The sequence below is a fragment of the Nonomuraea maheshkhaliensis genome (assembly GCF_039529435.1).
In the GTDB taxonomy this organism is placed as follows: domain Bacteria; phylum Actinomycetota; class Actinomycetes; order Streptosporangiales; family Streptosporangiaceae; genus Nonomuraea; species Nonomuraea maheshkhaliensis.
In genome coordinates this window covers 14,444-106,911 of the sequence record NZ_BAAAMU010000027.1, presented here as the reverse complement: position 1 = coordinate 106,911, position 92,468 = coordinate 14,444, and the positions used below count along the sequence as shown (strand labels likewise).

81 protein-coding genes and 1 pseudogene are annotated in these 92,468 nt (G+C 72.3%); 51 read left to right on the top strand and 31 right to left on the bottom strand.

The features are described 5' to 3' along the window. Positions 1–1,041: amidase (locus ABFX54_RS20425; RefSeq protein WP_346106997.1), on the bottom strand; the 1,041-nt coding region annotated here is incomplete at its 3' end. Positions 1,042–1,117: 76 nt separating this feature from the next. On the opposite strand from ABFX54_RS20425, the gene ABFX54_RS20420 reads away from it, so the two are divergent. After that, on the top strand, positions 1,118–2,386 hold the full coding sequence (locus tag ABFX54_RS20420; RefSeq protein ID WP_346106995.1) for a hypothetical protein: 1,269 nt from the start codon (positions 1,118–1,120) through the stop codon (positions 2,384–2,386). Positions 2,387–2,479: 93 nt separating this feature from the next. Here ABFX54_RS20420 and ABFX54_RS20415 read toward each other — a convergent pair whose 3' ends face one another. The 6 genes from ABFX54_RS20415 to ABFX54_RS20390 all read right to left on the bottom strand — a co-directional run bounded on the left by ABFX54_RS20415 (position 2,480) and on the right by ABFX54_RS20390 (position 7,306). Further along, positions 2,480–3,304, bottom strand: a complete 825-nt coding sequence (locus ABFX54_RS20415) for an amino acid ABC transporter permease (RefSeq protein WP_346106994.1) — start codon at positions 3,302–3,304, stop codon at positions 2,480–2,482. Beyond that, positions 3,301–3,969, bottom strand: a complete 669-nt coding sequence (locus tag ABFX54_RS20410) for an amino acid ABC transporter permease (RefSeq protein WP_346106992.1) — start codon at positions 3,967–3,969, stop codon at positions 3,301–3,303. The genes ABFX54_RS20415 and ABFX54_RS20410 overlap by 4 nt, the downstream gene beginning before the upstream one ends. 5 nt (positions 3,970–3,974) lie before the next feature. Further along, complete coding sequence (locus ABFX54_RS20405; protein WP_346106990.1) at positions 3,975–4,805, bottom strand: glutamate ABC transporter substrate-binding protein; 831 nt, start codon at positions 4,803–4,805, stop codon at positions 3,975–3,977. Between the two features lie 8 nt (positions 4,806–4,813). Continuing rightward, positions 4,814–5,557 carry an amino acid ABC transporter ATP-binding protein gene (locus tag ABFX54_RS20400; protein ID WP_346106988.1) on the bottom strand — a complete coding sequence of 248 codons (744 nt, stop codon included), beginning with the start codon at positions 5,555–5,557 and terminating at the stop codon, positions 4,814–4,816. Between the two features lie 124 nt (positions 5,558–5,681). Further along, entirely contained in the window at positions 5,682–6,623 is a 942-nt protein-coding gene (locus tag ABFX54_RS20395; RefSeq protein ID WP_346106986.1) for a glutamate ABC transporter substrate-binding protein, read from the bottom strand. Next, positions 6,620–7,306, bottom strand: coding sequence for a response regulator (locus tag ABFX54_RS20390; RefSeq protein ID WP_106250915.1), 687 nt, complete (start codon positions 7,304–7,306; stop codon positions 6,620–6,622). Before ABFX54_RS20390 ends, ABFX54_RS20395 begins: the two co-directional genes overlap by 4 nt. Before the next feature lie 155 nt (positions 7,307–7,461). Here ABFX54_RS20390 and ABFX54_RS20385 point away from each other — a divergent pair, with 155 nt between their 5' ends. The 6 genes from ABFX54_RS20385 (at position 7,462) to ABFX54_RS20360 (ending at position 15,066) form a co-directional block, all read left to right on the top strand. Next, positions 7,462–10,554: a hybrid sensor histidine kinase/response regulator gene (locus ABFX54_RS20385; protein WP_346106984.1), complete on the top strand. Its 3,093-nt coding sequence runs from the start codon at positions 7,462–7,464 to the stop codon at positions 10,552–10,554. A 91-nt stretch (positions 10,555–10,645) separates the two neighbouring features. Continuing rightward, the gene (locus ABFX54_RS20380; protein WP_346106982.1) at positions 10,646–11,551 is read left to right on the top strand and encodes an ATP-binding cassette domain-containing protein; all 906 of its coding nucleotides are present in this window, start codon (positions 10,646–10,648) and stop codon (positions 11,549–11,551) included. Further along, the gene (locus ABFX54_RS20375; RefSeq protein WP_346106980.1) at positions 11,548–12,351 is read left to right on the top strand and encodes an ABC transporter permease; all 804 of its coding nucleotides are present in this window, start codon (positions 11,548–11,550) and stop codon (positions 12,349–12,351) included. The genes ABFX54_RS20380 and ABFX54_RS20375 overlap by 4 nt, the downstream gene beginning before the upstream one ends. Positions 12,352–12,362: 11 nt before the next feature. Beyond that, positions 12,363–13,517 (top strand): sensor histidine kinase, encoded by a 1,155-nt coding sequence (locus ABFX54_RS20370; RefSeq protein ID WP_346106978.1) that lies wholly within the window; start codon positions 12,363–12,365, stop codon positions 13,515–13,517. After that, positions 13,508–14,152 (top strand): response regulator, encoded by a 645-nt coding sequence (locus ABFX54_RS20365; RefSeq protein ID WP_346106976.1) that lies wholly within the window; start codon positions 13,508–13,510, stop codon positions 14,150–14,152. Before ABFX54_RS20370 ends, ABFX54_RS20365 begins: the two co-directional genes overlap by 10 nt. A 95-nt stretch (positions 14,153–14,247) precedes the next feature. Next, on the top strand, positions 14,248–15,066 hold the full coding sequence (locus ABFX54_RS20360; protein ID WP_346106974.1) for an aldo/keto reductase: 819 nt from the start codon (positions 14,248–14,250) through the stop codon (positions 15,064–15,066). Between the two features lie 61 nt (positions 15,067–15,127). Here the strand turns inward: ABFX54_RS20360 and ABFX54_RS20355 are convergent, their stop codons facing one another. Continuing rightward, positions 15,128–16,450 (bottom strand): MFS transporter, encoded by a 1,323-nt coding sequence (locus tag ABFX54_RS20355; protein WP_346106972.1) that lies wholly within the window; start codon positions 16,448–16,450, stop codon positions 15,128–15,130. 66 nt (positions 16,451–16,516) lie between these two features. Here ABFX54_RS20355 and ABFX54_RS20350 point away from each other — a divergent pair, with 66 nt between their 5' ends. The 5 genes from ABFX54_RS20350 (at position 16,517) to ABFX54_RS20330 (ending at position 22,586) form a co-directional block, all read left to right on the top strand. Further along, positions 16,517–17,458, top strand: coding sequence for a LysR family transcriptional regulator (locus tag ABFX54_RS20350; protein ID WP_346107002.1), 942 nt, complete (start codon positions 16,517–16,519; stop codon positions 17,456–17,458). A 99-nt stretch (positions 17,459–17,557) separates the two neighbouring features. Next, positions 17,558–17,905, top strand: coding sequence for a hypothetical protein (locus ABFX54_RS20345; RefSeq protein WP_346106970.1), 348 nt, complete (start codon positions 17,558–17,560; stop codon positions 17,903–17,905). Positions 17,906–17,936: 31 nt separating this feature from the next. Beyond that, complete coding sequence (gene boxC / locus ABFX54_RS20340) at positions 17,937–19,520, top strand: 2,3-epoxybenzoyl-CoA dihydrolase (protein ID WP_346106968.1); 1,584 nt, start codon at positions 17,937–17,939, stop codon at positions 19,518–19,520. A 19-nt stretch (positions 19,521–19,539) separates the two neighbouring features. After that, entirely contained in the window at positions 19,540–20,949 is a 1,410-nt protein-coding gene (boxB, locus tag ABFX54_RS20335; protein WP_346106966.1) for a benzoyl-CoA 2,3-epoxidase subunit BoxB, read from the top strand. Between the two features lie 80 nt (positions 20,950–21,029). Then, on the top strand, positions 21,030–22,586 hold the full coding sequence (locus ABFX54_RS20330; protein ID WP_346106964.1) for a benzoate-CoA ligase family protein: 1,557 nt from the start codon (positions 21,030–21,032) through the stop codon (positions 22,584–22,586). Positions 22,587–22,637: 51 nt separating this feature from the next. Here the strand turns inward: ABFX54_RS20330 and ABFX54_RS20325 are convergent, their stop codons facing one another. From ABFX54_RS20325 to ABFX54_RS20305, 5 genes are all read right to left on the bottom strand, one after another. Beyond that, complete coding sequence (locus ABFX54_RS20325) at positions 22,638–23,282, bottom strand: class I SAM-dependent methyltransferase (protein ID WP_346106962.1); 645 nt, start codon at positions 23,280–23,282, stop codon at positions 22,638–22,640. 123 nt (positions 23,283–23,405) lie between these two features. Then, the gene (locus ABFX54_RS20320) at positions 23,406–24,926 is read right to left on the bottom strand and encodes an acyl-CoA synthetase (RefSeq protein WP_346106960.1); all 1,521 of its coding nucleotides are present in this window, start codon (positions 24,924–24,926) and stop codon (positions 23,406–23,408) included. Positions 24,927–24,982: 56 nt separating this feature from the next. Continuing rightward, positions 24,983–25,738, bottom strand: coding sequence for an aminotransferase class IV (locus ABFX54_RS20315; RefSeq protein ID WP_346106959.1), 756 nt, complete (start codon positions 25,736–25,738; stop codon positions 24,983–24,985). A gap of 46 nt (positions 25,739–25,784) precedes the next feature. Next, a complete protein-coding gene (locus ABFX54_RS20310; protein ID WP_346106958.1) occupies positions 25,785–26,834 on the bottom strand; it encodes an adenylate/guanylate cyclase domain-containing protein in 1,050 nt (349 codons plus the stop codon). A gap of 29 nt (positions 26,835–26,863) precedes the next feature. Beyond that, positions 26,864–27,634 (bottom strand): FadR/GntR family transcriptional regulator, encoded by a 771-nt coding sequence (locus ABFX54_RS20305; RefSeq protein WP_346106957.1) that lies wholly within the window; start codon positions 27,632–27,634, stop codon positions 26,864–26,866. Positions 27,635–27,722: 88 nt separating this feature from the next. Between ABFX54_RS20305 and ABFX54_RS20300 the strand changes: the two genes are divergently transcribed. The 8 genes from ABFX54_RS20300 (at position 27,723) to ABFX54_RS20265 (ending at position 36,584) form a co-directional block, all read left to right on the top strand. Continuing rightward, positions 27,723–29,222, top strand: a complete 1,500-nt coding sequence (locus ABFX54_RS20300; protein WP_346106956.1) for an ABC transporter substrate-binding protein — start codon at positions 27,723–27,725, stop codon at positions 29,220–29,222. Continuing rightward, positions 29,219–30,157, top strand: a complete 939-nt coding sequence (locus ABFX54_RS20295) for an ABC transporter permease (protein WP_346106954.1) — start codon at positions 29,219–29,221, stop codon at positions 30,155–30,157. The genes ABFX54_RS20300 and ABFX54_RS20295 overlap by 4 nt, the downstream gene beginning before the upstream one ends. An 80-nt stretch (positions 30,158–30,237) precedes the next feature. After that, on the top strand, positions 30,238–31,059 hold the full coding sequence (locus ABFX54_RS20290; protein ID WP_346106952.1) for an ABC transporter permease: 822 nt from the start codon (positions 30,238–30,240) through the stop codon (positions 31,057–31,059). Then, positions 31,046–31,960: an ABC transporter ATP-binding protein gene (locus tag ABFX54_RS20285; protein ID WP_346106950.1), complete on the top strand. Its 915-nt coding sequence runs from the start codon at positions 31,046–31,048 to the stop codon at positions 31,958–31,960. The genes ABFX54_RS20290 and ABFX54_RS20285 overlap by 14 nt, the downstream gene beginning before the upstream one ends. Further along, positions 31,929–32,765 (top strand): ATP-binding cassette domain-containing protein, encoded by an 837-nt coding sequence (locus tag ABFX54_RS20280; protein WP_346106948.1) that lies wholly within the window; start codon positions 31,929–31,931, stop codon positions 32,763–32,765. Before ABFX54_RS20285 ends, ABFX54_RS20280 begins: the two co-directional genes overlap by 32 nt. Continuing rightward, positions 32,762–33,940: a M20 family metallopeptidase gene (locus ABFX54_RS20275; protein WP_346106946.1), complete on the top strand. Its 1,179-nt coding sequence runs from the start codon at positions 32,762–32,764 to the stop codon at positions 33,938–33,940. Before ABFX54_RS20280 ends, ABFX54_RS20275 begins: the two co-directional genes overlap by 4 nt. After that, positions 33,940–35,076 carry a P1 family peptidase gene (locus ABFX54_RS20270; RefSeq protein ID WP_346106944.1) on the top strand — a complete coding sequence of 379 codons (1,137 nt, stop codon included), beginning with the start codon at positions 33,940–33,942 and terminating at the stop codon, positions 35,074–35,076. Before ABFX54_RS20275 ends, ABFX54_RS20270 begins: the two co-directional genes overlap by 1 nt. Next, complete coding sequence (locus ABFX54_RS20265) at positions 35,073–36,584, top strand: aldehyde dehydrogenase family protein (protein ID WP_346106942.1); 1,512 nt, start codon at positions 35,073–35,075, stop codon at positions 36,582–36,584. The genes ABFX54_RS20270 and ABFX54_RS20265 overlap by 4 nt, the downstream gene beginning before the upstream one ends. Positions 36,585–36,755: 171 nt before the next feature. Here the strand turns inward: ABFX54_RS20265 and ABFX54_RS20260 are convergent, their stop codons facing one another. The 3 genes from ABFX54_RS20260 to ABFX54_RS20250 form a co-directional block, all read right to left on the bottom strand. Continuing rightward, the gene (locus tag ABFX54_RS20260) at positions 36,756–37,517 is read right to left on the bottom strand and encodes an SDR family NAD(P)-dependent oxidoreductase (protein ID WP_346106940.1); all 762 of its coding nucleotides are present in this window, start codon (positions 37,515–37,517) and stop codon (positions 36,756–36,758) included. A gap of 87 nt (positions 37,518–37,604) precedes the next feature. Then, the gene (locus ABFX54_RS20255; protein ID WP_346106938.1) at positions 37,605–38,150 is read right to left on the bottom strand and encodes a GNAT family N-acetyltransferase; all 546 of its coding nucleotides are present in this window, start codon (positions 38,148–38,150) and stop codon (positions 37,605–37,607) included. 141 nt (positions 38,151–38,291) lie between these two features. After that, positions 38,292–39,110, bottom strand: coding sequence for an SDR family NAD(P)-dependent oxidoreductase (locus ABFX54_RS20250; RefSeq protein ID WP_346106936.1), 819 nt, complete (start codon positions 39,108–39,110; stop codon positions 38,292–38,294). Between the two features lie 95 nt (positions 39,111–39,205). Between ABFX54_RS20250 and ABFX54_RS20245 the strand changes: the two genes are divergently transcribed. Further along, positions 39,206–40,153 carry an aldo/keto reductase gene (locus ABFX54_RS20245; RefSeq protein ID WP_346106934.1) on the top strand — a complete coding sequence of 316 codons (948 nt, stop codon included), beginning with the start codon at positions 39,206–39,208 and terminating at the stop codon, positions 40,151–40,153. Positions 40,154–40,257: 104 nt separating this feature from the next. On the opposite strand, the gene ABFX54_RS20240 is transcribed toward ABFX54_RS20245, so the two are convergent. Further along, positions 40,258–41,064 carry a TetR/AcrR family transcriptional regulator gene (locus ABFX54_RS20240; RefSeq protein ID WP_346106932.1) on the bottom strand — a complete coding sequence of 269 codons (807 nt, stop codon included), beginning with the start codon at positions 41,062–41,064 and terminating at the stop codon, positions 40,258–40,260. Between the two features lie 99 nt (positions 41,065–41,163). Here ABFX54_RS20240 and ABFX54_RS20235 point away from each other — a divergent pair, with 99 nt between their 5' ends. From ABFX54_RS20235 to ABFX54_RS20225, 3 genes are all read left to right on the top strand, one after another. Continuing rightward, a complete protein-coding gene (locus ABFX54_RS20235; protein WP_346107001.1) occupies positions 41,164–42,117 on the top strand; it encodes an NAD(P)-dependent alcohol dehydrogenase in 954 nt (317 codons plus the stop codon). 244 nt (positions 42,118–42,361) lie between these two features. Continuing rightward, positions 42,362–46,417 (top strand): hypothetical protein, encoded by a 4,056-nt coding sequence (locus tag ABFX54_RS20230; protein WP_346106931.1) that lies wholly within the window; start codon positions 42,362–42,364, stop codon positions 46,415–46,417. 174 nt (positions 46,418–46,591) lie between these two features. Then, entirely contained in the window at positions 46,592–46,879 is a 288-nt protein-coding gene (locus ABFX54_RS20225) for a HesB/IscA family protein (protein WP_346106929.1), read from the top strand. Positions 46,880–47,004: 125 nt separating this feature from the next. Here the strand turns inward: ABFX54_RS20225 and ABFX54_RS20220 are convergent, their stop codons facing one another. Continuing rightward, positions 47,005–47,985, bottom strand: coding sequence for an acetylxylan esterase (locus ABFX54_RS20220; RefSeq protein ID WP_346106927.1), 981 nt, complete (start codon positions 47,983–47,985; stop codon positions 47,005–47,007). Positions 47,986–48,099: 114 nt separating this feature from the next. On the opposite strand from ABFX54_RS20220, the gene ABFX54_RS20215 reads away from it, so the two are divergent. From ABFX54_RS20215 to ABFX54_RS20200, 4 genes are all read left to right on the top strand, one after another. Further along, positions 48,100–48,375: a hypothetical protein gene (locus tag ABFX54_RS20215; protein WP_346106925.1), complete on the top strand. Its 276-nt coding sequence runs from the start codon at positions 48,100–48,102 to the stop codon at positions 48,373–48,375. 84 nt (positions 48,376–48,459) lie between these two features. Beyond that, entirely contained in the window at positions 48,460–49,995 is a 1,536-nt protein-coding gene (locus ABFX54_RS20210; protein WP_346106924.1) for an alpha/beta fold hydrolase, read from the top strand. A gap of 175 nt (positions 49,996–50,170) precedes the next feature. After that, the gene (locus tag ABFX54_RS20205) at positions 50,171–50,713 is read left to right on the top strand and encodes a DUF4142 domain-containing protein (protein ID WP_346106922.1); all 543 of its coding nucleotides are present in this window, start codon (positions 50,171–50,173) and stop codon (positions 50,711–50,713) included. Between the two features lie 220 nt (positions 50,714–50,933). Next, positions 50,934–51,866 (top strand): DUF2382 domain-containing protein, encoded by a 933-nt coding sequence (locus ABFX54_RS20200; protein ID WP_346106920.1) that lies wholly within the window; start codon positions 50,934–50,936, stop codon positions 51,864–51,866. Positions 51,867–52,172: 306 nt separating this feature from the next. On the opposite strand, the gene ABFX54_RS20195 is transcribed toward ABFX54_RS20200, so the two are convergent. Continuing rightward, positions 52,173–53,897 carry an exo-alpha-sialidase gene (locus ABFX54_RS20195; RefSeq protein ID WP_346106918.1) on the bottom strand — a complete coding sequence of 575 codons (1,725 nt, stop codon included), beginning with the start codon at positions 53,895–53,897 and terminating at the stop codon, positions 52,173–52,175. A 254-nt stretch (positions 53,898–54,151) separates the two neighbouring features. Here ABFX54_RS20195 and ABFX54_RS20190 point away from each other — a divergent pair, with 254 nt between their 5' ends. From ABFX54_RS20190 to ABFX54_RS20165, 6 genes are all read left to right on the top strand, one after another. Then, a complete protein-coding gene (locus ABFX54_RS20190; protein WP_346106916.1) occupies positions 54,152–55,048 on the top strand; it encodes a hypothetical protein in 897 nt (298 codons plus the stop codon). A gap of 69 nt (positions 55,049–55,117) precedes the next feature. Further along, a complete protein-coding gene (locus ABFX54_RS20185; RefSeq protein ID WP_346106914.1) occupies positions 55,118–55,393 on the top strand; it encodes a hypothetical protein in 276 nt (91 codons plus the stop codon). A gap of 66 nt (positions 55,394–55,459) precedes the next feature. Beyond that, positions 55,460–56,860: an FAD-binding oxidoreductase gene (locus ABFX54_RS20180; RefSeq protein ID WP_346106912.1), complete on the top strand. Its 1,401-nt coding sequence runs from the start codon at positions 55,460–55,462 to the stop codon at positions 56,858–56,860. 106 nt (positions 56,861–56,966) lie between these two features. Beyond that, positions 56,967–58,583: an MFS transporter gene (locus ABFX54_RS20175; RefSeq protein ID WP_346106911.1), complete on the top strand. Its 1,617-nt coding sequence runs from the start codon at positions 56,967–56,969 to the stop codon at positions 58,581–58,583. A gap of 27 nt (positions 58,584–58,610) precedes the next feature. Beyond that, complete coding sequence (locus tag ABFX54_RS20170; protein ID WP_346106910.1) at positions 58,611–59,744, top strand: FAD-dependent monooxygenase; 1,134 nt, start codon at positions 58,611–58,613, stop codon at positions 59,742–59,744. 304 nt (positions 59,745–60,048) lie between these two features. Next, complete coding sequence (locus ABFX54_RS20165) at positions 60,049–61,089, top strand: fatty acid desaturase family protein (RefSeq protein WP_346106908.1); 1,041 nt, start codon at positions 60,049–60,051, stop codon at positions 61,087–61,089. Positions 61,090–61,122: 33 nt separating this feature from the next. Here the strand turns inward: ABFX54_RS20165 and ABFX54_RS20160 are convergent, their stop codons facing one another. Then, positions 61,123–61,413 (bottom strand): hypothetical protein, encoded by a 291-nt coding sequence (locus ABFX54_RS20160; RefSeq protein WP_346106906.1) that lies wholly within the window; start codon positions 61,411–61,413, stop codon positions 61,123–61,125. Between the two features lie 73 nt (positions 61,414–61,486). Here ABFX54_RS20160 and ABFX54_RS20155 point away from each other — a divergent pair, with 73 nt between their 5' ends. After that, entirely contained in the window at positions 61,487–62,188 is a 702-nt protein-coding gene (locus tag ABFX54_RS20155) for a hypothetical protein (protein WP_346106904.1), read from the top strand. A 77-nt stretch (positions 62,189–62,265) separates the two neighbouring features. Next, positions 62,266–62,910, top strand: coding sequence for a copper resistance CopC family protein (locus ABFX54_RS20150; protein WP_346106902.1), 645 nt, complete (start codon positions 62,266–62,268; stop codon positions 62,908–62,910). A gap of 64 nt (positions 62,911–62,974) precedes the next feature. Here the strand turns inward: ABFX54_RS20150 and ABFX54_RS20145 are convergent, their stop codons facing one another. After that, positions 62,975–63,961, bottom strand: a complete 987-nt coding sequence (locus ABFX54_RS20145) for an aldo/keto reductase (RefSeq protein ID WP_346106999.1) — start codon at positions 63,959–63,961, stop codon at positions 62,975–62,977. Positions 63,962–64,098: 137 nt separating this feature from the next. Between ABFX54_RS20145 and ABFX54_RS20140 the strand changes: the two genes are divergently transcribed. Next, positions 64,099–65,022 carry a helix-turn-helix domain-containing protein gene (locus ABFX54_RS20140; RefSeq protein ID WP_346106900.1) on the top strand — a complete coding sequence of 308 codons (924 nt, stop codon included), beginning with the start codon at positions 64,099–64,101 and terminating at the stop codon, positions 65,020–65,022. Here ABFX54_RS20140 and ABFX54_RS20135 read toward each other — a convergent pair. The 6 genes from ABFX54_RS20135 to ABFX54_RS20110 form a co-directional block, all read right to left on the bottom strand. Then, positions 64,913–66,817, bottom strand: a complete 1,905-nt coding sequence (locus ABFX54_RS20135) for a hypothetical protein (protein WP_346106898.1) — start codon at positions 66,815–66,817, stop codon at positions 64,913–64,915. The genes ABFX54_RS20140 and ABFX54_RS20135 overlap by 110 nt on opposite strands. A gap of 22 nt (positions 66,818–66,839) precedes the next feature. Beyond that, complete coding sequence (locus tag ABFX54_RS20130) at positions 66,840–67,457, bottom strand: pentapeptide repeat-containing protein (RefSeq protein ID WP_346106896.1); 618 nt, start codon at positions 67,455–67,457, stop codon at positions 66,840–66,842. A 31-nt stretch (positions 67,458–67,488) separates the two neighbouring features. Next, entirely contained in the window at positions 67,489–68,652 is a 1,164-nt protein-coding gene (locus ABFX54_RS20125) for a cation:proton antiporter (RefSeq protein WP_346106894.1), read from the bottom strand. 8 nt (positions 68,653–68,660) lie between these two features. Next, positions 68,661–69,143, bottom strand: coding sequence for a cation:proton antiporter regulatory subunit (locus ABFX54_RS20120; protein WP_106237176.1), 483 nt, complete (start codon positions 69,141–69,143; stop codon positions 68,661–68,663). A gap of 140 nt (positions 69,144–69,283) precedes the next feature. Then, positions 69,284–70,465 (bottom strand): acetate/propionate family kinase, encoded by a 1,182-nt coding sequence (locus tag ABFX54_RS20115; RefSeq protein WP_346106891.1) that lies wholly within the window; start codon positions 70,463–70,465, stop codon positions 69,284–69,286. Beyond that, positions 70,441–72,744, bottom strand: a complete 2,304-nt coding sequence (locus tag ABFX54_RS20110; RefSeq protein WP_346106889.1) for a phosphoketolase family protein — start codon at positions 72,742–72,744, stop codon at positions 70,441–70,443. Before ABFX54_RS20110 ends, ABFX54_RS20115 begins: the two co-directional genes overlap by 25 nt. Before the next feature lie 62 nt (positions 72,745–72,806). Here ABFX54_RS20110 and ABFX54_RS20105 point away from each other — a divergent pair, with 62 nt between their 5' ends. Beyond that, positions 72,807–74,513, top strand: coding sequence for an IlvD/Edd family dehydratase (locus tag ABFX54_RS20105; RefSeq protein ID WP_346106887.1), 1,707 nt, complete (start codon positions 72,807–72,809; stop codon positions 74,511–74,513). Between the two features lie 11 nt (positions 74,514–74,524). On the opposite strand, the gene ABFX54_RS20100 is transcribed toward ABFX54_RS20105, so the two are convergent. Together ABFX54_RS20100 and ABFX54_RS20095 are read right to left on the bottom strand one after the other, a co-directional pair. Continuing rightward, complete coding sequence (locus ABFX54_RS20100) at positions 74,525–75,352, bottom strand: helix-turn-helix transcriptional regulator (RefSeq protein WP_346106886.1); 828 nt, start codon at positions 75,350–75,352, stop codon at positions 74,525–74,527. A gap of 5 nt (positions 75,353–75,357) precedes the next feature. Then, positions 75,358–76,092, bottom strand: a complete 735-nt coding sequence (locus ABFX54_RS20095) for an SDR family oxidoreductase (RefSeq protein ID WP_346106884.1) — start codon at positions 76,090–76,092, stop codon at positions 75,358–75,360. A 243-nt stretch (positions 76,093–76,335) separates the two neighbouring features. Here ABFX54_RS20095 and pgi point away from each other — a divergent pair, with 243 nt between their 5' ends. The 5 genes from pgi (at position 76,336) to ABFX54_RS20070 (ending at position 81,581) form a co-directional block, all read left to right on the top strand. Next, on the top strand, positions 76,336–77,967 hold the full coding sequence (gene pgi / locus ABFX54_RS20090; RefSeq protein WP_346106882.1) for a glucose-6-phosphate isomerase: 1,632 nt from the start codon (positions 76,336–76,338) through the stop codon (positions 77,965–77,967). A gap of 1 nt (position 77,968) precedes the next feature. Continuing rightward, entirely contained in the window at positions 77,969–79,348 is a 1,380-nt protein-coding gene (gene zwf, locus ABFX54_RS20085; protein WP_346106880.1) for a glucose-6-phosphate dehydrogenase, read from the top strand. A gap of 116 nt (positions 79,349–79,464) precedes the next feature. Continuing rightward, a complete protein-coding gene (locus ABFX54_RS20080) occupies positions 79,465–79,818 on the top strand; it encodes a GerW family sporulation protein (RefSeq protein ID WP_346106878.1) in 354 nt (117 codons plus the stop codon). A 352-nt stretch (positions 79,819–80,170) separates the two neighbouring features. Continuing rightward, a complete protein-coding gene (locus ABFX54_RS20075) occupies positions 80,171–80,797 on the top strand; it encodes a LysE family translocator (protein ID WP_346106876.1) in 627 nt (208 codons plus the stop codon). Between the two features lie 277 nt (positions 80,798–81,074). Then, complete coding sequence (locus ABFX54_RS20070; protein WP_346106874.1) at positions 81,075–81,581, top strand: F0F1 ATP synthase subunit B; 507 nt, start codon at positions 81,075–81,077, stop codon at positions 81,579–81,581. 183 nt (positions 81,582–81,764) lie between these two features. On the opposite strand, the gene ABFX54_RS20065 is transcribed toward ABFX54_RS20070, so the two are convergent. Continuing rightward, positions 81,765–82,484 (bottom strand): VIT1/CCC1 transporter family protein, encoded by a 720-nt coding sequence (locus ABFX54_RS20065; protein ID WP_346106872.1) that lies wholly within the window; start codon positions 82,482–82,484, stop codon positions 81,765–81,767. 613 nt (positions 82,485–83,097) lie between these two features. On the opposite strand from ABFX54_RS20065, the gene ABFX54_RS20060 reads away from it, so the two are divergent. The 3 genes from ABFX54_RS20060 (at position 83,098) to ABFX54_RS20050 (ending at position 86,446) form a co-directional block, all read left to right on the top strand. Next, positions 83,098–84,171, top strand: a complete 1,074-nt coding sequence (locus ABFX54_RS20060) for a Gfo/Idh/MocA family protein (protein ID WP_346106870.1) — start codon at positions 83,098–83,100, stop codon at positions 84,169–84,171. Between the two features lie 74 nt (positions 84,172–84,245). Next, a complete protein-coding gene (locus ABFX54_RS20055) occupies positions 84,246–85,253 on the top strand; it encodes an NAD-dependent epimerase/dehydratase family protein (RefSeq protein WP_346106868.1) in 1,008 nt (335 codons plus the stop codon). 137 nt (positions 85,254–85,390) lie between these two features. Continuing rightward, entirely contained in the window at positions 85,391–86,446 is a 1,056-nt protein-coding gene (locus tag ABFX54_RS20050) for a dihydrodipicolinate synthase family protein (protein WP_346106867.1), read from the top strand. Between the two features lie 119 nt (positions 86,447–86,565). On the opposite strand, the gene ABFX54_RS20045 is transcribed toward ABFX54_RS20050, so the two are convergent. Continuing rightward, on the bottom strand, positions 86,566–87,771 hold the full coding sequence (locus ABFX54_RS20045; RefSeq protein ID WP_346106865.1) for a hypothetical protein: 1,206 nt from the start codon (positions 87,769–87,771) through the stop codon (positions 86,566–86,568). 46 nt (positions 87,772–87,817) lie between these two features. Here ABFX54_RS20045 and ABFX54_RS20040 point away from each other — a divergent pair, with 46 nt between their 5' ends. From ABFX54_RS20040 to ABFX54_RS20020, 5 genes and pseudogenes are all read left to right on the top strand, one after another. After that, on the top strand, positions 87,818–89,059 hold the full coding sequence (locus ABFX54_RS20040) for a DegT/DnrJ/EryC1/StrS family aminotransferase (protein ID WP_346106864.1): 1,242 nt from the start codon (positions 87,818–87,820) through the stop codon (positions 89,057–89,059). Positions 89,060–89,144: 85 nt separating this feature from the next. Continuing rightward, entirely contained in the window at positions 89,145–90,392 is a 1,248-nt protein-coding gene (locus ABFX54_RS20035) for an ABC transporter substrate-binding protein (RefSeq protein ID WP_346106862.1), read from the top strand. 61 nt (positions 90,393–90,453) lie between these two features. Beyond that, positions 90,454–91,320 (top strand): carbohydrate ABC transporter permease, encoded by an 867-nt coding sequence (locus ABFX54_RS20030; RefSeq protein WP_346106860.1) that lies wholly within the window; start codon positions 90,454–90,456, stop codon positions 91,318–91,320. Next, positions 91,317–92,183 carry a carbohydrate ABC transporter permease gene (locus ABFX54_RS20025; RefSeq protein WP_346106858.1) on the top strand — a complete coding sequence of 289 codons (867 nt, stop codon included), beginning with the start codon at positions 91,317–91,319 and terminating at the stop codon, positions 92,181–92,183. The genes ABFX54_RS20030 and ABFX54_RS20025 overlap by 4 nt, the downstream gene beginning before the upstream one ends. A gap of 102 nt (positions 92,184–92,285) precedes the next feature. Further along, a pseudogene (locus ABFX54_RS20020) lies at positions 92,286–92,468 on the top strand (hypothetical protein); the annotation flags it as partial.

The window sequence follows — 92,468 nt, the reverse complement described above, 5'->3', positions numbered from 1 at the left end:
CGCGCGGCCGTAGCGCCAGCCGGGCAGCTCGGCGGCGACGCGCAGGCGTTCGAGCACCTCGTCGTCGAACAGCTCGGGCGCCCGCTCGAGCCGCTCGGCGTGCACGGCGGCGGTCTCGCAGCTCTGGATGGCCAGGTACGTCTCCCTGAGCTCCGCGACGACCTCCTCGGACAGCCGCACCTCATCGGCGGCCCCCGACGCCGCCGCCACTGACGCCGCCACTGGCGCCGCCGTGCGGGTCACCCGGGGGTCGCCGTCGAAGACGGCGCCGGGATCGAGCCACGCCACCCGCACGAGCCCGGTCCCCTCCCTGACCGCCCCGCCGCCGTCCCGCGCCAGGTGGCGGTAGGCGAGCAGGCAGTCGTCTGGGGTGCCCGCGAGCACGCCCACGTGGTCGAGCGTCGCCGACAGAGGGAACACGCCGTCGGCCGGGATCGCGTCGTACGCCGGCTTGAACCCGGCGATCCCGCACAGAGCCGCCGGGATGCGGACGGAGCCGCCCGTGTCCGTGCCGATCGCCAGCGGCACCATGCCCGCCGCGACGGCCGCCCCGCTGCCGCCGCTGGAGCCGCCCGACATGCGCGCCGGGTCCCACGGGTTGCGCGAGGCGCCGGTGGCGGAGCGGTCGCCGGTCGGCCCGTACGCGAACTCGTGCGTCGTGGTCTTGCCGACGATGATCGCGCCCGCCTCCCGCAACCGCGTCACGCAGGCGGCGTCGGCGTCGGGGACGTATCCGGCGAAGTGCCGCGAACCCATGGTCGCCGGCACCCCCGCCACCATGATCAGGTCCTTCACCGCGACCGGCACCCCGTGCAGCGGCCCCCGGTCGCCGCCCCCTGACAGCTCCTCGTCGGCACGGCGCGCGGCCGCCAGCGCCCCGCCCGCGTCCACGGTGACGAACGCGTTCAGCGCGGGATCGAGCACGGCGACGGCGCCGAGCGCCCGCTCGACCAGATCGACGGAGGTGGTCTTCCGGTCGCGCAGCTCCCGGGCGAGGTCGGTGACGGTACGGCCGGTGAAGGGTCCCTGGGGAATCGGCATGGACCCTTTTCTACACATCACCCCGGCCCCCGCACCAACGGAGACGGGCCGGGCCGTGGAGCGCTAGCATCGACGGATGCCCGAGGCGCCCTCCCCCCTCCGTCGTGCGCTGCTCTGGATGCGCCGGCTCGCCGCCGTCGTGATCAGCCTCTGCGCGCTCGCCGGCGCGGTCCGCCTGATCGTCCCCGCCACGCCGGGCGGCCCCGAGGGTGAGGCGCCGGGGGTGCGGCGGCAGCTCGCGTTCCTGCGCGGGGCCCTCGACGCCGGCGCCGGCGACGACGCCCAGGCGCTGTTCCCCGAGGGCTACTTCTTCCTGCACGTCCTGTACGGCCTGACCTGGGTGGAGCTGGGCCGGCGCGTCCCGGGGGAGACCAGGGCCGAGGCGCTGCGCGAGGCGCGCTGGGCGCTGGAGCGCCTGGACACCCCGCCCGGCCGCGCCCCGTTCAGCGCCGAGCTCGTCCCCGAGTACGGCGTCTTCTACCGGGGCTGGTGCAACTGGCTGCGCGGCGGGGTGCTGAGCCTGCAGCCGGCCGGGCGGCGGGACGCCGGGGAGTCGCGCCGCTTCGCCGCGGACTCGGCGGCCCTGGCCAAGGCGTTCGACGCCTCGCCGTCGCCGTTCCTGGAGGCCTACCCCGGCCAGTCGTGGCCGGTCGACTCGACCGTGGCGATGGCGTCGCTGCGCCTGCACGACACCCTGGAGCCGCCCCGCCACGCCGCGACCGTCGCTCGGTGGCTGGAGCTGGCCCGCGAGCGGCTGGACCCGCGCACCGGGCTGCTCCCGCACCGCGCCGCTCCCGGCAGCGGTGAGCCGGAGGAGGTGGCCAGGGGCAGCTCGCAGAGCGTGATCCAGCGCTTCCTGCCCGACGTCGACGCCGGCTTCGCCGCCGAGCAGTATCTGCGCTTTCGCGACCGTTACGTCGTCACCCCGCTCGGCCTCGGCCCGGCCGTGCGGGAGTACCCCCAGGGGATGGACGGCCCCGGCGACGTCGACTCGGGGCCGCTGCCGCTGGGCGTGAGCCTGTCGGCCACGGCGGTCACCCTGGGCGCGGCCCAGGTGCACGGTGACGCCGCGCTGGCCGGGGCGCTGGCGGGCTACGGCGGCCTGGCCGGGCTGCGCGTCGGCACCCCCTGGACCAAACGCTACGCCTTCGGGCTGATGCCGATCGGCGACGCGTTCCTCGCCTGGTCGAAGACCGCCCGGCCGTGGACGGCCGCGTGGCCCGCGCAGCCGCCGCCCGCGACCGTGTCGTGGTGGTGGCGGCTGCCCCTGCTGGCGCTGCTCGCCATGCTCGGGGCCGCCCCCTGGCTGCCGGCGCTCCGCCGCCGGGCCAGAAGGGCCGGCTGAGACCCGGCGAGCCGCCCGGGTCAGGGCGGCCCGGGTCAGGGCGGCCCGCTGGGACCTGGTGCCCGGATCGGGGTCAGGGCCGCCCGGCGGGGGTCAGGAGGCGGGCTTGGCCGGGCGGCGGGTGCCCGTCTTGCTCAGGCGGTGGGCCAGCCGGTCCAGCGCCATGTTGATGACGATGAAGATGGCCGCGATGAGGATGGCCGCCGGGATCACGTTCGAGAAGTTCGCCGCGATCCCGTTCAGGCCGCGGTCCACCAGCTCGTCGTAGCCGACGATCAGCCCGAGCGCCGAGTCCTTGAGCAGCACCACGAACTGGCTGATCAGCGCGGGCAGCATCGTCTTGAGCGCCTGCGGCAGCAGGACGAGGCGCATCACCTGCCCCTTGCGCATGCCGACCGCGTACGCCGCCTCCCGCTGCCCCTTCGGCAGGCTGAGCACGCCGGCGCGGACGATCTCGGCGATCACCGAGCCGTTGTAGAGGGTGAGCCCGAACACCACCGCCGCGAAGGCGGAGACGTTCACGCCGATGAGCGCGTACGACCCGAAGAAGGCGAAGAAGATCAGCAGCAGCAGTGGCACGGACCGGAAGAACTCCACCACCACGGCCGCCGGCACCCGCACCCACGCGTGCTCCGACAGCCGGGCGGTGGCGAAGACCAGCCCGAAGATCCCGGCCAGCACCACCCCGGCGACGGCCGCCGCCAGCGTCCCGGCCAGGCCGGGCAGGATGAACGTGGCCCACACGTCCGCCCGCAGCAGCGGCGCCCACTTCTCCGCCGCCCACTGCTCCTTCTCCTCGAAGCGCACGTAGACGACGTACGCCAGCGCCAGCAGCACGAGCGCGACGACACCCGTCAGCACCCGGTTGCGCTGGACGCCGCGCGGTCCGGCGACCTCGTACAGGTTCGCGTAGGTCATCGGGTCACCGCCAGCCGCTTCGACAGCCAGCCGAACGCCAGCCCCATGGGCAGGCAGAGCAGCACGAACCCGGCGGCGAAGCCGAGGAAGATCTCGATGACCTGGTCCCCGTACGTCTCGACCAGCTCCCGCATCCGCACCGACGCCTCCGCGACGCCCACCACCAGCGCGATCGTGGTGTTCTTCGTCAGCGCGATGAGGATGCTGCCGAGCGGCGCCACCACGGCGCGGAACGCCTGCGGCAGCGTGATCAGCGCCAGCGTCCTGACGAAGCCCAGCCCCAGCGAGCGGGCCGCCTCCGCCTGCCCCACGGGCACCGTGTTCAGCCCGGAGCGCAGCGCCTCGCAGACGAACGCCGAGGTGTAGGCGGTCAGCCCGATGACGGCGAGCCAGAAGTTGTTGGTCGCGATGTCGTCGGACAGTTCGAGCCCGAGGTTCGCCCCGAGCCCCAGGCCGGTGAAGAGCAGCACCAGCGTGAGGGGCGTGTTGCGGGCCACGGTCACGTAGGCGGTCGCGGTGGCGCGCAGGGAGCCCAGCGGGGCCACCCGCATGGCGGTCAGCAGCGTGCCCAGCACCAGGGAGCCGAGCGCGCTGACCGCCGTCAGCCGGACCGTCATCCAGAAGGCGGCCAGAATGGTGCCGCCCTCGGTCAGCAACGCGTCCATGGGCCTCAGTACCGTTCGAGCTGCGGGGCCTGCGAGACGGTGAAGCCGGAGGAGCCCACGCTGGCCTGCAGCGCCTTGGTCCAGCTACCGTCGGCGAACATCTTCTCCAGCGCGTCGTTGACCGCCTTGCGGCCGTTCGTGTCGTCCTTCTTCATCCCGATGCCGTACTTCTCGGTGCTGAACGGCTCGCCGACCACCTTGAGCTTGCCCGCGTGCTGCGCGGCGTAGCCGGCCAGGATGACGTTGTCGGTGGTGAGGGCGTCGAGCTGGCCGCCGAGCACGCGGTCCACGCACGCCGAGTAGGTCCGCTCCTCCTGGAGTTGCACCTCCTTGGCGTACTCGGTCTTGACCTTCTGCGCCGGGGTCGAGCCGGCCACCGAGCACAGCTTCTTGCCGTTGAGCGCCTCGGGCCCGGTCAGCGCGGTGTCGTCGGCCCGGACCAGCAGGGCCTGACCGGCCACGAAGTACGGCCCCGCGAACGACACCTTCTGCTTGCGCGCGTCGGTGATCGAGTACGTGGCCACCACCATGTCCACCTGGCCCTGCTCGATGAACGCCTCCCGGTTGGCCGTCACGGTCTCCTTGAACGTGATCCCGGACGGCTCCACGCCGAGCTGCTTGGCCACGTACGTGGCGACCTCGACGTCGAACCCGGTGAAGCTCCCGTCGGGCGTGCGCAGGCCGAGCCCGGGCTGGTCGGCCTTCACGCCGATGACCAGCTTCTTCTCGGTCTTGGCCTTGTCCACGATCGAGGTGTAGCTCTCCTGGCCGCCTCCGCACCCGGTGGCGGTCACGGCGACCACGGCGAACACGGCGTAAAGGGATCTGCCGAACATGACACTCCTTAGTGGGTGAGGATCTTGGCGAGGAAGGACTGGGCGCGGTCGCTGCTCGGCGCGCCGAAGAAGGCGCTGGGGGCGCCCTGCTCGACGATCTCGCCCTCGGCCATGAAGACGACCCGGTCGGCCGCCCGGCGGGCGAAGCCCATCTCGTGGGTGACGACGACCATCGTCATGCCCTCGCGGGCCAGCGTGATCATGACATCGAGCACCTCGTTGACCATCTCGGGGTCCAGCGCCGAGGTGGGCTCGTCGAACAGGATCGCCTTCGGGTCCATCGCCAGGGCCCTGGCGATGGCCACCCGCTGCTGCTGCCCGCCCGAGAGCTGGGCCGGCACCTTGTCCGCCTGGGCGCCGATGCCGACCCGGTCGAGCAGCTCACGGGCCTTGCGCACGGCCTGCTCCTTCGGCCGCTTGAGCACGTGGACCTGCCCGAGGACGACGTTGTCCAGGACGGTCCTGTGCGCGAAGAGGTTGAAGGACTGGAACACCATGCCGACCTCGGCGCGCAGCCTGGCCAGCTCCCTGCCCTCCGACGGCAGCGGGGTTCCGTCGAGGGTGATCGTGCCGGAGTCGATGGTCTCCAGCCGGTTGATCGCCCGGCAGAGGGTGGACTTGCCCGCCCCGGACGGGCCGATGATCACGACGACCTCGCCCTGCCGGACCGTCAGGTTCACGTCCCGCAGGACGTGATGATCGCCGAATCTCTTGTTGACCTGGTCCAGGACGATCAGGTCCGACTGGGACATGCGCCACGCTCCTCGTCTCGGTCAGCGTTGGCGTAACCGTAGGAGCCGCATGTTCCGCGGAAAGGCTTGTGATCGTTTAGCTTGCTTGTGCTCGATTAGCTCAGCGGCCGGCCCAGGGGCCAGGTCAGCAGTTGGCCGGCCGGGACGGCCCGGCGGTGTTGCCGTGGACGCCGATCGTGGACATGAAGGCGCGGTCCCACTGGCCGTCACGCAGCCAGCGGCAGATCAGGCCGTTCAGGTAGTCGCGGAAGGCCGTGTCCTGCTTGCGCACGCCCATCCCGTACGGCTCGCGCCCGAACGGCTTGCGCACCAGGCGCAGTGTGTCGGGATGCTGGGCCAGCAGCCCGAGCAGGATGGTGTCGTCGGTGCTGAGCGCGTCCACCCGCCCGGAGATGAGAGCGGGGATGCAGATGCTGTAGGCGTCGACGATCTCCAGCTTAGCGGTCGGCACCTGCTCGCGCAGCCGGTCCACGGAGGTGGAGCCCTTGGCCGTGCAGACCGTCTTGCCGCCCAGGTCGGTCACCTGGTTGATGGTGGAGTCACCCATCCTGACCAGCAGGTCCTGCCCCGCGTAGTAGTACGGGTCGGTGAACGAGACCAGCTCGGCGCGGGCCGGGGTGATCGAGTAGGTGGCGATGACGAGGTCCACCACGCCCTGGGTGATGAAGTTCTCGCGCTCGCGGGAGACGGTCTCGACGAAGCGGACGTTGCGTTCGCTGCCGGTGAGGTCCTTGGCCAGCAGCCGCGCGATCTCCGCGTCGAAACCGGTGATCCGCCCGCTGGCCGGATCCTTGTAGCCGAACATCGGCTGGTCGAACTTGGTGCCCACGGTCAGCACGCCGCGCTGCTTGATCCGCGCCATCGTGGACTCCGTGGCGAAGGCGTCCGCCTCGCCGCAGCCGGTCCCGAGCACGCAGAGCAGCACCGCCGCCAGCACCACGCGCAGCCCGCGCCGCACGGGGATCCTCACCGGACGGGTCGTCGGGCCGGTCGTCGGGCCGGTCGTCGGGCCGGTCGTCGGGCCGGCCATCGGGCCGGTCGTCAGGCCGGTCGGCGGGCCGCTCATCGGACGCGGTACCGGTGCTGCGGCCGCCCGGTCTCCCCGTACTTCGGGCGGCCCTCGACCAGCCCGCGATCGGCCAGGTGCTCCAGGTAGCGGCGGGCGGTGGCCCGGCTGACGCCGACCATCCCGGCCAGCTCGTGCGCCGAGGCGTCCTCCTCGACCTCGGCCAGCGCGTCCAGGATCTTCTGCTCGGTGGCCGGCGAGATGCTCTTCGGACGGGTGCCCTGGTCGAGGTGGAGCGAGCGGAAGAGGCGGTCGATCTCCTGCTGCTCGGCGAACCGGCCGCCACCGTCGAGCTGCTCGGCGGTGGCCGCGTACCGCAGCAGGGTCTGCTCCAGCGTGCCGGCCCTGGTCGGTTTGACCAGGTAGTAGAGGGCGCCGCGCTGGATGGCCGCCCGTACGGTGGCCGACTCCTTGCGGCTGGAGACGACGATGATGTCGGCGGGCGGCTGTTCCGGCCGGCGCAGCCGGTGCGCGACCTCTAAGCCGGGCATATCCGGAAGGTGCAGATCGAGCAGGATCAGCCGGGGCGCGAAGCGGCCGGCGGCGGCCAGCGCCGCGTGGCCGGTGTGGGCGATGCCCACCACCCTGAAGCCCAGCACCCGGTTCACCTGCGCGTGCAGCGCCGCCGTGACGACCGGATCATCGTCCACGATGAGTACGGTGATGTCCCTGGGCTCAGGCATCGCCACGCTCCTCGTCCAAGCAGTAGATTCTTGCAGCTTAAGCGTGTTTTATTACAAAAGATCGACTTTTGCTCGTTCTGCTCATCCGGATCCGGCGTACGCGCCGGTTACCTCCTACTCTGTACCCGAACGGCTGGGGGGAGGGACGGACGCCCGTGCGGTGGTTGTTCGCGGTGACAGCCCTGTGGACGCTCCTGGGCCTGCTGCCACTGGCGGCACTGACGTCGTCCAGCATCTCGCTGTCCGAGGGCGCGGTGCGCGACGAGGTCAGCAACCGGGTCAGGACCACGGCGTCGGTCAGCAGGGTCGTGGTCGACCAGCAGATGAGCTCGCTCAAACAGCTCGTCACCGCCTTCGCGCAGCGCCCCGAGGTGCGCGCCTCCGTCGGCGACGCCACGCCGACGACGCTGCGCGACTGGCTGGGCCAGCTCGAACGCATGCGCGACGGCGTCAGCGGGCTCATGCTGATCTCCCCCGAGGGGAGCATGCTCGGCGCCGAACCCCCGAGCGCGCTGCCCCAGGACATCACCAGCACCGACTGGTACCGCGCGGTGCGCGACGGCCGCCAGGCCCACGTCTCCCAGGCGTACACGCCCACGATGGGCGACGTGTCCAGGGCGGTCGCCGTGGCCGCGCCGATCATGAGCGCCGACGGCGTGCGCATGTTCGGCATGCTCGCCATCGTCTACAGCCTGGACGCGATCAAGGCGTTCGCCGAGGAGGCCGCCAACGCCCAGGACATCCGGCTGCTCATCACCGACAAGGCCGGCGTGCTCGTCGCCGACCCCGGCAGGCAGGTGTACGCGCTCACCTCCCTGCGCGAGGACTTCCGGGTGGACGCCGCGCTGGCCGGGCAGGCGTGGAGCGGCATGTACCGCGGCATCGACGGCATGGTCATGTCGGCCTCCGAGCCCATCCCGAGCATCGGCTGGACGGTCACCGCCGAGGTCTCCGCCTCCGAGGCGCTGGCTTCGGCCGACAAGCTGCGCACGAACGTGCTCACCGTCGCCGCCCTGCTCGCCCTGCTCATCCTCATCGGCCTCGGCCTGCAGATCCACTCCACCCGCGGCCGCCGCCGGGCCCAGGCCACGCTGGCCAGGTACGCCGCCGAACTGGCCTCCGCCAGGGACGACGCGCTCAGCGCCTCCAACGCCAAGTCCGAGTTCGTGGCCAAGATCAGCCACGAGATCCGCACCCCGATCAACGGCGTGCTCGGCATGAACTCCCTGCTCATGGGCACCCGGCTGGACGAGGAGCAGCGTTACTACGCCACCACCGCCCAGGAGTCGGCCAACAACGTGCTGCGCCTGCTCGACGACTTCCTCGACCTGTCCAGGATCGAGGCAGGCCACCTCCAGGTCGACGCCGTGGCCTTCGACCTGCCCCGCCTGTGCGACGAGGTCGTGGCGCCGTTCGCGCCGCACGCGTACGAGCAGGGGCTCTGGCTCACGCTCCGGCTCGACGAGAACGTCCCGAGCCAGGTGTCGGGCGACCCCGCCCGGCTGCGCCAGGTGCTCACCAACCTCGTCGGCAACGCGCTCAAGTTCACCTTCCAGGGCGGCGTGGACCTGCGGGTCACCCTCGACGAGGGCGAGCCGGGCCAGGAACGGGTGACGCTCAGGTTCGCCGTCGCCGACACCGGGATCGGGGTCGGCCCCAACGACCGTGAGCGGGTCTTCGGCGTCTTCCGCCAGGTGGACTCGCCGATCACGCGCAGGACCGGCGGCAGCGGCCTGGGCCTGGCCATCAGCCGGCAGCTCGTCGAGCTCATGGGCGGCAGCATCGGGCTGGACAGTGTCGAGGGCGTGGGCAGCCGCTTCTGGGCCACGCTGCCGGTCGACGTCGTGACCTGGGCCGAGCCCGGGGCGCACACCCTGGAGGGGCGGCGCGCGCTCGTCGCCGACTCGCGGCCCGAGGACCGTACGCTGGCCGCGCGCTACCTGGCCCAGGCCGGGGCCGAGGTCGAGGAGACCAGGGACCAGGAGCAGGCCCTGGCCCGCCTGCGGTCGGCCGCCGCGGCGGAGGAGCCGTACGAGCTGGTGGTCGTCGCCCTCGACCTGGGCACGACCCCGGGCCTGACACCGGCGGCTCCGCCCGCGATCACGTCGGCCACCGCGCCGAGCACGTCACCGGAGCCTTCACCGGGCAATGCGCTCGCCACCACGCCGGATGCCGCACCGGGTAACGGGCTGGCCACCGCGCCGGGCGCCGAGCGAGGCGCGTCGCTGAGGACCGCGCCGGGCACCTCACCTGACGCCGCACCGAGCACTTCGCCGGGCGGCTCGTCGAGTCACCCACTGGGCGCTTCGCCGGGGGCGGCCCCGGGCGCGCCGCGCTCGCTCGCCCACGCCATCCTCACCGACCCGCTGCTCCAGGCCACCAGCGTCATCGTGGTCGTCACCCCAGGCCGCTCCGGCTTCGCCTGGCCGGCGCCGGCCGGCGGGCGGGCCGTGCAGTCGATCACCCGGCCGCTGAGCCGCCGCCGCCTGGTCGCCGCCGTGGAGAACGCCCTGGGCACCGCCGAGTCCCCCGGCGACCACCCGGCCGGCCAGAACGGCAGCCCGGCCGCCGCCGCGCGGATCCTCGTGGCCGAGGACGACGAGGTGAGCCGCCAGGTGGCGATGCTCGTCCTCGGCCAGGCCGGTCACGAGGTCGAGGTGGTCGACGACGGCGCCCAGGCCGTGCGGGCCGTGCTCGAAGGCGGCTACGACCTGGTGTTCATGGACTGCCAGCTGCCCGTGCTCGACGGCCTGGCCGCCACCGAGGAGATCAGGGGCCGCGAGGAGGTTCACACGCCGATCATCGCGATGACCGCCGCCGCCATGCCCGACGACCGGATCCGCTGTCTCGAAGCCGGCATGGACGACCACCTGGCCAAGCCCGTGGACTGGCCGCGCGTGCTGGCCCGCATCCCGGAGTGGACGGCCTCGGCCGGGCTCCCGCCCGAGCTGGCCGGGCTGTCCCAGGAGGCGCTGGCGGACGTGGCGCGGGCCTACCTCGCCACCGCCACACGTACGTTCGACGAGCTCAGGCAGGCCGTACGCGACGGCGACCGCCCGGCCGCCACGGCGCTCGCCCACCGGCTCAGGGGCGCCTGCGCCACGGTCGGCGCGGTCAGGGAGGCGGAGCTGTGCCGGCGCGTCGAGGACCTGTCCGCGTCGGGGGCCGCCGTGGACGAGGACCTGCTGGAGGAGCTGGGCGGCCTGCTCAGCGACGTCCCCGAATGGATGAGCGCGGCCCACTCCTGAGCCGGGGCGTCCGGGTTACGGTTTTCCGCCATCGAGGTCGGCGGGTCGCCCCCATGGTTCCCGCCGCCGCGGGCTCCTAGCGTGGGGCGGCGTGATCAGTATGCGCGGTTTGACCAAACGGTACGGCGACCGTCTCGCCGTGGACGACCTGTCCCTCGACCTGAGGCCGGGCACGGTGACCGGCTTCCTCGGCCCGAACGGTGCTGGGAAGTCGACCACGATGCGCCTCGTCCTCGGCCTCGACCGGCCCAGCGCCGGCACCGCGCTCGTCGGCGGAGTCCCGTACCACCGGATCAGGAACCCCCTGCGCACGGTCGGCGCGCTGCTCGACGCGCGCGCCGTGCACCCCGGCCGCAGCGGCCACGCCCACCTGGTGGCGCTGGCCCGCAGCAACGGGATCGCGCGGCGGCGGGTCGGCGAGGTGCTGGAGACCGTGGGCCTGGCCGGCGCGGCGCGCAAGCGGGCCGGGACGCTGTCCCTGGGCATGAGCCAGCGCCTCGGGATCGCCGCGGCGCTGCTGGGCGACCCCGAAGTGCTGATGTTCGACGAACCCGTCAACGGGCTCGACCCGGACGGCGTGCGGTGGGTGCGCGGGCTCATGCGGTCGCTGGCGGAAGAGGGCCGCACGGTGTTCGTCTCCAGCCACCTGATGAGCGAGATGCAGCTCACCGCCGACCACCTCGTGGTGATCGGCAGGGGGCGGCTCATCGCGGACGCGCCGCTGGCCGACGTCATCGCGGGCAGCTCGCTGACGGCCGTGCTGGTCCGCACCCCGCACGCGGACGCCCTCGCCGCCCGGCTGCGCGCCGCCGGGATCGCGGTGGACCGGTTCGGCGAGAACGAACTGGAGGCCACCGGCGCCCCCGTCGAACGCGTCGGCGACCTGGCCCACGAGGCCGGCATCCGCTTGCACGAACTGCGCACCAGACAGGCGTCCCTGGAACAGGCCTACCAGGAGCTGACCTCGGACAGCGTCGAGTACGGAGCGGGCCGATGAGCGCACAGGCGCGGACGTTGTGGCAGGTGGCCGGGGCCGAGTGGGGGAAGTTGTGGTCGGTCAGGTCCACCTGGTGGTGCCTGGCCGGCGCGCTCGCGCTCACCGTGCTGACCGCCGTCACACTGGGCGGCTCCACCGTCACCGACGCCCTGCGCGACGGCGTGGCGGGCGTGCGCGTCACGGCCAGCGAGCCCGTGGTCTCGGCCACGTCGTTCGTCCAGTTCGCCCTGGTGGCCCTGGCCATGCTGACGATCACCGCCGAGTACGCCTGCGGCGGCATCCGCGTCACGCTGCAGGCCACGCCCGTGCGCGGCATGGTGCTGGCGGCCAAGGCGCTGGTGGTCGCCCCCGTCATGTTCGTGGCCGGAGTCCTGTCCGGGGCGGTGGCGACGGCGGCGGTGTACCTGCTGCTGTCCATCGACGTGTTCGGCGGCCTGGTCGTGCTGCCGGCCGCCGACGTCGCGCTCGACCTGCTGGGCACCGGCGTCTTCTACGCCTTCGTGTCGGTGCTGACCCTGGGCGTCGGCGCGGCCGTGCGCAGCGCGGCGGGCACCCTGACCGTGGTGTTCATGCTGCTCATGGGCCTGCCGCTGATGCTGCTGATGACCGGGAGCCAGGAGGCGGCGGACATCTCGATGCGCCTGCCGATGTTCGCCGGGCTGGCGTTCATGGGCAGCATCGACAATCCGACCGGCGGGCCGATCCCGTACCCGGCGGGGGAGGGGCTGGCATGGCTGGTGGTCTGGACGTCGGCGGCGTTGGTGGCGGGCCTGGTCGTGATGCGCCGCCGCGACGCCTAGACTTCACGCCCGTGTGGGGCGGCCGGATCGTGCGGACGGCGGCCGGGGTCCTTCTCGGGACGGTTCTCGGCCTCGCCGAGCTGGCCTTCCTGTGCGTGGCGGCCCCCGCGTCCCTCGTGCCCGCGCTGCGTCCCGCCCTCGCCCGCGTACGCGCCCGCCTCACCGCCCTGGAACGCGCCCGCCTGTCCCGCTGGCTCGACCTGGACCAGGAGAGGGGCACGCGGGACGGCGGGTACACGTTCCTGGCCGCCCGCGCCGCCCTGTCCCTCCTCGGCGGGTACGTCTGCGCGTCCACCCTGTTCCTGGCCTGCCTGCTCACAGCCGGCGGCGCCTGGGACCTGATCACGGACAGGATGGAGCCCGTCCCGCTCAACCTGCCCGGCGTCAAGCTCGTGACCGGCAGCGGCATCCTCGGCCTCACCTTGGGAGCGGTCCTGCTGGCCGTGCTCGTCCTCATGGTCATGGCCCTGGCGGCACTGGAGCGCCGCCTGGCCGCCCGCTTCCTCGGCCCCGGCAGCCAGGAGCTCATGCGCAGGCGCATCGCCGAGCTGACCGCCACCCGTACCGGCATCGTCAGGGCCGTGGACGACGAGCGCCGCAGGATCGAGCGCGACCTGCACGACGGCGTGCAGCAGCGCGGCGTGGCCCTGGCCATGCTGCTCGGCCGCGCCCGCCACAGCGCCGCCCCCGACAGGACCGCCGAGCTGGTCGACCAGGCCTACACCGAGGCCCGCCGGCTCCTCGACGAGCTGCGCAGCGTGGCCTGGCGCGTCTACCCGACCGCGCTCGACGAGCTCGGCCTGCGCGCCGCGCTGGCCGGCGTGGCCGAACGCTCGGACGTCCCCGTCACCGTGCACCACGGGCTGACCGGCCGACTCGCCTCCGAGGTCGAGACGGCCCTGTACTTCGTCGCCCGCGAGGCCATCACCAACGCGGTCAAGCACGCCGGCGCGCATGACATCCTGGTGGTCCTGAGCGAGGACGAGCGGACGGTGAGCGTGGCGATCTCCGACGACGGCGCGGGCGGCGCCGACGCCTCGGGCGGCGGGCTGTCCGGCCTGGCCAGGCGCGTGCTGGCGCTCGACGGGACGTTCACCTTGGACAGCCCGCCCGGCGGCCCCACGCGGATCGCCGCGACCCTGCCGAAGGCGCCGCCGTGCGGGTGATCCTGGCCGACGACTCGGTGCTGCTGCGCGAGGGCCTGACCCGGCTGCTCGACGACGCCGGGCACGAGGTGGTCGCCGCCGTCGGCGACGCCCCCGCCCTGCTCGACGCCGTCGACCGGCACCGTCCCGACGTGGCCGTGATCGACGTACGCATGCCGCCCACCCACAAGGACGAGGGGCTGCGGGCGGCGCTGGAGATCCGCGAGCGGCTGCCGGACGTCGGCGTGCTCGTCCTGTCGCAGTACGTCGAGCCGCACTACGCCGCCAGGCTCCTCGCCGAATCCACAGAAGGGCTCGGCTACCTGCTCAAGGACCGGGTCTCCGAGGTCGGCGAGTTCCTCGGCGCGCTGGAGCGGGTCCGCGCCGGCTGCACGGCGTTCGACCCCGAGGTGGTGCGCCAGTTGCTGGCCCGCACCACCCGCGCCGACCCGCTGAGCCGGCTCAGCCCCCGCGAGGGAGAGGTGCTGCGGCTGCTGGCCCAGGGGTTCGTCAACGCCGCCGTCGCCGAACGCCTGCACGTCTCGCTCAGCACGGTCGAGAAGCACGTCAACGCGATCATGGAGAAGCTCGACCTGCCCCGCGCCCCGGGCTACAGCCGCCGCGTGCTGGCGATCCTGCGCTACCTGGAGACCTGAACGACCCCCTTCCCCGGCACGTCACGGATTGCCCGTCATGCCGCCGGGTAAGGGAGGACACTTGATCCGCACGACAAAGGGGGAAGGACCGCGAAATGACCGTCATGCTCTCCGACGGCCGCCCGATGCCACGCCTGGGGCTGGGCACCTATCCCATGCGCGGCGAGGCGGCCCGCCAGGCGGTGATCCACGCGATCTCGCTGGGCTACCGCCTGATCGACACCGCCGCCATCTACGGCAACGAGGCCGAGGTGGGCGCCGGCGTCGCGGACTCGTCCGTGGCCCGCGACGAGCTGTTCGTCACCACGAAGCTGCGCGGCTCCCACCACGGCTACGACGCGGCCATGCGCGGCTTCGAGGAGAGCCGGGCCCGCCTCGGCCTCGACTACGTGGACCTCTTCCTCATCCACTGGCCGCTGCCCAGCCGCGACCTCTACACCGACACCTGGCGGGCCTTCATCCACCTGCGCGACCAGGGCCTCGCACGCTCGATCGGCGTCTCCAACTTCACGCCCGCGCAGATCCGCCGGCTGTCCGACGAGACGGGCGTCCTGCCGGTCGTCAACCAGATCGAGATGCATCCCGGCTTTCCCCAGCACGAGCTGCGCGCCTTCCACGCCGAGCACGGCATCGTGACCGAGTCGTGGAGCCCGCTCGGCGCCCGGAGCAAACTGCTCGACGACCCCGCTGTCACCGACCTGGCGCTCGCCCACGGCCGTACGCCGGCCCAGGTGGTGCTGCGCTGGCACGTACAGGCGGGCGCGGTGCCCATCCCGAAGTCGGGCGATCCCGAACGGATGCGGCAGAACTTCGAGGTGTTCGACTTCAGCCTGTCCCCGGAGGAGACGGCCCGCCTCGACGCCATCGACGGCGGCCGCCTCGGCGCCGACCCCGACCACCACGTCGAACTCTGACCGGCCCGCCCGGTCTCCTTGGGAGGGTGGAGTTCGCCGGGCGAGGCCGCCGGGCGCACGCTCAGCCGCTCGTGGTCCGGTGTGTCTCCTGCGCCTTCGCGCTCCCGTCTTCCGTCGCCGGGGTGGGCAGGGCCGGGCGGCGGGTGGCGACGAGGACGATGAGGGCGGCCAGCAGCAGCCAGGCCGAGGTCATGACGATCAGCCAGGTCCAGCCCGCGTGCCCGTACACGACGGCGCCGGCCGTGCCGCCCGCGCCGCTGCCCAGGTAGTAGCAGAGGGTGTAGAGGCCGGCGGCCCTGCCCCTGGCGGGCGGGGGCGCGTCGGCGGTGACCCAGGCGTTGGCGATGGCGTGGGCGGCGAAGAACCCGGCGGTCAGCACGGCGAACCCGGCCACCACCACGGGCAGCGACGCCGACACGGTCAGCACGGAGCCCGCCGTCGTGACGGCCAGTGCGGTGACCAGCGCCGGCGTCCGGCCCAGTCGTGCCGTCAGGCGTCCGGCGGCGGCCGAGGAGGCGGTGCCCATGGCGTACGACAGGAAGACCAGGGAGGCGGCGGCCGGGGCCAGCGACAGGGGCGGCGCGGCCAGCCGGAACCCGGCCGCGTTGTACAGCGCCACGAACGCCCCCATACCCAGCGCCCCCACCATCACCGGCACCACCAGCCCCACCCGCCCCAAGCCTCCGTGGTCCGCCCGCGTCCTGGCATCGGCCCGTGCTCCACCGGCCGCTCGCGTTGCGGCGCCCGCGTGGGGTGCCGTGCGCGTGTCCCCGGTGGAGACGGGCCGGGATGTGGACGTACGGGGGTCGCGGGGCAGGGTGGCGGCGGTGAAGAGGGCGCAGGCCAGGGCGACGGCCGCCACCGAGGCGAGGGCCCCGTGCCAGCCCAGGGGTTCGGCGGCGAAGCCGGCCCCGAGGCGGCCGAGCATGCCGCCGACCGAGTTGCCGGCGATCATCGCCCCGACCGCCCCGGCCAGCCGCGCCGTGCCGAGCGTGTCCGCCAGGTACGCCGCCGCCACCCCCGCGAACCCGGCGATGGCCACCCCCTGCACCGCCCGCATCCCCAGCAGCACGGGGAAGGATGGCGCCAGCGGCAGCAGCAGCCCGATGACCGCCGACAGCACCACCGACCAGACGATCACCCGCCGCCGCCCCACCGCCCCGGCGAACCAGGCCAGCGGCAGCACCGCCACGGCGAGCGAGGCGGTGGCCACCCCGATGGCCAGGGAGGCGGTGCCGGGATCCAGCCGGTACGCGGCGGCGAGCTGCGGAAGGACGGGCTGCGGCGCGTACAGCAGGGCGAACGACGACAGCCCGGTCGCCGCCACGGCCACGCTGACTCGCCGCGTCCCGGCGGCGGAGGAGGGGACTTCGAGCACTACCACCCGACAAACGCTAAGACAGGCTAATAAATACGTCTAATACGCATATAGGCGATAATTCATGCCGTGATGGATGAATCGGATGACCGGCTGGCCGCCCACCTCGCCCCCGTGCTCGCGCTGCTGGCCGCCGTCGGCGAGACCGGCCACGTGACCCGCGCCGCCGAGCTGCTCGGCATCCCCCACCCCTCGGCCGGCCGCCGCCTGGCCGCCCTGGCGGACCTGGTCGGAGCCCCGCTCGTGCTGCCCTCCGGCCGCGGCATCCGCCTGACCAGGGCAGGACGTACGCTGGCCGCCGCCTCCACCAGGGCCCTGGCCGTCATGACCGCCGCCGCCCGCGAGGTGCGCGAGGACATCGACCCGGGCAGCGGACGCATCGTGCTCGGCTTCCTGCACCTGCTCGGCCGCACCCTCGTTCCCTCCCTCATCGGCGGCTTCCGCGAGCGCAACCCGGACATCCGGTTCAGCCTGGCGCAGGGGTCGCGGCAGGACATGCTGCGGGCGCTGCGCGAGGGCGAGATCGACCTGGTGTTCGTCGGCCCCATGCCGCTGGACGATCCCGACCTGGTCAGCCGCCCGCTCGCCGACCAGGAGATGGTGCTGACGGCGCCCGCGTCCCACCGCCTGGCCGGCCGGCGCCGGGTGCGGGCCGAGGAGCTGGCGGGGGAGGAGCTGGTGACGCTGGAACACGGGTACGGGGTGCGCCAGATCACCGACAGCCTGTGCGCGGCGGCCGGGTTCGAGCCGCGGATCGCGTTCGAGGGGCAGGAGACGGAGACCGTGCGCGGCCTGGTGGCGGCGGGGCTGGGCGTGGCCGTCCTGCCCCGCTCCGAGCAGCCGCCGGCCGGGGGCGTGGTGGAGATCCCGCTCGATCCGCCGGTGTCGCGGACGATCGGGGTGAGCTGGCCCGCCGGTGAACGGCTCACGCCGGCGGCTCGCGCGTTCCGCGACCACGTCTGCTCGGGCCTGACCGACTTCGGCCCCGGTTTCCGCCCCCACACCCCCTTCTGAACGTCCCCCGCACGAGAACGCCGCATACGCCGCCTTCCGAACGCTCGACGCCATTCCGAACGTCGTTCGGGCAGGCGCGGCTCCGCCAGACTGAGAGCCATGAATCATGACGGCGATGCGGGCGTGCCGGGCTCGCTGGCGCGGGTCCTGGCCGACGTGGCGGCCGAACGGGTGGCGCAGGACGTGCGGTTCGGCATGCAGCTGCTGCCCGACGGCACCGGCGGCGAGGGGACGGCCAAGGAGTCGGACGAGGCCAGGCGCAGCACGGACGAGGCCGCCGGAGGCGGGCGGCTGACCTGGCGGCACATCCTGGCGGAGGAGGTGCTGGAGGCGTTCGCCGAGTCCGACCCCGAGCGCCTGCGCGCGGAGCTGATCCAGGTGGCGGCGGTGGCCGTCAAGTGGACGCAGGCCCTCGACCGCCGCCCGGAAAGTTCTACAGAACCTTGACGCGGCACCCGATGGTTGTTGAACTTGGGGCATGACCGGACAGCCAGAGGTGTCCTTCGGCACCGATCCCGGCAGATACCGTCACCTCAGGCTTGAGTTCGACGGCGAGGTCGCCAGGATCGTGCTGGCGGTCGACGAGAGCGGCGGCATCGTCCCCGGGTACGACCTCAAGCTCAACTCCTACGACCTCGGGGTCGACATCGAGCTGTACGACGCCGTCCAGCGCCTGCGCTTCGAGCACCCCGAGGTCCGCGCGGTCGTCCTCACCGGCGGCCTGGAACGCGTGTTCTGCGCGGGCGCGAACATCCGCATGCTGGCCCAGTCGTCCCACCCGTGGAAGGTGAACTTCTGCAAGTTCACCAACGAGACCCGCAACGCCATCGAGGACGCCACCGCCTGCTCGGGCCAGACGTACCTGGCCGCGGTCAACGGCACCGCGGCGGGCGGCGGCTACGAGCTGGCCCTGGCCTGTGACCGGATCATCCTGGTCGACGACGGCTCCACGGCGGTGTCGCTGCCGGAGGTCCCGCTGCTCGGCGTGCTGCCCGGCACGGGCGGCCTGACCCGGCTGACCGACAAGCGCGGCGTGCGCAAGGACCTGGCCGACGTGTTCGCCACCCGCAGCGAGGGCGTGCGCGGGAAGACGGCGGTGGCCTGGCGGCTGGTGGACGAGGCGGTGCCGCGCAGCAGGTTCGAGGAGACCGTACGGGAGCGCGCGAAGGAGGCGGCCGCCCGTTCCACCCGCCCCGCCGGCGCCCCATCGGTGCCGCTGCCGCCGTTGCGCCCCGACGGCTACGCCTACTCCACGGTCACGGCGGCGCCGGAGGAGCACCAGGTCACGATCACCGTACGCGGCCCCGAAGCGGGCGACGACGGCTGGCTGCTGCGCATGACCAGGGAACTGGACGACCTGATCCTGCGCCTGCGGACGAACGAGCCGGAGCTCGGCACCTGGGTGATCAGGACCGAGGGCGACATCGACGCGGTCCTGGCCGCCGAGCCGGGCACGGACGCCTGGCCGCACGGCGAGATCAGGCACTACCTCAAGCGCACCCTCAAACGCCTCGACGTCACCAGCCGCAGCCTCATCGCGCTGATCGAGCCGGGCGGCTGCTTCGCCGGCCCGCTGCTGGAGCTGGCCCTGGCCTGCGACCGCCAGTACATGCTGGACGACCCGGAGCGGCCGGCCGAGATCGAGCTCTCGCCCGCCAACTTCGGCGGCTACCCGATGGGCAACGGCCTGTCGCGGCTGGCCGCCCGCTTCCACGCCGAGCCCGGCCGGGTGGCCGGGCTGGAGAAGGAGACGGGCCGGCGCCTCGGCCCGGCCGAGGCGCTGGAGCTGGGGCTGGTGACGTTCGCGCCCGACGACCTCGACTGGGACGACGAGGTACGCCTGGCGCTGGAGGAACGCGCCGCGCTCAGCCCCGACGCGCTCACCGGCATGGAGGCCAGCCTGCGCTTCGCCGGCCCCGAGACCATGGAGACCAAGATCTTCGCCCGCCTGGCCGCCTGGCAGAACTGGATCTTCACCCGCCCGAACGCCTCGGGCCCCGAGGGCGCCCTGCGCAGCTACGGCACCGGCCGGCGTCCCGTCTACGACCGCGAGCGAGCATGACCAGCCACCGGAGGCGAGCATGGGCATCGACTACACCGAGCGGATCCCGAACAACGTCGACCTGGCCGAGGACCGGCGGCTGAAGCGCGCGCTGGAGTCGTGGCAGCCGCGGTTCCTGCAGTGGTGGGCGGAGATGGGCCCGGCGCTGCCCACCCAGGACGTCTACCTGCGCACCGCCGTCGCCGTCGGCCGTGAGGGCTGGGCGCACTTCGACCACGTGCCGCTGCCCGAATACCGCTGGGGCATCTTCCTGGCCGAGCGCGACGCCGACCGGCGCATCGCCTTCGGCCAGCACAAGGGGCAGCCGGTCTGGCAGCAGGTGCCCGGCGAGTACCGTGCCGACCTGCAGCGGCTCATCGTCATCCAGGGCGACACCGAGCCGGCCAGCGTCGAGCAGCAGCGCCGGCTCGGGCTGAGCGCCCCTTCCCTGTACGACCTGCGCAACCTCTTCCAGGTCAACGTGGAGGAGGGCCGGCACCTGTGGGCCATGGTCTACCTGCTGCACGCCTACTTCGGCCGGTCGGGCCGGGACGAGGCCGAGGCGCTGCTGCTGCGCAACTCGGGCAGCGAGGACTCGCCGCGCATCCTGGGCGCCTTCAACGAGGAGACGCCTGACTGGCTGTCGTTCTTCATGTTCACGTACTTCACCGACCGCGACGGCAAGTACCAGCTCGGCACGCTCAAGGAGTCGGCGTTCGACCCGCTCGGCCGGACGTGCGAGTTCATGCTCAAGGAGGAGGCCCACCACATGTTCGTGGGCACGACGGGCGTGGACCGGGTGGTGGAGCGGACGGCGCAGTTGATGCGCGAGCACGACGACGACGATGTCCGGAAATATGGCGGCATCCCGTTGAACGTCATCCAGAAGTACATCAACTTCCACTACAGCGTGAGCCTCGACCTGTTCGGCGGAGAGACCTCCACCAACGTGGCGAACTACTACACGGCCGGGCTGAAGGGCCGCTGGCAGGAGGAGCGCCGCAAGGACGACCACCTGCTCACCGAGGCCGTCGCCGTCGTGCCGCGGATCGAGGACGGCCGCCTGGCCGAGGCCCGGCTGCCCGCGCTGACGGCGCTCAACGCCGACCTGCGCGGCGAGTACGTGGCCGACTGCGTCACCGGCGTGAACCGGTGGAACCGCATCCTCGGCTCCCACGGCCTCGGCCCCGTCCTCCACCTGCCGCACGTGGGCTTCAACCGCAAGGTGGGCACGTTCGCCGGCCACCACGTCTCCCCGGACGGGCGGGTGCTGGCTCAGCACGAGTGGGAGGCGGCGGCCGGCCGCTGGTTGCCGACGGCCGAGGACAAGACGCACGTGCTGTCGCTGATGCGGCCCGTCTACGAGCCGGGGAAGATCGCCGCCTGGGTCGCGCCGCCGCGCTCGGGCATCGACGGCCGGCCCTTCGACTACGAGTACGTGCACCTTTGAGCTCTACACGTCATTGACGGCTCACCGATCCTGTGTAGAAGATTCAGTCACGATCGCCCGCCTGCGGATGGGGACGGCCAATGACGTCCGAATCGTTCAACGCCAGCGTCTTTCTCACCGACCGCCAGGTCGAGGCCGGCCGGGGCGACCACGTCGCCGTCGCCGGTCCGGCGGGCACGCTGACCTACGCCCAGCTCGCCACCCGCACCGCCGAGCTGGCCACCGGGCTGGCCCGCCTGGGGGTCAGGCCAGAGGAACGGGTCCTGCTCGTCATGTCCGACCGGCCGGAGACCGTGATCACGATCCTGGCCGTGATGCGGATGGGCGCGGTCGCGGTGCCGGTGTCCACCATGTACAACGGGACCGAGCTGGGCGCGCTCATCGGGGACGCGCGGGCCAGGACGGTCGTGGCCACGCCGGAGTTCGAGCCGGTCGTCCGCGCCGCCCTGACCCAGGCCCCCGAGGTGACCACCCTCATCCTCACAGGGGAGTCCGGCGAGGGTGGCGACCTCGACCTGTCCTGGGACGACGTGCTGGCCTCGGGCCGGCCGGTCACCCCCGCCTACGACACCTGGCGCGATTCACCCGCCCTGTGGCTCTACACCTCCGGCACCACCGGCGCCCCCAAGGCCGCCATGCACCGGCACGGCGCGATCAGGGACGTCTACGAGACCTACGGCCGCCAGGTGCTCGGCATCCGCCCGGACGACCGGTGCCTGTCGGTGGCGCGGCTGTTCTTCGCCTACGGCATCGGCAACTCCATGTTCTTCCCCCTGGCCGCCGGCGCCACCGCCGTGCTCGACCCGGCCCGCCCCACTCCGGCCGGCGTGGCCGCCCAGGTGGTGGCCGAGCGGCCCACGCTGTTCTTCGCCGGCCCCACCTTCTACGCCGCGCTGCTCGCCGCCGGTCTGCCCGCCGACACCTTCGCCTCCGTACGGCTCGGCGTCTCGGCGGGGGAGGCACTGCCCGCCGAGATCCTGCGCCGCTTCACCGGCCGCTTCGGCGTGGAGATCATCGACGGGCTCGGCTCCACCGAGGCGCTGCACATCTTCATCTCCAACACGCCGGGCCAGGTGCGGCCGGGCACCTCGGGAACGGTCGTGCCCGGCTACGAGGCCAGGCTGCTCGACGACCACGGCGCGCCCGTCGAGGACGGCAAACCCGGCCATCTGTTCGTCCGCGGCGACTCGATCGCCACCGGCTACTGGTGCCGCACGGCCACCACCCGCCAGGTCTTCCAGGGCGAGTGGCTGCGTACCGGCGACACCTACGTCCGCGAGCAGGACGGCTCCTACCGCTGCCTCGGCCGTTCCAACGACATGATCAAGGCGGGCGGGATCTGGGTGTCGCCGATGGAGGTCGAGGACCGGCTGCTGCGGCACGAATCGGTCGGCGAGTGCGCGGTCGTGGCCTACATCGACGGCGAGGGCCTGGAGAAGCCGGTGGCCTGCGTGGTGCCCGCCCCCGGCCGCCAGGTGGACGCCGGCGAGCTCATCGGCTTCTGCCGCGACGGGCTGGCCGCGTTCAAACGGCCGCGCGAGGTGCTGGTGCTGGACGAGCTGCCCAAGACGGCGACCGGCAAGATCCAGCGCGTGGTGGTCCGCCGCATCGCCGCCGACCTCCTGGGCAAGCAGTAGGCGGCCGAGTGGCGGCGCGAGAGCCAGGCGGCTGAGCGGCCGTCAGGCCGGTCAGGCGGCGGCTCGCGTCCGGTAGACGGTGATGGCGAACGGCCGCGGTGAGGAGGCGTAGACCTGCTCGCTCAGCCGCGCCAGCGACCCGTGCGCGTCCAGAAAGCCGTGCAGCCGATCCGACTCAGGCCACGGATGGACCGCCACCAGCACCCCGCCGGGCGCGAGCAGCTCGCTGAGCCGGGACGAGGCCAGCCGCAGCCGCTCCTCGCGCCCCAGGTAGTAAAGCGTCTCGGAACAGAACACCAGGTCGAAGCGGTCACCCGGCCGGTGGCTGAGCAGGTCGGCGCGGACGAAGCGCACGTGCCCGTTCTGCGGCACGCGCGCCCGCGCCCGCGTCAGCGCCCGCTCCGAGAGGTCCACCCCGACGATCTCCGCCTCCGGGTACGCCGCCGCCAGCGCGAGCGTGAACACCCCCTCGCTGCACCCGACCTCGATGATCCGCCGGTACGGCCCCGGAGGCAGGTGCTTGAGCGTGACCAGGTACTTCTGCTGCTCGTAGTCGTCGGTCGCGAGCCGCCACGGGTCGGGGACCCGGTGCCGCCAGTCGAAGTAGCGGCGCAGGACCAGCCCCTGCCCCTTCGCCGACAGCAGGGACAGCGCGCGGAAGAGCGCGCGGTGCATGAGCTCGGGCAGGCGTGGCATGCGGCCCCTCCCGGTCGGGACGCACGGAGACGTCCCGGGGCTTCTAGGTGAAGTCGTCGCCGAGAGGGGATGCCCGCTATCAGATCGGATAACGCCTGGTCAGAGGTATGGCATGAGCATTTTTCAGGACATCGACTCACGGAGTTCGCGTTTGAGCACCTTGCCGGAGGCGTTCTTCGGCAGCGCGTCCACGAACACCACCCGCTTGGGCGTCTTGAACGGCGCCAGCCGCCCGCGCAGGAACCCGGTCAGCTCCCCGGCCGTCAGCCCCGCGCCCTCCCGCAGCACCACGGCGGCCGTGACCGCCTCGATCCACTTCTCGTCCGGCACCCCGAACACCGCCGCCTCCGCCACGGCCGGATGCTGGTAGATGGCCTCCTCCACCTCGCGGCTGGCCACGTTCTCGCCACCCGACTTGATCATGTCCTTCTTCCTGTCCACCACCGACAGGTAGCCGTCGCCGTCCATGACGCCCAGGTCACCGCTGTGGAACCAGCCGCCGCGGAACGCCTCCGCCGTCTTGTCCGGGTCGTTCCAGTAGCCGAGCATCGCGTGCGGGCTGCGGTGCACGATCTCGCCCACCACGCCGGGCGGCACCGGCCGGTCCTGGTCGTCCACGATCCGCGTCTCGACGTTCAGCGCGGGGCGCCCGGCCGAGCCGAGCCGGGTCAGCTGCTCGTCCGGGCCGAGGATGGTGGCGACGGGCGCCATCTCCGTCTGGCCGTAGAAGTTGAACAGGCGCACGTCCGGCAGCCGCGCGGCGATCTCCTTCAGCACCTCCACCGGCATGATCGAGGCGCCGTAGTAGCCCTTGCGCAGCGACGACAGGTCCCTGCGGTCGAAGTCGGGGTGGCGCAGCAGCGAGATCCAGACCGTGGGCGGGCAGAACAGCTTCGTGGCGCGCTCGCCCTCGATCGTGGCCAGGATGGCCGCCGGGCTCGCCCCCGGCAGCACGATGTTGGTCGCGCCGAGATAGACGCCGGGCGTCAGGAAGCAGTGCAGCTGCGCGCAGTGGTAGAGGGGCAGGGCGTGCACCTCGACGTCGTCGTGGCTCATCTCGCCGTCGATCACGCAGGTGACGTACTGGGCGATCAGGCTGCGGCTGGACAGCGTGGCGCCCTTCGGCCGGGACTCGGTGCCGCTGGTGTACATGAGCTGGATCGGCTCGTCGTCGCCGATCTCCACTCTCACCTCCGTCGCGTCGTCGTGCGCCGACCACGCGCTGAACGGCTCCCAGCCGTCGGCGCCCGCGCCGATCACGCCGCGCACCCGTACCTCGCCGGTGACCGCCGCGGCCGCCACCGGCAGCAGCGCGTCCTCCACCAGCATCCCGCTCGCCCCGGAATGCTCAAGGATGTAGGCCACCTCCTCGGCCCCCAGCATGAAGTTGACCGGCACGGAGATGGCCCCCAGCCGCGCCAGCGCGAAGTACGCCACCACGAACGCGTGGTTGTTGTGACTCAGCACGGCGAACCTGTCGCCTTTGCCCACGCCTCTCGCGGCCAGCGCGTTGGCCGTCCTGTTCACCATGGAGTCGAGGTCGGCGTAGCTCTGCCGCAGGTCGCCGTAGACGACGGCGGTCTTGGCGGGGTAGCGGGCGGCCGAGCGCCGCAGGAGGTCACTGATGGCGTGCTGACGTGTCATCAAGGCACCCTTCGTCCACAGAACGACGTTCGGGCGATCTTAACCCGCGGCCCGCGTCAGTCCAGAGGGTCGCAGGGGATCGCCTCGTAGTGATCGAGCAGCCGCCGCGCGAGGCCGTCGTCGTGACGCAGCGGCAGGCCGTCCGCCTGCCCGACCGGCGTCACCCCCCAGGAGTTGCAGAGGAAGACGAGGTCGAAGGCGGTCAGATCGGCCACCTTGAGCGGGCGCCGCTCCTGCGGCACGTCCATGCGCTCCAGCAGCCGCATCGTGATGCCGTACAACATCGGCGCGTCCGGCCAGACCAGCCGGCCGTCCGCGAAGCCGCCCAGGTTCGTGATCGAGCCCTCGCTGATCAGCCCGTCGGCGGTGGTCAGCAGCGCCTCGCCGAACCCGCCGCGGGCCGCCATGCGGTTGATGTGGGCCTGCTGGAAGCCGCCCGCCTGCTTGATGTGCGGCAGGTAACGCTGGTAGACCACCGACCTGACGCTCAGGGGCCCGGCGAGCGGCCCGTGGGGCGGGCCGGAACTGGCCACGACGTGCGGGGGGTCGCCGTCCAGCACGTAGACGCGGACGCTCGCGTCCCGTACGCCGCCGTCCAGCACGGCACGGATGGAGGCGAGCACCGCCGCCCGGTCGATCCCGCCGCCGAACAGCTCGCGCGAGGCCGCGTCGAGCCGGTCGAGGTGCAGGTCCACGCCGCGCACCCGGCGCTCCCTGACCTGCATGGCGGTGAAGTGGCCGTAGCGGGCCTCCAGCAGCAGGCGCGCCTCGGCGCCCACGAGCTGCCCGTCGACAGCGGTGCGTCCGTTCATGACGATCTACTCTACGGACCGCCCCGCGGATCACCGCACCGGGCGTTCAGGTGCTCTCCGCGCGCATCACCGTGTACGGGGCCAGCTCGCCCAGCCCGCGCACCGACAGCCGGTTGACCTCGCGCAGCCGGAAGGCCCGATCGCCCTCCAGCTCTTCGGCCAGCTGCGGATCGGCCAGGATCGTTCCCGGCAGGGACAACGCGGTCAGCCGGCTGGCCAGATTGACCGTGGTGCCGAACACGTCGCCCATCCGCCAGATCACCGGCCCCGAGGCCAGCCCCACCCGCAGCTCGGGCATGTCCTTGCCGCGCGCGTGCGTCTCCACCAGCCGCAGCGCGATCTCGGCGGCCACGTGCGCCTTGTCGGAGACGAACAGCACGGAGTCGCCCAGCGTCTTGACCACCCGGCCGCCGGAGGAGGTGACGATGTCGGCCGAGCGCCCCTCGAACCTGTCGATCAGCCGCGCCAGCTCGCCGCCGGTGATCTGCCTGCTCAGCCGGGTGAACGCGACCAGGTCGGCGAACCCGACCGCCAGGCGTACGGCGCTCATGTCCTGGACGGCGATGCGCCCGGCCGCGGCGGCGAGCTGGCGCTGCCAGGCGTAGACCAGCAGCCGCGCCAGGTCGGGCACCACCAGCTCGGCCCGCCTGCGCCAGGCCCGCGGCCGCTCCGCCAGGGGCACGCCGGCCTGGTCGAGCTCCTCCACGCCCAGCTCGGCGTGCGACTCGGCCAGCCGGGTCGTGGCCCGGCCCAGAGAGCGCGCCAGGAGCAGCACGTGCTCCTCGTCGTAGACGCCCGAGGCCACCATGCCGACGAGCGTCCTGAGCGCCTCGACGTCGGAGTCGGTGAACTCGACCGCCTCGTCCGGCACATTGGGGAAGCCCAGGGCGCGCCAGAAGCGCCGCGCCCGATAGACCGGCACCCCCGCCATGTCGGCGACCTGGTGACTGGTGTATCGGCGCGGCTCACGCAGGAAGGCTTCGGTGAGCCCGCTCATGAGCCCGTTCATCAGCCCATCAGCCGGCCCGCCCGCCGGTCCTTCCGTCGGTCCGCCGCCCAGCCCCCCGGCCGGCTCGTCCCCGTGCACCGCCGCCACCTCGGCAAGATAACACCCTGTGGGCCAGATCACTCCAGCAAGGCCCGCAAGGCACCTCTTTCTCTTTCCTGGACGTACCCGGCGTAGTAGTCGTACATCGCTTTTCTCGACAATCGGGCGGCGAGCGGTCCGTCGCCGGCACGCATGGCCGCCATCACCTCCTCGTGATTCCCGATGCTGCGCCGCATCAGGGCCTGCCGGTCCGGCTCGTCCGCGATCCGGCCGGCGATCAGCTTCAGCACGATCGAGCGCACCACGTCGGTGCAGATCTCGATCAGCTTGTTGCCGCTCGCGCGCACGACGACGTCGTGGAAGGCCAGGTCGGCCGCCCCGAAGGCGTCCGCGCCCTCGTCACCGGCTTCCCCCGCGTCCAGTGCCCCGCGCATCGCCGCGACCGCCGCGTCCATCTCGGCCAGCTGCTCCTCGGTGCGCAGGCGCGCCGCCAGCAGGATGGCCGCGGAGTCCAGCACCATCCTGAACTGCACCAGCTCGGCCAGCGACAGCTCCTCCACCCGGGCGAGCGTGGTCATCGACTTGTGTAGTGCGGCGGGCGTGAACGGCAGCACCTCCGCGCCGTTGGGGTCGCCCGGCCGCGAGCGCACCAGGCCGCGCGCCTGCAGCACCCGCAGCGCCTCGCGTACGGTCGAGCGGCTGACGGAGAACTGCACCATCAGCTCGCGCTCGCTCGGCAGCCGCCCGCCCGGTGTCAGAGCCCCGCTCTCGATGGCCTCCTCGACCTGCTCCACGACCCGCTCGTAAGCGCGCACGGCACGCACCGGCTCGAAGCGCGGTCCACCCATGCAAGCCCCCTTGACCCGAGCCGCCACCGACTGGCAATGTGCAGAGCCTACTGGTCCGACCAGTGCACTAGCCAGGAGGCTGTAAGACATGAGGCGAATCGGCATCTGGATCGCCGCCGGCGGTCTCCTGCTGGCCACCGCCGCCTGCGGCGGCGGATCGGGGAACGGGGGCGCCGGCACCGGCGGCACCCCCAAGGCCCAGTCGCTGTCCGTCGGATTCGTGGCCGAGCCGGCGAATCTCGACTTCACTTCGACCGAGGGCGCCGCCATCCCGCAGGCGCTGCTCGTCAACGTCTACGAGGGCCTGGTCAAACTCGACCAGAACGGCCAGATCGTGCCCCTGCTCGCCGAGAAGTGGGACGTCTCGTCCGACCGCAAGACCTACACGTTCACGCTGCGCAAGAACGTGACGTTCAGCGGCGGCGCGCCCTTCACCGCCGACGACGTGACGTTCTCCCTCGACCGGGTCAAGTCGGACTGGAAGCTCAAGATCAAGTCGCAGCTCGACGTCATCGACAAGGTGGAGAAGAAGGACGACTCCACCGCCGTCGTGACGCTCAAGCGGCCCAGCAACGGCTTCCTCTACTCGATGGCCACCAGGCTCGGCGCCATGTTCAGCCGCACCGGCGTGGCCGACCTGGCCAACAAGCCCGTCGGCACCGGGCCCTACGTGCTGAGCTCCTGGCGGCGCGGCGACTCCATCCAGCTTGCCGCCAACCCCTCCTACTGGGGCACGAAACCGCCGCTGAGCGCCATCACGCTGAAGTACTTCAAGGACGCCACGGCGATGAACAACGCGCTGCTGACCGGCGGCATCGACGTCATCTCCAGCGTGCAGGCGCCCGAGTCGCTGCAGCAGTTCGCCGACCCCAACCGGTTCGAGACCGTCGAGGGCACCACGAACGGCGAGGTCGTGCTGTCGATGAATAACGGCCGCCCGCCGTTCGACGACAAGGCCGTGCGCCAGGCCGTCAGGCACGCCATCGACCACAAGGCGCTGCTCGACACCGCCTGGGCCGGGCGCGGGCAGCTCATCGGCTCGATGACGCCGCCCACCGACCCCTGGTACGAGGACCGCACCGGCGACTACCCCTACGACCCGGCCAAGGCCAAGCAACTGCTCGGCGGCAAGACGTACAACGTCAAGATGCGCATCCCCAACCTCCCGTACGCGGTCAACAGCGCCCAGGTCGTCAAGTCGCAGCTGGCCCAGGTGGGGATCAACGCCGAGATCGAGCCGCTGGAGTTCCCGGCCCGCTGGCTGGACCAGGTGTTCACCAAGGGCGACTACGACCTGTCGATCATCAACCACGTCGAACCCCGCGACATGGGGATTTTTGCCGATAAGTCGTACTACTTCCGCTACGACAACCCCGAGTTCGGCAAGCTCCTCGCCGCCGCCGACGAGGGCACCGAGCAGGAGCAGACCGACGACCTCAAGCAGGCCGCCAAGCTCCTGTCCGATGACGCCGCGGCCGACTGGCTCTTCCTCTTCCCCAACCTCATCGTGGCGAAGAAGGGCGTCACCGGGCTGCCGAAGAACGCCATCGCGGAGTCCTTCGACTTCACCGCGCTCGCCAAACAGTGATCGTCTACCTGCTCAAAAGGCTCGCCGTCCTGCTCGCGAGCACCGCCGTGGCCGCGGTGGCGGTGTTCGCGTTCATGGCCGTGCTGCCCGGCGACCCCGCCGAGATCGCGCTCGGCGTCAACGCCACCCCCGACGCGGTGGCCGAGCTGCGCAGGCAGTTCGGCACCGACCGGCCCGCCGTCGCGCAGTTCCTCGACTGGGCCGGCGGCCTGCTCCAGGGCGACTTCGGCACCTCCTACGTGACCAGCTCGCCCATCGGCCCGCAGATCGGCGAGCGGCTCGGCGTCACGCTCGTGCTCGTGCTCGGCGGCATGGCCGTGGCGCTGGTGCTGGCGGTGCCGCTGGGCACGTTCGCCGCCGTCCGCCACCGCGACCCGCTGGGCGCGGTGATCAGCGCGGCCAGCCAGCTCGGCATCGCGATCCCGGCCTTCCTGGCCGGCATCCTGCTCGTCTTCGTGTTCGCGGTGCAGGCCCAGGCGCTGCCGTCCGGCGGCTACGTGCCGATCGCGGAGAGCCCGGGAGAGTGGCTGCGCAGCCTGCTGCTGCCGTGGCTGTCACTCGGGCTCGTCCAGGGCGCGGTGCTCACCCGCTACGTCCGCAGCGCCGTGCTCGACGTCATGCGCGAGGACTACCTGCGCACCGCCCGCGCCAAGGGGCGGGGCAGCACCGGCGCGCTGTGGCGGCACGGGCTGCGCAACGCCTCGATCCCCGTCGTCACCGTGCTCGGCCTGCAACTGGCCACGCTGCTGATCGGCGCGGTCGTCGTCGAGCGCGTCTTCGTCATTCCCGGGCTCGGCGACCTGCTGCTCAACGGCGTCGCCGGGCGCGACCTGCTGCTCGTCCAAGGCGTGGTGATGGTCCTGGTGGCCGCCGTACTGCTGATCAACTTCGTGGTGGACGTGACCTACCACCTGCTCGACCCGAGGCTGCGATGAGCCGCCCGACGCCGGGCGACGGGACACCGAGCGGCCGGACGCCGGGCCGCCGGAGCTCCGCGAGGGCGAACCGGGGCCGGATGAACGCCGGGCTGCTCGCCGGCGGCGCGCTCGTCACGCTCGTCGTGCTCACCGCGCTGGTCTCGTTCTTCTGGACCCCGCACGACCCCACCCTCGTCGACGCCGCCAACAAACTGCGCGAACCCGGCGGCGGCTACCTGCTCGGGGCCGACAAGTTCGGCCGCGACACCTTCAGCCAGCTCATGGTCGGCGCCCGCACCACCCTCTACGTCGGCGTCGTCGCGGTCGGCATCGCCGCTGCGCTCGGCGTCCCGCTCGGCCTGGCCGCCGGGATGACGCCGCGCGGCTGGCTGTCCGAGCTGATCATGCGGGTCAACGACCTCGTGTTCGCCTTCCCCGCGCTGCTGCTGGCCGTCATGCTCGGCGCCGTGTACGGGGCGGGCACGCTCACCGCGATGATCGCCATCGGGGTCGCCACCGTGCCCGCGTTCGCCCGCGTGGCCCGCGCCGCCACGCTCCAGGTCATGGTGACCGACTACATCCTGGCCGCCAGGGCCGCGGGACGCCGCCGCGGCGCCATCGCCCTGCGCCACGTGCTGCCGAACATCGGCTCCATGCTGATCGTGCAGGCGTCGGTGTCGTTCGCGATCGCCATCCTGGCCGAGGCGGCGCTGTCGTTCCTCGGCTTCGGCACCCGCCCGCCGACCCCGTCGTGGGGCCGGATGTTGCAGGAGTCGCAGGAGCTGCTGTTCTCCACCCCGCGCCTGGCCCTGTGGCCCGGGCTCGCCATCGCCCTCGCGGTGCTGGGCTTCAACCTGCTCGGCGACGGCCTGCGCGACTTCCTCGACCCCAAGCTCAGGAGGATCCGTGCTGAGCGTTGAGGGCCTGACCGTCCGCGCGGACGCGACCGACCTCGTCCACGAGATCTCCTTCGCCATCGCGCCCGGCGAGCGGGTCGGCCTGATCGGCGAGTCCGGGTCGGGCAAGTCGCTGACCGCCCTGTCGCTCATGGGCCTGCTCCCCGAAGGCGTCACCGCCACCGGACGGGCCACGCTCGGCGAGCGCGACCTGGTCGGCGTGCCGGAGAGCAGGATCAAGGGCCTGCGCGGCGACGAGCTGTCCATGGTCTTCCAGGAGCCCATGACCGCGCTCAACCCGCTCATGCGGGTCGGCGCCCAGGTCGCCGAGGTCATGACCCTGCACGGCCGCTCCCGCCAGGAGGCCAGGGCGCGCTCGGCCGAGCTGCTCGAACGCGTCCGCCTGCCCGAACCCGCCCAGATCGCCCGCGCGTACCCGCACCAGCTCTCCGGCGGCCAGCGCCAGCGCGTCATGCTGGCCATCGCCCTGGCCAACGAACCCCGGCTGCTCATCTGCGACGAGCCCACCACCGCGCTCGACGTCACCGTGCAGAAACAGATGCTGGAGCTGATCGCCGAGGTCGCGCCCGCGCTGCTGTTCATCACCCACGACCTCGCCGTCGTCGCCTCCGTCTGCGAGCGGGTCCTGGTCATGTACGGCGGCCGCGTCGTCGAGTCGGGCCCCATCCGCGAGGTGTTCACCCGCCCCCGCCACCGCTACACGCAGGGGCTGCTGGCCGCCTCGAAACTCACCCCGCGCGGCACCCGCCTGCCCGTCATCGAGGGCGGCGTCCCCGCGGCCGGGCGCTTCCCCGACGGCTGCGTGTTCAGGAACCGCTGCCCGCACGCCACCCCCGAGTGCGAGACGCTCCCGGCGCTGACAGGAGACGGCCATGCCTACGCATGCTGGCACCCAGCCAACTGAGGGGCCGACTGAGGGGCCGGCTGACGCTCTCATCGAAGCCGAGCAGCTGAACCGCGTCTACCACCGCCCCCGCACCTCGCTCACCAGGCCGGGCGGCGCCGTGCACGCCCTGCGCGACGTCTCCCTGACCGTACGGCGCGGCGAGCGCCACGGCATCGTCGGCGAGTCGGGGTCGGGCAAGTCCACCCTGCTGCGCCTGCTGTGCGCGCTCGACCAGCCCACCAGCGGAACGATCCGCTTCGACGGCCAGGAGATCACCGGCCGGCCCGAACGGCGGCTGCGCTTCCTGCGCGAGAACCTGCAGATCGTCTTCCAGGATCCGATGAGCTCGCTCGACCCGCGCATGCGCGTGCGCGACCTCGTCGCCGAGCCGCTGACCGCGCTCGGCCTGCCGGTCGGCGACCGGGTCGCGGAGCTGCTCGACGCGGTCGGGCTACCCGCCGAGGCGGCCGGCCGCTATCCGCACCAGTTCTCCGGCGGGCAGCGGCAGCGCATCGCCATCGCCCGCGCGCTCGCGCCCCGGCCGAAGGTGCTGGTCGCCGACGAGCCGGTCAGCGCACTGGACGTCTCCGTACGCGGGCAGATACTCAACCTGCTGGCCGACCTCGTCGACGAGCTGGGGCTGACGCTCGTGTTCGTCTCGCACGACCTGTCCGTGGTGCGGCACGTGTGCGAGACCGTGTCCGTCATGCGCCACGGGGAGATCGTGGAAGGGGGCCTGGTGGACGACGTCTGGGCCGCGCCCGCCCACCCGTACACGCGGGAGCTGCTGGCGGCCGTACCGACTCTGGAGGGGTTTGCATGATCGACGTCGATGCCGGCGGAGTGGTGGAGTTCACCCAGGCGCTGGTGCGCGTGCCCAGCACCAACGACCCCGCGCGCGGGCGCAGCGAGCGGCCCGCCGCCGAGCTGGTCGAGGCCAGGATGCGCGAGTGGGGCTGGGAACCGGTCGTGTACGAGGCCGCGCCCGGCCGGCCGAACGTGGTGGCCGTGGTCGAAGGCGGCGGCGGTGACGGGCCGACCCTCATGTTCGAGGGCCACACGGACGTGGTGACCGAGGGCGACCTGTCGGCCTGGACCGTGGACCCGTTCGGCGGGGAGATCCGCGACGGCCGGCTGTGGGGGCGGGGCAGCGCCGACATGAAGTCAGGCCTGGCCGCCACCCTCTACGCGACCCGCGCGCTCCAGCTCGCGGGACCGTTCCCCGGCAGGATCAAGGTGTGCGCCCTGGCCGACGAGGAGGGCCTCATGATCGGCGCCCACCACTTCGTCTCCTCCGGCCTGACCGCCGGCGTCGACGGCGCCATCGTGGCCGAGCCCGAGGCGGGCGAGATCTGCGCCGTCGCCAAGGGCGCGCTGCGGCTGCGGGTGGACCTCACCGGCAAGATGGCGCACGGCGCGATGCCCCAGCACGGCCGCAACCCCATCCAGGCCGCCGGAACGCTGCTGGTCGCGCTGCGCACGCTGCAGGACGAACTACAGGCCCGCCATCCCGCGCACGAGCACCTCGGCGAGGTGTACGTGACGCCGACCGTGCTGCGGGCCGGCACCGAGGAGCAGGTCAACGTCATCCCGGCGGTCGCCTCGGTCTTCGTGGACGTGCGCACGATCCCCGGCGCCGAGCACAAGGAGATCGCCGACCGGGTGGCCGCGCTGGCCGGCGGCGACGGCGTCACCGCCGAGGTGTCCGTGCTGGTGGACCGGCCGCCGGTGGACGTCCCCGTGACCGACCCGGTCGTGGCCGCGCTGGCCGCCGCCCACCGGACGGTGACGGGGGAGGAGCCGGTCTACGGCGGGGTGCCCGGCTCGACCGACGGGACCGTGCTGACGCACTGGGGCGGGATCCCGTCCGTCGTCTACGGGCCCGGCGGCAAGTGGATCGCGCACCAGGCGGACGAGTACGTCGAGATCGACGAGATCGTGCGCTGCACCCGGGTGTTCGCCGAGGCGGCACGCCGGTTCCTGAGCGGCGACCACTGATGCGGGCCGGGCCGACGAACTCCCTGCTCGACGTCGAAGGGCTCCGGGTGGGGCACGCGCACCGGGTGGGCGGCGGCTACCGCACCGGCACCACCGTCGTCCTCGCGCCCTTCGACGGGGCCGTCGCGGGCGTGGACGTGCGCGGGGCCGCCCCGGGGACCCGGGAGACCGAGCTGCTGGACCCGCGCAATCTGGTGGAACGAGTGCACGCGGTGGTGCTGTCGGGCGGCAGCTCGTTCGGGCTGGGGGCGGCGTGCGGGGTGATGGAGCGGCTCGCGGACGCGGGGGCGGGGTATCCGGTGGCGGCGGGCGCGGTCCCGATCGTCCCGGCCGCCGTCATCTTCGACCTGGGCCGCGGCGGCGCCTTCCGCGCCACCCCTGACGCCGAACTGGGCATCGCCGCCTACGACGCCGCGTGGGACGGCAGCCCGAGCACCACCGCCTCCCATGCCGCCCACGGCACCGCCTCGGATTCCGCCGCCTCCGGGCCGGCCCGTGGTCTTTCCGCGCCCGGTGAAGCGGCGACCGCGTCGTCGTTCTTCCAGGGGACGGCTCCGGCGGCGACGAGCGGGTCCGTCGGGGCCGGGACCGGGGCGGTGGCGGGTGGGCTGGCCGGAGGCGTGGGGACGGCGAGCGTCGTCCTGCCCGGCGGCACGACCGTCGCCACGCTCGCCGTCGCCAACCCGGCCGGTTCGGTCCTGGACCCTCGGGACGCCACCCTGGCCGGCGTCAGGTACGGCCTGCGGGGCGAGTTCGACCACCTCCAGCCGCCCGACGCGCGCGAGGCGGAGGCGTGGCGGCCCGAGAAGGCGCCCGCCTTCAACACCACGATCGGCATCGCCGCCACCGACCTGACCCTCACCAAGGCCCAGTGCGGCAAGCTCGCCGCAGTCGCGCACGACGGCCTGGCCAGGGCCATCAGGCCGGCCCACACCATGACCGACGGCGACACCATCTTCGGCCTGGCCACCTGCGCCCGTCCCGCCCCTGACCACGACGCCTTCCAGGACGTGCTGGCGGTGGCGGCCGACGTGTTCAGCCGGGCCGTCGCGCACGCCGTCCTGGCCGCCACCGGCCGCGAGGGCGCGCCCGCGTACCTCGACGTGTTCCCGAGCGCCCTGCGGAGGCGGCCATGACGAGAGCCCGGCCCGGCCTCGGCGAGAACGCCGCCCAGGAACCAGTCGTCCACGAAACAGTCGTCCACGAACCAATGGAGGCCGCCATGACGCGGAACCGGCCCGGCGGGCTGCCCGTCGGCGGGGGATGGGTGGAGACCGCCGACACCACCGACGTGATCTTCCCCTACGACGGGTCCACGGTGGCCGCCGCCCCGCTGGGCACGCCCGAGCACGCACGACTGGCCCTCGACGAGGCGCTCGCCGCCGCCCCCGCCATGGCCGCCCTGCCTTCCCACGCCCGCCGTACCGCCCTCATGGCCGCCCACGACGCCGTCGCGGCCCACCGGGAGGAGTTCGAACGGCTGCTCGTACTCGAAACCGGCAAGCCGCTTGTGGACTGCAAGGTCGAGGTGGCCAGGACACTCGTCACGCTCGCCACGGCCTCCGAGGAGGTGGCCCGGCTGCACGGCGAGACCGTCCCGCTGGACCTGCTGCCCGCCGGCGAGGGCCTGGTCGGCTTCTGGACGCGCCGGCCCGTCGGCGTCGTCGTCGGCATCACCGGCTTCAACTACCCGCTCCTCCTGGCCGCCCACAAGATAGCCCCGGCTCTCGCCGCCGGCTGCCCCGTGATCGTCAAGCCGGCGCCGGCCACCCCACTGGCCACCCTCTGGCTGGTGCACCTGCTGCGCTCCTCCGGCGTCCTGCCCCCGGCCGCCGTCCAGCTCGTCACCGGCGACGTCGAGGTCGGCCGGACGCTCGTCGAGGACCGGCGGATCGGCGCCGTCTCCTTCACCGGCTCGGCCGCCGCCGGCCACACCATCGCCCGCTCCGCCGCCCCGACCAAGGTGCTGCTGGAGCTCGGCTCGAACGCGGCTCTCATCGTGGCCGCGGACGCCGACCTGGAGGCCGCCGCCGACGCCGTCGTGCGCGGCGGGTATTACGCCTCGGGCCAGGCGTGCATCGCGGTGCAGCGGGTGTTGGTCGAGGAGCCCGTACGCGAGCGGTTCCTGTCCCTGCTGGCCGAGCGGGTCAAGGCCGTGACGACCGGCGACCCGCGCCTGCCGGGGACCCGCGTCGCGCCGCTCATCGACGAGGCCGCCACCGACCGCGTCCTCGCCTGGATCGCCGCGTCCGGGGCCGAGGTGGTCACGGGCGGGCAGCGCGACGGCCGGGCCATCGCGCCGACCGTCCTGTCCGGCGTGCCGGACGGGGCCGCCGCCTGGGACGAGGAGATCTTCGGGCCCGTCGTGTGCGTGCGTCCGGTGTCCGGCCTCGACGCCGCCTTCGCCGCCGTCAACCGCTCCCGGTACGGCCTGCACGCCTCCGTCTTCACCCGCTCGCTGGCCACGGCGTTCGCGGCGATCGAACGCATCGACGCCGGGGGTGTGGTGGTGAACGAGGTGCCGGGGTTCCGGGCCGACAACATGCCGTACGGGGGCGTCAAGGACTCCGGGATCGGCCGCGAGGGCCCCAGGTTCGCCATCGAGGAGCTCACGGTCACCAGAATGGCCATCATCCGCCCTTGACCCGGTCCGGCCGGCCCGCCCGCCGGGTGGGTGGCCGGACACGCCTCTGGGGGCGGTCAGCCTTCCAGACCAGGGGCCGGGCTTCCGGGCCGAGAGGCGGCCGGGAAGCGGTCGGTCGGTGCGGACTGGGCCGGCGGATGGCGAGTCGGCGGGCAGCGGGCCCGTGGATGGTCAGTTGGGTGGGTCGAAGCGGCCGTCCACGGCGGTCCAGCCGCCGTCCACGTACAGGACGGAGCCGGTGACGAAGCTGGCCGCCTCGCTCGCCAGGTAGACCACCGCGCCGGCCATCTCGTCCGCCCTGGCCCACCGGCCGAGGGGGGACTTGTCCGAATACGCCGCGTACCAGGCCGGATCGTCCTGGATCTGCCGGGTCAGCGGCGTCTCCACCACGCCGGGCGCGATGGCGTTGACCCGTACCCCGTGCGGCCCGAACTCGGCCGCGGCCGTGCGCAGCAACTGCACCAGCCCGGCCTTGGTGGCCGAGTAGACACTCTGGCCGGGCTCGGTGACCGTGGCCCTGATCGAGGCGAAGCCGACGATCGAGCCGCGTCCCCGCTCGACCATGCCCGCCCCGAACGCGCGCACCACGTCGAACGAGGCCCGCAGGTTCAGCCCCACCACCCGGTCGAACTCCTCGCCGGTGTAGTCGAGCAGCCGCTTGCGCACGTTGGTGGCCGCGGTGAACACGAGCACGTCGGCCGGCTGCTCCGCGGCCAGCGCGCGCACCGCCTCGGTGTCCAGCACGTCGACCAGCCTGGCGTCCCCGCCGCAGCCGTCGGCGGTCTCCTTCGCGGCCTCCAGGTTCCGGTCCGCGCAGACCACGGAGGCCCCGTGGGCGGCCAGCGCCAGCGCGGACTCCCTGCCGATCCCGCTTCCTGCCCCGATCACCACGGCCCGCCGCCCGTCCAGGCGGAACAGCGCGTCATATCCCATGCAGGCACCCTAGCGACTGGTCCGACCAGTGCACCAGGTTGGGTCGCCGATCAGATGGGCGCGTCGCCAAAGCGCCGGGCGCTCGGCTCAGGCCCCGTGCGCGGCCTCCCAGCCGGAGCGCAGCACCTCGTACTCCACCTCGCCCTGCTCCGAGCCCTCGATGGGATCGGGCCAGTCCAGGTGGAACGTACGCACGTAGCTCAGGCCACACTTCTCCATCACCCGCCGCGACCCGAGGTTGACCGCCATCGTCTGGGCGAACACCCGGCCGGCGCCCAGCTCGGTGAACGCCTTGGCGATCAACGCGATCGAGCCCTCGGTCGCGAACCCCCGCCCCCATGCCTCCTTGCGCAGCCGATAACCCAGCTCAAGCTCGTCCGGCGGCCGGCCCTCGACCGTCCGCAGGTGGAACCAGCCGAGGAAGCGCCCCGCCGGCTTCTCCAGGGCGGCGTAGAACCCGCCCGCGATGAGGCGCGGCAGGGTGCGCTCCTCGATCACCTCCCGCGGCGTCGGCGCGCCGCCGTTGAGGTAGCGCATCACGTCGGGATCGTTGTTCAGGGCGAACAGGTCGTCGGCGTCGGACTCGGTGAAGCGGCGCAGGATCAGCCGCTCGGTCTCCAGATACACGTGCACCGGCGGCAGGCTAGCCGAGGCGACCGGCCCGCTCGAACGCTTTTCCGCCGGTCGAGGCCGGGGCGCGTCTCCGGGCACCGGCCGAGGCCAGGCGCCCGGAGCGGGGCGCGTCCCGGGCATCCCGTCGAGGTCAGGGGCTCGTCAGACGCCCGTGAGCTCGCGCGACAGCTCGCGCAGCCTGGCCCGCGCCTCCGGGTCGTACGCCTGCCGCATCGCCCGCGCGGGCCGCGTCCCGTCGAAGAACGCCCCGGACACCTCGTCCAGCTCCGGGTCGGTCACCAGCCGCGCGGTCGCCTCGACCCCCTCGCGCAGCTCGCTCAGGGGAGACGCGAGCACCATCTTGGTCGGCATGTACGTCGCCGGATGCAGCGCGTTCGCGGTGACCCCCGTGCCCTCCAGCTCCTCGGCCAGGTCGACGGTGAACATCACCTGCGCCAGCTTGCTCTGCCGGTAGGCGCGCACGCCGCTGTATCCCTCGCGCAGCATCACGTCGCCGAAGTCGATCGGCTCCTGCCCCAGGCTGCTGACGTTGACGATCCTGGACGGCGCCGCCGCCCGCAGCACCGGCAGCAGCAGCCGGGTGAGCAGGAAGCCCGCCAGATAGTTGACCGCGAACCGCAGCTCGTGCCCGTCGGCGCTCTCCTGGCGCGCCTCGCCGCCGGGCACGGTGGTGCCGATGCCCGCGTTGTTGACCAGCGTGTCGAGCCCCTCGTGCTCGGTGGCGACGGCGGCGGCCAGCTCGCGTACCTGGTCGAGCGAGGACAGGTCCGCGCGGTACCAGTGCAGTCGCGCCCCCGGGACGCCGGCCCTGATCTCCGCCATCGTGGCCCGCCCGCGCTCGTCGTCGCGGCCGTGCACGAGCACGGTCGCGCCCCGGCCCGCGAGGTCGGCGGCCAGCCCCCGCCCGAGGCCGTCGGTCGCGCCCGTGACCAGGATCGTCCGCTGTTCCATGGGCCTCATGCCCACCTCCCCTCCCAGGTGTCCGACGCTACTCTTTCCGATCGGGCCCGCCTCCACCGAGGTCACGGCGCGCCAAAGCTGACGAGGGGGGAACGGTGATCGGTGCGGAATTCACCATCGGGGGCGAGCTGCGGGTGCGGCGGCTCGGGTACGGCACCGGCCAGCTCACCGGGCACGGCTACTGGGGGCCCAGGATGGAGCCGGCCGAGGCGGTGGCCGTGCTGCGCCGCGCCGTCGAGCGCGGGGTGACCCTGGTCGACACGGCCGACAACTACGGGCCGTCGCTGGCGGAGGAGCTGGTCGCCCGGGCGCTGCACCCGTACCGGGAGGGCGTGGTGGTGGCGACCAAGGGCGGCGTCGTCCGTACGGGACCGAACGTCTGGCACGCCGACGGGCGGCCGGAACGGCTGCGCGCCATGTGCGAGGCGAGCCTGCGCCGCCTGCGGACCGAGACCATCGACCTGTACCAGCTCCACCGCCTCGACCCCGCGGTGCCGCTCGCCGATCAGCTCGGCACGCTGGCCGAGCTGCGGCGGGAGGGCAAGATCCGGCACATCGGGCTCGACACTGTCACGGCGGGCGAGCTGGAACGGGCCTTGGAGGTCACCGAGATCGCCTCCGTCCAGAACCGCTACAACGTGCTCGACCGGGAGTCCGAGCCGGTGCTGCGGCTGTGCGAGGAACGCGGGCTGGCCTTCCTGCCGTGGTTCCCCCTCGGCAACGGCGCCCTGACCGCCGACGGCCCGACGCCGGGGGAGGCGGCACCGGTGGAGACGGCGCGGGGATCGGCGGTGCTGGAGGAGGCGGCGCCGGGAACGGCGGTGCAGGGGGAGCCGGTGCCGGGATCGTCGGCGCTGGGGGAGGTGGCGCGGCGGCACGGGGTGAGTGCGGGGCAGGTGGCGCTGGCCTGGCTCCTGCACGTCTCACCCGTCACCCTGCCGACGCCCGGTACGGGATCGCTCGCCCACCTGGAGGAGAACCTGGACGCGGCCCGCGTGGAGCTGACCCCCGACGACCTGGCGGCCCTGAACCGCCTGCACTGAGCGGCCACGGCGCGACCGGCCTCCAACAGGGCATCCATTCCGCCTGCCGTGCGGGTTCGGCTTCACCCCGCACGATGCCCCAGACGTCCCGTCCCGCGACGCGGTCAGCGGGGTGCGGCTGGGTGCAGGTGGCCGAGGTCGAGCGGGGGCGGGGGTGGCAAGGGGGCGGTGTGGCCGGCCTCGAAGGACTGCAGCAGGTAGGCCACCAGTCTGCGTGACGAGGCCGCCGCGGCCTCGCCTGCGTCGACGGTGACGCCGCACACGGCCTTGAGCAGCAGCACCAGATCGGCCGGGTCGAAGTCGGCCCGTAGCCGCCCGGCATCCTTGGCCCGCCGTACCAGCTCGGCGAAGCGCCGTTCTGCGTGCGCCCGCGTGTGCTCGTAGTCGGTCGCCGTGGGGAACGTCGTCATGAACGCCGCGGCGAACCCCCGGTCGGCGAGCTGCATCGCGCAGATCTCCTCGATCGCCGTGGTGAAGCCCCGCCACGGGTCGGGATCGGCGAGCGCGTCGTCGACGGTGGACGCGCAGGCCGTGAGCTGGTCGGCGAAGACCTCGACGACCAGCGACTCGCGTGAGGGGAAGCGCCGGTAGAGCGTCGCCACGCCGACGCCCGCCCGCCGCGCGATGGCCGCCATCGGCACGTCGAGCCCGCGCGTGGCGAACGCCTCCCGCGCCGCGCCGAGGATCCGTTCGCGATTGTGCCGCGCGTCGGCCCGCAGGTCGGCGTCAGGCCCGTCCTGCGGCGGCACGCGCAGATCGGCCTGTACGGCCGCGCGCAGCTCAGCGAGCCGATCCCCTCCCGGTACGGCCGTGCGCGGCTCCTCCGGCACGGCGGGACGCGGGTCGTGGTGGTCGCCGGCTGTCGTGGGCGGGAGGGTGTCGGGCGCTATCCGAGAGGGATGAGCAGGCATGTTTCTCACATTAGCCTAAGTGGAGCACCCCGTCCGTTTGCCGCGTTAGCGTCACTGATGACGATTCCGGCAGAGAGGACGAAAGAGACAGTGGACGAGATGCGCGCGGCCCTCTACGACAGGTACGGCCCCCCTGAGGTGCTCTACGAGGGCAGGCGCCCCATGCCGTCTCCCGCGCCCGGCGAAGTGCTCGTCAAGGTGCACGCCATCAGCGTGAACGGCGGTGAGCTGCACGGCCGCGCGGGCAAGCTGCGGATGCTGACGGACCTGATGCAGCGCGGGTTCCCCAAGACCGTGGGCATCGACTTCACCGGCGAGGTCGTCGCTGTGCGCTCGCGGCAGCCGGGCCCCGCCGTCGGCGACCGGGTCTGGGGCGCGCTGTCGCGCACCTTCGGCAGCGCCGCCGAGTACCTGGCCGTGCGCCCGCGTCAGCTCTCCCTCGCTCCGCCCGGGATGGACCTGGTCGAGGCCGCGGCCCTGCCCGTGGCCACGACCGCGATCACGGCCCTGCGCGACAAGGCCCGGCTGCGTCCCGGCGAGCGGCTGCTGGTGATCGGCGGGGCCGGCGGCGTCGGGAGCGCCGCGGTCCAGCTGGGCAAGCACTTCGGCGCCCACGTCACCGCGCTGGCCTCGGCCAGGACGCTGGACTTCGTCCGCGAGATCGGCGCCGACGAGGCCCACGACTACGCGGTCACCGGCCCGGCCGATTTGGGCCCGTTCGACGTCGTCATGGACACCAAGGGCGTGGCGCAGGAGCCGTTCCGCCGTCTCCTGACGCCGGGCGGGCGCATGGTGGCCATCGCCTTCGACCTCGGCCGGCCCGTGGCGTCGCTGTCGTACGTGCTGGCCTCCGCCGTGTTCGGCTCCCGGCGGGTGCGCTTCTTCAGCGGCGACCCCACCCACCGCGACTTCGCCGAGCTGGCCCGTTACGTCGAGGCGGGCGCGCTCCGCCCGCTCGTGCACGCGGTCCACCCCCTCGCCGACATCGCCGGCGCGCACCGGGCACTTGAGGCCGGGGGAGTACGCGGCAAGATCGTCGTCCGGATCACCTGATCCGCCGCCCCGTCGAAACCTCCGCCCCGTCCGGACCTCCCACCCTGGACCTCAGCCCCGTCCAAAACCTTCGCCGCGCCCGGCAGCGGCGCCCGAGACGCCCCACCTGCGGCGAAACATCCCTTCCACCAGAAAATTGGAGTCCCATGTCGGAAGCAGTTTGACGGAAAGTGAGGAAGTATGGTCGTCTCGTGACCTATGTTTCTGATGGGATGAATTAACCAGGTCCGGGGGAGAACGCTACATGCCGCACGCCCTCCTGCGCGTGCTCGCTTCGACGACGATCGCCGGCGCCGCCCTCGTGGCCCTGCCGCCGGCCGGAGCGCAGGCCGGGCCCGTACCGGCACATGCTCAGCCTGTACGGGCGCAGGCCGCCTCCACCCAGAAGGTGCGGCCCGTGCCCGCTGTCCGGGAACCGGCTCCCGCCGTCGTCACGGTGCCGCAGCAGGCCTCGCTCGCGCTGCGCCCCGCCGCGAACGGCGGGGTGGGCCCCGCCACGCCCGAGGTGACCACGCCGGCCGGACCGGGGCTCGTCAACGAGATCACCGCGGCCGCCGCCGCCGTCCAGGAAGAACAGGGGTTCGGCAAACAGGCGCCCGATCCGGGCGACATCCTGCCGGACACCTCCCAGGCCGCGACGCTGGGGCTGATCAAGCCCCTGGCGGCGATCGCCAAGTCGTTCGAAGGGCTCGGGCAGGCCGTGCCGGGGCTGACCTACCGGCTCTGCGTCGAGAGCGAGGCGGTGCCCGTCTCCTGCTCGATCAGGCAGCCGGTCGGCATCCCGGTGGCCGCCGACGTGACCGGCGACAGCAAGCCCGACCTGGCCGCCGACCTGGTGCCCTCCGTCGATTTCAGCGGGGGCTCCGTCGGGCTGCGGTTCGCGGTCAAGCGGCTCGGCGACGAGAACCTCAAGGCGCAGGTCTGGGCCGAGTACGACGGCAAGGTCTCGGTCGGGTTCGACGGCCTGCGCCGCGGCACTTCGCTGTCGGCCTCCGACAAGGGCACGTTCACCGTGGACTCGACCGGCAAGCGGGTCAAAGCGGTCGTCGAGCGCAAGGAGCCGGGACAGTCCGCGGCCATGGTCGCCGGCCTGACCGGCCGCAGCGCCGTGAGCATGCGCCAGACCCCGGCCACCACCCGGCTCACCGTGAACGCCGCCCTCGACACGCGCGCCCTCGACGTCGCCGCCTCCGCGCCCGCCAAGCTGGAGGCGGTCGCCGTGCGCGGCGCCCGCCTCACCCACGCCGTGCTCGACCGCATGGGCACCAGCGCGAAGGTACGGCTGGCGCACGGCGAGGTCCGCTTCACCAGTCCCACCCCCATCGCCCACGCCCGGGTCGACGACCTCGACTACCGCGACGGCAACCTGAACCGGGTGGTCAAGGCCGAGCTCCAGCGCGTCCCGCGCACCTTCACCGCCAAGTACGTGGCCGCGGGCGGCAAGCAGAGCCTGGCCGTCACGGCGGGCGCGGGCCGGGCGGGCGCCGGCGCGGCGAGCATGCTCTTCTACGACCGGGCCGCCGCCAAGACCGTGCTCAAGGCGGAGCTGAGCGAGCTGCCCGCCAGGGCACGCCTGGTCAACGACCCCGAGCGGCACCAGATCACCCAGTCGTCCAGCTCGCCCATCGGCAGGTTCGCCGCCGTGCTGCAGCGCAACGGGGGCGCCGTGGCCACCCCGCGCGGCGGCCACGTCACCATGATCAAGGACGGCTCCGCCATCGGCGTGTCGGGGCTGGTGTCCGGGCTGTCCGGGTTCGATGTCACGTACGGGTCCGCGCCGCACGCCCATCTGAAGACGAACGCCAGCGGGAGCTCGTTCGTCGGCGCGGCCGTCATCGACCGCACCCACGTCGCCGGCCTGGAGATCAGCAACACGCCCGGGGACGTGGACGTGATGCTCGACCCGTCGGCCAGGAAGGCGGAGTACCAGGCCAGCGGCACGATCAAGCGGGTGCGGGCCACGTACACGAACCTCAGGTCCGGCCCCACCATCGACGGCACCCTGAACGGCGTGCGCGACGACGTGAAAGCGTCGTGGGAGCTGGGCGAGCGTTCGACGGTCGAGGTGAGCACGTCCTCGAAGCTCGCCACCATGGCGATTTATGCCAATAAAGCGCACGTGACGCGGGTGGGCGGCGAGGACCTGACCGCCACCGTCGAAGGCGTCGGCAAGCGCGCGGAACTCGTCGCCGACACCAAGGCCAGAACCCTGACCTGGACCTCCGACGCCCCCGTCGCCAAGGTGTCGGCGCTGGCCCGGGTCAAGCTGGGCGACCGCTACGCCAGGGCCGCCGCCGAGGTCAGCGGCGTGCCCGCCAGATTCGATGCCTCATGGGACCCGGCCGGCTATCGCTTCCGCGGCCTGTCGGGGCCGGTCGAGACCGCCGAGCTGGCGTTCACCAACCACGACGGCGCCAAGGCGCCGACCGGGCCGCACCTGGCGGCCCACTACGACCAGAGCACGGGCGACCTCGACGCCAGCGTCCTGGTCAACGGGCTCTCGCACGTCGAGTTCAGCCCCGCCGAGCAGGGGTTCAGCGCCGACTTCCGCTCGGCCAAGCAGATCCTCGCCGTGGACGCCGACCTCGTCCGGGGCGACGACCGCGTCGGCCTCGTCGGCACGGTCGGCCCCGTGCCCGGACGCCTGTCCGTCACCTCGGCCGACGGCAAGCTCACCTATGCGGGCTCGCGCCTGGACGTCCGCGCCCGCGCCTGGCTCGGCAAGAAGGCCGCGCTCGCCCGCATGCAGGCCGCGCCCGCCGTGCCCGGCGGCGTGTCGCTGGTGGACGGCGGCTGCGCCGCCGGATCGCCCGGCTGCGCGCAGGGACCGTTCTGCGTGGCCCAGCGCGGCTGCTTCGGGCTGCAGGGGTACGTGGACGTGACCGGCCTGCCCGACCAGGTCACGGTGGACCTGACCGGCCGCACGCTGGCGTTCTCCGGATTCCGGCCCAAGCGGCCCGACATCGGCGTCTACCTGTCCAGCAGCGTCCTGTCGCCCGTGCCGATCAAGGCCAGGGCCACCCTGACCGGGCTGCCGGCCGAGATCACCTCGATGGCGATCGGGCCGTTCGGGGTGGGGCAGGGCAACACCGTGCAGGCCGCGTACCGGATCGAGCCGCCCGCCACGCTCGGCTCCCTCGACCTGCACGCCGAGGCGGCCGGGCTGCGCGGCCACGTCGCCGTCGACCCGGTGCCGGCGCAGGTGGCACTTCAGGGGACGTACGGGGCCAAGACCCGCATCCGCGTCAGCAACTCCGCCGCCGTCAAGCACCTCACCGCCAAGGTCACCCTGCCCGGCAAGGGCACCGGCGAACTGCGCTTCGGCGACGTGCCCGCCGTCTTCGGCGTGGACGCCGACGCCTCGTCCGCCGGGCTGAAGGTGCCGGCCGTCACGTACAAGGCGGAGGGCGGCGCCAGCACGCTCGACGGCTACTTCGGCGTGGAGGGCGGCCTGGTGGACCCGTCGGGACGGCTGGGCGACGTGGCGTTCGCGGTCAAGGACCTGGCCGCCGACACCACGGTCAGGCTCAACCCCGACCACACGCTCGACCTGGTCTCCAGGCCGGTCCCCACGGGTCGCATCACGCTGCGCGCCGGGCTCGCCATGGACCCGGTCGCGCCGCAGGGCATCGCGGTGAGCAAGGAGGTCCCGTACACCAAGGGCTTCCTCACCTACCACGTCGGCGGGCGGTTCGGGCTCGCGAAGAGCTCGATCGAGGACGTCGGGGTGAGCATCAGGCGCGTGTCCTGGCTGCGGATCAGGCCGGGCAAGGTGCCCTTCGGCGTGAAGGCGCCCGCGGCCGTCGGCTACCTCGCCCCCGGCTTCGAGGGGAACTACGGCACCGTCAAGATCTCCGCCAAGGGCGTCGACCTGCGGCCCGACGTCAAGCTCGACGTCAAGCTGAGCAGGGAGGTCGGCGACGACGTCTTCCGCGAAGCGGTCAGGATCGGCCCCACCACCTCGCTCGCCCTGCGCCGCTACGACCAGCGCATGCGCAGGATCGGGGCCAAGCAGGAGATCAAGGCGGCCGGGATCAGCCTGGCCTGCGTGACGGTGGACGCCAAACCCGGCTTCGCGGCCGGCACCGGCGCCAACACGATCACGCTGCGCGGCGCCGACGGGCCGCAGATGGTCTCCATGCTGGATCCGGGTGGGCAGGTGCCCGACTACGCGGTGGACCTGCTGACGTCCTTCATGAGCCCGTTCCCGGGGTCTGAGTGGAAGGTGGCGAGCACCAAGGCCGGCTCCTGCGGCCCCAGTGCCGACTCCAAGACCGGCAAGAGGTCCGACGCCCGGTAACTCCAGCCGCTCGCTCGCCGCGGTCCCGTACGACGGGACCGCGGCACTGCGCTGCGTGTGCTGGGACCGCGACACGCGAACAGCGGGAAAAGAATTCGGTCAAGAAGGGTTAGGGCGCCGAGTCGAGGGAAGGGCAGGCAACTTCAAGAACGTCGAACGTGAGGAGGAGCCGTAGTGCTCACCCTGACCGAAAACGCCGCCCAGGCGATCCGTGACCTGACCGCGACCGCGCCGGAGCCCTCGCAGAGCGGGATCCGCATCTCGTCGCAGGGAGAGGGCGCGAGTTCGCTCACCCTGACCCTGGCCACCGCCCCCGAACCGGCCGACGCGGTGGTCGAGGCGGGAGGCGCTCGGGTCTACCTCGACCCGGTGGCGGCGACCGTACTGGACGACAAGGCCCTCGACGCGGGAGCCGACGACCAGGGGAGTGTCTCCTTCCTGGTGACCGAGCAGACCGCCTGACGCGGCTCCCGCCGTGCCACAGCCCGCCGTGCCGCGGCCCGCACGGGCTGCGGCGCGGCGGGGCGCACGGGCGCGGCGGGACTCCGCTCAGCCGCTTTCAGAAGCTTTCAGACGCTTCACCGGCCTCAGCCGTCGTTGAGAAGCTTGTGCAGGTAGCGCAGCTGCTCCTCCGACTGGTAGCCGCCACCGCCCTCATGGTTGTTCCACGGCCACACCGTGATCTCCTTGGGGCCCTGCCAGTGGTTGTAGGCGGCGAACACCGTGGACGGCGGGCAGATGTCGTCCATCAGCGCCACCGAGTACAACGCGGGCACGGTGCCGCGGGCGGCGAAGTTGACCCCGTCGAAGTAGCTCAGCGTGCGGAAGACCTGGTCGGCGGTGTCGCGCCGGGTGGACAGATAACGGACCAGCTCCTGGTACGGGTCGCGCCCCGTGATCTCGACCGCCCGCCGGAAGTGCGAGAGGAACGGCACGTCGATCAGCGCCGCCTTGACGCCCGGGTGCAGCGCGGCCGCCGCCTGCGAGATGGCCCCGCCCTGGCTGCCGCCCGATGTCACGATGCGGGAGGCGTCCACCGCCGGATGCGCCGCCGCCGCGTCGATCGCCCTGACGGCGTCGGTGAACACGCGCCGGTAGTAGTAGTCCTCCGGGTCCAGGATGCCGCGGGTCATCATGCCGGGGGCCTGCGGCCCGGCACTGCCGTGGGGGTCGCCGGTGGCTCCGGGGCTGCCGACGTTCGCGCCGCCGTGGCCGCGGGTCTCCATGACGAACACCGCGTACCCCGCGGCGGGCCACATCAGATGGTCCTTCGGGAAACCGCGCCCGCCGCTGTAGCCGATGTAGTGCATCACACACGGCACCGGCCCCTCCGCGCCGCGCGGCAGCAGGAACCAGCCGTTGATCCGGTGGCCGCCCCAGCCGGCGAACGACACGTCGTACACGTCCACGCCGGTGAACGGCAGGTCGTAGGGGACGTACTCGGCGGCCAGGTCGAACTCCCTGGCCTCGGCCAGGGTGGCGGACCAGAACGCGTCGAAGTCGGCGGGCTCGTCACGGTCGGGGAGGTAGCTGCGGAGCTGGTCGAGCGGCAGGTCGAACAGTGGCACGGTGGTACTCCAGCCTGTAGATAAGGATGCTGCCATTTCATCCCATAGCGCCGGAAAGCGCTATCCCGCCATCTGCTTCCGCTGAAAGCGTGATATCTGGGTAGACGTCGGCGCGTGACTGAGCATGTTGCCGAGGTTGCCCACTCCCACCTGTATCCCGGCCTGATCCTCGACGCCCCCGCGGAGGCCGCCGACTTCCTGGTGCTGTTCGGCGACGACTCGGAGTCCCGGGCGCAGTTGCTGCGTGATGATCGTGGGCGGCCGGTGCTGCGGATGGGCGGGTACATGACGGCCAAGGGGACGGTGATCGACGAGCGGGTGTGGACGGTGCGCGAGACCGTCCGGCGAGGAAACCGCCTCCGCCTCCGCCTCGGCCGTTCCCTCCCCTGACCCCGCCGCCTCCTGTCTGGTGCTTCCTGGGTGAGGTGTGGGGTTTTCCGACCTTGGTGGTGAACGTGGGCTAACGTCCCCTTTGTGGCTTCTTTCGGCAGGTTGGCCGGGCGGGCGGTGGCGGGCGTCGTGGTGCTGGCGCTCTCGCCGGTCCTGGGGCTGGCCGCGCTCGCCGGGACGGCCATGGTGGGAGCGCGGCCCCAGGTGTTCGCGGTGACCGGGCTGGCGGTGTTCGCCTCGGTGTTCTTCCTGGGGCTGCTGCTGTGCGTGCCCAGGCCGGCGGTCGGCTGGGGGCGCTGGGCACGTGCCGTGGTGCTGCTCGGCGTCGAGGCGGCCGTGGTCTGGCAGGTCTCCGCGGCCACGCTGCGTCCGTCCGCCGTCCCCGCCGCACCCGCGAAGGTGGCCGGGCAGCGCGAGTGGCGGCTGGAGACGGGGTCGCGGCTGGCGTACGTACGGGTCTCGCCCCGGCGGGTCACCCGGCCGGAGCCGGTGGTGTTCCTGCACGGCGGCCCCGGAGTGGGCGACCTGGCCGGCGACTCGGCGTTCCTGGGCAAGCTGGCGGCCGACGGGTTCCGGGTCTACGTCTACGACCAGCTCGGCGCCGGCCGTTCGGGACGGCTGGCCGATCCCCGTGGGTACGGGCTGACCCGCGACGTCGCCGACCTGGAGGCCGTCCGCCTGGCCATCGGCGCCGGACGGCTGAACCTCGTCGCCCGCGACTACGGCGCCCAGCTGGCGGCGGCCTACCTGGCGCAGCACCCGGCCCGGGTGGCCAGGACCGTCCTGTACTCCCCGGCGGGCCTCACCGGCCTGCCCGCTGGGCGTGCTGGGGACCGGCCGCGATCCTCGGCCGTCCTGCTGGGCCCTGGAGCGATCCCCGACCCGCGCGCGCTCGCCGTGTCCACGTTGCTGCGGGTCGACCCGGTCGCCGCCCACGCCTTCGCCGGCGACCGCGAACTCGCCGGCCACCTCACCCTCCTCCGCCACCAAACCCCACCTCCCTGCCCAGCTTCCGACGAAAGGCCGACCGGCTCGGGAGTGGCCGGACTTGGAGAGGGTGGCTCGGGGATGACAGGCTTCGGCGCGACGGGCTTCCGGTTGGAGGGCCCTGGAGCGGCGGGTTCCGGTCCGGGGGCGGCGGGTTTCGGGCAGGAGGGTGCCGGTGTCACGGGGCTCGGGCTGAGAGAGGCTGAGGGCGCCGCTTCGCCGCGTTCCGGAGGGGACGTCGTCGCGCTCGGTCCCGAGGCCGGTGCTGTTTCGCCCCGTGCCGGAAGCGACGTCGCGGTGCGCGTCCCCGAGACCGATGCCGCTACTGCCGGGTATGGCGGGTATGTCGCGCTGGCCGGGAGGGCGGTGCCCGCGTCCGTCCGGCGAGGGTTGAGCGCGGTGGAGACGCCCGTGCTCATCGTCAAGGGTCCCTGTGACGCGCAGAGCTGGGCGGATGCCACCGACTACCGGAGTGCCCTCCCCGACGCGCGCTTCGCCTACGCCGCCGGCGACGAGGGCTTCCCCGGGCGCGGTACCGCCTACCTCGGTATCCTCCGGGCCTTCCTCACGGACCGGCCGGTGGACACCTACGCAGCCGAAGGCCCGCCCACGGACTACCGCGGCCCCGCCTGAGGAAACACCGGGTCCAGGTCCAGGTGACGGTGACCGGGTGACGGTGACCGGGTGACGGCGGCCGGGTGACGGCGAGTGGCGTGGACGCGCCACCTCGGCCGTAATGCCGGGGTGCTTCCGACCGTGATGGTTACTCTCCGTATCAGATTCATTTCACCTGGTCAGAGGAATCCTCATGCGCACTCGCCTCACCCTGTCCCTGGCCGTCGCGGCCCTGGCCACCCTGCCCGGCTGTGCCGGTGACACGGCGCAGAACTACGCGGCGGTGGCCACGCCCACCGCCGCGCCCCCGTCCGAGCAGGACAAGGCCTGGCTGGGCGCCATCCACCAGGGGAACCTGGCCGAGGTCCAGGCCGGCGGGCTGGCCAGGAACAAGGGCACCACCAAGCAGGTGAAGTCCATCGGCAGGATGCTGATCGAGGACCACAACCAGCTCGACCGCAAGGTCACCCAGGCGGCGACGCGGCTGGGCGTGCGGCTGCCCAGTTCCCCGGACGCGGGCCAGCACAAGGAGCTGAACCGCCTGGAAGAAGCCATGGGTGAGGACTTCGACCAGGACTTCCTGTCGGGCATGGTCAAGGCGCACAAGCAGGCGCTGGCGGCCACCCAGAAGGAGATCACCAAGGGCTCGTCGCCGGCGGTGGTGGCGCTGGCCAAGACGGCCGCCCCGTCGTTGCGGCAGCATCTGTCCGCGCTGCGCAAGGCGCAGAGCGACTGAACGCCGCCCGGTGATGGGCGGGCCGGGCCGGCTGACGGCAGGCCGGGCCGAGCGGTGGTGAACCGGGCCGGGTGAAGGAGGTCCGGGCCCGGTGACCGTGAACCGGCCCGGCCGCCCGGAGTAGGGCCAAAACTGACCTTCCCTTGTGTGGATATATGGCTATTTAGGGTATTTGTCTCTTTTGAGCCACGAGAGACACATCGGGGGGATCGACGTGGGCATGCAAACAGAGATCCGTAACCTGCTCGACTGCCACGTGGTGGGTTCGGACGGACAGTCGATCGGCAAGGTAGGCCAGGTCTACCTGAACGATCGGACAGGCGAGCCGGAGTGGGTCACCGTACGCACGGGGTTCTTCGGGATGAAGCAGACGTTCGTGCCTCTGGCCAACGCCCGCCGCTCGGGCGAGGAGATCCGGGTCCCCTTCGACAGGGAGATGATCAAAGGCGCGCCGAACATCGACGTGGACGGCCGCCTGTCGCTGAACGAGGAGGCCGACCTCTACCGCTACTACGGCATGCACCCGTCGGACATACCGCGCCAGCGCCCCGGCGAGACCCGTACCGGGGAACCGATCTCGGGGGAGAGCGCGGAACGGCGAGCGGGACTGGCCGGCGAGACGACCGGCGACATGCCCCGCGGAACGTCCGGCGAGATGAGCGGCGGACTGGCCGGTGGTGCGATGGGTGCCGCGATGCCCGGGACGACCGGCAGGGAGACGTCCGGCGGTCTGCGCGACGAGCGGGACATCGACATGATCCGGTCGGAGGAGCGGATCCACATCGGGAAGGAGAGCCGGGAGTCCGGCCGCGTCCACCTGCACAAGTACGTGGACACCGAGATCGTCCGCGAGACGATCCCGCTCTCGCACGAGGAGGTCGTCATCGAGCGCGAGGTCATCCGCGACGGCGAGACGGCGGGGACGTTCGAGATCGGCGAGGAAGACCGGGAGATGATCCTGCACGAGGAGCGTCCGGTCGTCGGCAAGGAGACCAGGCCGGTCGAGCGCGTGCACGTGCACAAGCAGGACGTCCAGCACGAGGAGACCGTCGAGGGCCAGGTTCGCAAGGAGCGCCTGGAGATCGACGAGGAGACCAGGGACGACAGCACCGGCTCCGGCCGCCGCGACAGGAACCTGCCGCCGGAGCGGTGAGACCACCGGCCGCGCCGGTCCGAGGCCCGCGCCGGCCGAGGCCCACCTGGCTGCATCGGCCGAGGTCCATCGGCCGCGCCGGCCGGGGCCGCGCGGAGAAGCGCCGCGGGGAGTGACGGCACCGCCGGTGCTGTCACTCCCCGGCGTCCGCGCGCAGGCATGTCCCCGCGGAAGGTGTGCCTGCGTCGATAGTCCGTCCGATCGGCCGCGATGACGGCGAGCGGGCCCCGATGATCGCGGGTGCCGCGTGGGACCGGTCCACCCGGCCGGCCGGTGACCGGAATCAACGGCGGTCATGACCGGAAATCACTCTGAGTACAGCTCGACCTCGTTCAGCATGGCGCACGAGCGGCCGATCTCCGGGTCGCAGTCCTCCGCGGGCTCGACGACGATCTTGACGTGCCGGGCCGTGCGGCCTCCGAGGTCGTCGTAGCGCAGGGCGTGGTCGGTCCTGTCCTTGATCGTGACGACGGGTTCACCCCACTCCCGCCCGTCCCCCGACACGTACACGCGCGCCCAGGCCGGATGCCCGGGACGCAGGCTGAGACCGATGCGGCTCAGCCGGTACGGCCGGTCCAGGTGCAGCACGTAACGCCCACGCCCCTTGCCGACGGCGCTCGACCAGTAGCCGGTGCTGCCGTCGAGCGCGCCCCCGGGGCCCGTCCGCGGCCGATACGGGCTCGACCAGCGCATATCGGTCGAGACCCGCAGCGCGCCCCGCCGGTACAACTCGCCCAGGTCGATCCGGGTGCCGCCGGCGGCGCCCGGAGTGGCCACGCTGAACAGCAGGCGCTTGATCGCGTACCAGCCGCCGTGCTCGAAACGATCGTGCAGAGGGCAGGCCGTCTCGTCGAGCAGCCCGTTCGGCCGCACCCCCGGCAGCTTGCAGTTGTCGAACACCTGGATCAGCCGGTGCGGCCCCACGGCGGCCAGGCCGGTGTAGCCGGACGAACCGTGCGCGTCCCAGATGCCGTCGCGGTTGTGGTAGGTCACCACCGGCTCCCGCCACTCGTCCCCGAGCCCGTCGGGGGAGACGGCCAGCCAGTTGTCCGGCCGCCCCGCGCTCAGCACGAGGACGCCGCCGGGGGTCAGCAGCAGCCGCGGGGCGACCCCGCGCACCACGCAGTCCAGGCTGGAGAAGCGCAGCTCGCGCACCGGCGACCAGGTGCGGCCCTCGTCGGTGGAGCGGCTCTGGTGCAGCGTCGAGTATTGCCCGCCGTCGCGGCGCAGCACGGCCACCAGGCTGCCGTCCATCGCCTGCTCGATCGCCGCCTCGTTGTAGACGAACCCGGGTTCGGGCCCGGCGATCACGCCGCGCCGCTCGAAGGTGACGCCGCCGTCGCCGCTGGCGTACACCTCGGCCTGGTACTTGCCCGTCTCGGCGTATTGGGCGTACGCCGTGATCAGGATCGTCCCGTCGGCGAGCTGGATCGGCGCCCCGTGCGCGGCACCGCCGGGCAGCAGCTCGCCGGGCGTGGACAGCAGCGCCTCCGAGCGCAGCCAGCTCTCCCCGTCGTCCAGCACGGACGAGGTGAGCACGCCCAGCCGGGCCGTGTGCGGGCCGGTTCGCTCCAGGTAGTACTCCGTGGCGAAGAACCGGCCGTCGTGCAGCTCGACCGGGGACTCGCGCAGCGGCGTGGCGCCCGACGGGCCGAAGGTGACGCCGCCGTCCTCCGAGACCGCCGCCGAGCTGGTGAGGGTGACGACCTTGTCGACGTTGGTGGTGAAGGTCGAGATCACCTTGAGCGCGGGGCCGCCGTCGGAATCGGTGACGTCGAGCGCCGAGACGTTGGGGAACCCGGCGAAGTCGAGCCGCTCCGAGGAGGTCGGCTCCCGCTCGGCGGGAGGCGGATTGGGATGAATCCAGTCTAGGAAGGAAGCAGTATCGATCAGGTAAGGCTCCCCCGCCGGGGACCGCAGGGAGTGATCGGGTAGCACGCAGTAACCGGCCCCGGCCTGCACCGGGCCGGGATGCGGAGGCAGCCCCGCGGCCACGGTCACGGCCGCGACCATGACTTTACGGATCGGCACCGGCTCGCTCCTCGGCTGTCGTCCACGGTTCACCGCACCGTACGGACTTTAGATCATCCACCTGCGACGACACGGCATTCACCTGCGAGAACGCGCCGCCTCCCCGCAACGGGGGCCGGGTAAACCTGGCCCCAGATCCGGCTACGTAAAGTGCCAGTTGACAGAAAACCGGTGTCTTACGACGATCAGAGCGGCACTATTAAGTGTCAATTTACGTAGGTCGAGAGACCGCGCGGGTCAGGAGGTGGCCCCAGATGAGCATCGAGCCAAGGGCGAGAGTGGCCCAGGAGCGCGTGCTGCCGGGCCCGGTGCCGATGTCGCCGGAGACGGCGGCACAGCAGCGGGTCGTGCAGCGGATCTGCGCCAGGGTCGCGCCCGGCGGCATGGACATCGGCGTGGCGGAGCTGCCCCCCGGCGGCCTCCAGGTGTGGATCGACACCCCGGTACCGCCCGCCGGACACGAGTCATGGGTGCTGCACCACCAGATGGCTCGTGAAGTGGCACTGGTCGGCTGGCACTGCGAGGCGGACGCGGACCGCCTGCTGGTACTCGGCTGGAGCGCCGCGTGCCTGCACAACCGGGTACGCCTGCTGCAGAGCGGGCTGCGCCGGCTCGCCGACTTCGAACCCACGGCCCAGCGGGCCGTGCAACTGGACGGGCACGACCCCGACGAGGAGCCGGCCGCGCGGCTCGTCGCGGACGTGTGCGCCGCCATCGAGCGGCGGCTGCGCTGGCCCGAGCGGCTGGCCGAGCTCAAGGGCTTCGAGCGCAGCTCGGGCCTGCCGCACCTGCAACTGCTCCTCGCCCAGGTCGCCGGCCTGGAGGCGAAGGTCGCGGGCGCCTGCGAAGAGCACCTCGTCATGGCACGGGTGCTGGCGCGGGCCGTCTGCGAACACTACGCGCGGCACGCGGACCTGGTCCGCGCGCAGCGAGAGGTGCTGGCGGAGACGCGCCGATGGGTGCACGCCAGCTCCATGATCCGCGGCTCGGCCACTCCCAGGCCGAGCACCCTCGGTGCCGGCAGACCCCACATGGGGCTGGCGGAGCGCCGCATCGCCGCGAGCGTCATCAACCACGGCGTGCCGCGGGCGACCCCCGCGGCCGTCACTCCACGGGCCGGACACCCCGGCATCGAGGAGGGCGCACGCTGACCTCGACCCGCTCAACGGCGAGCGGTCGCCCGGAAAACCCCATACGAATCCGGTAGGAGAGCTCCCGTCATGCGAACCCCCCCGCACCTGCCCGCCCGCTCCCGGCGCGAGCACACCGACCACGTCCGGCGGCACCCGTACGGACTGCACGACGTGCCCGCGCAGACCGCGCCGCGCGGCAGCCTCGACTTCCCCGCCTTCCCCGAGAGCGTCCCGCCCGTCAGCCCGCCCGCCGACCCGTACGGCGAGGCCGACGTCTTCGTCGAGCAGCGGCTGCGTGACATCAGAGAGATGTCCAACCAGGCCATCGGCTCCATCGACGACCTGCTCACGCACACCGCCTGACGTGTGCCCCCAGTGGCTCCCTCGCCGGGGAGCCGGAGAAATGGACCGCACCATTCAAGGAGAGTCATGCAGGATCTGTCGCGACCGGAGCTGAGGTCGCGTGACGTCGGGGGCCACCAGCCGCGCTCCGTGGCGGGCGTCGAATCACCGCGCACCCTCGACGAGGTACGCGCGCTCGTCCGGCGGGCCACCGCGGCCAAGCTCCGTCTCTATCCCATCAGCACCGGCAGGAACTGGGGCATGGGCTCCGGCATGCCGGTCACCGACGACAACCTCGTCGTCGACCTCGGCGGCATGAACCGGGTGCGCAGCCTCGACCTGGAAGCCGGCTACGCGGTCATCGAGCCGGGCGTCACCCAGCGGCAGCTCGCCGCCGTCCTGCGGGACACCCCGTGGATGCTGAACGTCACCGCCTCGTGCGCCGACACCTCCGTGATCGGCAACGCACTCGACCGCGGCGACGGGTGCGTCCGCTCCCGCGTGCACGACGTGGCCGGGCTGGAGGCCGTGCTGGCCGACGGCAGCGTGGTCACCACCGGCGGGCTCGACCCCGCGGGCCGCTACCACGGCCGGGTCGCCGGGCCCGACCTGACGTCCGCGTTCGTCCAGCACAACCTGGGCATCGTCACCGCGATGGCCGTCTCGCTCGTGCCGCGCCCGCAGACCATCGGGCTCGTGCACGGCCGGATGCCGCGCGACCAGGTCGGCGCGGCGGTCGGCGCCGTCACCGGCTTCCTGCGCGGCGGCAACCCGGCCGACGGGCTGCTGCGCGTACGCGAGCTGTCCCTCGTCCCCGGACACGGCGACTGGGCGCTGCCGCCCGGCGTGGACCCCGGCCTGTTCACCGTCCTCGGCCCGCTCATGGGCAGCGACGCCACCGTCGAACTGGCGGAGGAGCTGCTGCGCAAGGCGCTCATCGAGGTCGAGGGCGCCGAGGCCCTGCGCGTGGTGGACGCGGCCGAGGTCGCCCCCGACGACCCGCTCTACCCCAGGGCGCTCATGGCGCAGGGCATCCCCACCTGCCGGGGCGTGCACGCCGCGCTCGGCGTCACCTCCTGCGACCAGATCGACGAGGGCGCGATGGGCTTCCTGGCCCTGCTGCCGGTCATGCCGATGCACGAGAGAAGGACCGAGCACATCCTGGCGGCGCTCCAGACGGCCGTGGACGCCCACACCACCGCCCTCATGGTCGAGTGGAACATGGTCAGCAAGCACCTGGCCAACGGCGTCATCCAGATCTTCTTCGACCGCGGCACCCCCGACGCCGCCTACCGCGCGCACCAGCTCCGCAACGACGGCAACTGCCTGCTGCGCGGGAACGGCTGCGCCATCTACCGCTCCGACATCGACCACGCCGCCGCTGACGTCTGGTCGGAGACCAGCACCGCCGGACTCGGCATGCTCCACCGGCTCAAGACCGCGCTCGACCCGGACGGCCTCCTGTCGCCCGGCCGGTACGGCGCCTGAGCACTCGCCACAGACAGCACCAGAGATCACGTCCGGCTCCGCCGCCGGCACCCGCCGGAGTGCGCCCGCGGCGGAGAACGATCGACGCTCACATAGGAGGAACCACGTGCGTTCGTCACCAACGGCCAGCAGGGGGACGGGCACGCCCGGCGTGAACCGGCGTCACGGAGTGATGCTGCGCCTGGTCGGTGCGGGGGTCATGTTGACGGTGATGGCCGACACCACGGCCACCACCCTGGCAGTGGGCGTGCTCCGATACACGCCCGCCGGCGCCGGGATGCCGCTCGGCGACCTGGTCTGGCTGACCAGCGCGGCGTTCATCCCGATCGCGGCACTGCTCGCGACCGCGGGCCGCTGGGCCGACCTGTTCGGCCGCCGCCGCGTGCTGGCGGTAGGGCTCGTCGTGTTCGTGCTCGGCGGGATCGCCACCGTCACCGTGGAACCCTGGTCGTACGTGCTGGCCGCACGGGCCGTGCAGGGCGCGGGAGCCGCGGCGATGATCCCGGCCAGCCTCGGGCTGCTGCTCGGGGAACTGCCGGAATCGCAGCGGCGCGGCGCCATCGCGCTGTGGAGCTCCGCCTCCGGGCTCGGCTGCCTGCTCATGCAGGCGGGCGGCGGCTGGCTGGCCGCCACCGTCGGCTGGCGGTCCCTGTTCGTCCCCGACGTCGTCATCGGCGTCGCCCTCCTCATCGCCTGCGCCGGGCTGCCCTCGGGCCGGCGCAACAGCGCCAAGGGCGTTCCCGACGTGCTCGGCGCGTGGCTGCTGGCCGCCGGCATCGCCGTGATCGTGCTGGCCATCTCCAAGGCCATGGCCTGGGGCATGGACGTGGTGTGGCTGGCGCTGGCCGCGCTGGCCCTGCTGGGCGGCGCGCTCGCGCAGGCCAGGCATCACCGCCTGCCGGCCATCGACCTGGCCCTGTGGCGGCGGCCCAAGTTCGTCTGGGGCTGGCTGGCCACCTGGGGGTTCGGCGCTCTGTCGTACGGGCTGCTCACCGTGCAGCCCCTCTACCTGCTCCACCTCGGCTACCCGATGCTCGAAGTGGCCATGTGGCTGACCCCCACATCGGTCGCCGTCGTCGTCACGAGCTTCCTGGCCGGGCGCATGGTCAAGCGCATCGGCGCGTACGGGCTCATCTACGCCGGATCCCTGCTCTGCGGCGGCGCGTGCGTGCTCGTGCTGGTCCAGGCGGGACCGACCGTGTGGGGCCTGATCGCCAGCGTCGTGGTCGGCATCGGGGTCGGCGCGCTCGCGCCCGGCACCTCCGTCGCGACCACCCTGGCCGCCCACCCGCACCAGTACGCCTCCGCCGTCGGCGCGGCCACCATGGCCCGCATGGTCGGCGGGGCCGTCGGCGTCGCCGTCGTGTCCGTCGTGATCGACCACCCGTTCATGACCGGTCCTTACGCGGGCCTGGCCGGCGCGCTCGCGCTGTGCGTGGCCATCTCGGTGCTGATCGGGGCACTGGCCCTGACCAAGATCACCCGGCTCCGGCCGGACCCGGGTGACGTGATGATCAAGGTGCCGCGCCGGATGCTGCTCGAACTGCGCATGACCCTCGCCACCGTCGCGGCGGAGGCGGACGCGCTGCTGCCGGTCGAGACCCGTGCTCCCTCCGCACCCCCCTATCCGGGCCCGAACCCGGATCACTACCCGGACCCTGTCCCGCGTCCCAGGGCGGCCGAACCAGGCCCGCTCGCCGGCACGCGCGGGCACACGCACTAGTTCAACCATTCGAAAGGGCTCCCCGTCATGGCAACCACATCCTGCGACGTAGCCATCGTCGGCGCCGGTCTCGGCGGCTGTTTCCTGGCATTACTCCTGGGCCGCCGCGGCCGCAACGTCGTCGTCATCGAACAGGGACCCTCGGTCCCCAGCGCGGGGGCCGACTTCCTCAAGCCGCCTGGACTGCGGGTGCTGGCCCGGCACGGACTGGCGGACCTCGTCGGACGCCACGGACTCAGACGCGACCTCGTCCGCTACTACCACGACGGCGACCCCATCCAGGACTGCCACTTCCCCGGCGGCGGCTTCCTCATCCGTCCGTACCGTGAGCTGGTCGAGCTCATCTACACCTCCTGCGCGATGGAGGGCGTCGAGTTCCGGTTCGACGTCAGCATCGACGACATCGCCACGGACGGGGACCACGTGGAGGAGCTGACGCTCTCCGACGGCCGGCGGCTGCGCGCCGGCGTCGTCATCGGCGCCGACGGCACCAAGTCCGCGATCCGCCGGGTGCTCGGCATCGAGCAGCTCACCATGCCGTACGAACGGCTGCTCATGCGGGTGGCCACCGTGCCGCTGAGCGCCAGCGTCGCCCGGCTCAACCGGCTCTACTTCAGCTCGGAAGGCTGGATGACCTACCTGTACCCGATCAACAGGGACCAGGCCAGGGTGTTCGTCGGCCTGCCGCCGGAGGCGGACAAGGAGATCTTCCAGGACGGCATCCCGGTGCTGCTGGACGAGCTGAAGAAGTTCGTCACCGAGAGCTCCGACGCCTTCAACTTCCTGCTGCCCGCCACCTGGCAGCGCATCAAGGTCTCCTCGCTGCGGGTGGAGGCCTACCACAAGGGCAACGCCGCCCTGCTCGGCTCGGCCGCGTTCGCCTGCCACCCGATGACGGGCATGGGCATGAGCTACACCCTGCACGACGCCGAGATCCTGGCCGACGTCATCTGCGCGGCCGGCGGCGACCACGACCTGCTCGACCGGCTGCTCGGGGCCCGCTACGAGCCGCGCAGGCAGGCCCACAGGGAGCTCATCGACTACGGCGACGCGCTCGCCTCCACCTTCCGCGACCGGGCCGCCTACCTCGCGGCCTTCCGCCCCGACCTGCACGTCCACGGCGAGTCCGCGGCCACGGCCCCCCTGGCACCGGCCGGGTGAGCCGTACGGGACCGGCAGCGGAAGCCGCACGGGACCGGGCAGGCGCCGCGTGAGCCGCGCCGGCCCGGGCGAGGGACCCGTGCGGACGTGCCGAGCCGGTGTCCCCGCCGCCCGCCATTCCCCACCAGGTGGGGCCGCCCGGCGCCGACGCTGAGGGCGTGAGGCGGTCCCGATCCCCAGGCGGCGGGGACGCCCATGGTAGGGCGGGCACTACCACGAAGCCGGGTGACAGCGGGGGTCCGCGAGCCCTCTGTCCCTGGCGATGCTAGGAGGACCATTCCCCTCCTTGGCATCGGAGACGTACGTGACTGTGGCAGAGACCTCCCGCCCGGCCCCGGGACAACGGCGGGGAAGCGACTTCGCGCGGCTGTCGCGGCGCATCGCCCAGGAAGGGCTGCTGGACAAACGGCCCGGCTACTACGCGGTCCGGATCGGCCTGGTCGCCGCCCTGTTCGCGGGCACCTGGACGCTGTTCGCCGCCGTCGGCGACTCCTGGTGGCAACTGCCCGTCGCGGTGCTGCTGGCGGTGGCGTTCGCGCAGGTCACCCTGCTCGCCCACGACCTGGCGCACGGGCAGATCGCGCGGTCGCGGCGCGTCGCCAGGATCGCCGGGCTGCTGGTCGGCAACCTGGCCGTCGGCCTCAGCTACGGCTGGTGGATGGACAAGCACACCCGCCACCACGCCAACCCCAACCACGAGGACCACGACCCGGACGTCGCCCCCGACATCCTCGTCTGGTCCGAGAAGCAGGCCGGGGAGAGCCGCGGACTGCCCCGGTTCATCGGCCGCCACCAGGCCTGGCTGTTCTTCCCGCTGCTCACGCTCGAAGGGCTCAACCTGAAGCTCTCCAGCTTCCGCGCGCTGCGCCGCAGGTCACTCAAGGGCAGGGGCACCGAGGGGCTGCTGCTGAGCGCGCACGTGCTGGCCTACCTGGGTGCGGTGTTCCTGGTGCTGCCGCTGCCCAAGGCGCTGCTCTTCCTGGTCGTCCACCAGGCGTGCTACGGCGTCTACCTCGGCTGCACCTTCGCGCCCAACCACAAGGGCATGCCCGTGCTCACCGCCGAGGACGAGCTGGACTTCCTCCGCCGCCAGGTGCTCACCTCGCGCAACGTGCGCGGCGGGCGGCTGGTCAACACCGCGCTCGGCGGGCTCAACTTTCAGATCGAGCACCACCTGTTCCCCAGCATGCCCACCGCCAACCTGCGCAGGGCGCAGCCGATCGTGCGCGACTACTGCGCCTCGCTCGGCATCGACTACGTCGAATGCGGGCTGGTGGAGTCATGGACACAGGCGCTGCGCCACCTGCACGAGGTGGGCCGGCCGCTGCGCGAGGCCAGGACGTGACGCTCGCAGGAGGCGGGCTCGTAGCGGCGCGGGTCAGGACGTGACGATCAGCTCCATGCCGTTGTCGTCCTGGCGGACCTGATGCCCGGCGTCGGTCAGCACGGTCCGCAGCGCCAGCTGCACCGCCGCGCGGATCGTGGCGTACTTGACCAGCTGCTCCGCCGAGGCGCCCCAGGCGATGACCACTCCGCGCGCCGGATCCTGCCAGATGCCGAGCCCGCTGTCGGCGGACATCAAGGACGGCTCGACGGTGAAGCCGGCCTCGGCGAGCTCCTGCCGGACCACGCGCTCCAGGTCCTCGCCGGCCTTCGTGACGATGTCCATCGGAACCGGCTGCCCCCACGCGGGCGTTTCGAACCTCGGTGGTCCCGACGAACTCTGTGGAAAGATGTCGGCTGTGCCCACTCCGTCCCTCTCCGGGCCCTTCGCCCGCGCCGCGTTCCGTGGCGCGCCGTCGGACACCGGGGACGCTGTCGGAGGAACGGGGTTGCGGCTGGCGCGGGCCGTGGTGTTCGCGACCGTGTGCGGGGGGGTGTCGGCCGGTGGGCACGCGCTGGCCGGCGGGGGAGCGGTGCCGTTCGGGGCCTACCTGGCCGGGACGCTCGCCGCCTTCGCGCTGGCGTACCTGATCGACGGGCGCGAGCGGGGCCTCGCGGCCGTGCTGGCCGCCACCGTGGGCACCCAGCTGGTGCTGCACCTGTTCTTCGAACGGCTCGCACCCGCGCGGACCCACCTCCCCGCCCCTTTCGGACCGCAGCCGGACCCAGGCCACCTTTTGCACGGGACTTCGCCGAGCGGGCACCCCTCGTTCAGCATGGCGCTGGCCCATCTCACGGTCGCGGCGCTGACGGCGTGGTGGCTGCATCGGGGCGAGCGCGCGTTGTGGACCATGATCCGGCTGTGCGGCACGGAGTGCCCGGTCGTGGGGCCTCTCGTGGGCTCGCTCGTACGCCTGCTCGTCCCCGCCCCGGCACCGGACGGCGCGGAAACGGCGGGGCGGGACGGGCGGCCGATGACGTACGGCGCCGCCGCCTGCTCGGGCAGGGCCGTACCGCGGACGATCAGCAGGCGAGGACCACCGGCGACGGCGCGTCACTGACGCACCTCCCCGCCCTTGCCTGTGCCCGGACGGCGGCGCCGTGGGCGCGGTCGTCCGGATGATCTCTGGAGACCAGCATGACAATCCCGCCGCGACACATCCGCAAGGCCGCGCTGGTGGCGTTCGCCTGCGCCCTTTTCCTGATATTTCCGGCCTCGCCCGCCTTGGCCCACGACTCGCTCAAGAGCAGCTCGCCCGCGAAGAACGCCCAGGTCTCCTCGCTCAAGGAGGTCGAACTCGAATTCACCGCCGGCGTGAAGTTCCCGTTCGTCGTGCTCCACGACGCGGCGGGCAAGGAGATCGGCCTCGGCGAGCCCCGGCTGGACGGCCCGCTCGTCCTCGCCGACGTGCCGCAGCCTCTCCTGCCGGGCTCGTACGTGCTCGCCTGGCGCGTCGTCTCCTCGGACGGGCATCCCATCGAGGGGGAGATCCCCTTCGGCGTGCGCGGATCCTCCTCGACGGCGTCGCCCTCGGGCGAGCAGACCGCGCCGGCGGACGGCCAGTCCGCCGCCCCCGCCACCGACGCTCCTGCGAGCGGTGCCGCCGCGGGAGCGGCCGGCGGGACGGACGCATCCGCGGTGGCCGGGCAGCAGCCCGCGTCTTCGTCGGGCGTTCCCGGGTGGATCTGGGGCGGGCTGGCCGTGCTGGTGGTGCTGGGCGCGTTCGTCCTGCTGAGGACCACGCGCCGGGGCCGTGACCGGGAGGACGCGGACGCGGGCTGAGCAAGCCGGGCGGCGCGCTGCCCGGCTTCGCGGGAGCCTTAACGACCGGGACAGCGGGGCGGGGTCAGCGGCCGGTCAGGCGGGGGAGGGCGTCGCCGTACAGGTCCCGGCTGGCGTCCGTCTGGGCGATGAAGTCGCCGGGGAAGCCCAGCTCGAACTCCGCCGCCCCCTCCAGCCGCCGCACCGCCTCCTCGGGCAGCCGTACGTCCGAGGCCCCCAGGAGCTCCGCGAGCTGCTCGGCGGTGCTCGCCCCGAGGATGGGATGCACGCCACGCGACACCGCCCAGGCGATGGCCACCTGCGAGGCCGTCACGCCCAGCTCGCCGGCCACCTCCGTCACGACCCGCACCGCCGCCCGGTCCCGTTCGCTGATCGACTCCGGCGACACCCGCGAGGCCGCCGCCCCCGGACGGGCGTACCGGCCGGACAGCACGCCCCGCGCGAGCACGGCCCACGCCGCCACGCTCATCCCGTACGCCCGCGCCATCGGCAGCAGCTCGCGCTCCACGTCCCGCCACAGCAGGCTGTAGGGCACCTGCAGCCCGGCGAACGGCGTCCACCCCCGCCACTCCGCCAGCGTGTTGGCCCGGCTGACCAGCCAGGCCGGCGCGTCGGAGATGCCCACGTAGAGCACCTTGCCCGAGCGGACCACGTCGTCCAGCGCCCGCATCGTCTCCTCTATGGGCGTGTGGCGGTCCCACACGTGCACCCAGAACAGGTCGACGTAGTCGGTGCGCAGCCGGCGCAGGCTCTGCTCCAGTGACAGCACGAGGTTCTTGCGGTGGTTGCCGGCCGCGTTCAGGTCGGTGCGGTCGCGGGTGCCGGTGTACTTCGTCGCCAGGACGAAACGGTCGCGGCGGCCCTGGAGCAGCTCGCCGACGACGCTCTCGCTCTCGCCGTACATGGAGGCGGTGTCGATCACGTTGCCGCCGGCGTCGGCGTACGTGCCGAAGATCCGCCGCGCCTCCGGCGAGGACTCCTGGTAGGTCATCGCGCCGAGGAACAGCTCGGACACCCGCAATCCGGTACGCCCGAGCAGCCGATACCGCATCTCGCCCTGCCCGGGCCGGGTCGTCTTGGTCATGGACACCCACCCTGCCGTGCCACCGTACGCGCAGGAAGGCCGGGCCCGGACTGGCCCCCGGAGGGCCACGATAAGGGGGCTTCGCGCCCCCTAGACTCGGCACCGTGAGTGACAACGAGCTGGGCGCCTACCTGCGCGCACGCCGGGAGGCGACCAGGGTCGCCGACGTCGGCCAGCCCGGCGGCCCGCGCCGGCGCACCCCGGGGCTGCGCAGGTCGGAGCTGGCCACCGTGGCGGGGGTGAGCGTCGAATACCTGACCAGGCTGGAGCAGGGCCGCGACCGCAACCCGTCGGTGGCGGTGCTCGCCTCGCTCGCCGAAGCCCTGCGCCTGACGCCGCAGGAGCGGATCTACCTGCGTCACCTGGCCAAGGTGGCCGGCGGCGGCCTCGCGCTCTGCCCGGCGGGGGCCCAGGCGCCCCACAGCACCGTGCGGCCCACCGTGCGGGCGCTGCTCGACCGGCTCGAACCCGCCCCCGCGGCGCTGCTCAACCGGCTGGGCGACGTGCTCGCCCACACCACCGGCTTCGAGCGGCTGCACGCTCCCACCGGCCTGCTGGAGCACGACGTGCCCAATCTGACCCGCTTCGTCTTCACCGACGCGCGGGCCAGGACCGCCTACCCCGACTGGGACCGGGTCGCCGACGAGCACGCCGCCATGCTGAAGTACGAGGCCGGCGCCGACGACCCCTGGGCGGCCGAGCTGTTCGACGAGCTGTCCTTCGTGGCGGGGGAGTCCTTCACCGGGCGTCTTGCCGCCACGCCCGGGCCGCCGGTGCCGGACGACGTGCAGCGCTTCGCGCATCCGGAGGCCGGCGAGCTGCGGCTGGCCAGGGAGCAGCTCGACCTGACAGGGTCGGAGCAGCGCATCGTGGTCTACCTGCCCGCCGACGCCGCCACCGGCGCCGCGCTCGACCGGCTCACGCGCGGCGCAGCGAGCGGGTCAGACCGGCGGCGATCGTCGTGGCCAGCACCCAGCCCGCCGCGATCAGCCCGTACGCCAGCCACTGCGTCCCACCACCCGGGTTGAACGCCTTCTCCTGGCCGAAGTCGATGATCGGCAGCAGCAGGTCGAGCGAGTAGACCAGCGCGCTGAACTCCGGCGCCTCACCCGCTTTCAGCGGCGGCGGCTCGTTCTGGGCGAACACCAGCGTGCCGAGGCCCAGCAGCGCCAGCAGCCAGCCGGCCGCGCGCAGCGGGCGGAAGCCGTAGCCGACGGTGACGTCCTGGAGGTGCCCCCACAGGCGCGCGTACCAGGGCAGTGACGAGCGGCGCTGCTGCTGGCCGGCCAGCAGCGTGTCACGGGCGTCGGCGTCGCTGCCGAGGCGCCGGTAGAGCGCGGCGAGCTGTTCGTAGGCGTTGGGCAGGTAGCCGTCGATGTCGCGGCCGAGCCAGCCCAGCCGTTCGGCGGCCGGCAGCATGGGTTCGAGCGCCTCGTACGACAGCCCGTCCATGCGTAACTCGTCCGGCCACACGCCGGGGCTGTCGCGCAGCACCCCGATGCGGGCGTGCCGCAGCTCGACCGTGCCCTCGACCGGCTTGGCGGTGTGCAGCGACAGCTCCCGCGTCTCCATCCCGAGGCATTTGAGCGCCACGTCACCGGGCGCCTCCAGCGTGGCCCGCTTGAGGCACAGGCGGCTGCCGATCCTGGCGTTGGTCAGCCGGATGCGCCCGCGCGCCGAGAAGCCGTCGCAGAGGTTGAGCACCTTGCCGACCGTGAGGCCGTTGGCCGACAGCGCCGCGCCGCCCGGGTTGACCAGCGTGGCGCCGTCGAAGTGGACGGGGCCGCTGACGGAGGCGTCGAGCAGGCTGATCTCGCCCTCGGCGATGAGCCCGTCGCGGGCCACGAGGGCGCCGTCGACGACGAGGCCGTCGCCCGCCAGCACGAGGTCACCGGGGTTGCGCAGGTGGGCGCCGTTGAGGTTGAACGAGCGGCTGACGGCGGCAGCCTCGATCCAGACGATGCCCTCCACCTCGGTCAGCGACATGAAGAACCCGCCCTCGGCGTTGAGCCCGCCGGCGCGCACCGCGAGCCGGCCGGGGTTGCGCAGCCGGGAGCCGCGCAGCGAGAGCGGCCCGCCGACCCGGGCGAAGCGCAGGCTGAACTCGCCGTCCACCTCGACGTCCCTGGCGAACAGCGCGACCTGCACGACCAGATTGGACCCGCCGAACGCCACTCCGCCCGGCGCCCGCAGGCGCGCGCCGTCGAGCTGGACCGCGCCGCCGATGTTGGCCGCGGTGAGCAGGATCTCGCCGTCGCAGCGGAAGCCGTCCTCGGCGCGCAGGCTGGCGCCGAGATCGAGGTGCTCGGCGTTGAGCGCGGTGCCGCCGGGGTGGTCGAGGCGGGCGCCGTTGAGCGTGAGGTTGCCGTTGATCCGGGCGCCCGGCAGGCGCAACTCGCCGCGTACGTGGCAGCCGACCAGCCGCAGGTTTCCCTCGACCTGGATGTTGGAGGCGATCAGGCCGGGCAGGTGGGAGCCGGCGAAGCTGAGGAAGCGGGTGCGGGCCTGGTAGAGGTCGGGGACCTCGTCGAACGCGCAGTCGTGCAGGATGACCGGGAAGTCGATCTCGCCGAACGCCAGCTTGAGCGTGCCGGTGATGCGCGCCCCGGTCAGGCGCAGGCCGGGTTTGTCGGCGGGCTCGCTGTATTCGGCCAGCAGCAGCCGTTCCAGCACCTCCGCGCGGATCTCGCGCCCGGAGCCCCAGGAGGCGGCGCCGGCGGGGGAGTCGCGGGCGGGGTCGCCCGAGCGCAGGTCGACCTTGGCGCCGCGGGCCACGGCGGCGGAGACGGCCTGCTCGGCGGGGGTGAGTTCGGCGTTCGGCAAGAGGTGTCCCGGGGGGTGGGGGTCAGTCTCGTACGTCAAACCCTAGAGCCCCGGCCACCACGGTCGCCTGGAACGGGTCGATGATCGCGCCCTTGATCGTGACCTCGCGCGGGTCGAGCGCGCTCAGATCGCTGCCGCGCAGATCGCATCCGGTGAGGTCGGCCTCGCGCAGCCACGCGCCGGACAGGTCGCAGCGCCGCAGCTCGGCGCCCGACAGCCGGGCCGCCGACAGGTCGGCCTCGCGCAGCCGGGTGCCGTGGAAGGCGCTGCCGCGCAGGTCGGCGCCGGGCAGGGCGACGTAGGACCAGTCGCCGCCGGACACCTTGAGCAGCCCGTAGGTGCAGCCGTCGAACACGCAGCCGGTCAGCTTGCAGCCCGTGAACGTGGCGTCGAAGAACGAGCAGCGGGAGAACACGCAGTTGAGGAAGCGCGCGTCCTCGTGGACCGAGACGTTGAAGCGCACGTTTCTGAACTGGCACTCCTCGAAGGAGGAGCCGTGGTCGGACAGCTCGGTCAGGTCCACGTCCTGGAACAGCACCCGGCGATGATTCTCGCCGGAGATGTCGAGGCTGTCCCAGTCAGCGGACCTGATCGTCCGCTCCACCGGGGGTGCGGGAACGCCGAGCCTGCGGTCTGTCATGCGAACAAACTAGCGGATCGGCGCTCCCGCGTCAGGCCGCCCGGTTGGCGATGGAGGTGATGAGCGGCTGCACCAGCTTGGCCGCCAGCGGGCCGAACGCCGCCAGGATGAGCACGTACGCCGCCGCCAGCGCTCCCAGGTCGGGATGCACGCCCGCGCCCACCGCGAGACCGGCGATGACGATGTTGAACTCACCGCGCGGGATGAGCGCGATGCCCGCCCGCGCCTGGCCGGCCTTGGCGATGCCCGCCTGTTTGGCCGCGTACATACCGGTCAGCAGCTTGGTGATCATGCTGATCAGGGCCAGCAGCGCGGCCAGGCCCGCGACCGGGAGGATCTTCGCCGGATCGGTCTGGAAGCCGAAGAAGACGAAGAACACGGCCGCGAACAGGTCGCGCAGCGGCGCCAGCAGCGCCTGCGCGTCCTCGGCCAGCTCGCCCGACAGCGCGATGCCGACCAGGAACGCGCCCACCGCCGCCGAGACCTGCAGCTGCTGGGCCAGACCGGCGACCAGCAGGGCCAGGCCGACGACCTTGAGCAGCAGCACCTCGGAGTTGGGGCTGGACACGAACGCCTCGATGAAGCGCCCGAAACGCAGCGCCACGATCAGCACGACGCTCACGGTGAGCAGCGCGATGCCGACGGAGATGGCCCCGCTGAGCAGGCTCAGCCCGGCCAGCATGGTCGTCAGGACCGGCAGGTAGATCGCCATCGTGAGGTCTTCGAAGACCAGCAGCGAAAGGACGGTCGGTGTCTCCCGGTTACCGATCCACCCCAGGTCGGACAGCACCTTGGCGGTGATGCCCGACGAGGTGGCGTAGGTGACGCCGGCCATGGCCACGGCGGCGACCGGCCCCCAGCCGAGCAGCAGCGCGCAGGCGGCGCCGGGGGCGGCGTTGAGCACCAGGTCCACGATGCCGGCCCTGGCGTTGCTCTTGAGGCTGGTGACCAGCTCGTCGGCGTTGTACTCGAGGCCCAGCGTGAGGAGCAGCAGCACCACGCCCAGCTCGGCGCCGACCGAGATGAACTCCTCGCTCGTGGCCAGCGGCAGCACGCCGCCGGTGCCGAACGCCAGGCCGGCGATCAGGTAGAGCGGGATGGGGGAGATTCCGCCGCGCAGTGCCAGGGCGCCCAGGACGCCGAGACCGAGAAGAACGGCACCGAATTCGAGAAAGATGATCGCGGTTTCGTGCACCCGCGGCCCTATCCTTCGGCCAGAATGCCGGCGACCTCGGCCGTGCTGTCCTCGCTGCCGACGACGACCACGACATCACCGACGCGGAAGGTGAAGTCAGGGCCGGGGCTGGCGAAGACCTGCCCGCTCCTGACGACGGCCACGATCGAGGCGCTCGTCCGGGTCCGCACGCGCGCGTCGCCCATGGGACGGCCCGCGTAGGGGGAGCCGTCGGGGATGGGGAGCTGCACGCTGACCAGGCCCTCGACCTGCTGGTGCAGCTGGTTGAGCCGCTGCACGATGCGAGGGGCGCCGAGGAGCTCGGCCAGGGCGTCGGCCTCCTCGTCGTTGAGCTTGACCATCTGACAGACCGAATCCGGGTCATCCTTGTCGTAGATGACCAGATCCCGGCGTCCGGTGCGATGAGACACGACGCCCACCCGCTGTCCCTTACGGGTAAGGAAGTCATGTTTCAAGCCGATTCCCGGCAACGCTGTCTGTTCGACCTCCACCTATCCCACCCGTCCAAACTCGAACATTTCTGGACAACCTTACCAACGGCTTACTTTGCGGTGGTCCATGGCTTATGGCCGTCCGGTCACGCTTTGCGGGTTCGGTGGGAAGGCTCCGGGTTTTACCGGGGAGAAGCCGGTCAGGCGCCGCCGATCAGGGCGTGGGCCTGGCAGGCGATCTCCCACTCCTCGTCGGTCGGGACGACCAGCACCGCCACCCGCGCGTCCGGCGGCGAGACCGCCCGCTCCGCCCGCGAGGCCGCCGCGTTCAGCTCCTGGTCCACCTCGATGCCCAGGCGCTCCAGCCCGGCCAGCGACTCGGCCCGGGTGGTGGCGTCGTGCTCGCCCACCCCGCCGGTGAAGACGATCGCGTCCAGGCGGCCGAGCAGGGCGTAGTAGGCCCCGACGTACTTGCGGATGCGGCGGGTGTAGACGTCGAGGGCCAGCCTGGCCTCGTCGTCGTCGCGGGCGCGTACCTCCCGCATGTCCATGGTCCCGGCGAGCGCGAGCAGGCCGCCCTGGTAACCGAGCGCGTCCTCCACCCGCCGGGCGTCCATCCCGTCCACCCGGGCGAGGTAGCCGCCGAGCGCGGGGTCCACGTCGCCCGAGCGCGTCCCCATGACCAGCCCCTCCAGCGGGGTCAGGCCCATGGAGGTGTCGACGCTGCGGCCGGCGGAGACCGCGGTGGCGCTCGCGCCGTTGCCGAGGTGCAGCACGATCAGGTTGAGATCGGCCAGGTCACGGCCCAGGACGGCGGCGGCGCGGCGGGAGACGTACGCGCACGAGGTGCCGTGGAAGCCGAAACGGCGCACGCCGAGCCGCTCGCGCCAGTCGCGCGGCACCGCGTACGTGTACGCCTCGGGCGGCAGCGTGCGATGGAACGCCGTGTCGAAGACCGCCACCTGCGGGACACCGGGGAACGCCGCCCGCGCCACGCGTACGCCGGCCAGGTTGACCGGATTGTGCAGCGGCGCGAGCGGCGCCAGCTCCTCGACGGCGGCGATCACGTCGTCGTCGATGAGCACCGCCTCCGTGAAGCGCTCGCCGCCGTGCACGATGCGGTGCCCGACCGCGACGGGGTCGAGCCGAGGCCCCTCGCGCGCGAACGCGTCCATGACCGCGGCCAGCCCCTCCTCGTGCGTGGCGAAGCGCTCAGCCCGCTCGCACGGCGGCCCGGCGCCCGCGTGGTGCTCCAGCCGCCCGGATTCCTCACCGATGCGCTCCACCAGGCCGCGGGCCGGGCGTTCGCCCGTGCCCATGTCCACGAGCTCGTACTTGATCGAGGAGGAGCCCGTGTTCAGGACGAGGATGCGCCCGGCCATGTCCACGACCTGATGTCCGCCGGGTCCTCGCCGTGGTCCCGCGTGTAGACGCGGGCCCGCAGCCGCTCGTCGCTCATGTGCTGGCGCAGGTGCGCGGCCTTGGAGCCGAGCCCGGGAACCCGGTCGACGACGTCCATGACGAGGTGGAAGCGGTCGATGTCGTTGAGCATGCACATGTCGAACGGCGTCGTCGTGGTGCCCTCCTCCTTGTAACCGCGCACATGGATGTTGGCGTGACCGTTGCGGCGGTAGGTGAGCTGGTGGATGAGCGACGGATAGCCGTGGAAGTTGAAGATGACCGGCCTGTCCCGGGTGAACAGGGTGTCGAACTCGGCGTCCGACATGCCGTGCGGATGCTCCGTGGGCGGCTGCAGGCGCATGAGGTCCACCACGTTGAGGACGCGTACCCGCAGCTCCGGCAGGTGCTCGCGAAGCAGCGCGGCGGCGGCCAGCGTCTCCAGGGTGGGCACGTCACCGGCGCAGGCCAGCACCACGTCCGGCTCCGCGCCCTGGTCGGTGGAGGCCCACGGCAGGATGCCGAGCCCGCGCGTGTTGTGCGCGATGGCCTCCTCCATCGTGAACAGGTCCAGCACCGGCTGCTTGCCGGCCACGATCACGTTGACGTAGTCGCGCGAGCGCAGGCAGTGGTCGCCGACCGAGAGCAGCGTGTTGGCGTCCGGCGGCAGGTAGACCCGCACCACCGACGCCTTCTTGTTCACCACCACGTCGAGGAAGCCGGGATCCTGGTGGCTGAAGCCGTTGTGGTCCTGCCGCCACACGTGCGACGACAGCAGGTACGTCAGCGACGCCACCGGCCGCCGCCACGGGATCTTCTGCGACGACTCCAGCCACTTGGCGTGCTGGTTGAACATCGCGTCGATGATGTGGATGAACGCCTCGTAACAGTTGAACAGACCGTGCCGCCCGGTCAGCAGGTAGCCCTCCAGCCAGCCCTGGCACAGGTGCTCGCTCAGCACCTCCATGACCCGGCCGCCCGGCCCCAGGTTCTCGTCCGTGGGCAGCGTCTCGGCGTTCCAGGCGCGGTCGGTGACCTCGAACACCTCCGAGAGCCGGTTCGAGGCGGTCTCGTCCGGCCCCATCAGCCGGAACGTCTCCGGGTTCGCGGCGATCACGTCGCGCAGGAACCCGCCCAGCACCCGCGTGGGCTCGCTGGACTGCTCGGCCGGCGCCTTGACCTCGACCGCGAGCCTGCGGAAGTCCGGCAGCCGCAGCGGTTTCAGCAGCTCGCCGCCGTTGGTGTGCGGGTTGGCGCTCATCCTGCGCGGGCCGTCGGGGACCGTGCGCAGGATCTGCTCGACCGGCCGCCCGTCCGCGCCGAACAGCTCCTCCGGCCGGTACGAGCGCATCCACTCCTCCAGCATGGCCAGGTGGGAGGAGTTCTCGCGGACCTTGGCCAGCGGCACCTGGTGCGCCCGCCAGGTGCCCTCCACCGGCTTGCCGTCCACCTCCTTGGGGCCGGTCCAGCCCTTCGGCGTACGCAGGATGATCATCGGCGGCCGCTCGGCGTCGCCCGCCTTGTACGCGGCCATCTCCTCGAACGCCGTGTCGAGGGTGCCGGCCATCTCCTCGTGGTCGGGGCCGACCAGATGAGGGCGGTAGCCGTACCCCTCCATGAGCTTGAGCAGCTCGCCGGTGGGGATGCGGGCCAGGACGGTCGGGTTGGCGATCTTGTAGCCGTTCAGGTGCAGGATGGGCAGCACCATGCCGTCGCGGCGGCGGTCGGTGAACTTGCCGGAGTGCCAGCTCGCGGCCAGCGGGCCGGTCTCGGCCTCGCCGTCGCCGATGACGCAGGCCACCACCAGGTCGGGGTTGTCGAAGGCGGCGCCGTACGCGTGCGCGAGCGCGTACCCCAGCTCGCCGCCCTCGTGGATCGATCCGGGCGTCTCCGGCGCCACGTGACTGGGGATGCCGCCGGGGAAGGAGAACTGGCGAAACAGCCGCCGCATGCCCTCCACGTCCTGCGACACGTCCGGATACCGCTCGGAGTACGACCCCTCCAGCCACGCGTGCGCCACGGCCGCGGGCCCGCCGTGGCCGGGGCCCGCGATGTAGATCATGTCCTGGTCCCGTTCGCGGATCACCCGGTTGAGGTGGGCGAAGCAGAAGTTCAGGCCGGGCGTCGTGCCCCAGTGGCCGAGCAGGCGCGGCTTGATGTGCTCCGGCCGCAGCGGCTCGGTGAGCAGCGGATTGTCCAGCAGGTAGATCTGCCCGACGGACAGATAGTTGGCCGCCCGCCAGTACGCGTCTATGTGCTCCATGCCCCTGCTGCTTCCTCCACAGAGCGTGATGAATCCCCCGAAGCGCCGATAAGGTGCCGAACATGGATTTGAGGAGTTCGCGCTGGTACTCGGGGAACGACCGTAACTCCTACATTCACCGGGCCTGGATGCGCCGCGGCCTGCCGCGCGAGGCGTTCGAGGGCGGCAAGCCGCACATCGCCATCGCCAACACCGCCTCCGATCTCACCCCGTGCAACTCCCACCTGAACGAGGTGGCCCAGAGCGTCATGAACGGCGTCTGGGAGGCCGGCGGCGTGCCGCTCAACCTGCCCGTCGTCTCCCTCGGCGAGACGAACGTACGCCCGACCGCCATGCTCTGGCGCAACCTGGCCGCCATGGCCACCGAGGAGATGCTGCGCGCCAACCCCATCGACGGCGTCGTGCTGCTCGGCGGCTGCGACAAGACCATCCCGTCGCTGCTCATGGCCGCCGCCTCCGTGGACCTGCCCGCGCTCGTCGTCCCCGGCGGCCCCATGCTGACCGGGCACTTCCGCGGCGCCCCGCTCGGCTGCGGCACCGACGTGTGGCGGCTCAGCGAGGAGGTACGCGCCGGCACCCTCTCCCGCGAGGCGTTCCTGCGCTCCGAGTCCTCCATGATCCGCAGCCGCGGCCACTGCAACACCATGGGCACCGCCTCCACCATGGCCTGCATGGCCGAGGCGCTCGGCATGACCCTGCCCGGCACCGCAGGCACCCCCGCCCCCGACAGCCGGCTGCTGGAGCTCTCCCACGAGAGCGGCCGCCTGGCCGTCGAGCTGGTCGAACGCGGCCGCCGCCCCAGCCAGGTCATGACCAGGGGCTCCTTCCTCAACGCCATCGTCGCCCTGGCCGCCGTCGGCGGCTCGACCAACGCCGTCGTCCACCTGCTGGCCGTGGCCGGCCGGCTCGGCGTCCGGCTCGACCTCGACGACTTCGACCGCACCGGCTCAGGCGTGCCGCTGCTGGCGGACCTGCAGCCGGCCGGACGCCACCTGATGGACGACCTGTTCCGGGCGGGCGGCCTGGCCGCCCTGCTCAAGGAGGTCGAGGACCTGCTGGACCCCGCCGCGATCACCGTCACAGGACGTCCGCTCGTCGAGCACCTCGCCGGGGCCGAGATCTGGGACGAGGACGTCATCCGCCGCCGCTCGAACCCGCTGCTGCCCGACGCCGGCATCGCCGTCCTGCGCGGCAACCTCGCCCCCTCCGGCGCCGTGATCAAGCCCGCCGCCGCCTCGCCCGAGCTGCTGCGCCACCGCGGCAGGGCCGTCGTCTTCGACAGCGTGGAGGACGTGCACGCCCGCCTCGACTCGCCCGACCTCGACGTGGACGAGACCTCCGTGCTGATCCTGCGCGGCTGCGGGCCCAAGGGCTATCCCGGCATGCCCGAGGTCGGCAACCTGCCGCTGCCCGCCAAGCTGCTGGAGAAGGGGGTACGCGACATGGTGCGGATCAGCGACGCGCGCATGAGCGGCACCGCGTACGGGACCGTCGTCCTGCACGCCGCCCCCGAGGCCGCCGCCGGCGGGCCACTGGCCAGGGTGCGCACCGGCGACCCGATCGTGCTCGACGTGGCCGCCCGCCGCCTCGACGTGGACGTCCCCGACGCCGAGCTGGCCGCCAGGGAGCCGGTCATGACCGGGCACGCGCGGCCCGTACGCGGGTGGGAACGCCTCTACGTCGAGCACGTCACCCAGGCCGACCGCGGCGCCGACCTCGACTTCCTGCTCGGCTCCGGCGGCGACCACGTCGGCCGCGAATCCCACTGACCGTTTTTCTCTCAGACCAGGGATCCGAGGAGCTTCAGCTTCTCCGCCGTCTCGCTCTCCGCGTCCGGGTAGTAGAGGACGAGCAGGACGTCCCCCACGGGGAGCTTGTCGCGGTGCAGGCGCAGCTCCCCGAGCGCGGGATGGTTGACCGTGGTGCTGCCGCCCCCGAGCGTTCTGACGTCGTGGCGCGCCCACAGCTTCCGGAAACGTCCGCTGGCCAGGGAGAGCTCGCCCACGAGCTCGACCGAGCGGGCGTCGTGGTCATCGGCGCCGTCGCCGGCGATCTGGCGGAACGCGGCCACGATGCCCGCCGCGGCCGCCTCCCAGTCCTGGTGGAACGCCTGCTCCTCCGGGTCGAGCAGGAGCGAGCGCAGCCGGTTCTCGCCCGGCCTCAGCCGCGGCGAGAGCGCCGTGGCCAGCGCGTTGGCGGCCAGGACGTCGAACGTGCGGCTCTCCACGAAGGCGGGCACCCCCACCACCGCGAGGAGGTGGTGCAGCCGCGCAGGGACCCGCGGTGGCGGTCTGCGCCGCCTGGGACGCCGGGGCGCGGCGGCGGCTCCGGCGAGGTCGTGCAGGTAGCCGCGTTCGACCTCGTCGAGCAGCAGCACGCGGGCGATCGCGTCGAGAACCTGCGGGGACGGGCGGGTGTCGCGGCCTCGTTCCAGCCGCAGGTAGTAGTCGGCGCTGATCCCGGCCAGCATCGCCACCTCCTCCCTGCGCAGGCCGGGCACCCGGCGCACCCCTCCTGCGGGGATGCCGGCCTGTTCGGGGGAGACGAGGTCGCGCCGGGCCCGCAGGTAGGCGCCCAGCCGGTTCGTCCCAGAGCTGCTCGCGGGCATGACCGTCAGTGCCGGGCCCGGCCGGGGAGCGTGGCCAGCGCCTGGGAGCGCTGGGCGACGAGGTCGTCGTAGGTGCCGTCGCGCTCCGCCCAGCGGTGCATGAGGACGCCCCGTACGAGGATCTCGTCCGGCGTCGGGTCCTGGCCCAGCAGGTCCATGACCTCCGCGCCGAAGTCGTCCAGGGCCAGGGCGCTCGGGCTGGCGCCGCCCATGCCGGTCGCGACCGCCGGCGGGACCAGTTCGGCGACCTCGACCCCGGTGCCGGCCAGCTGCGCCCGCAACGCCTCGCTGTAGGCGTGCACCGCCGCCTTCGACGCCGCGTACGTCGGCATCACGGGGAAGGGCAGGAAGCCGATTCCGGAGCTGACCGTGACGATCGTCCCGGCGCCGCGCGCGACCAGGTGCGGAGTGAACGCGTCGATCACCCGGACGGTGCCCAGGAAGTTGACGTCCATGATCGCCTCGGTCGCCGTGAAGTGCGCCGGGTCGCGCAGCTCCTCCGGCAGCCCGATGCCGGCCATCGTCACCACCGTGTCCAGATCCGGGTGCGTGCCGAGCACCTGGTCACGGGCGCGGGCGACAGACCCGGCGTCGGTCACGTCGATCTCGGCCGTCCCGAAGCCCTCGCCGGCCAGCCGCGCGAGCACGTCCCCGTGCCGCCCGCCGACGACGACGGCGCTGCCGGCCCGGAGAAAGCGGCGTGACAGCTCCAGCCCGATGCCCGAGGTGCCACCGATCATGAAAACAGTACGTGAGGAAATGTCCATGTCTTCGAAGGTAAGACCGGAACCGCACTGCTGAGGGGGCCCTGTCAGACCCCTGGACAGGGCGCCGGCCCCCATCTGCTCCGGCGCGCACGGCCGGCAAAAGAGATGCTTGCTCAAGACTCGGCTCCGCCATGCGCGGAATCAACCACGGCGGGTACACGGTTACGGGACGATGGGGCCAGGCATGATCGGCTTGGCGACGCGAGGAGGAAACACGTGAACGGCGACATCACCCAGACCCCGGAGTGGGCGGCCCTGGGCAAGCACCAGGAAGAGCTGGCCGGCCGGCAGCTGCGCGAGCTGTTCGCGCAGGACCCGGGCAGGGCCGGGCGCATGACGGTGACCGCCGGCGACCTCTACCTCGACTACTCCAAGCACCGTGCGACCGACGAGACCCTCGGCCTGCTGACGGCCCTGGCCGAGCGGGCGGGGCTGCGTGAGCGGATCGCGGCCATGTTCGGCGGCGAGCACATCAACGTCAGCGAGGACCGCGCCGTCCTGCACGTCGCGCTGCGCCTGCCGCGCGAGGCCGAGCTCGTCGTCGACGGCCAGGACGTCGTGGCCGACGTGCACGCCGTGCTCGACAAGATGAGCGACTTCGCCGGCCGGGTCAGGTCCAAGGAGTGGAAGGGCGCCACCGGCAGGCCGATCGAGACCATCGTCAACATCGGCATCGGCGGCTCCGACCTCGGCCCCGCCATGGCCTACGAAGCGCTGCGCGACTACGCCGACGCCGGCGTCACGGCCCGCTTCGTCTCCAACATCGACCCGGCCGACATCACCGGCAACCTGGCCGGCCTCGACCCCGCGACCACGCTGTTCGTGATCAGCTCCAAGACCTTCACCACCCTGGAGACGCTCACCAACGCCAGGGTCGCCCGCCGCTGGCTGGTCGACGCGCTCGGCGAGGAGGCCGTCTCCCGCCACTTCGTGGCCGTCTCCACCAACGCCGCCAAGGTCGCCGAGTTCGGCATCGACACCGCCAACATGTTCGGCTTCTGGGACTGGGTGGGCGGCCGCTACTCCTACGACGGAGCCATCGGCCTGTCGCTGATGGTCGCGATCGGGCCCGAGCGCTTCCGCGAGATGCTGGCCGGCTTCCACACCATCGACGAGCATTTCCGCACGGCCCCGTTCGAGGCCAACATGCCGGTGCTGATGGCCCTGCTCGGCGTCTGGTACTCCGACTTCTTCGGCGCCGAGACCCGCGCAGTGCTGCCCTACAGCCAGCGGCTGCACCGCTTCCCCGCCTACCTGCAGCAGCTCACGATGGAGTCCAACGGCAAGTCCGTGCGCGCCGACGGCGCCCCCGTCACCACCGACACCGGCGAGATCTTCTGGGGCGAGCCCGGCACCAACGGGCAGCACGCCTTCTACCAGCTCCTGCACCAGGGCACCCGGCTGGTCCCGGCCGACTTCATCGGCTTCGCCGAGCCCCACGAAGACCGCGAGGGCATGCACGACCAGCTCACCGCCAACCTGCTGGCCCAGACCACGGCGCTGGCGTTCGGCAAGACCGCCGAGGAGATCGCGGCCGAGGGCACCCCGCCGGAGATCGTGCCGCACAAGGTGATGCCGGGCAACCGCCCCACCTCCACCATCCTGGCCACCAAGCTCACCCCCGCCACGCTGGGCCAGCTCGTCGCCCTCTACGAGCACATCGTCTTCGTCGAGGGCACGATCTGGGGCGTCGACTCCTTCGACCAGTGGGGCGTCGAGCTGGGCAAGAAGATGGCGCTCGACCTCGCGCCCGCGCTGACCGCGGACGAGCCGCCCGCCACCTTCCCCGACCCGTCCACCGAGCAGCTCGTCCGCCGATACCGGCAGTTGCGCGGAAGGCGCGCCTGAGATGCGGCCCGACACGACGCGGGCCGGCGCGCTGGTGCTGTTCGGCATCACCGGCGACCTCGCGCGCAAGATGTTGCTGCCCGCCCTCTACCACCTGACCGCCGACGGCCGGTTCGACCTGCCGATCATCGGCGTGGCCAAGACCGACATGGGCCTCGACGGGCTGCGCGAGTTCGCCCGCACCGCCTGCGGCGGCGTTCACGACGCGGCCTTCGACAAGCTGGCCGGCAACCTGCGCCTGGTCTCCGGCGACTACCGCGACCCGGCCACGTTCGCCCGCCTGCGCGAGGAGACCGAGGGCAAGGGCTTCCTCGTCCACTACCTCGCCGTGCCCCCGGCGCTGTTCTCCGCCGTGGCCGAGGGGCTGGCGGGCGAGGGGCTCAACCGCGACGCCCGGCTCGTGGTGGAGAAGCCGTTCGGCCACGACCTCGCCTCGGCCCGCGAGCTCAACGGCGAGCTGCTCAAGTTCTTCGACGAGGACCATCTGCGCCGGGTCGACCACTTCCTCGGCAAGGAGCCGGTCGAGGACCTCATGGTGTTCCGCTTCGCCAACACGCTGCTCGAACCCATCTGGAACCGGTCCCACATCCGCAGCGTGCAGATCACCATGGCCGAAGACTTCGACGTCCGCGACCGGGGCGGCTTCTACGACGCCAACGGCACCGTCCGCGACGTCGTGCAGAATCACCTGCTGCAGCTCCTCGCCATCCTCGCCATGGACCCGCCGCCCTCCACCGACGCGCGGGCCCAGCTCGACGAGAAGTGGCGGGTGCTGCGCGCCGTCCAGGCCATCGACCCCGCGGACGTCGTACGAGGCCAATACGCCGGCTACCTCGGCACCGACGGCGTGCGCCCCGACTCCACCACCGAGACCTACGTCGCCCTGCGCGCCTACATCGACAACTGGCGCTGGGCCGGCGTGCCCTGGTGCATCCGCTCCGGCAAGGCCCTGCCCGTCACCGACCTGGAGGTGGTGGCCGAGCTGCGCCGACCGCCGGTGACGATGTTCGGCAACGGCCGCGCGCCCGACGCCCCCAACCTCATCCGCTTCCGCCTCCAGCCCGACGCCGGCGTGACGTTCGACCTGCTCGCCAAAGAGCCCGGCAAACAGCACACCCGCCCGGTCCCCGTCAGCGTCGACTTCACCAAGGTGCTCGGGCCGATGGAGGCCGCCTACGAGCGCGTCCTGTCCGACGCCGTCAGCGGCGACCCGCGCAGATTCGCCCGGTTCGACCTGGTGGAGGAGTCGTGGCGGATCGTCCAGCCGGTGCTCGACCTGGCGGAGCGGCCGCTGCCGTACGAGCAGGGCTCCTGGGGCCCCGAACCAGCGGCCGAGATCCCGCCGGGGGGCTGGCACGAGATCTCCACCACCTTCGACTGACCCGGCTCGCCCGCGCTTCCCTCGCGCTTGCCTGCGCTTTCCTCGGGACTGTCCGAAAGTCGCCAGGGGCGTGGGCGATGTTCGACGGGGAGCCTCTTGGGGGTGACGATGGGGGGATGGACATCATGGAGCTGATGGAGCAGTCGAAGGACGCCGCGACCGTCAACCGCGTCTTCGGCGAGCCGATCCACCACGGCGACATCGTCATCATCCCCGTCGCCAGGGTCGCCCAGGGCGGCGGGGGAGGTCGTGGCCAGGGCAGGAGCGAGAAGGGCGAGGAAGGCGGCGGCTCCGGCGGCGGCTTCGGCTTCAGCGCCACGCCGGCCGGCGTTTACGTACTCAAGAACGGTGAGGCGCTGTGGCGGCCCGCCGTCGACGTCAACCGCATCGTGATCGGCGGCCAGTTCGTCGCTGTCGTCCTGCTGCTCACCCTCCGCGCCATCTTCAACAGACGCCGCCGCAAGCGCTGACCACCCCACTCCGGCCTCCGGGGGCGCGGGCGGCCCCCGGGACGCCGGGCGTCCCGGAGCCCGACCGCTTTGGGACACCCACTGCTTTTGGGATGCCGACCGCCTAAGGGTGCCGGACCTTGGGGATGCTGATCGCCTCGGGATACCGGCCGCCTGAGATGTCGGGCCCCCGGGCGGCGGCGGTCCGGTTATGGGGCGGCGGCCGTCGAGCGTGGGTTCCTCCTGGGCGCGGCGCTGCCACCTCGTGCGTTCCTCCGAGGCGCGGCGCTGCTGCCCGCTGCCCGGTGCGTTCCTCTGATGCCGGGCTTGCGTCGATTCGGGGCGAGCGACCGGTGCTCGTAAGGTGGACGCCGTGACTTCTGTGGCGCAGATCGCGGCTTTCGGTGGAGTGGTGCTGCTCGGGGCGATGTCGCCGGGGCCCGATTTCGCGGTGGTCGTACGCCGTTCGGCGGTCTCGGGGCGTGGGCACGGCATGGCCGCCGCGGCGGGCATCGCGATGGGCGTGTTCGTCTGGGTGGTGGCCGCGGCCACCGGGGTGGCGGCGCTGCTGGCCGCCTCCGCGCTCGCGTTCACCGTGGTCAAGGTGGTCGGAGCCGCGTACCTGATCTACCTGGGCGCCAAGTCGTTGCGCGCGGCCCTGCGCGGGGGAGGGGCCCTCGACCTGAGCGTCCCGGAACCCGGCGGGCGCGGCTCATGGGCGGCCTTCGCCGAGGGGTTGCTGACGAACGCCCTCAACCCGAAGGCGGCCCTGTTCTTCGTGGCCCTGGTGCCGCAGTTCCTCGCGTCCGGACTGTCGGTGCTGACATTGTCGGCGGTGGCGCTGGCCGGGACGGTCGCCTGGTTCCTGGTGGTGGCGAACGTCGTGAGCCTGCTGCGTGCCGTGTTCGCCCGGCCAGCCGTCCGCAGGACGGTGGACGGCCTGACGGGCGTCGCCCTGATCGGCCTCGGCGTCAAACTGGCCACCACCAGCAGCCCGTGACGCGCCCCGGTGAATACTCCGGGGACTGTGACGCTCTCCGGCGAATGACCCGGAGCCCGTGACGCGCTCCGGCCAACGACGTAGGGCGCGTGACGCACTATGGCGAATGGCCCATAGCCAGTGACGCGCTCCGATGAATAAAAAATTGAATTCGTCGATCCCTCCGACGTATTACCGATGATCGGCCTGATCACCGCGCTTTCTTCGTTGGTTTCGAGATGTTAGTTTGAGTTTTCCACCGGCGTTCCTCTTCGTCCCGTCGGCGAAAGGTTCATGCGTGAATCCCCTCTTCCCGGACCAGTACGACGAGTTCGTCGTCGGATTCGCCGTTTTCCTCGTCACTCTGTTCGTCGTCGGCAAAGTGCTCGTACCGCGGCTGCAGGGACGGCTGGCTGATCGGGCCGACCTGATCGACGGGGGGATCGCCAGGGCGGAGAAGGTCCAGGCGGAAGTTCGCGAGCTCAAGCGGCAGTATCACGAGGCGCTGGAAGAGGCCCGGCGCGAAGCGGCACTGCTGCGGGAGGAGGCGCGCGAGCAGGGCGCGCAGATCAAGGCCGAGCTCCGCGCGGAGGCGCAGATGGAGGCCCGTCGCCTCATCGAGGCCGCGCATGCCCGGATCGAGGCCGACAGGAAGGCGGCGTTCGCCCGACTCAGCACGGAGATCGGGCGTCTGTCGACCGAACTGGCGGGCCGGATGATCGGGGAGTCATTGGCGGAGGACGTGCGGCATAACGACATCGTGGCGCGATTCCTGGATGAGCTGGAGAATCGCACCGTTTGGTGAGGCGGCGGCCCGGCAATTGACCGAGGTGCGACGGTTTCGCACTCCTCGGCTTCAGCGGCGTTTCGTGGTCGTGGTGTTGCCCGCGGCTTGATCAGCCGGGCTAGCCCGGATCGGCCGGGCCAGGTGGCCTCACCACGGTCGTGCCGCTGGAGTACCGCGACCGTGGTGCCACTGGAGTAAGTACTAGGAGACGCTCACGCCGAGCAGATGGCCCAGGCCGAACGTGACGGTGGCCGCTCCGACCCCGAGGGCGAGCTGGCGCAGGCCGCCGAGCCACCACGGGCGGGCCGTCATCACCGCCACCGCCGCTCCGAACCCGAACAGCGCCAGCACGCTCAGCACCAGCGCCACCAGCAGCCCGGACGCCCCGAACAGGAACGGGACCAGCGGCACCAGTGCCCCGGCGGCGAAGGCGAAGAACGACGACGCGGCGGCCAGGTAGGGGGAAGGCAGGTCGTCGAGGTCGACGCCGAGCTCTTCGCGTACGTGCACCCGCAACGCCTGCTCGGGGTCGGCTGACAGCCCTTCGGCCACCCGCTCGGCCAGTTCGGGGTCGAGGCCGCGGGCCCGGTAGAGCGCCGCCAGCTCGGCCCGCTCGCCCACCGGGTTGCGGGCCAGCTCGCGCCGTTCGACGGCGATCTCGGCGCGCATCAACTCCGTCTGGGACTTCACGGACGTGTACTCGCCGGCCGCCATGGAGCACGCTCCGGCGATCAGCCCCGCGCACCCGGCCAGCACGGCGCCCTGCCCGGCCCCCGCGGCCCCGACCACTCCGGCGATCAACGCGAAGTTGGACACGAGCCCATCCATCGCCCCGAACACCGCCGGACGCAACCAGCCGCCGGTCACGTCCCGGTGGCTGTGGTGCTGCTCGGGGAGCGGGCGGGTGAGCTCGATGGTCATGGATTCCCTCCATTTGTGGATCTCTTTTCACAAATCTGGCATGTCGAACGAAAGTTCGCAACGAAGGGAAGCCTTGCCTGAACTGCGGAAACGTAGGGGAGGGGTGTCGTCCGCCGGACTTCTCCTGCTCGCGTGGAGTCCGGGCCCGACTCCGGGGTGCGGGTCCGGGTCAGTGGGATGCGGTTCCGGGGTCCGGAGTGCGGGGTCCGAGTCCGGGGGGTCGGGTTCGGGAGCGCGAGTGCGGGTCCCTGGGATGCGGGTTCGGGTCCTGGGTCCGGGTCCGAGCCCGGTCCGGGGTCCATGGGTCGGGTTCGGGTCCCGGTCCGAGTTCGAGTCCGAGCCCGAGCCCGAGTTCGAGTTCGAGTCCGAGTCCGAGTCCGAGTCCGAGTTCGAGTCTGGGTTCGGGTCTGGGTTCGGGTCCGGTTTGGGGCCAGGTCTATTGGGGTCTCGGGGGCGGAGTCTGAGATCTGGGCCGTGGGGTGGTGGTTTTGATGTGAATTACGGTCTAGACCGTAAAGGCGTAACATCCTTGCTGCTGGCGTCACCCTCGTTTCACATTTGCGTGAGGTGCGCTGCGATGATGGCCTCCCTTTTCGACAGATCGGAGACGACCGTGCGTATCGCTCTCGCGGGGCTGGCCACCAGCCATCCCTACACCGACGCCCGCACCCTGGCCCGCCATGCCGAGATCGTCGTATGGGAGCCGGATCCGGAGCGGCTGCGGCGGTTCACCGATGAGCATCCCGGGGTGAAGGTGGCCGGCAGTCTGGAGGAGGTGCTGGCAGGGCGGGTCGACGGGGTGGTGCTGACCGTGCCCAACCCCTCGGTGCCGGGAGCGCTGGCCAAGGTCCTGGAGACGGGGGCGGCATGCTTCGTCAACAAGCCCGCCGCTGCCAGCCGTGCCCAGCTTGAGCGGCTCGACGCGTTGCCGATCCATGACCGCGTGCTGTCGAGCTCGGTGCTGCGCTTCGCCCCCGCCTTCGCGAATGCCCCCTTCTGTGCGAACGCGCCCGCCCTCGCGAACGCGCCCGCCCTCGCGAACGCGCCCGCCCTCACGAAGGCTCCGGCAGTTACGAATGCGCCGCCGGTCACGAATGCTCCGGCCGTCACGAACACCCTGGTCGGCGGGAGTCGAAGGGTGGGCGGTGCGGAGGGAGCGGAGGTCGGAAGCGATGCGGCCACGGACGTCAGAGGTGACGTGCTGGCCGTGCGGGCGACTGTGCGGCATGACGTGGGGCTCTGGGCGGACGGCTACAACGCCTGGCAGGACACCCCGGGTGAAGGCGGCGGGACGATGGTGACCATGGGGATCCACGGGGTCGAGCTGCTGGTGGCGCTCCTGGGACCCGAGGTCGCGCTGGTGGGAGCCGCCGGGGCCAGGCGGCACTACACCTCCCTGCGTTCCGAGGACACCGGGGTGATGGCGCTGCGCTGGGACGACGGCGTCACCGGCACGGTCGAGATCCTGGGCGTCTCCGAGTCGGAGTCGTACGCCGTCACCGTGCACCGCCGCGGCTCCACCGAGACCGTGGTGATCGAGGGCGGCGACGATCCGGTGCGGGGCCTCGGCTACGAGGGGACGATCGAGGCGTTCCTCGCGATGGCGGGCGGGGCGCCCAGCCCGGTGCCGTGGCGGGAGACGAGGGCCGTGCTCGACGTGATCATCTCGGCGCGCGAGCGGGCCTGACCTGGCCGCACCCGTTGACAGGCGCAGTCCCGCCCGGTTACGGTCTGGACCGTAAATCAGGAGAAGGAGACCGCGTGCGGACGACGGCGGAACTCGAAGAGCGGCTGGCCCGGCCGAGCGCCGGGCTGATCGACGATCTGGGCAGGCTCGACGGCGACATCATGATCCTGGGCGCCGGAGGCAAGCTGGGCCCGAGCCTGGTGCGGCTGGCGCTGAACGCCGTCCAGGGAGACAGGCGGATCATCGCCGTCTCCCGCTTCTCCGAGCCAGGGCTGGCGCAAACCCTCCAGGACGAGGGCGCCACCGTGGTGGCCGCCGACGTCGCCGACGACCGCGCCCTGCGCGAGCTGCCGGACGCGTCGAACGTGGTGTTCCTGGTGGGCGCCAAGTTCGGCACGCAGGGCCGCGAGCACGCCACCTGGTTCACCAACGCCTACCTGCCCGGCCGGGTGGCCGACCGGTTCGCCGGCAGCCGGATCGCCGCCCTGTCCACCGGGAACGTCTACCCCCTCGTGCCCGCGGGCGGCGGCAGCAGCACCGAGGACTCGCCCACCGGCCCCGTGGGCGACTACGCGATGAGCTGCCTCGGCCGGGAGCGGGTGCTGACCCACTTCGCCGAGGCGAACGGCACCCCGATGTCGCTGATCCGGCTCAACTACGCCGTCGAACTCCGCTACGGCGTGCTGGTCGACCTGGCCCAGAAGGTGCTCGCGGGCGAGCCGATCGACCTGGCCACGGGGCAGGTGAACGTGGTCTGGCAGGGCTACGCCAACGAGGTCGCGCTGCGCTCGCTGCTGCTCGCCGACGTGCCGCCGTACGTGCTCAACGTCACCGGCCCCGAGCTCGTCTCGGTGCGCCGCGCGGCGCTGGACCTCGGCGCCGCGCTCGGCAAGGAGCCGGTGTTCACCGGCGAGGAGGCGCCGACGGCGCTGCTCTCGAACGCCTCCCGCTGCCATCGCCTGTTCGGCTACCCCGAGCTGACCCCCGCCGAGCTCATCGAGCACACGGCGCGCTGGGTCGCCGGCGGCGGCCCGCTGCTCGGCAAGCCCACCAAGTTCGAGCGCCGCGACGGGCGCTTCTGACCGGCGTGCCCAGGTCAGCAGAAGCAAGCGTGCCCAGGTCGGCAGGAGGACGCGGGCCCGATCCGGCGGCGACTCGCGCGTCCCATGCGTCCCGCGTGTCCAGCGTGTCCGATTCAGCAGAAAGAGGGGGACCTCACGTGCTCAGCACGGTTCCAGAGGCGCAGACGTCCGTGCGCGATCTGTTCAGGCGCGGTCTGGTGATCCCGGCTCATCCCCTCGCCCTCACGGGTGACAGGCGGCTGGACGAGCGCCGCCAGCGCGCCCTGACCCGCTACTACGTGGAGGCGGGGGCGGGCGGGCTGGCGGTGGGCGTGCACACCACGCAGTTCGCCATCCACGGCACCGGCCTGCTGCCGCCCGTGCTGGAGCTGGCCGCCCTCACGGCCGCTGAGTTCGACCGCGAGGTGGTGCTGGTCGCGGGCGCGACCGGGCCCACGGCGCAGGCGGTGGCGGAGGCCGAGCTGGCCAGGTCGCTGGGGTATCACATGGTGCTGCTCAGCCCGTACCGGGAGCTGGACGAGGACGGGCTGATCGAACGGGCCAGGGCCGTCGGCGAGGTGCTGCCGGTGATCGGTTTCTACCTCCAGCCGGCGGTGGGCGGGCGCCCGCTGTCGCGGGACTTCTGGACCCGGCTGGCGGCGATCGAGTCGGTGGTGGGCGTCAAGGTCGCGCCCTTCGACCGCTACCGCACCCTCGACGTGCTGCACGGCGTCGTACGGGCCGGCCGGGCCGGGGAGGTGGCCCTCTACACCGGCAACGACGATCACATCCTGGCCGACCTCATCACCGCGCACCGGGTGGTCGTGGACGGGCGGGAGGTGGAGGTGGAGTTCGTCGGCGGGCTGCTCGGCCAGTGGGCAGTCTGGGTGCGGCGGGCCGTGGAGCTGCTGGAGGAGGCCACGCTGGCCCGTTCGGGAGACGATGCGGCGGTACGCAGGCTGCTCAGCCTGGACGGGCACCTCACGGACGCCAACGCGGCGATCTTCGACTCCGTGAACGGCTTCCACGGGTGCATCCCCGGCATCCACGAGGTGCTGCGCCGGCAGGGCCTGCTGGCCGGCCGGTGGTGCCTCGACCCGGCCGAGGAGCTCTCTCCGGGCCAGCTCGCGGAGATCGACCGGATCTGGGCGGCCTACCCGTGGCTGCGCGACGACGAGTTCGTCGCGGAGGGCCTGGACCGATGGCTCGCCTGACCCTCCCGGCACGCCGCCGTACGGGCTCGCCGCGGGAAGCGGACGCGGAACGTGAGCCGGCCTCGATGCGGGAGGCCACCTCGGAACGTGCGGCGGGTTCGGAGGAGCGGGCCCCGGGGTCAGAGGGTGAGGCGGTAGAGGGTCAGGGGGCGGCCGCTGGAGCCGCTGGTCAGGTTGCCGGTGCGTTCGGCCAGCCCCGCGAGCTCCAGCCGGTGCAGCATCCGCCGCGCCGTCCGCTGCTGCACGGCCAGCCGGTCGGCGATCTCGCGCGTGGTCAGCGCCGCCCCCTTCGCCGCGTCGCGCGCTTCGAGGAGTTTCTCCAGCGTCGGCACCGACAGCCCCACCCGGCGGGCCAGCATCGGCAGGTTGTGCTCACCCGGCGGCTCGTCGGCCACCGACTCCAGGACGATGTCGGTGTCGGCGCGCAATGACAGCACCGCCGCCACGCTGCCGATCCGCCGGGCCCTGGACAGCGCCCGGCGGGCCAGGCTCTCGGCCTCGGCGGCGCTGCGCCCGAGGCCGAACCCCACCCGCGCCACGCCGCCGCGCGCCGCCAGCCTGGCCAGCATGGGCAGCCTGGTGAAGCCGCCCGTGGCGTCGTGCAGCGGGCCCCGGGTGGTGACGAGCAGGTGGGTGCCGCCGCCGAACGCGGCCAGCGTGCCGCCCAGTGCGCCGGCCTCGCGCAGCAGCCCCTCCTCGCCGTCCACCTCCAGCAGGCCGAGCGCGATCTGCGCGTCCTCCTGAGCCTGGCCCTCGGCGGTCAGCAGGAGCTGGCGCAGCGCCACCCGGACCGAGTGCACCGACGGCGCCAGCCGCAGCACGTGCAGCTCGTCGCGCAGCGCCTCGTGCACCGAGCTGAGGCAGGTGATCACCGGGTGCGCCGGGCCGCGGCGATGGAAGGCGACGACCTTCTTGGAGGTGGTCTCCGGCCGGTAACCGAGGGTGCGCAGCCGTTCGGTGGGCAGGCCGGCCTCGTGGAACGTGGCGGTGACGTCGGCGGGGGAGATGGTGTCGATGGACAGGCTGGTGATGTCGTGACCCTCGTGCTGCAGCCGGACCAGGGCGCTGAGCAGCGTCGCGCCCGAGTAGTCGACGAAGGCGGCCGGACGCGCCAGCACGTCGGCGGCGCGGGCCAGCATGTAGGGGACGACGCCGGTGAACAGCCAGCCCTCGACCGACCCCGCGTGGGCCTCGACGATGGCCGGGGCCTGCGACTCGTGGTCGTAGTCGAGCCGCGTCGTGGTGACGCCCGGCTGCTCCTCGCAGGTGGCCGCGACGTCGTCGACCAGATCGTGCGGGCCGACGACTCCGATGACGATTCCCACCCGCGCCTCCTTCTCCTTATAACGGTCTAGACCGAAAGGTTATCCGGTGACCCTGCACTTTCCCAACATGGCCGAACCAGCGGGCCGTACCCTCGGCGACGAGGAGGTGGCGGCGCTGGAGCGGGTGATCCGCTCCGGCATGCTCAACTCCGTGTGGGGGACCGAGGCCAGGTCGCTCGAACACGAGATCGGCGAGCTGTACGGCTCCCGCCACGCGGTCGCGTGCAGCTCCGGCACCGCGGCCCTCCATCTGTCGGTCGTGGCGGCGGCGCCGGACCCCGGGGACGAGATCATCACGACGCCGATCACGGACTTCGGCACCGTGGCCCCCATCTTGGCGCAGAACGCCGTTCCTGTCTTCGCCGACGTGGACCCGTCCGACGGCAACCTCGACCCGGACGCGGTGGCCGCGCTCATCGGGCCGCGCACCCGGGCGATCATGGCCGTGCACCTGTTCGGTGCGCCGGCCAGGATCGGCGCGCTGCGGGCGCTGGCGGACGAGCACGGGCTCACGCTGATCGAGGACTGCGCCCAGGCGTGGCTCACCGAGTTGCCCGGCGGAGCCCTCGCGGGCACGGCCGGCCACGTTGGCACGCTGAGCCTGCAGCAGTGGAAGCACATCACCTGCGGGGACGGCGGGCTGACCGTCACCGATGACGACGAGCTGGCCAGGCGGATGCGGCTGTTCGCCGACAAGGGCTGGGACCGGGCCGCGGGCCGTTCGCACGAGAGCCTCGGCCTGAACTACCGGATGACCGAGCTGCAGGCCGCGGTGGCCCGCGCCCAGCTCGCGAAGCTGCCCGGCGTCGTCGCGGCGCGCCGCCGCACCGCCGCGGAGCTCGTCGAGGCCCTGCGCGGCCTGGACGGCGTGCTCGAAAGCGGCGTGCTCGAAACCGGCGGGCACGGGGTCCGCGGCGGCGAGCGGGCCGGTACGGGGGAGGGGAGGCGCGTGATCCGGCTGCCCAGGCCGGACGGGCACGCGTGGTGGCTCTTCCCGCTCGTGCTCCCCGCCGGCGACGCCCCCGAGCTGGCCGAGCACCTGAGCGCGGCCGGCATTCCGGCACGGCCCGGATATCTCCGGGATCCGCTCAACCGGGCGCCGCTGTGGCGCAGGCCGATCTACGGGACCTCTCACCACCCCCTGGAGGGCTACCGTCCCGCCGCCTGCCCGGCCGCCGAACGCCTGGTCGACAGCACGCTGCTGGTGATCGACTGGAACGAGCACTATACGTCGGAGCACGTCGCGGCCATCGCCGACGCCGTCCGCCGCTACCGGGCGGAGGCCTAGTTACGTTCATGTATCAGCCATTGACCGGTTGTCCCCCGCTCACTAGGTTTCGGTCAGGACCGGTATTCAGGAAAGGAAGCCACCGATGAGGAAGGCAGCGGCAGCCGGAATCGTGACCGCCCTGAGCGTCGTAATGGCCGGGTGCGGATCCGGTGGCTCGGGCTCGGACAAGAGCACGGTCACGCTCTGGATGTACCCCGTCATCATGGACCAGGCCGCGAACAAGTCCTTCTGGGACAAGGTCGAGAAGGACTTCGAGGCCAAGAACCCCGCCATCGACGTCACCATCGACCAGCAGCCGTGGGACGGCCGCCAGGAGAAGGTCACCACCGCGCTGGCCTCCAGGAAGGGCTTCGACCTGGTCGTGCTCGGCCCCGACCAGATCCCGCAGTACGCCCAGCAGGGCACCCTCGAACCCGTGGACGACGTGGTCGCCCCCGACAAGGCCGCCTACCTGCCCAACTCGCTCACCGCGCTGAGCGTGGACGGCAAGCTCTACGGCGTGCCGATCTACCAGACGATCACGGCCCCCATCTACAACAAGAAGCTGTTCGCCGACGCGGGCGTCACCAAGGCGCCCGAGACCTGGGCGGAGCTCAAGGAGGCCGCGCCCAAGCTGGCCGCCAAGAAGGTCGCCGTGCTCGACTACCCGGGCAAGCCCGAGGTCTCGCTCAACCAGAGCTTCTACCCGATCCTGTGGGCCAACGGCGGCTCGGTCTTCGCCCCCGACGGCAAGAGCGTCGTCGTCAACAACCAGCAGGGCATCGACAGCCTGCAGTTCCTGCTCGACCTCAAGGCCGCCGGCGGCCTGCCGGAGAACACCGCCAGCAAGGGCAACGACGTCGAGGGCGGCCCGCTCGCCGCCGGCAAGACCGCCCTCTACCACGCGGCCACCGCCATCCAGGCCGACCAGCTCGGCGCCGCCATCGGCGCCGAGAACGTGGGCATCGGCCTGCCGCTGGAGGGCACGAAGCGGGTCGCGTTCGGCATCCCCGGCGGCCTGATCCTGGCCAAGCACTCCGAGAACAAGGACGCGGCCAAGAAGTTCGCCGCCTACGTCGCCTCCGCCGAGGTGGCCGGGCCGCTGGCCAAGGAGTCGGGCTTCTTCTCCGCGCGTACGGACGTGACCATCCCCGGGCAGTCGGAGGCGTCCAAGGAGTTCGCCAAGTCGCTGGAGTTCGCCTTCCCCGGCGACACCCACCCGAAGGCCCGGCAGGTGATGTCGATGGTCGCGGCACACGTACAAGCGGCGCTGATCGGCAAGGAGGACGCCAAGACGGCGCTGGACGCGGCGGCCAAGGAGGCGAACGAACTGCTCGCCGCCGGCAGCTGACCCGACAGGGGCCCGCGCGCCACCCGCGCGGGCCCCGTCCTTCCGGAAAGGTGTGAACCCGGTGCGTCATCGCCTGCGCGATCCGATCACGGGATTGCTGTTCGTCCTGCCCATGCTCGTGCTCTTCCTGATCTTCAAGATCTTCCCCACGCTGGGCGCGGCGGGCATGAGCCTGACGAACTGGAACATCGGCGGCGAGTGGGACTTCATCGGCGCCGACAACTACACCCGGCTCGTGAACGACCCGAACTTCTGGTCCAGCCTCCGGGCCACGCTCGTCTACACGGCCATCTACGTGCCGCTGGTCGTGCTGGTCTCCCTCGGCACCGCGCTGCTGCTCAACGCGGTCGTCTTCATGCGCGGGCTGTTCCGCGGCATCCTCTTCCTGCCGTACGTGACCAGCTTCGTCTTCGCCGGCCTCATCTGGCGCTGGATCTACGAGTTCGACGGCCTGATCAACGGCCTGCTGGCCAAGCTGGACGTGGCCCCGGTCGCGTTCATGGAACGCTCGGAGCTGGTGCTGCCCGCGCTGGCCCTCGTCTCCTGCTGGAAGGGCTTCGGTTACTCGATGCTGATCCTGCTGGCCGGGCTCAAGGCCATCCCGGGCTCGTACCTGGAGGCGGCCAAGGTGGACGGCGCGAGCGCCTGGCAGCGCTTCCGATCCATCACGCTGCCGCTGCTCAAGCCCGCCCTCTTCTTCGTGCTGGTGATCGAGACGATCGCCTCGTTCCAGGTTTTCGACACGATCTACGTGATGACCGGCGGCGGGCCCGCCAAGGCCAGCTACACCCTCATCTACGGCATCTTCGAACGCGGCTTCAGGTTCTGGGAGTTCGGCTACGCGGCCACGTGGGGGATGGTGCTGTTCGCCGTCGTCCTGGTCGTCTCGCTGATCCAGCGCCGCTTCGTCGGCAGGGAGAACACGTGACGCTGACCGCCGCACGTCCCACCGCCGCCAGGACCGGCCGCCCGGCCGCCGCGCCCCGCCGCCGGGGCCGCAAGTGGGCGCTCTACACCCTGCTCACGATCATGTCGCTGCTGACGATGGGCCCGTTCGTCGCGATGCTCGTCGTGGCGCTCTCGCCGCGCGGCGAGCCGACCCTGCCCGCACGCTGGCCCGCCTCGCTCACCTTCGACAACGTCGCGCGGGTGCTGAACGCCTCCGGGTTCGCGGAGTGGACGATCAACTCGCTGGTCTACTCGGCCGTCTCCGTGGTGATCATCCTGCTGACGGCGTCGATGGCCGGATACGCGTTCGCCAAGAAGCGCTTCCCGGGCCGCGACGCCATGTTGTGGACGTTCCTCGCCACCATGATGGTGCCGTTCCAGGCGACACTCATCCCGCTCTACGTGCTGGTGTCCGACTTCGGCGGGGCCGACACCTTCTGGGGGCTGATCGTTCCGACGCTGGCGAACTCGCAGGCCGTCTTCCTGATGCGCCAGTTCATCCTCGGGCTGCCCGACGAGCTCTTCGACGCCGCCAAGGTGGACGGGGCCTCGGAACTGCGCGTCTACTGGACGATCGTGGTGCCGCTGACCAGGCCGATCCTGGCCACGCTGGGCGTGTTCGTCTTCCTGTGGCACTGGAACGACTTCCTGTGGCCCCTGGTCATCTCGCAGAGCGACGCCACCCGCACGCTGACCGTGGGCCTGACGGTGCTGAAGACGGAGGAGACGCAGTGGGCGACGCTGATGTCGTCGGCGGCGGTCTCGGCGGTGCCGTGCCTGCTGGTGTTCTTCCTGCTGCAGCGTTACCTGGTCAACAGCATCGCCATGACCGGCCTGAAGTGACCCGGGCCTGACGGTCTACGCTTGATCGCCGGGGCCGGCCGTTTCGGGCCGGTGAAGTCGTCCGGCAGGGCCGACGTGGCCGTGCCGGTGAGGGGAGCGACGATGAGCACGCCGATCGGCCCGCGGGCCGCCGGTCTGCGCGACCGCCTGCGCGGCGCCCTGGTGGCGGCCGCCGCGACGCCGATGACCGCCTCCGGCGCGGTGGACCTCGACGTGGCGGAGGCGTACTTCCGCCGCCTGACCGAGACCGGCGCCGACGCCCTGGCGGTGCTGGCCCACACCGGG

What these genes read in the sequence shown, in the direction of transcription:
- zwf (WP_346106880.1), top strand. Translation starts at nt 77,969, where the DNA reads ATGCGGCCCGACACGACGCGGGCCGGCGCGCTGGTGCTGTTCGGCATC.
- ABFX54_RS20275 (WP_346106946.1), top strand. Translation starts at nt 32,762, where the DNA reads ATGATCGACGTCGATGCCGGCGGAGTGGTGGAGTTCACCCAGGCGCTG.
- ABFX54_RS20230 (WP_346106931.1), top strand. Translation starts at nt 42,362, where the DNA reads ATGCCGCACGCCCTCCTGCGCGTGCTCGCTTCGACGACGATCGCCGGC.
- ABFX54_RS20035 (WP_346106862.1), top strand. Translation starts at nt 89,145, where the DNA reads ATGAGGAAGGCAGCGGCAGCCGGAATCGTGACCGCCCTGAGCGTCGTA.
- ABFX54_RS20205 (WP_346106922.1), top strand. Translation starts at nt 50,171, where the DNA reads ATGCGCACTCGCCTCACCCTGTCCCTGGCCGTCGCGGCCCTGGCCACC.
- ABFX54_RS20105 (WP_346106887.1), top strand. Translation starts at nt 72,807, where the DNA reads ATGGATTTGAGGAGTTCGCGCTGGTACTCGGGGAACGACCGTAACTCC.
- ABFX54_RS20300 (WP_346106956.1), top strand. Translation starts at nt 27,723, where the DNA reads ATGAGGCGAATCGGCATCTGGATCGCCGCCGGCGGTCTCCTGCTGGCC.
- ABFX54_RS20250 (WP_346106936.1), bottom strand. Translation starts at nt 39,110, where the DNA reads ATGAGGCCCATGGAACAGCGGACGATCCTGGTCACGGGCGCGACCGAC.
- ABFX54_RS20270 (WP_346106944.1), top strand. Translation starts at nt 33,940, where the DNA reads ATGCGGGCCGGGCCGACGAACTCCCTGCTCGACGTCGAAGGGCTCCGG.
- ABFX54_RS20065 (WP_346106872.1), bottom strand. Translation starts at nt 82,484, where the DNA reads ATGACCATCGAGCTCACCCGCCCGCTCCCCGAGCAGCACCACAGCCAC.
- ABFX54_RS20420 (WP_346106995.1), top strand. Translation starts at nt 1,118, where the DNA reads ATGCCCGAGGCGCCCTCCCCCCTCCGTCGTGCGCTGCTCTGGATGCGC.
- ABFX54_RS20395 (WP_346106986.1), bottom strand. Translation starts at nt 6,623, where the DNA reads ATGAGCGGCCCGCCGACCGGCCTGACGACCGGCCCGATGGCCGGCCCG.
- ABFX54_RS20080 (WP_346106878.1), top strand. Translation starts at nt 79,465, where the DNA reads ATGGACATCATGGAGCTGATGGAGCAGTCGAAGGACGCCGCGACCGTC.
- ABFX54_RS20305 (WP_346106957.1), bottom strand. Translation starts at nt 27,634, where the DNA reads ATGGGTGGACCGCGCTTCGAGCCGGTGCGTGCCGTGCGCGCTTACGAG.
- ABFX54_RS20130 (WP_346106896.1), bottom strand. Translation starts at nt 67,457, where the DNA reads ATGACAGACCGCAGGCTCGGCGTTCCCGCACCCCCGGTGGAGCGGACG.
- ABFX54_RS20180 (WP_346106912.1), top strand. Translation starts at nt 55,460, where the DNA reads ATGCAGGATCTGTCGCGACCGGAGCTGAGGTCGCGTGACGTCGGGGGC.
- ABFX54_RS20235 (WP_346107001.1), top strand. Translation starts at nt 41,164, where the DNA reads ATGCGCGCGGCCCTCTACGACAGGTACGGCCCCCCTGAGGTGCTCTAC.
- ABFX54_RS20345 (WP_346106970.1), top strand. Translation starts at nt 17,558, where the DNA reads ATGAATCATGACGGCGATGCGGGCGTGCCGGGCTCGCTGGCGCGGGTC.
- ABFX54_RS20160 (WP_346106906.1), bottom strand. Translation starts at nt 61,413, where the DNA reads ATGGACATCGTCACGAAGGCCGGCGAGGACCTGGAGCGCGTGGTCCGG.
- ABFX54_RS20375 (WP_346106980.1), top strand. Translation starts at nt 11,548, where the DNA reads ATGAGCGCACAGGCGCGGACGTTGTGGCAGGTGGCCGGGGCCGAGTGG.
- ABFX54_RS20410 (WP_346106992.1), bottom strand. Translation starts at nt 3,969, where the DNA reads ATGGACGCGTTGCTGACCGAGGGCGGCACCATTCTGGCCGCCTTCTGG.
- ABFX54_RS20265 (WP_346106942.1), top strand. Translation starts at nt 35,073, where the DNA reads ATGACGAGAGCCCGGCCCGGCCTCGGCGAGAACGCCGCCCAGGAACCA.
- ABFX54_RS20415 (WP_346106994.1), bottom strand. Translation starts at nt 3,304, where the DNA reads ATGACCTACGCGAACCTGTACGAGGTCGCCGGACCGCGCGGCGTCCAG.
- ABFX54_RS20110 (WP_346106889.1), bottom strand. Translation starts at nt 72,744, where the DNA reads ATGGAGCACATAGACGCGTACTGGCGGGCGGCCAACTATCTGTCCGTC.
- ABFX54_RS20390 (WP_106250915.1), bottom strand. Translation starts at nt 7,306, where the DNA reads ATGCCTGAGCCCAGGGACATCACCGTACTCATCGTGGACGATGATCCG.
- ABFX54_RS20200 (WP_346106920.1), top strand. Translation starts at nt 50,934, where the DNA reads ATGCAAACAGAGATCCGTAACCTGCTCGACTGCCACGTGGTGGGTTCG.
- ABFX54_RS20290 (WP_346106952.1), top strand. Translation starts at nt 30,238, where the DNA reads ATGAACGCCGGGCTGCTCGCCGGCGGCGCGCTCGTCACGCTCGTCGTG.
- ABFX54_RS20240 (WP_346106932.1), bottom strand. Translation starts at nt 41,064, where the DNA reads ATGCCTGCTCATCCCTCTCGGATAGCGCCCGACACCCTCCCGCCCACG.
- ABFX54_RS20350 (WP_346107002.1), top strand. Translation starts at nt 16,517, where the DNA reads ATGGATGAATCGGATGACCGGCTGGCCGCCCACCTCGCCCCCGTGCTC.
- ABFX54_RS20145 (WP_346106999.1), bottom strand. Translation starts at nt 63,961, where the DNA reads ATGCGGTATCGGCTGCTCGGGCGTACCGGATTGCGGGTGTCCGAGCTG.
- ABFX54_RS20185 (WP_346106914.1), top strand. Translation starts at nt 55,118, where the DNA reads ATGCGAACCCCCCCGCACCTGCCCGCCCGCTCCCGGCGCGAGCACACC.
- ABFX54_RS20150 (WP_346106902.1), top strand. Translation starts at nt 62,266, where the DNA reads ATGACAATCCCGCCGCGACACATCCGCAAGGCCGCGCTGGTGGCGTTC.
- ABFX54_RS20115 (WP_346106891.1), bottom strand. Translation starts at nt 70,465, where the DNA reads ATGGCCGGGCGCATCCTCGTCCTGAACACGGGCTCCTCCTCGATCAAG.
- ABFX54_RS20400 (WP_346106988.1), bottom strand. Translation starts at nt 5,557, where the DNA reads ATGTCCCAGTCGGACCTGATCGTCCTGGACCAGGTCAACAAGAGATTC.
- ABFX54_RS20100 (WP_346106886.1), bottom strand. Translation starts at nt 75,352, where the DNA reads ATGCCCGCGAGCAGCTCTGGGACGAACCGGCTGGGCGCCTACCTGCGG.
- ABFX54_RS20405 (WP_346106990.1), bottom strand. Translation starts at nt 4,805, where the DNA reads ATGTTCGGCAGATCCCTTTACGCCGTGTTCGCCGTGGTCGCCGTGACC.
- boxC (WP_346106968.1), top strand. Translation starts at nt 17,937, where the DNA reads ATGACCGGACAGCCAGAGGTGTCCTTCGGCACCGATCCCGGCAGATAC.
- ABFX54_RS20280 (WP_346106948.1), top strand. Translation starts at nt 31,929, where the DNA reads ATGCCTACGCATGCTGGCACCCAGCCAACTGAGGGGCCGACTGAGGGG.
- ABFX54_RS20360 (WP_346106974.1), top strand. Translation starts at nt 14,248, where the DNA reads ATGACCGTCATGCTCTCCGACGGCCGCCCGATGCCACGCCTGGGGCTG.
- ABFX54_RS20315 (WP_346106959.1), bottom strand. Translation starts at nt 25,738, where the DNA reads ATGAACGGACGCACCGCTGTCGACGGGCAGCTCGTGGGCGCCGAGGCG.
- ABFX54_RS20190 (WP_346106916.1), top strand. Translation starts at nt 54,152, where the DNA reads ATGAGCATCGAGCCAAGGGCGAGAGTGGCCCAGGAGCGCGTGCTGCCG.
- ABFX54_RS20320 (WP_346106960.1), bottom strand. Translation starts at nt 24,926, where the DNA reads ATGACACGTCAGCACGCCATCAGTGACCTCCTGCGGCGCTCGGCCGCC.
- ABFX54_RS20095 (WP_346106884.1), bottom strand. Translation starts at nt 76,092, where the DNA reads ATGATCGGTGGCACCTCGGGCATCGGGCTGGAGCTGTCACGCCGCTTT.
- ABFX54_RS20260 (WP_346106940.1), bottom strand. Translation starts at nt 37,517, where the DNA reads ATGGGATATGACGCGCTGTTCCGCCTGGACGGGCGGCGGGCCGTGGTG.
- ABFX54_RS20325 (WP_346106962.1), bottom strand. Translation starts at nt 23,282, where the DNA reads ATGCCACGCCTGCCCGAGCTCATGCACCGCGCGCTCTTCCGCGCGCTG.
- ABFX54_RS20330 (WP_346106964.1), top strand. Translation starts at nt 21,030, where the DNA reads ATGACGTCCGAATCGTTCAACGCCAGCGTCTTTCTCACCGACCGCCAG.
- boxB (WP_346106966.1), top strand. Translation starts at nt 19,540, where the DNA reads ATGGGCATCGACTACACCGAGCGGATCCCGAACAACGTCGACCTGGCC.
- ABFX54_RS20170 (WP_346106910.1), top strand. Translation starts at nt 58,611, where the DNA reads ATGGCAACCACATCCTGCGACGTAGCCATCGTCGGCGCCGGTCTCGGC.